Genomic DNA, 85,920 nt, shown 5'->3' with positions numbered 1-85,920 from the left:
GCTGGGGGGCGAAGCCGCCCCAACAAGGACGCCGCAGTTTTTCAGGAAGACCGAGGCGCCTGGATTTGGGGCGGCTTCGCCCCCCAGCGCGGGGCAAGCCCGCTCACTACAAAGGCGTCAGGCTGAGGTGATGTTGGCCCGCGCCGCGTGCAGTTTCTTGTAGCTGTCGATCAAGCGCAGATGCCGGTCCAAGCCTTCCAGCTTCATGCTGGTCGGCGTCAAGCCGTAGAACCGTAGCGTGCCGTTGACCGAGCCAATCACTGCGTCCATACGCTCATTACCGAACATCCGGCGGAAGTTGGCCTCGTAGTCCTCCAGTTCCAGATCTTCATCCAGATGCATCTCCAGCACCGCATTCACCCCCTGGTAAAACAGCCCGCGGTCGACAGTGTTGTCGTTGTACTGCAAGAACATCTCCACGCACTCTTTCGCCTCTTCATATTGCTGCAAGGCGAGATAAATCAGCAGCTTCAACTCCAGGATGGTCAGTTGCCCCCACGCGGTGTTGTCGTCGAACTCGATGCCGATCAAGGTGGTGATGTCGGTGTAGTCATCCAGTTCGCTTTCCACCAGGCGCTCGGCCAGGGCCTTCAGCTCGTCATCGCTGAGACGGTGCAGGTTGAGGATGTCCTCGCGGAAAAACAGCGCCTTGTTGGTGTTGTCCCAGATCAGGTCGTCCACCGGGTAGATTTCCGAGTAGTCCGGCACCAGGATGCGGCACGCGGTGGCACCGAGGTGTTCGTACACCGCCATATAGGACTCTTTGCCCATGCCTTCGAGAATCCCGAACAGGGTCGCGGCTTCCTGGGCGTTGGAGTCTTCGCCATGGCCCGAGAAATCCCACTCGACGAATTCATAATCCGACTGGGCACTGAAGAAGCGCCACGAAACCACGCCACTGGAATCGATGAAGTGTTCGACGAAGTTGTTCGGCTCGGTCACTGCGTGGCCTTCGAACGTTGGCTGCGGCAGGTCGTTCAAGCCCTCGAAGCTACGGCCCTGCAGCAGTTCGGTCAGGCTGCGTTCCAGCGCCACTTCCAGGCTGGGGTGCGCGCCGAACGAGGCGAATACGCCACCGGTGCGGGGGTTCATCAAGGTCACACACATCACTGGGAATTCACCGCCCAAGGACGCGTCCTTGACCAATACCGGGAAGCCTTGGGCTTCCAGGCCTTGAATACCCGCCAGAATGCTCGGGTATTTGGCCAGTACCTCGGCAGGCACGTCCGGCAACGCAAATTCGCCTTCAATGATTTCGCGCTTCACCGCCCGCTCGAAGATTTCCGACAGGCACTGAACCTGCGCTTCAGCCAAGGTGTTGCCCGCGCTCATGCCGTTGCTGAGGTAAAGGTTTTCGATCAAGTTGGACGGAAAGTACACCACTTCACCGTCGGACTGGCGTACGAAAGGCAGCGAAACAATGCCGCGTTCTTCATTCCCCGAGTTGGTGTCGAACAGATGCGAACCGCGCAGCTCGCCATCGCGGTTGTAGATCTTCAGGCAGTAGGCGTCGAGGATTTCCGGCGGCAGCTCATCCTTGGGGCCCGGCTGGAACCAGCGCTCATCCGGGTAATGCACGAATGACGCGTTGGCCAGTTCTTCACCCCAGAACTGATCGTTGTAGAAGAAGTTGCAGTTGAGCCGCTCGATGAACTCGCCCAACGCCGATGCCAAGGCGCCCTCTTTGGTCGCACCCTTGCCGTTGGTGAAGCACATCGGCGAATGCGCATCGCGGATATGCAACGACCACACGTTAGGCACGATATTGCGCCACGAAGCGATTTCAATCTTCATGCCCAGGCCGGCCAGAATGCCGGACATGTTGGCAATGGTCTGTTCCAGCGGCAGGTCCTTGCCCGCAATGTAGGTGCCGGTCGAGGAAGTGGAGCTGGGCATCAGCAACGCCTGGGCATCGGCATCGAGGTTGTCCACTTCTTCGATGACGAATTCAGGGCCGGCCTGTACGACTTTTTTCACGGTGCAACGGTCGATGGAACGCAGGATGCCCTGGCGGTCCTTGTCGGAAATATCCGCCGGCAACTCGACCTGGATCTTGAAGATCTGGTTGTAGCGGTTTTCCGGGTCGACAATATTGTTCTGCGACAGGCGAATATTCTCAGTCGGAATATTGCGCGTCTGGCAATAAAGCTTGACGAAGTACGCCGCGCACAACGCTGACGAAGCCAGGAAGTAATCGAATGGCCCCGGTGCCGAACCGTCGCCTTTGTAGCGGATCGGCTGATCGGCAATCACCGTGAAGTCATCGAACTTGGCTTCAAGCCGAAGGTTGTCGAGAAAGTTGACCTTAATTTCCATGCGGGCACACCAGAATAACGAGCTAAACAAAATGGCCGCTATTATGAGGATTTTCGCCGGGAAGTTTCAGGGTTTTGCCGATCAACTGCTGATCGGTGGGTCAAGCCGGTGGATGGACCCCACCACCGGGATGATCTTCGTGCCGTGCGGCTGGCGTTCAGCCAGCGCTTATTGTTAGCGCAGGCGGATCGACAGTTCGATGTCATCGGCAAAGGGCACGGACAGGTAACCGTTATCCGCCGAACGCACATGCGCCAGGTACTCCGGGCAATAGTCAGTGTTGTCGGCCACCACCAGGGCACCGGGCCGCAGGTGTTTTTCCACCAGGCCCAGCACATCGCCATACAACGACTTGGCGCCATCGAGCAGCAACAGGTCGACGGTTTCCGGCAGCCCCGTGGCCAGGGTAACCAGGGCATCGCCTTCACGGATTTCGATCAGGTCGCTCACCCCGCCTTCGATGAAATGCTCGCGTGCCAGGGCGATCTTCGAGGCTTCGAATTCGCTGCCGACCAGCACTCCGCCGCCGTTGTCGCGCAAGGCGGCAGCCAGGAACAGCGTGGACAGGCCGAACGAGGTGCCGAACTCGACGATGGCCCGTGCCCGGCTGCTGCGGGCGAGCATGTAAAGCAGGCTGCCGGTGTCGCGGGAGACCGGCAGCCACAGGTCCTTGAGCATTGTGTAGAGCGCCAGGTATTCGGTTTTACTGTGCATCAGGCGGTCGCGCTCTTCGCGGGGGACGCTGTCGATGATCGGGCTGGTGGCCGCACTGGCTTGGGTGTAGAGGCGTTCGATCAGCGGCGCCAATGGCGCGGTGGTCAGGGTCGTCATGGTTGCTTTCCGTCAGGTTGGGGCTAGGATGCGACTAATTCATCGCATTAAAAGTATGCGAGTGATTCATCGTCTTCGCTATTCGCATTGGCCCAGCAGCCGGAGCTCTCCATGACCACCCGCCAGACCCCGCGTATTTCCTCGCGCAAGCAACCGCAACAGGCCCGTTCCACCGAACTGGTGGCGGCTATCCTGCAGGCCGCTACTCAGGTTTTGGCCAAAGAAGGTGCCACCCGTTTCACCACCGCGCGGGTGGCGGAAAAGGCCGGTGTGAGTGTGGGCTCGGTGTATCAGTACTTTCCCAACAAGGCGTCGATTCTGTTTCGACTGCAAAGTGATGAGTGGCAACAGACCACGCAAATGCTGTGTGACATCCTCGACGCTGCCGACGAGCCACCGTTGACGCGTCTACGGACCCTGGTGCATGCCTTCATCCACTCCGAATGCGAGGAAGCGCAGATGCGTGGGGCTCTGCACGACGCAGCGCCACTGTATCGGGATGCGCCTGAAGCCGTGCAAGTGCGCGCGGCAGGTCGCCAGGCGTTCCAGCGTTTCATGCTGGAACTGCTGCCCGAGGTACGCGACGAATCCCGCGCCCTGGCGTGCGACCTGATCCTCACCACCCTCAGTTCGGTGGGCAAGGACTTTTCAGGCAGCCCGCGTACGCCGGCAGAGATTGCGGTTTACGCGGATGGCATGGCGGATATGTTTCACGCTTATGTGAATACGCTCAACCAAGGCTGATGCTCCACGACATCGCGCAGCGGCTGCCAGGCTCAAACCCGTGGGCATATTCATCCGCCAGGATTTGCGCCAGACGCGGGTCCGTTTCGGGTTTGAACCCCAGTCGGGTGTAGAACGGAGCGTTCCACGGCACGTGCTTGAACGTGGTCAGCGTCACCGCACGCAATGCATTTGATTGGGCGTAGTCCTTGGCGGTCTCCAGCAGCTTGCGCCCCCAGCCCTGGCCCTGGACGGCTTGCGCAACTGACATCTCATGGATATGTAAAACGCCATCCTGGGGTTCTGCGCTGAGGAAGCCTTGAAGCTGATCGTTGGCGTCGACCACCACCCAACAGGTCGATAAAGCGATCAGTTGCTGATGGCGCTCGACCGTCAGGGTGGCGCTGTCCGCCAACCCGCCCAACCCGTCGATCTCACGGAACACCTGGGCAGCAGACCGCTCAATGGCGGGTAACAAAGGCGCGTCCTCTCGATGCGCGAGGCGAATGTGGGCAGACATAGGATCTCAACTCGGGATGGCGATCGCAGTGTAAAGACAATGCCGGGGGCTTTCGAACAAATCCCTGTCTGGATTTGCGCAATCGCTGATATGTTTTGCTCCTCTCCTGCGAAGGGATGTGCCATGGAACCGTTAGCGACAAACGCGGCATTGGTGATCATCGACATGCAACAGGGCATGAATGACGCCAAGCTTGGGCGACGCAATAATCCGCACGCCGAATTGCACATACAGCACCTGCTCAGCGCGTGGCGGCAGTCCCGGCGCCCCGTCGTGCATGTCCGGCATATTTCCCGCACCCCTGGCTCGGTGTTCTGGCCCGGCCAGCCGGGCTGCGAATTCCAGGCCACGCTGGCGCCGCTCCAACATGAGCATGTCGTGGAAAAAAACGTACCCGATGCCTTCACTGCAACCGGCCTGGAGCGTTGGCTGCACATGCGCTCGATCCAGCAATTGGTGATCGCTGGCGTGATTACCAACAACTCTGTCGAATCCACCGCGCGATCCGGCGGTAACCTGGGCTTCGATGTCATCGTCGTCGAGGATGCTTGCTACACCTTTGATCAAACCGACTTGCGCGGCCACCTCTGGCCGGCCGAGGACGTGCATGCTCTGTCGCTGAGTAACCTGGCAATGGATTACGCCAGGATCGCCGAGACGACTCAGTTATTGGCTCGCTGCTGACAAGGTCGGTCGGAGTCGGACGCAAGTGCATCGGTGCATCGCTGCTTTGCACGGCGCTTATCGAGGCGATTTTTCAGAACAAAATTATTCCTTGTTGTACACAAAATACCGCTAAAGCTTTATCCACATCGAGCCGAAACAGACAGTGATATCAAATCGCCTACCCGCAGTTTCGGGAAGGGTGATTTGGCCGCCCTCCCCGCTGATGGTCGTCCCGATGAAAATAAAAAATAAGCTGGTGCTTGCTTTCGTATCCGTCGCTTTTATCCCGGTGAGCCTTGTTGCGGTGATCTCCGTGATGAATACGCGCACTCAGGCGGTCGAGCAGTTCATTGATGGCAGCACCCGTGAGATCCGCCAGATCGACGGCAACATTCGGCAGTTCTTCGATGGCACGGTGCAGAACGTCGATCAAATGGCCGCCGATCCTGTATACACTTCCGTGAACACGCTGAAAGACTACCAGTCCGCCAATGCGCCCAGCCAGCCGATGCCGGCGCAGGCCCAGCAGGTGATTGAGCAGTTTGCGCGTTTCGGTTCGACGCATCCGTCGGCGGCGATCCTGTCCATCGGCCTGGAAGACGGCACCTACGCCAAATGGCCGGATGACCCGCAACTGGCCAAATACGATCCGCGCGCTCGCCCCTGGTACAAGGCGGCGATGGCCAGCCCCGGCAAGACCGTGCGCACCCCGGCTTACTATTACGACAAAGATGACGTCGCCCTGGTGGGCACCGCACGGGCGTTGCTGGATAACACCGGCAAGCCCAAGGGGGTGTTCGTGGTCAGTGTGTCGCTGAAGAACCTCACCGAATTGCTCAAGAGCATCAAGCTGGGTGAAAGCGGCTATGTGATGCTGATCGAGGACGGCGTGGTGCTGGTCGACCCACGCAATGCGGCGCACAACTTCAAGCCGCTCAAGGACCTCGGCGCCCCTTATGCGCAGTTGGCCGATACGCCCCAGGGTTCCACCGAGGTGGTGATCGACGGCGTGCGTTACATGGCCAACGTCTGGACCTCCCCGGGCCTCGGCTGGCGTTATGTGGGGTTGATCGAATACAACGAAGTGATGGCAGCCGCCACGCGCATGACCTACCTGACCGCCGTGATCGTGGCGGTGCTGGTGCTGATCTTCGGGCTGATTGCCGCGGCGTTTTCCAAGGTGATCGTCAAGCCCATTGGCCAGGTCAGCACCGGCTTGCAGTCGATCGCCCAGGGCGAAGGTGACCTGCGCCATGAGTTGCTGGTGCAGGGCAAGGATGAAACCGCCGAGCTGGCCGGCTGGTTCAACAAGTTTCTCGCCGCGATCCGGCAGCTGATCCAGCATATCGGTGCGGCTTCGACCAACTTGCACGACGCGTCCAAGGTCAACAGCGAAGTGGCGCATAACATGAACGAAGCGGCCGGGCGCCAGCGTGAAGCCGTGGAGTTGGTGTCCACGGCGTTCAACGAAATGGTCGCCACCGCCAACGAAGTCGCACGCTCATGCAGTGGCGCGGCGGAATCCGCCGAGAACGGCCATCGCCGGGTGGCCGAAGGCAAGCAGCAGATCGAGGTGACCACCGATAACGTCAACCGCCTGGGTCGCCGCTTGACCGAGTCGTCCCAGGCGATGGTCGAACTCGAAGCCGGCAGCCGCAGCATCAACCAGATCCTCGGCACCATCCGCGCCATTGCCGAACAGACCAACCTGCTGGCCCTCAACGCCGCCATCGAAGCCGCCCGGGCCGGTGATCAAGGCCGGGGGTTTGCGGTGGTGGCGGATGAAGTACGCGCGCTGGCCAAGCGCACGTCCGACTCCACCGGCGAGATAGAAAGCCTGCTCGGCACCCTCGGCAGCAAGACCGAGGAAGTCACGCAGAAGATGAGCAGTTGCCTGGACCTGTCCCGGGCCAGTGTGTCGTCCATCGAGAGCGCGCGCGACAGCTTTGAAGGCATTCAGTTGTCGGTCAATGAGATCCGCGACCAGAACCTGCAGATTTCCGCCGCCGCCGAAGAGCAACACAGCGTGGCGGAGGAGATCAACCGGCATATCCAGCAGATCTATGACGAGGCACGTTTAGTCGAGACCCTGGCCCACTCGGCGCAGGATGATTCGGGGCGGTTGTCGAACCTGTCGGCGGAACTGAACGGGCTGGTCGGGCGCTTCAAGTCCTAGCGCGGGCACTGTGCCGTCATTCTTTCGATACGAAATACACTGAACTATCTGACAAACGCAGGGCTCCTTTCCTATGCGCTGCCCCGATTCCAGGGGCGTTGTATAACAAGGAGCCGCCATCCCATGACCACCCTACCCGCCTATCGCTACGCCCCCGGGCCGCTGCACACGACGCTGCTCGCCGGTACCGTGCCGTTGTTTCTGGGTGCCCTGCTCAGTGATATCGCCTACACCCAGACCTACCAGATTCAATGGGCCAACTTCGCCTCTTGGCTGATCGCCGGCGCGCTGGTGTTTTGTGGTCTTGCGCTGTTGTGCGCACTGATCAACCTGCTGCGTGCCGAACACAAAGCCGGGCAACCGACCGTCTACGTGCTATTGCTCGTGGCAACCTGGGTGCTGGGCCTGATCAACGCGTTCCAGCACGCCAAAGACGCCTACGCCGCCATGCCTGCCGGGCTGGTCCTGTCGGTGATCGTGACGCTGCTGACGCTGGCCGCCACCTGGACCGGCCTGCGCTCGGGAGGTGCCCAATGAAGACTGCCCACACCCTGACCCTGTTAAGCGCAGCACTGTTGCTCAGTGCTTGTGGCGGCGAAGCCGACAGACCGCAACCTCACGGCCCTGACCCCAAGCTGCCGGAGCAGCAAAGCAGCCTGTTGCCGAGCATGAAAATTGCCGAACCCACGCCCTGGGGTTCGCAAAAACCCAAAGTGCCCGAAGGCTACAGTGTCACCGCCATCGCCACCGGCCTGGCCATCCCGCGTCAAACCCTGGTCCTGCCCAACGGCGACATTCTGGTCGCCGAAGGCCGTGGTGGTAGCGCGGCCAAGCTCAAGCCCAAAGACGTGATTGCCAGTGTGATCAAGGCCCAGGGCAATACCCAGGTCAAAGGCGGCAACCGCCTGACCCTGTTGCGCGATACCGATGGTGACGGCACTTATGAGCTGAAAACCGTGTTTGCCGACAATCTCAACGCCCCCTATGGCCTGGCCTTCGCCGACGGCAAACTCTACGTGGCTAACCAGGACGCGCTGGTGCGCTTTGACTACACCGATGGCCAGACCAAAGCCAGCGCGCCACCCGTCAAAGTCACTGACCTGCCGGCGCAGATCAACCACCACTGGACCAAGTCCCTGGCCGTGAGCGCCGACGGGCGCCAGCTCTACGTGGGCATCGGCTCCAACAGCAACATTACCGAGCGTGGCATGGAAGTGGAGATCGACCGGGCGATGGTCTGGCAGATCGATGCCGCCACCGGCGCGCACAAACCCTATGCCACCGGCCTGCGCAACCCGACGGCGCTGAAGGTGCAGCCAGGCACCGGCCAACTGTGGACAGTGGTCAACGAGCGCGATGAACTCGGCCCCGACCTGGTGCCGGACTACCTGACTTCGGTGCGCGAGGGCGCCTTCTACGGGTGGCCCTACAGCTACTGGGGCCAGAACGTCGACAGCCGCGCACAGCCGCAGAACCCGGCGAAAGTGGCAGCGGCGATCAAACCCGATTACAGCCTGGGCTCCCACGTTGCGGCGTTGGGTGTGGATTTCTCCATCCCCGCAATGGGTGAGAAGTTCGCCGACGGCGTGTTCATCGGCGAACACGGCAGTTGGAACCGCGACAACCCGGTGGGCTACAAGGTGATCTTCGTGCCGTTCAGCAACGGCAAGCCAGCCGGCGAACCCGTTGACTTCGCCACCGGTTTTCGCGGCGACGACGGCAAGACCCGAGGGCGCCCGGTGGGCGTGACGGTGGACCCGAAAGGTGCGCTGATCATCGCCGATGACTTGGCCAACACCGTTTGGCGGGTGACGCGCAACCCGTAGGCAAAGGGTTTGACATGCTTGCCCGAGGCAACCATATTGTTGCCTCAGGCAACCATTTGAGCGCCATCATGTCCACCACCCTTTCCGAACGCGCCGGCATCATCCGTGGTTTCAATCGTTTCTATACGCACCAGATCGGTGTGCTGCAGGAACACCTGCTGCAAAGCGACTTCTCCCTGACCGAAATCCGTGTGATGTACGAGTTGTCGTCGCGTGGCGATCTGACCAGCGCCGACCTGTGCCAGATGCTGGGCCTGGATGCCGGATACCTGAGCCGGCTGATCAAAGGATTCGAGAAGAAGGGCCTGGTCGAGAAAGTGCGCTCGGTCACTGATGCGCGTGCGGTGCAACTGCATCTCAGCGACCTCGGCCGCTCCGTGCTCGCGCCCCTGGAACAGAAAACCCAGCTGGAAGTCATCGCCTTGCTGCAAGGCCTGCCCGAACTGCAACAACAGCAACTGACCGCAGCCATGCAGCGCATCCAGACGCTGCTGCAAGGTCGCGCACCCAGCTACCTGCTGCGCGACCCGCAACCCGGCGATATGGGCCTGGTGGTGCAACAGCAAGCGGCGTTGTATGCCCGCGAGTACCACTGGAACTGGGAATTCGAAGCCTTGGTGGCGGAAATTGTCGCCAAGTACCTGCGCGAATTTGACCCAAGCTGCGAGCGCTGCTGGATCGCGGAAAAGGATGGCGAGGTGGTGGGCTCGATATTCGTGATACGTCATGACGAGACCACGGCCAAACTGCGCATGCTCTACGTGGACGCCAGTGCGCGGGACATGGGCATCGGCCAGCGCCTGGTGGACGAATGCCTGCGCTTTGCCCGGCATGCCGGCTACCAACGCATGGTGCTCTGGACCATGAGTGCGCTGACCGACGCCTGCAGGCTCTACCAGAAAGCCGGTTTCGAGTTGATCGAAGAAGAACCCACCCAAAGCTTCGGCAAGCCCCTGGTCAGCCAGACCTGGGCGCGTGATCTGTAGATCGGGGCCTGTCACCCAAGCCCCGCACCGCTTATAGGTCGGTGATTTCCTTGTGGCGTGGCACCAGCGCTTTCATCACGCTCCACGCCACCAGGTACGCCAGCGCACAGATCGCAAACATGATCATGTAGCCGGTGTGAATATCATTGACGGACTTGTAGTAGTCGAACACCCAGCCGCCGATCTTGGTCATGACCACGCCGCCCAGACCGCCGGCCATGCCGCCGATCCCCACCACGGACGCCACGGTTTTCTGCGGGAACATGTCGGACACGGTGGTGAAGATATTGCACGACCACGCCTGATGCGCCGAGGCGCCGATACCGATCAGCAGCACCGGCACCCAGAAGCTCAGGTAACCCAAAGGCTGCGCGAGCAACACCACCAGCGGGAACAGTGCGATCACCAGCATGGCTTTCATCCGGCCGTCATAAGGTGCATCGCCCCGCGCCATGAAGTAGCTGGGGAACCAGCCGCCGCCGATACTGCCGACCATGGTCATGCTGTACAGCACCGCCAGCGGCATCACGATATCCGCGCCTTTCATGCCGTACTGCGCCGACAGGTAAGTCGGCAGCCAGAACAGAAAGAACCACCACACTCCGTCGGTCATGAACTTGCCAAAAGCGAATGCCCAGGTCTGGCGATAGGTCAGCAACTTGAACCAGGAGACTTTTTTCTGCGGCGCGCCGGCAGTTGCAGGGGTAAAGGGTTGTAGGGTCTGGTCACTGCGGATGTAGGCCAGTTCTTCGGCCGAAAGGCGCTTCTGCTCCTCCGGTTTCTGGTAAAGCACGCCCCACACAGCCACCCAAACAAACCCCAGCATGCCGATGACGATGAACGCCGCTTCCCACCCCCACAGCCCGGCAATCAACGGCACGCAGATCGGCGCCAGGATCGCCCCCACGTTGGCCCCCGAGTTGAAGATGCCGGTGGCCAGGGAGCGTTCTTTCTTCGGGAAGTACTCGGCGGTAGCCTTGATCGCGATGGGGAAGTTACCTGCTTCGCCAATGGCCAGGACGGCGCGGGACAGCATGAAGCCGGCAATCGACACCGGGATCACTGCAAGGCCAATGGCCCCGCTGAGCGCCGCAATCCCCTCGCCCATCGGCACCGCGAACGCATGCATGATTGCGCCGGTGGACCAGATGCCGATCGCCACGACATACGCCGCCTTGGTGCCGATCCTGTCGACAAACCGCCCGGCAAACAACATGGAAATCGCATAGACGAACTGGAACACCGCAGCAATGTTGGCGTAGTCGGTATTGCTCCAGCCAAATTGCGTCGACAGTTGTGGCGCCAGCAGGCTGAGCACCTGGCGGTCGAGGTAGTTGACGGTAGTCGCGAAGAACAGCATCGCGCAGATGGTCCAGCGATAGTTGCCTACCGCCTGGCCCACGCGCTGGGCGTTGAGGGGCTCGTTCAAGTTCATGGCATCACTTTTTATTGTTTTTAGTAAGACACACGTAACGTCATATGTCGTCGTACAACATATGACTTTTATATCGAGCAGCCCGAGCGCTGTCAATCTGAAAGATTCAGCTTTGTTGAGGCCCTCGCAGGGATAGGAAGAATCGGGCAGGCACAGTTGTAGGATGACGCTGCTGATTACTCCGCGAAGAGCACGCCTGGCCATCCCCACTGCAAAAAAAACCAATCAGTGGTGAATTATTTCGTATGCGCTTGTATCTGAACTGACAGAGCGGTGCCATCGCAACGATGGCACCTCCCCTGTTCAGATTTAGAGTGGCCCGCATGAAATTACGCAAGAAAAGCGTCAAACCCATCGGATTGAAAGACATCACCATCGTCGACGATACCAAGGTGCGCAAGGCAATCACCGCCGCGGCCCTGGGTAACGCCATGGAGTGGTTCGACTTCGGCGTCTACGGTTTCGTCGCCTATGTACTGGGCAAAGTGTTCTTCCCCGACGCCTCGCCCAGCGTACAAATGATCGCCGCACTGGCTACCTTCTCCGTCCCCTTCCTGATCCGTCCTCTGGGCGGCCTGTTCTTCGGCGCATTGGGCGACAAATACGGGCGGCAGAAAGTCCTCGCCGCCACCATCGTGATCATGTCCCTGAGTACCTTTGCCATCGGCTTGATCCCAGGTTACGCCTCCATTGGCATCTGGGCACCGATCCTGTTGCTGCTCTGCAAGATGGCCCAGGGGTTTTCGGTGGGCGGCGAATACACCGGCGCCTCGATCTTCGTCGCCGAATATGCCCCGGACCGCAAGCGCGGCTTCCTCGGCAGTTGGCTGGACTTCGGCTCCATCGCCGGCTTCGTGCTCGGCGCGGGCGTGGTGGTGTTGATTTCCAGCGTGCTGGGCGAGGAACAGTTCGAAGCCTGGGGCTGGCGCCTGCCGTTCTTCCTCGCCCTGCCCCTGGGCATCATCGGCCTGTACCTACGCCATGCGCTGGAAGAAACCCCGGCCTTCCAGCAGCACATGGACAAACTCGAGCAAGGTGATCGCCAGGGCCTGACCCACGGCCCCAAAGTGTCGTTCAAGGAGGTCGCCACCAAGCACTGGCGCAGCCTGCTGACCTGCATCGGTATCGTCGCGGCCACCAACGTGACCTACTACATGCTGCTCACCTACATGCCCAGCTACCTGTCGCACAACCTGCACTACAAAGAAAACAGCGGCGTGCTGATCATCATCGCGATCATGGTCGGCATGCTGTTCGTACAGCCATTCATTGGCTTTATCAGCGACAAGATTGGCCGCAAGCCTTTCATCATCGCCGGTAGCATCGGCCTGCTGTTGTTGGCTATTCCAGCGTTCATGCTGATCACCAGCGGCAAGATCGGCCTGATCTTCGGCGGCCTGCTGATCCTGGCCGTCGTGCTGAACTTCTACATCGGCGTGATGGCCTCGACCCTGCCGGCCATGTTCCCCACCCATATTCGCTACAGCGCGCTGGCGAGTGCCTTCAACGTCTCGGTACTGATCGCCGGTCTCACCCCTACCGCCACGGCCTGGCTGGTGGAAAGCACCGACGACCTGTACATGCCGGCCTACTACCTGATGGCGTTTGCCGTGATCGGCCTGATCACCGGCCTGACCATGAAGGAAACCGCCAACCGCCCCCTGCGCGGCGCCGCCCCGGCGGCCTCGGATATAGAAGAGGCCAAGGAGTTGCTGCAGGAGCACCACGACAGTATCGAACAGAAGATCGAAGCGATTGACGCCGAGATTGCCGAGCTGGAAGCCAAGCGCAAGAGCCTGGTCGAGCAGCACCCACGTATCAACTAAGCGGCTGGCGTGGCGGCGCCTGCCGCCACGCCATCGGAGTGTTCAACCATGATCCCCAGCGTCAACCCGACCCACTCGTTTCTCAGTCCGGAGGAGCGTGCCGCCATCGCGGAAATCGAGGCCACCACCAGCATCCTGCAATTGGTGACTCGCTTGACCAACATGCGCTTCGCCGGCATTGCCAAATTCACCGACGTGGAGTGGATAGTCTGCTCCGTGTACGACACCGCCAACATGGGCATCCATGTGGATGACGTGCTCGATCTGGAAACCACCCTGTGCAGTGAGTTCTGCATCAACCCCCACGCACTGTTCATCCCGCAAGTCAGCCAGGATGGCCGTTTTTCAACCCGCCCGGTGGTCAAGCAGTACGCCATTGAAAGCTACGCCGGCGCACCTATCTTCCTGCCGGACGGCCGCCTGTTCGGCGCGCTGTGCGCCCTGGATTCACGGGCGATGCTGTTTGACGACCCCAACCTTTCGGAAACCCTGAGCCTGTTTGCGCGGCTGATCGGCTGTATCTTCTTCGCTAACTTAACGGCGGCCGAACAGTAACAACACGCTTGCCTCGCAACACGGCCACATCGCGCTTGGGAGGCACGCCGAACAGCCGGCTGTACTCTCGACTGAATTGTGACGGGCTTTCATACCCCACTTTGAAGGCGGCGCTGGACACGTCCTGATGTTCGTTCAACATCAAGCGCCGCGCCTCGTTCAAACGCAGCCATTTTTGATACTGCAACGGGCTCATTGCGGTGAGTTGGCGAAAGTGATGATGAAAAGTGGCCGGGCTCATTTGCACGCGGGCGGCCAACTCATCCACCCGTAGCGGTTCGTCGTAATTAAGCTTCAGCCAGTCAATCGCCTTGGCGATCCGATAGCCCTGACCGTCCACCGCACAGATCTTGCGCAGGCGCCCGGCCTGATCACTCTTGAGCAGGCGGTAGTGGATTTCGCGCTGAATCAACGGGGCAAGCACCGGGATCGCCTCGGGCTCATCCAGCAGAGCCACCAGCCGCGCGAACGCCTGGAGCATGCCCTCGGTAACAGTACCGATACCCACGCCCTTCAGCGCTGCCCGTTCTCGGGTTGGCGGCAACTCACCCTGGGCGATCAGTTCAGCCAGGATCTGCAGGTCCAGCTTGAAGGTCAGGCCCAGGCAAGGTTGAGCCGGGCTGGCGGCCAGCACCTCGGAGTTGGCCGGAATGTCCAGCGAGGTCACCAGAAATCGCGAGGTGTCGTAGGCGTAACCCAGCCCGCCCACCCACAACTGCTTCGCACCTTGGGCGACCAACACAATGCTGGGCTCGACCATGCAGACCACCGGCGCCGCCGGCTGCTCCCGCCGATAAAAGCCCAGGCCCGGGATCGCCATGGGGCGGTCACCCGGCGTGCAAACCTGCGAACCGATGGCTTGGATCAAGCTATCCAGAGGCGTTGGGTTGTTCTTCATAAAAGGCTCTTTTCTCTCTTCATCGAACTTTACCCCGGACGCCCCATGAACGTCCCCAGCAAACGCCAAGACTCAGAGGATCAGGCAAGTAATCCAGTGAAACGCACTACAGAACCACAGGCCACATCAGGAAAATGCACGGACCAACCTTCTCACGGATCACGCCATGAAAAGCCTTTTGCTCGCCCTGAGCGTGCTGCTGACGTCTTTTTCTTCACTGGGAGCCGATATGATCAACGGTGCTGACAACTTCTACAAAAGCGACAAGGTGACCGTCGAAAAAGTCACCTTCAACAACCTATATGGCATGCCGGTCGTGGCTAATCTATTCGTGCCAAAAAACCTTGCGCCGGCCTCCAAGAACGCAGCCATCGTCGTCGGCCACCCCATGGGCGCCGTCAAAGAACAGAGCGCGAATCTCTACGCGACCAAAATGGCCGAACAAGGCTTCGTCACCCTGTCTCTGGACCTGTCGTTCTGGGGTGAAAGCGCAGGCTCGCCGCGTAACGCGGTGCTGCCTGACCTCTACATTGAAGACTTCAGCGCCGCGGTGGATTTCCTCGGCACACGCCCGCTGGTTGATCGCGAACGCATCGGTGTGATCGGCATCTGCGGCAGTGGCAGCTTCGCCATTGCCGCGGCGAAAATCGACCCACGCTTCAAGGCCATCGCCACCGTGAGCATGTACGACATGGGGGCGGCCAACCGCAACGGACTCAAACACGGCGTAACGCTGGAGCAACGTCGACAACTGCTGCGTCAGGCTGCCAACCAGCGCTACGTGGAATTTCAGGGTGGCGACAGCGTCTACACCGGCGGCACTCCGCACGCCCTCAGCGGCGATGCGGTAGGCGATGAGTTCTACGATTTCTACCGCACCCCGCGCGGCGAATTCACCCCGGCCGGCGCGTCGGCGCAAACCACCACGCAGCCGACACTGACCAGCAACGTGAAGTTCATGAACTTCTATCCGTTCAACGACATCGAGACGATCTCCCCACGCCCACTGTTATTGATCGCCGGCGCTGATGCCCACTCTCGCGAATTCAGCGAGGACGCCTATCAGCGTGCCGCCGAGCCCAAGGAATTGGTGATCATCCCGGGGGCCGGCCATGTGGATCTGTACGACCGAGTCAATCTGATCCCGTTCGTCAAGCTCACCGCCTTCTTCAAAGGCAACTTGAAGTGACCTCCCCTAACACTCATACACACGGTTGGGCTGCGGTGTTCGCGATGTCTCTGGCGGCGTTCGCGTTGGTCGCCTCTGAATTCATGCCCGTGAGCTTGCTGACGCCGTTGGCGGCCGACCTGCAGATCTCCGAGGGTCAGGCCGGCCAGGGCATTTCGGTATCCGGACTGTTCGCCTTGCTCACCAGTCTGGTCATTGCGGCTGTCGCGGCACGGGTTGATCGCAAACGCCTGTTGCTGGGGTTGACCTTACTGATGATCCTGTCGGGAACCGTGGTGGCACTGGCGCCGGACTATCGGGTGTTCATGCTCGGCCGCGTGCTGATCGGCGTGGCCATAGGCGGCTTCTGGTCACTGTCGGCCGCCACTGCCATGCGCCTGGTGCCATCGGCCCAGGTGCCGCGCGCCTTGGCTATCGTCAATGGCGGCAACGCATTGGCAACCGTCATTGCAGCACCGCTGGGTAGCTTTCTCGGCGGATTGATCGGATGGCGCGGCGCATTCTTTTGCGTCGTACCGGTCGCCATGTTGGCGGGCGTATGGCTGCTGGTGAGCCTGCCATCGATAAAGATGCAGACCGCACCCCATTCCGGCAACGTGCTGCGCTTACTCAGAAAGGCTTCGGTGGCTCTGGGCATGCTCGCAGTCAGTGTATTTTTCATGGGCCAGTTCATGCTGTTCACTTACCTGCGCCCGTTCCTGGAAAACGTGACTCAAGTGAGTGTGTCCACACTGTTATTGATGCTGCTGGTGCTCGGCCTCACCGGCCTTGTGGGGACGTTCCTGATAGAACGGTGCCTGAAAAACGCTCTTTACCCGGCGCTTATCGCCATCCCGCTGTTGATGGCCGTGATCGCCGTGGCGTTGTTGGTAATGGGCAGTTCGCCAGTCGCCACCACGGCATTGCTGGGTTTCTGGGGCCTGGTGGCCACTGCTGCGCCGGTGGGTTGGTGGACCTGGCTGTCGCGCGAGCTGCCCGATGACGCGGAGGCTGGCGGCGGCTTGATGGTCGCAATCATTCAATTGGCGATTACTGCCGGTGCCACGGTCGGCGGCCTGGCGTTCGATCACTGGGGCTATCAAGCGACCTTTGAGCTGAGCGCGGCGTCGTTGGGTATCGCCGCGCTGCTGGCTTGCCTGGCCGCACGGCGCGCCTCGTTGACAACCGTGGTCGGCCGCCCTAGCGGAAAAACTGACTCGGCGTCTTGCCGAACTGTTTCTTGAACATATTGGTAAAGGCGCTCGGGCTGTCGTAGCCCAGCTCGATCGCCACATCGATGATCTTCTCCCCCACCGCAATGCGCTCCAGCGCCAGCAGCAACCGCGCCTGCTGGCGCCACTGGCCGAACGTCAGGCCGGTTTCCTTGCGGAACAGGCGCTGGATGGTCTTCTGATCCAGGCCCAGTCGGTCGCTCCAGTCCGCCACCGTCGAGGCGTCACCGGCATCCTGTTGCAACGCCTGGCAGATATGGTTGATGCGTGAGTCGGCGGGCTGGGGCAACGACAGCGGCAACGCCGGCAGAATCGCCAGTTCGTCGAGGATCAGGTGCATGATCCGCGCATCGCGCGAGTCTTCGGCATAAGGCGGCTTCAAACTCACCGATGCCTTGATCAGTTCACTGAGCAGCGGTGAAATGCTCACCGCCTTGGTCTCGGTGGGCAAATTCGGGAAGGCATCCGGGCGCACGAACACGCTGCGCATTTTCAGCGTGCCCACGCAACGCAGCGAATGCACTTGCCCGCTGGGCATCCAGAAGCCGCGATTGGACGGCACCGTCCACTGGTTCTGCGCCGAGTGCACCACCATCACGCCTTCGATGGCGTAGAGTAGTTGGTGCTTTTCGTGGCTGTGATCCGGGATCACCCAGTTTTCAGGATAATCGGTGGCGGAACTGATCACCGCCCAGTCGCCTTCATCGATCTCCTGCAAAAATTCATCCAATGGCTTGATCATTTCGCCCTTTTTGCGATAGTTGCCTCCCGATTTTCGCGAGACAGGCATTTACGCCGAATCTAGCATGAACGCCGAAACAATTTGAAATGGGCAGCCAGCTCAAGTACTGGCAGCCCTGGAACGCTGCCTTGTATGGAATGCCTGCATGTCGACACTGACCGCGTCACCCGCCGCTGCAACCCCTGCGCCCCAGATAAGCCCTCTGGTCATGCGCGTCCTCGGTGCCTGCGCCCTGGCGCACCTGATCAATGACTTGATCCAGGCCGTGCTGCCCTCGATCTACCCGATGCTCAAAGCCAACTATGGGCTGAGCTTCACCCAGGTGGGCCTGATCACCCTGACCTTTCAACTGACCGCGTCCTTGCTGCAGCCCTGGATCGGTTACCACACCGACCGCCATCCCAAGCCTTGGCTGTTGCCGGCGGGCATGGTCTGCACCTTGATCGGCATTCTGATGCTGGCGTTCGTCGGTTCCTTCCCGGCGATCCTGCTGGCAGCGGGGTTGGTCGGCGTCGGCTCGTCGACCTTCCACCCGGAAACCTCGCGGGTGGCACGCCTGGCCTCGGGCGGCCGCTATGGCCTGGCGCAATCGACCTTCCAGGTCGGCGGCAACACCGGCAGCGCCTTCGGCCCGTTGCTCGCGGCGGCCATCATCATTCCCTACGGCCAGACGCACATCGCCTGGTTCGGCCTGTTCGCGGTCTTCGCGATCCTGGTGCTGTATGGCTTGAGCCGCTGGTACCGCAACCACCTCAACCTGTTCAAGCTCAAGCAAGGCACCCAGGCAACCCATGGTTTGTCCAAAGGCCGCGTGACCTTCGCCCTGGTGGTGCTGGCCCTGCTGGTGTTCTCCAAATACTGGTACATGACCAGCCTGACCAGCTACTTCACGTTCTACCTGATCGAAAAATTCCAGCTGTCGGTCGCCAGTTCTCAGATGTACCTGTTCCTGTTCCTCGGCGCCGTGGCCGTCGGCACCTTCGCGGGCGGCCCGATCGGCGACAAGATCGGGCGCAAGAAAGTCATCTGGTTCTCCATCCTCGGCGCGGCCCCTTTCACCCTGGCCCTGCCCTATGTCGACCTGTTCTGGACGGCGGTCTTGAGCGTGGTGATCGGGTTTATCATCGCCTCGGCCTTTTCGGCCATCGTGGTCTACGCCCAGGAACTGGTGCCGGGCAATGTGGGCATGATCGCCGGGATCTTCTTCGGCCTGATGTTCGGCTTCAGCGGCATCGGCGCGGCACTGCTCGGCTTGCTCGCCGACAGCCACGGCATCGAGTACGTCTACAAACTGTGCTCGTTCCTGCCGCTGGTGGGGATCCTGACGATATTGCTGCCATCGACCAAAGGCGCCTGACCCGCCGATCATCGGCTGGCCGTACGCCAGCACGATGAATGCTCTGAGAAACCTGCGTGTGCGCTTACAATCCTGGCTTTTAGCGCACACCCAGGCAGACCCGGCACCCAATGACGCTCGATCCCCCGACCATTCTGGCACTCACCGTTGCCCTGGCAGCCGCTGCCGCCCTGTACCTGGCCGTTGAATGGCGCAGCGTGCGCGAACCCTCGCTGCTGTTCTGGAGCGCCGGCTTCGCCATCATCAGCTTCGGCTCCATCCTCGCCCTGCTGCGCAGCAGCGGCTTCTGGATGATCGGCATCTGGTTCGCCAACGGTTTGCTGGTCAGCGCGCACTTTTTATTCCTGTTGGGCGTGGCACGCTTTACCCAGCGGCGACTGTCGGCGTTTTGGCTACTGATGCCGGCCATATGGTTCGGACTGCTGATGCTCCCGGCCGACCTGCTATGGTCCAAAATCATGCTGGCGGTGCAGTCATTGCTGGTGGCACTGCCCACCTTGTGCGCCAGTTTCCTGCTGCGGCCCCATGGCAAATCCCTCAGCATCGGCGCGGTGCAACTGCGTTACGTGCTGCTGATCCATGGCGCGTTCTATGTGGCCAAGGCCCTGTCTGTGCAGATCCCCGGCACCTTGATCGACCTGACGGCGTTCAAGGGCGAGATCATCCAGGTCTCCCTGGTCGAGGGCGCCATGGCGATCATGCTGATTGCATTGTCGATGACCGGTTCCGAACGCTACCGCCGCGAACAACAGATTGCCCACCTGGCCGCCCGCGACCCGTTGACCGCCCTCTACAACCGCCGCGCCCTCGACCTGCACGCGCCGCCCCTGCTCACCCAGGTTTCAGCGGCACAACCGGGCGCGCTGCTGCTGATCGACATCGATAACTTCAAACTGGTCAATGACCTCTACGGCCATACCGCCGGCGACCGCTTGCTGATCACCTTGAGCGAGATGATTCGCACCGTGGCCCCCGACGGCTCGCTGGCCGCCCGCCTGGGCGGCGATGAGTTCGTGATCCTGCTCAACGACACCTCGACCGAGCGGATCGTGGAACTGGGCAGCCGCCTGCGTGCCCAGTTCCACCAATTCGCCTCGCAGTCCTTCACCACGCCCGCGCCGATCACGTTGAGTATCGGCGCCAACCTGTTCGACCAACCGCCGCACAGCCTCGCGGTGTTGATTGAACTGGGTGACAGCGCACTCTATGAAACCAAGCGGGGTGGGCGCGACAGCATTCGCCTGGTGGACCGTACCGGCGCGTACGCTCATTCATCCCGGTAGGCGTTCACAACGATGTACAACAACGGCCCCACCGAGACGAACACCGCCGTCAGCAAAAAATACGGCAGCACGCCAATCACCGAGCGCCCCCGGGCCCGCGTATCCCGATACATCCACACACATGCCAGCGCCGCCATCAGGTACAGGTCGATCACGACCTGCGCCGTGTCCGGCCGCGTCATCAGTTCCCAGCCGAATGCCAGCAACGATTGCTCGGCGGTGAACATCACCGCCAGGCTGTACAGCGAAAACCCGAGCAGAGCGGCCAGGGCGATATAAGGTCTTCTGGACATGGACTCTTCCTTGCAGTGAACGAGGCCCACCCTAGTGATAAGGTGGCGGCCCTCGCAATGACCTCGGAGGTCATGACCACGCCATGGACATCACCGTCAGCGCCGGCGAACTGTTACGCCAACTGCGCCGCCACGCCCACCTGAGCCAACTGGACCTGGCCTTGATCACGGGCGTCTCGCAGCGTCACCTCAGTTGCATCGAAACCGGCCGCGCCAAGCCGAGCCCGGGCACCTTGCATAATCTGCTGACAGCGTTGGAAGCCCCGTTGGAGCTGTGCAACCGTGTATTCCTCGCCGCCGGTTATGCCCCCCGCTACGCCGCCACCTCGTTGGCATCGCCCGCCATGGCGGCGATTCGCGAGGCGGTCAGCCATGTGTTGCATGCCAACAACCCTGCACCAGCGATTCTGCTGGGCAGCCAGTGGGAAGTGTTGGCGGCGAACGCGAGTACCGGCGTGTTGTTTGAACTGGTGGGTATCCCGCCGGATGCGGCCGATGGCATCAACCTGCTCACCACGCTGCTGCAGACAGGTGGCCTGGGCGATCACCTGATCAACGCCGAAGAAATCCGCAGCCTGGCCTGGCAACGGGCAACCCGCGAAGCACTGGGTAATCCCGGATTGGCTACGTTATTGGCGGGTTTACCGACACCGGCCGGCACCGAACTGCCCGGGTCGATGCCGCCGTTGGTGCTGACGCGTATCCGTTCGAAGCGGGGCGAACTGAACTTCCTGTCGACCTTCACCACGTTTGGCATGCCCCAGGACATCACCCTGACTTCGCTGCGGATCGAACATCTGATTCCCGCTGACGCGGCTACATGGCAAGTAATGCGTGCCGCCTACGCGGATTATGCGGCGCTGGTTTTGTGAAATATCTGTCCGTAGACTGCCGCCATACCTCCCACCTGAAGGCGGCGAAAAAAACGTGATGCAAGTTACCGAAGTCTCCATTGCCCAATTGCGCGCGGCGCTTGAAACCGGCCAGACCACTGCCGTTGAACTGGTCAAGGCCTACCTGGCGCGGATCGATGCCTATGACGGCCCGCAGACGGCCACGGCCTTGAACGCCGTGGTCGTGCGCAACCCCCAGGCCCTTGAAGAAGCCAAGGCGTCCGATGCGCGTCGGGCCAAGGGCGAAACCTTGGGACCACTGGATGGCATCCCCTACACCGCCAAAGACAGCTACCTGGTCAAGGGCCTGACGGCCGCCTCGGGCAGCCCGGCCTTCGCCAAGCTGACGGCCTATCGCGACGCCTTCACCATCGAGCGCCTGCGGGCCGGTGGCGCCATCTGCCTGGGCAAGACCAACATGCCGCCGATGGCCAATGGCGGGATGCAACGCGGCGTATATGGCCGCGCAGAGAGCCCGTACAACGCCGACTACCTCACCGCGCCCTTCGCTTCCGGCTCCTCCAACGGCGCAGGCACCGCGACAGCCGCCAGCTTTGCCGCATTCGGCCTGGCCGAAGAAACCTGGTCGAGCGGGCGCGGTCCGGCGTCCAACAATGGCCTGTGTGCCTACACCCCGTCCCGTGGGGTGATTTCGGTGCGCGGCAACTGGCCGTTGACGCCGACCATGGACGTGGTGGTGCCGTATGCACGCACCATGGCCGACCTGCTGGAAGTGCTCGATGTGGTGGTTGCCGAAGACCCCGACACCCGTGGCGACCTGTGGCGCCTGCAACCCTGGGTACCGATCCCGAGCGTGGCCTCGGTGCGCCCGGTTTCCTACGCTGAACTGGCAGCGCCTCGTGAGTCGCTCGCAGGTAAACGCTTCGGCGTACCGCGCATGTACATCAACGCCGACCCCGAGGCCGGCACCAGCGAAAAACCCGGGATCGGCGGGCCGACCGGGCAGAAGATCAACACCCGTGCCAGCGTGATCGACCTGTGGCAGGCCGCCCGCCAGGCGCTGGAAGCCGCCGGCGCCGAGGTGATCGAGGTGGATTTCCCGCTGGTGTCCAACTGCGAAGGCGACCGCCCCGGCGCGCCGACCGTGTTTACCCGCGGCCTGGTGTCCAGGGAATTCCTGCACGACGAACTGTGGGAGCTGTCGGCCTGGGCCTTCGATGACTTCCTGCGTGCCAATGGCGACCCGACCCTCAATCGCCTGGCCGATGTCGACGGCCCGCAGATCTTCCCGCACGACCCGGGCACCCTGCCCAATCGTGAAGACGACCTGGCCGCCGGCATGGACGAGTACGTGCGCATGGCCAAACGTGGCATCACACCGTGGAATGAGATCAGCACCGTGCCCGACGGCCTGCGTGGCCTGGAGCAAACCCGGCGGATTGACCTGGAAGACTGGATGGACAACCTGGGGCTGGACGCCGTGCTGTTCCCGACCGTGGCCGACGTGGGCCCGGCAGATGCCGATGTGAACGAAACCAGTGCCGATATCGCCTGGAGCAACGGGGTTTGGGTCGCCAATGGCAACCTCGCCATTCGCCACCTGGGTGTGCCCACCGTCACCGTGCCGATGGGCGTGATGGCGGACATCGGCATGCCGGTGGGGCTGACCTTTGCCGGGCGTGCCTATGACGACTCGCAACTGCTGCGCTTTGCTTCGGCGTTTGAAGCCACCGGCAGCAAACGCGTGATTCCCCCGCGTACTCCACCCCTGGCGGCAGACTGATGTAGGAGCGAGCTTGCTCGCGAAAAACGTCAACGATAACGCGTTTCTCCTGAGTGAACGCGGTGCCTATGAGTTCTTCGCGAGCAAGCTCGCTCCTACAGCATCTGCATTTCAAACCAACGGCACGGCTATCAACAAAATGGCCGTGCCATGGGTCAGCGTGGCTGGCAACACGCCATAACGCATCCGCACCCAGGCGCAGGCCAGCCCTTCGATCAGGGTGAACAGCAACACCGTCGCACCCAGTTGGGTCACACTCAAGGCCAGGAACGTATGGCAGGCGGCAAAGGCCACGCCGCTGATCAAGGCGGCGCGCAACGGCGTGAGCTGCTGCTCCAGGTAACCCTGCAGGAACCCGCGAAACAACACCTCTTCCAGCGCGTTGGCGCCATAAGCCAATACCAGCATGCCCGGCAGCCACACCCAATAGCCATGGATCGCGGACGCGTCGATACCTTGATGAATCCGTAGCGGCACACCGATCAGGCAGCCCACCAGCAGCCCCACGGCCAGGCCAACAGCCGGATTGCCGATCGACCAGCGCACCAGCTGCCACAACTGCGGCGCGATCCGCGCCAGCAACAGGATCAGCAACGCCGATAAACCACCCAGCATGGCCAATACGAACGTATTGTGGGTGAAGGCGATCTGCGCCTCGCTGCCGAGCGACCACATGCCCAGCGGCGTCATCACGTCGCGCATCAATACGAACGCTGCCAGCAGGATCAGGATGCGCATTGCGGACAAGGTGCTGGGCGTCAGCGCAAACCACAGCCCGAACAGCAACAGACCCGGCGCCAAGTGGAGGCCGTAGTCAATCAATACTTCCACGCCTTGGGTAATCATCAACGCTTCAACCCCGAGCGATAGCGATCATGTCGATTTTGATCGACGCCGGCTTCGCAAACGGCCTCCCTGCACCGACGGAGGGTTGAACGGCCTGGTAGTTTGGGTTCGGTAGCATGGCTGGCTTCCTGGTGGATTTGATCAGTGTGGCGCTAGCATAGCCATGTGCCACAAAGGTAGGAAGTGGGGCAAATTCCAGGAAGAAACTGCGCAAGTGTTGAGACGTCATATGATGTCGCACGCTAACTAAAGCGTGACCTACACCAATATTTCAAAGGCATTCAAAAAATTCACTTTCCTTGCAGATTAAAAATACGGCATGGTTGTACGACGACTTAAATGTTCGTACCCCCTGACAACAATAAGGAAACACCCATGCCCAACATCAAAGTGCTGATCGGTTTTCTGTGCCTGTTTTCCGCTGCGGTCTCAGCCGCGCCCGCCCCCGCCGAAAAAGAGGTGGCGCAGGCCGTCGACCAACTGACCCAAGCCATGCTCCACCTGGACCTCAAGCAACTGCACGCGTTGACGTCCGACAAGCTCACCTACGGCCACTCCAGCGGCAAGGTCCAGAACAAGGCGCAATTCATCGCCGACCTGGAAAACCACACTAGCGCATTCAAGACCCTGGAGATGCAGAACCAGACCATCACGCTCGACGGCGACACCGCCTTGGTGCGCAACCACTTTCACGCCTTGGCGGTGAACAGCGGCGTCGAAGTGCCCACCGATATCGACAACTTCCAGGTCTGGCAGAAACAGCAAGGCAAGTGGCTGCTGATCGGGCGTCAAGCCTACAAGTACTGACTCACCATGCCACCACCTTGCGCACCTTGAGCAACGCCTCGCGCAACGCCGGTATTTCCACCGAGCCGAGTGCCAGACGCAACGCGTGGGGCACGTAGGCCGAGACCGCAAACGGCTCGGCGGTGGACACGGAAATCTGCTCGCGCTGCAAGGTCATGGCGATCTGGTCAGCGCGGGCATCCTCCCCCAGCGGCAACCATAGAAAGTACGACGAGGGGTGACTGATGTAGTCAACACCCGTCAGTACCTGCGCCGCCAAAGCCTGCCGCATCCGGGCATCCTGGCGTTTTTGCGCCTCCAGCCGCGCCACAGTGCCGTCTTCGATCCAGGCCACGGCAATCGCACTCATCACCCCCGGCACGTTCCAGGTGGTGGCCATGATCCTGCGCTCCAACCCTTTCACCCAGGCAAGCGGCGCAGCGATGAAACCGACGCGCAGTCCCGTGGCCACACTCTTGGAAAAGCCACCGACATACACCGTGCGCTCCGGCGCCAGGCTCGCCAGGGGCAGTGGCGCGTCGTCGGCGAGAAATGCGTAGGCCGCATCTTCGATAATCATCAGATTGTGCCGACGGGCAATCTCGACCAGTTGCTCGCGCTGCGCCAGGTTCAACACCCAGCCCAAAGGGTTGTGCAAGGTCGGAATGCTATACACGGCGCGCACTGGTCGCTGGCGACACAGGCGCTGCAGGAACTCAAGGTCCGGCCCCTCGGCACCGACCGGAATCGCGACGACCTCCAGGTGCAGGGTCTCGGCCAGCACCTTGAAGCCCGAATACGTGAGCGCATCCACGGCGATCACCTCCCCGGGCTTGAGCAATGCCATCAGGCTTACCGCCAAGCCGTGCTGGGCGCCGCTGACCACCAGCACCTGTTCAGCGTCCACCGCCAGCCCCCGACTCAACAAGTGTCGCGCCACCGCTGCGCGCTCGTGCAGGCGACCGGCGTGGGGCTGATAGCGCAACAGGGCTTCGAGGTCACCCGACAGGGCCAGTTGGCGCAACGCCGTGCGCAACAGGTCGGCCTGGCCAGGCAACGCGGGGTAGTTGAAGTTGAGGTCGAGCATGCCCGTAGCGACGATCATCTGGCCACTGCCCTGCCCCGGCGGCAACGCAATCTCCCTGACAAACGTGCCACGGCCGGTCTCACCGCTGACCAGGCCCATGGCCTCCAGCTCGGCATACACGCGACTGGCGGTGACCAGGGCCAGGCCATGCTCGGCGGCCAATTGCCGGTGAGTCGGCAACCGCGTGCCAGGCGGCATTTTCCCGCTGCGGATATCGGCGGCGAAGCGGTCGACCAGCGACTTGTAGCGGGCGCGCGGCATAGGCGGTGTATCCATGACAATTTTTTGATTGTCTCAATCTTCACTTCTAGGATGCCGGACACGCAACTTTTCTTTCTTCGGGCATCTTCCATGGAACGTACCTCGCGGTTCAGCACCCTCGATAGCAGCACCCAAGGTTGGATCAACGGCTTTATCGGCGTGGTGATTTTCAGCGGCTCATTGCCCGCCACACGCCTGGCCGTGATGGCGTTTGACCCGGTATTTCTGACCCTGATCCGCGCCACCCTCGCCGGCTTGCTCGGCCTGTTGCTACTGCGATTGTTCAAGGAGAAACGCCCCTCGCGCGGGCAATACATGCCCCTGGTGATCGTCGCCCTGGGCGTGGTCATCGGTTTCCCCCTGCTGACTGCCCTCGCGCTGCAATACGTGACGTCGGCGCATTCAATCGTGTTTATCGGCCTGCTGCCCCTGGCCACGGCGGTATTCGGCGTATTGCGTGGCGGTGAGCGGCCAAGGCCGGTGTTCTGGCTGTTTTCAATCCTGGGCAGCGCGCTGGTGATGGGCTATGCCTTCGCTCAAGGCTTGAGCGCCGCGCCTGCGGGCGATTTGCTGATGCTGCTGGCGGTACTGGTGTGCGGGCTGGGTTATGCCGAGGGCGCCCGGTTGTCGCGCAGCCTGGGCGGCTGGCAGGTGATCTGCTGGGCGCTGGTGGTGTCATTGCCGGTGGTGGCACCGTTGAGCGTGATCCTGGCGCCGCACAGTTTCAGCGGCATCCCGTTGCCCGCCTGGCTGAGCCTGGGCTACGTGTCGCTGTTCAGCATGTTGATCGGTTTTGTGTTCTGGTATCGCGGCCTGGCCCAGGGCGGTATCGCCGCCGTCGGCCAGTTGCAGTTGCTGCAACCGTTCTTCGGCCTGGCGCTGGCGGCGGGCCTGCTGCATGAACAGGTCAGCCTTGGCATGCTGCTGGTGACCCTGGCCGTGATCGGCTGCGTGGCCGGGGCCAAGCATTTCGCACGTTAACGTTGAGGGGCGACCATCTTGAATTTGATGTGGATGTCGTTGGACACCACGCTGTTGCCCGCCCACTCACCCTCGCCGATCCGATAGTCTGCGCGATTGAGCACGAACTCGCCGTCGAATACACCGATGCCGCCCTGCTCCTTGAGCAGCACATCGATCACCACCGGCTGCGTGATGCCTTTGATCGTCAGGTGGCCGCTGATCTTGTAGCGGTTCTCGCCCAAGGCGACGGCACCGCTGGATTCATACACGCCCACCGGGTAGGTCGCGGTGTCGAACCAGGCAGGTTGCTGCAGTTGGGTGTTGGCATCCGGGCTGCCGGCGTCGATGCTGGCCAGCTGGATCTTGAGCAATGCATGGGCAGCCTCGGGCCTCTGCGTGTCGAATGTCAGCGTCCCTTCGAAATCGCTGAAGGTGCCATACACCCGCTGCCCGAACTGCTGGAAGGTAAAGCTGATCTGGCTCGCCGTGCGGTTGACGTCCTTGTACTCCACGGCCTGGGCACTGGAGCAACCAATGAGGGCAAGCACCAGCAGCACAGCGGGGAAAGTTCGACGGTTCATGCAACGCTCCGCAAGAAGTAAGGACGCCTGGTTCCCATTCTGCCCGTGGGCTGTTAAACAGAGTAGTCGCCCAGAACAATAAGGATTTTGCATGCTGCCCCCTTCTCTGCAGGACATCACCGCGCCGCAAGGCATTTGCTACGGCTGCGGTGGCAGCAACCCGCATGGCTTGCACATCAAGAGCCGGTGGGATGCCGATGGCGTCCACCTGATCGCCGAACATCAACCCCAGCCCCAATACACCGGCTGGCCGGACCTGGTCTACGGCGGCCTGATCGCCATGTTGGTGGACTGCCATTCCAACTGGACCGCCATGGCCTACCACTACCGCGCCGAGCAGCGTGAACCCGGCACCTTGCCGCGCATCGACTGCGTGACCGGCAACCTCGGGATCAAATTCATCAAACCGACGCCCATGGGCGTGACACTGACCCTGCGTGCGCGGGTCGAGGGCGAGGTCGGGCGTAAAAGCCGCGTGGTCTGCGAGGTGTACGCCGGCGACGTCCTCACGGCCATCGGCGACTCGGTGTTCGTGCGCGTCGACACCGGGCAATTGGCCGCCGCCGCCCATGGCCGCGAAGGTTGATCCTGGTCTACAGTGAACGCCACCGCTCCCGAGGACTGCCCCGATGACGCGTCTCACCGCGAAAGACTTCGCCCCCGAACTGCTGGAACTCTACGACGGCTATGCCCACGGCAAGCTCAACCGTCGTGAGTTTCTCGACCGCGCCGCGCTGTTCACCTTCGGTGGCCTCACCGCCTCCGCGTTGCTGGCGGCCCTGAGCCCCGACTATGCCCTGGCCGAGCAAGTGAAATTCACCGACCCGGATATCGTCGCCGATTACATCACCTACCCTTCGCCCAAAGGCAACGGCACCGTGCGCGGTTACCTGGTGCGCCCGGCCAAAACCAGTGGCAAGGTGCCGGCCGTGGTGGTGGTGCATGAAAACCGTGGCCTCAACCCGTACATCGAAGACGTCGCCAGGCGCCTGGCCAAGGCCGGCTTTATCGCCCTGGCGCCGGATGGCCTGACATCAGTGGGCGGCTACCCGGGCAACGATGAAAAAGGCGTGGAGCTGCAGCAGAAAGTCGATCCCGAAAAGCTGATGAACGACTTCTTCGCCGCCATCGAGTGGTTGATGCACCACGACGCCAGCACCGGCAAAGTCGGGATAACCGGTTTCTGTTACGGCGGTGGCGTGACCAATGCAGCGGCGGTGGCCTATCCGGAGTTGGGTGCGGCGGTCTCGTTCTATGGGCGCCAACCGGAGGCCAAGGACGTGCCGCGCATCAAGGCGCCGGTCATGCTGCATTACGCCGAGCTGGATACGCGGATCAATGAGGGGTGGCCGGCGTATGAAAAGGCCTTGAAGGCGGCCGGGACGACCTATGAGGCGTACCTCTACAAAGGCGCCAACCATGGCTTCCATAATGACTCGACGCCACGTTACGACGAAGCGGCCGCGAACCTGGCGTGGGAACGCACCCTCGGCTGGTTCCGCAAGTATCTGGCCTGAATGTCATGAGTCCTGTGGGGCGGGCTTGTGTGGCGAGGGAGCTTGCTCCCGTTGACTGCGCAGCAGTCTCCCGCTTTATGGGGGCGCTTCGCCCCCCAGCGCAAGCAAGCTTGCTCGCCACACCTGACCCTGCGTCGCATTTGGATGTCGCCGCTGCCGTGGTCAGTGCTCCAGCGCATACCTGCGGCAATGGTTGAGATAGCCCTGCTCATGGCTGCCCACCAGTTGCACCACGCTGGTCCATAACCAGGAAGGCGCATCCAACTGCCTGGAACGGTTCTCCTGCAATACCGACATCCACGCCTTGCGTGTGTCGCGGTCCATTTGCCGGGCATGGGCGATCCCGACGACGCGGGCCAGATAACCGGCGGCGTGCATGGCATCGGTCTCGCTCAACTCGTCCAGTTCCAGCTTCATGTCCTGGGGCAGCAATTCGCGGATGAAGAACCCGTGATCCAGAAACCGCGTGGCAACCATGCGCTCACCCAAACTCGGTGACAGCTGACGGGCGCCTTCGACCACGCGGCGACCGTTGTCCCTGGGCATCTTCGCCCGCGGCGCACGGGGGGCGGCGGCGCCGACCGCTTCCTTGATATCGATCAGGCAGTATTCCTGCTCGTCCTTGTCGCCCACTCCCAACAACGCCGCATAACGCAGCAAGCCCAGGGAACTGCACCCCTTGACCCAATAGGCCGAATCCAGCAGCTCGACCTTGGCGTCTTTGGGGCGGCCTTTGAGTGACGTCACCAGTTGCTGGATCTCATCGGAAGCACAGACGCTTTGCAGGGCACTCTTTTCCGCACGCGACAGCGACCAGAAGTGCTTGCCCAACGGGATGCTCGGCCGTGCATTTTCGATACGTTCACGCGCCAGGTTCTTCCAGGTGCGCTCAACTGCGCTGCGCATGCCGGCCTTGACCTGGGACGGGCGCGGCGGCGCTTCGTCGGGTTTGTCCTTGAAGGCTTGTTCGTAGCCCACCATCATTTCTTCGAGCATGCGGGCGGTCGTCACGCCCGGCAGGTCGGAGCCGCGAGCGGCGGTCGCCAGGGACAGGGCCAGGCGCACCAGGTCGTGGGCCGGGTTACCGACCACGGTCTGGTCGAGGTCGCGAATATGCATGTCGATGCGCCCCTTGATATCCCCGGTCGGGCCCAGGTTGCCCGCGTGGCAATCGCCGCAGATCCAGATAGCCGGGCCATGAGGCAAGCGTCGACCGGGCTGGCTGTGCAGCCATTCATAAAACTGCACCGTACTGCCGCGCACGTAAGCGTGGGCGGAACGGGCCATCTTCAGGTTGCGCAATTGCGTGAGGTGGGGCATACGGTCGGAGGGGCGCGGACTTTTCATGAAGGCACTCGGTAGGGGCTACGGTAGAGGGTAGCCCGTGACGAATGTTTCATTTTGTTTCAAAGATAAAGCTATCAGCCCTGCCCAGCCGCCTCTTTCAGCCAGCCCTTGAATGCCAGCATGGCCGGGGTTTCGGCTCGCGATTGCAGGCGGGTCAGCCAATAGCTGCCGGTGGTGATGCCAATGTCGAACGGTTTGCGGATCACGTCGCTTTCCAGCTGCCGCGAAAACATCATCGCCGGGGCGAGTGCCACGCCAATGCCTTGCAGCGCCGCCTCCATCATGGCCAAGGATGAATCGAACATGATGCTGCGCGGCACCACGGTATCGGCGGGCAACCCGGCCGCCTGGAACCAGTGGGTCCACTCATCGGCCCGGTAAGAGCGCAGCAACGTGTGTTTCAACAGGTCTGCGGGCACCTGCAACTGCTCGGCGATGTGCGGCACACAGAGTACGTTCAGCGGTGCCGCCAGCAATTGGCAGGCGTCGGTGCCATGCCAGGCGCCTGCACCGAAACGGATGGCGTAGTCGAGACCTTCGGCGGCGACGTCGACGCGGTTGTTGTTAGTCGACAGGCGCAGGTCGATAAACGGGTAACGGCTTTGAAAATCCGGCAGACGCGGTAACAGCCACCCCACGGCAAAGGTACCGACGGCGCCCACGGTGAGCACCTCACGGTAATGCCCGCCTTCGAATTGGCCCAAGGTATGGGCGATGCGATCAAATGATTCGCGCAGCACCGGCAACAGGGTTTCACCCTCGCGGGTGAGCATCAGGCCCCGTGGCAGGCGCTTGAACAAGGTGACATTGAGTTGCGCTTCCAGGCTTTTCACTTGATGGCTGACTGCGGCCTGGGTCACGCACAGCTCGATAGCTGCACGGGTAAAGCTCAGGTGGCGGGCGGAAGCCTCGAATGCGCGCAGGGCATTCAGCGGTAGATGAGAGCGAAGCATGCCTTGACCTTAATTTTTCTAATGCCAGCTGCAAGATATCATCGTTTGCCGCAAAGCCGGAATCCACCTAGATTTGCCACGCCTGCGCAGGCCCCAATCGTCAGTACATCACCTACAGGGAAGCGAGTCACCATGAATGCCCCTCTACAAAAACTTCTGATTTGCGCTTTACTGCTCGGCTCCGGCAGCTGCATGGCGGCCACCGATATGCGCCAGGTCGTGGACAGCAGCGTTCAACCCCTGATGCAACAACAAGGCATTGCGGGCGTGTCGGTCGCGGTGGTCAACAAGGACCAGGTGCAATACTTTAACTACGGCATGGCGTCCAGGGAAAACCAGAAGCCCGTGACCGAAGACACCTTGTTTGAAGTCGGCTCGGTCAGTAAAACTTTCACCGCTACCCTGGGCGGGTATGCGCAGGCCACCGGCAAGCTCAAGCTGTCGGACAAGGCCAGTGAACACCTGAGCGCACTGGCCGGCAGTGCCTTCGACGGCATCAGCTTGCTGCAATTGGCAACCTACACCGCAGGCGGCCTGCCCCTGCAGTTTCCCGACGCCGCCGACAGCGCCGCGACCATGCTCAACTACTTCCAACACTGGAAACCCTCCTACGCCCCCGGCACCCAACGGCTCTATTCCAACCCGAGCATCGGCCTGTTCGGCTACCTTACGGCCCAAAGCCTGGGGCAACCCTTCAATGCCGCCATGGAGAAAACCCTGCTGCCCAAGCTGGGCTTGAAGAACACCTACGTCAGCGTCCCCGCTGCCCGAGCTGGCGACTACGCCCAAGGCTATGACAGCGCTCAGAAACCCGTACGCGTCGGCCCCGGCGCCCTGGATAGCGAAGCCTACGGCATCAAGACCAGCAGCCAGGACCTGGCCCGCTACGTGATCGCCAACCTGCACCCGCAGACCCTGGGCAAGCCATTGCAGCAGGCCATGGCCACCACCCAGACCGGTTATTACACGGTCAACGGCATGACCCAGGGCCTGGGTTGGGAGTCCTACCCCTACCCCATCACGCTGCAAGCGCTGATTGACGGCAACTCCACGCCGATGGCCATGGAGCCGCACAAGGTTCAATGGCTGAGTACACCGCGCGTGCAACCGGCCAACGTGCTGTTCAACAAGACCGGCTCTACCCGTGGTTTCGGCGCGTATGTGGCGTACGTACCGAGCAAGGACATCGGCGTGGTGATCCTGGCGAACAAGAACTACCCGAATGCCGAACGGGTCAAGGTGGCCCATGCGATCTTGAGTGCCATGGACCAATAGCGCCTGGGTGTGGGAGCGGCTTGCCCTCTCCCACACCGCTTGATCGCGCTACATGCCCAGCCAGTGCGGCAGTGCCAGGGAAATAAACGGCAAGTAGGTGACCATGATCAGGAACACCAACAGGATCATCAACCACGGCATCGCTGCACGAATGGTCTGCCCCAGCGTCAACCCGGTCACCGCCGAGGTCACGAACAGGTTCAGCCCCACCGGCGGATGCACCAGCCCGATTTCCATGTTGACCACCATCACGATCCCCAGGTGAATCGGGTCAATGCCCAGCTTCATCGCAATCGGGAAGAAGATCGGCGCCAGGATCAACACAATAGCCGACGGCTCCATGAAGCTGCCGGCCACCAGCAGCACAATGTTGACCATGATCAGGAAGCCAATCGGCGTCAGCCCTTCAGAGATCACCCAGGCGGTGATTTCCTGCGGGATCTGCTCGGTGGTCAGCACGTGGGCAAAGAGCATGGCGTTGGCGATGATAAACATCAGCATGATTGCCAGGCGCCCGGACTCCAGCAGCACCTTGGGGCAGTCGCGCAGCTTCATGTCCCTGTACACGAACAACGCCACGAACGCCGAATACACCGCCGCCACGGCCGCCGCTTCGGTCGGGGTGAACATGCCGCTGTAGATGCCGCCGAGGATGATCACCAGCAACAGCAAGCCCCAGAAGGCCCGACGCGCACAGGTCAGCCATTCACGCAAAGTCGCGCGCGGCTGCGCCGGCAGTTTCTTGATGCGCGCAACGATATAAATCGTGACCATCAGCATCAAGCCCAGCAACAACCCCGGCACCACCCCGGCCATGAACAGTTTGCCCACTGATGTTTCAGTGGCCGCCGAGTACACCACCATCACAATCGAAGGCGGAATCAGGATGCCCAGGGTGCCGGCGTTGCAAATGATCCCTGCGCCAAACTCCTTGGGGTACCCGGAGCGCACCATGCCGGCCACGGCAATCGAGCCCACCGCCGCCACCGTGGCCGGTGACGAGCCTGACAATGCCGCAAACAGCATGCACGCCAATACCGCCGCAATCGCCAGGCCGCCACGGATATGGCCGACACACGCGTTGGCGAAGTCGATCAGCCGTTGCGCCACGCCACCGGTGGTCATGAACGCACCGGACAGCAGGAAGAACGGAATCGCCAGGAAGGTGTAGGCGTCAGAGGTTTCAAACAGCTTGATTGCCAGCGAGCTCACCGAGTCCTGGCTGAACATCAGGATCGACACCGCACCGGACAGCCCCAGGGAAATCGCGATCGGCACGCCAAGGAACATGAACACGAACAACAGCAAAAACAGACAGAGCACGGCCATCAGTGACGCTCCTCATGGCTGCCGGCCAACTTGCTGGCCTCACCGGCCTCGTCGGCCAGCCCCAACCCGACCTGACGGTGGGTGAACAGGCGGTAGAAGATTTCCAGGTAGCGGATAAACACCAGCGCAAACCCGATGGGCACGATCACTACGATGTCACCGACATCGACGCCGTACTGGTCGAGGTCTTCGGCGCCGATATGGGCCGTCATCACCGCGCTGACCCATTTGTAGCTGGCGACCATGAACAACCCGGCGTAGGCCAGGCAGCACAGGCACGCCAACATGCCCAGCAGGCGTTGCACGCGGCGCCGGGTCAGCTTGACCAGAGCGTCCACACCCAAATGTCCGGCGGTCCGCACACCATAGGAAATGCCGAAGAAGATCAGCCAGCCGAACATGGCCTTGGTCAGTGCCACGCTCCAGGTCATGTCCTGGGCCCAGGTCATGGTGTGGTCACCCAGGGCATTGAAAAACGGGCTGCTTACAGCCCACTTGTCGGCCAGGGCGAAGAACAGCGTGTAGATGTTGTTGAGCATCACGTAAACGAATGTCACCAGGGTCATGGCGGCCAGCAGGAAGGCAATGAAGCCTTCCTCCAGGTGCTCCCAGACGCGCCTTAGCGTTTGCATGGCAAAACCTCGCGAGGCAGAGATAGGTAAGTGCAAGGCTCGGGGTGTTACTGGTTGGCGGCATCCGCCGCCTTGATCAGATCAGCCCCGATCTCCCCTTCGAACTTCTGCCATACCGGGCGCATGGCTTCGCGCCAGAGCGCACGTTGCTCGGGTGTCAGCTCGATGATTTCGCTGGTTTTGGCGTCGATGATTTTCTGCTTGGCCGACTGGTTCAGCGCTTCGGCCTGCTTGTTCACCTCGACGGTGACCTCGGCCATGATCTGCTCCAGGGTGCTGCGCACGTCTGGCGGCAGGCCATTCCAGAATTTGGCGTTGGTGATCACCATGTAGTCGATCAGGCCATGGTTGGACTCGGTGAAGTACTTCTGCACCTCGTTGACCTTCTGGCTTTCGTAGTTCGACCAGGTGTTCTCCGTGCCGTTGACCGTGCCGGTCTGCAGACCCTGGTAGACCTCGGCAAAGCTCATCTTGCGCGGGTTGGCGCGGATCGCCTTGAACTGTTCTTCCAGCACGCTGGAAGCCTGCACACGGAATTTCAGGCCACGGGCATCCTTGGGTTCATGCAGTGCCTTGTTGGCGGACAGTTGCTTGAGACCGTTGTGCCAATAGGCCAGGCCGAGAATGTTCTTGCCCTGCATCGAGGTCAGCAGCTCCTTGCCCTGGGCCGCCTGGAAACGGTCGACGGCCGCCAGGTCGTTGAACAGGAACGGCAAGTCGTAGATCTGCACCTGTTTGGTGTATTGCTCGAACTTGGCCAGCGAAGGTGCGAGCATCTGCACGTCGCCCAGCAACAGGGCTTCCATCTCCTTGCCATCACCGAACAACGACGAGTTGGGGTATACCTCGACCTTGACCTGCCCCGGCAGACGCTCTTCGGCGAGCTTCTTGAACAGCAGCGCGCCTTGACCTTTGGGGGTGTTCTCGGCGACCACGTGAGCGAACTTGATCACAATCGGGTCCGCCGCCTGGGCCAGGCCTGCGGCAAACAAGGTGGCGGCGCACAGCAGCGCCCGGGATAGCTTGAGCATGGAAAATCACCTTCTTATTGTTGTGTTGTGAGGCAAGGTGCCTGATGTAAAGCGTTTAGTGAATTTAGAATTCCAGATACCTGCGTTCTGCCAAACTGAACGCCAACCGCATAAACAATCGACACGCCTGTGGGAGGGGGCTTGCTCCCGATAGCGGCGTGTCAGTCAACACATCAGGTACTGATCCACTGTCATCGGGAGCAAGCCCCCTCCCACGTTCAATCCGGTTTTTGCAGTCAGGTCCGGGCTGCCAGCAATCGTTGGGCTCTGAGCAATACCGGCGCATCCACCATCTGCCCATCGATCTGATAGGCCCCTGCCCCATGGGCTCCGGCCTCCACGACGCGCCTGGCCCAGGCCAGGTCTTCGGCGCTGGGCGCCAGGGCGGCATGGATCACCGCGACCTGCTTGGGATGGATGCACAGCGCTCCGGCAAAGCCCATTTCATAGGCATGGCGGATCGAACGGTGCAGGCCCTCGGGATCGTCGATTGCCGGATGTACGCCATCCAGCGGCGCAACCAGGCCGGCGGCGCGGGAATGCACGATCAGCGACAGGCGTGCCTGGTCCAGCGCAAACCGTGCCGCCGCCGACTGGCTGCTCAGGTTCAAGTCCAGGGCCAGATCCAGGCCACCAAATGACAGACGCTCCACCTGTGGCGCATGGGCGATCTCAGCGATGGCCAGCAAGCCCCGTGCGCTTTCGATAATCGGCCAGATCACTTTACCGGCGGCGGCCACCACGGCCACCTGGGCGGCACTCTCCACCTTCGGCAACAGCACGCCGGCCACATTCGCATGGGCTTTGCAAAAGGCCACATCCGCAAAATGCTCGGCATGCTCAGGCGCATTGATGCGCACCCACACCCGGGCATCAGGCTGGGCGGTCAAAAACGCCGCGAGGTTATCCCGTGCCTGGCGCTTGAGCGGTTCTTCCACGGCATCTTCAAAATCCACGATCACCGCATCGGCCCCACTGGCCAGGGCTTTGGCGAAACGTTCCGGGCGGCTGCCGGGGACAAACAGGGCTGAACGAACTAAAGATTGGGACATCACTGACATTCCTTTTCAGATAACGCCACGCGTGCGCAGGCGGTCGATGGCATCAGCCGAGTAACCGATCTGATGGAGGATGGCCTGGCTGTGCTGCCCCAGCGCCGGCACCCCGTCCATACGTGGCGAAAACGCGGTATTGCGTGCCGGTGGCAACAACGCCGGCAACGGGCCAGCGGGGCTTGCGACTTCACGCCAGCGGTCCCGCGCCTTGAGTTGCGGGTGGTCCCACACGCCTTGCATATCGTTGACCCGGGCACTGGCGATCTGCGCGTGCTCCAGGCGTTGGATCACGGCTTCGGTATCCAACTGCGCGAAGCGGTCGACGATGATCGCGCGCAGCACCTCACGATTGGCCGAACGCTTGAAGTTCGCACTGAACCGCTCATCCGTCGCAAGCTCAGGGGTGAGCAGCACCTTGTCGCAGAACGCCGCCCATTCGCGTTCGTTCTGCAAACCGAGCATCACCGTGCCGCCGTCGCCGGTCGGGAACGGCCCATAGGGGTAGATCGTCGAGTGCGCCGCACCGGCACGCGGTGGTTGCGGGGCGCCATCGAAGGCGTAATACATCGGGTAGCCCATCCACTCCACCAGGCTTTCCAACATGCTCACGTCGATGCGACTGCCCTGCCCCGTCGTGCCACGCAACAACAGCGCCGAGAGGATGGCGCTGTAGGCGTACATGCCGGCGGAGATGTCGGCAATCGAACAACCGGCCTTGGCCATCTGCTCGTCACCCGGGCCACCGGTCACCGACAGAAAGCCGCCTTCGCTCTGGATCAGCAGGTCATAAGCCTTCTTCTTTTCGTAAGGCCCGCCTTCGCCATAACCGGAAATATCGCAGACGATCAGCCGCGGAAAACGCTCATGCAGCGCCTCGAACGACAAGCCCATGCGTGCCGCCGCGCCGGGTGCCAGGTTCTGCACCAGCACATCGGCATCGGCCAGCAAGGTTTCGAGGATAGATCCTGCCTCATCCTGCTTGAGGTCCAGGGTCAGGCTTTCCTTGGAGCGGTTGGTCCACACGAAGTGCGAGGCCAGGCCGCGCACCCGCTCGTCATAGCCACGGGCAAAGTCACCGGCGCCAGGGCGCTCGATCTTGATCACCCGAGCGCCCAGGTCGGCCAACTGACGGGTACAAAACGGGGCGGCAATCGCGTGTTCCAGGCTGACGACGGTGATGCCGTCCAGCGGTCGTTGATGAGTCATGGCAGTTCCTCAGAGCCAGTGGGCCATGGACGCTGCGCTGCGCAGGTTCCAGACTTTTTCGATCAGGGCATCGGCCTGTGCCGGTGTGCGTGCGCCGCTGAATTGACAGAGCCGGCGGAATTTGTCGGCCAGTTCGACGCGGCTCAAGGTGTTGCCCGGGTCGCCTTTGGGCTCGTCAATCGCGCCGTGCAGGGTGCGGCCATCGGTGGTGGTGACCGTAACGCGGCCCAGCCAGCGTTGCGGGTAGGCGTCGTCGACCTCGGGGTCGAGGGTCATGCTGACCTTGTCGCGCACGCTGGCCACCGCCGGATCGCTCAACGCCAGTTCGTGGAACTCGGTCAGCCCGGCCTTGCCATGCACCGCGATCAGGCCCAGTACCGTGCCCATGGAAAACTTGGCCTGATGCACGGTGGCAGGCACTTTTACGCGCCCCAGTACGTCAATTGCGCCTTGATGGACACGGGTTTGCACGTGGGCCATATCGGCGGCGCTCAAGCCCTCACGCTGCATCAGGTGCAACAGCGCGTCTGCGGCAGGATGGGTGTGACGGCACGACGCGTGGAACTTGAACGAGGTCTCCAGCAACGCCCAGCGGCTCCCGAGGCCGGCAGACAAGCGGCTCGGCTGCGCATCCTGGGACATGCCGGCCGCCAAGCCCTGATCGCCTTCCAGGATATTGCGCGCGCCGGTCAACCCATCCGCCGTCAGGTAAGCGGCGAGCAAACCATCGGCCGCGGCCTTGGCCGTATGCAGTTGCTTTGAGTCTGCGGCATCGCGCAGAAACTCCCACAAACCGGCGGCCTGGGTGCCGGCACTGCCAAGCAGGTTGACGAACTGCTCCTGGTTGAAACCCAGCAATTTGCCCACCGCCACCGCAGCGGCTAACGTGCCGACGGTGGCCGTGGTGTGGAAGATTCGGTAGTGGGAACGGCCCATGAATTCGCCGATGCGAATCCCGGCCTCGTAACCGGCGACCGACGCCAGCAGCAGCTCACGCCCGGATTTACCGAGGTCCTGCGCGGCGGCCAGGGCGGCCGGAAACACCACGGTGGCCGGATGCAGCACCGAGCTGTTGTGCAGGTCATCCTGCTCGACCAGGTGCGAGGCGGCGGCGTTGACCAGGGCGGCAAAGTACGCACTGCTGCTGCCACCATTGACGATCACCTGCGCCGGGCCGCTGCCGGGCCCCATCTTTTGTGCATAGCGTTCAAACAACGGGATCGGATGCATGCCCTGGCTGGCCAGGGCCGAGCCCAGCCAATCCAGATAAAGCTCTTCGGTGCGCGCCAGCAGCGTTTCCGGCAGCTGCTCGTAATCCAGCTGCGCAAGGAACCGACACAAGGCTAGGGTATGGCTCATGGTCAAAAGCCTCAGAAGCTGCGGGGCAGTTCGAGCAGATGCTCGGCCACGTAGGACAGGATCAGGTTGGTGGAGATCGGCGCCACCTGGTATAGGCGGGTCTCGCGGAATTTGCGCTCCACGTCGTATTCGCAGGCAAAACCAAAACCGCCGTGGGTTTGCAGGCACGCGTTGGCAGCTTCCCAGGACGCCTTGGCCGCCAGGTACTTGGCCATGTTCGCGCTGGCCCCGGCATTGGCGCCGCTGTCGTATTCCTCGCAGGCACGCCAGCGCATCAAGTCAGCGGCTTCGATTTCGATATGGGCTTCGGCAATCGGGAATTGCACGCCCTGGTTCTGCCCGATGGGTCGGCCAAATACCACGCGGTCGCGGGCATAGGCGCTGGCTTTTTCGATAAACCAGCGGCCGTCACCAATGCACTCGGCGGCAATCAGCGTGCGCTCGGCATTCAGGCCATCGAGAATGTATTTGAAACCCTTGCCCTCCTCGCCGATCAGGCTATCGAGCGGCAGCTCCAGATTGTCGAAGAACAGCTCATTGGTTTCGTGGTTGACCATATTGGCGATGGGCTGCACGGTCAGGCCATTGCCGATCGCTTCGCGCAGGTCCACCAGGAAGATCGACATGCCTTCGGATTTTTTCGTCACCTCGGCCAGTGGCGTGGTGCGCGCCAGCAGGATCATCAGGTCGGAATGCTGGATACGCGAGATCCACACCTTCTGGCCGTTGATCACGTACTTGTCGCCGCGTTTGATCGCGGTGGTCTTGATCTTGGTGGTGTCGGTGCCGGTACTGGGCTCGGTGACGCCCATGGACTGCAAGCGCAATTCGCCACTGGCGAGCTTGGGCAGGTAGAAACGCTTCTGCGCCTCGCTGCCGTGACGCAACAAGGTGAACATGTTGTACATCTGGCCGTGCACCGTGCCGGAATTGCCGCCGCAACGGTTCACTTCCTCCAGGATCACCGAGGCTTCGGCCAGGCCCAGGCCGGAGCCGCCGTACTCCTGCGGGATCATCGCCGACAACCAGCCGGCATCGGTCAGGGCCTTGACGAACGCCTCGGGAAAGCCTTTTTCTTCGTCGATCTTGCGCCAGTAAGCGGCATCGAATTCAGCGCACAACGCACGCACGCCGTCGCGGATAGCGTTGAGTTCTTCAAGGTCATTAGGGGTCATGTAACGGCTCTCCGCCTGTTGTTCTGGGGTTATTCGAAGTGCACTTGGGCTTGTTGCGCCAGGCCACCGGCGTTACCGGCCCACAGTTCGGCAACACCGTCCGAGGTGATACGACCGCCCACTTCAAACGGTTGCGGTGCAATCAACGGGCGCACGCCACGGTAGGCAAAACGGCGCAACCGGGCTTCAGGGTGGGCACGACAAAAGGCACGCAGGCTCAGGGTGGCGATCAATGGCCCATGCACCACCAACCCCGGATAACCCTCGGTGCCTGTGACATAGGGGTAGTCGTAGTGAATGCGGTGGCCGTTGAAGGTCACGGCGCTGTAGCGAAACAACAAAGTGGGGGTCGGCTCGACGGCTTCACGCCACTCGCTGAGGGGCAGTGCCTCACCGCCGCCCTGCTTGGGTGGCGTGGGTTCGCGGTAGACGATGTCCTGTTCTTCGCGGATCGCCAGGCGACCGTCCTGGGAATAGTCATGACGCACGGTGACAAACAGCAGCGAGCCGGTGCGGCCGGCCTTCTCTTCTACGGCAGTGATCGTGGACACGCGAGTGGCTGCCGCACCGGCCCGCAACGCCTGCACAAATTCAATGCGGCCACCGGCCCACATGCGATTGCGGTTATCCGCCGGCGGCAGGAACCCGCCACGGGCCGGGTGGCCATCAGTGCCCAGTGCCGCTTCCGGCAGTGGATCCTGAAAAAAGCACCACTGCCACAACGGCGCAATCGCTTCGCCATCGCTCGGCACCTCTTCACCGAACGTCGCGGCGATACGCTTGAGCAGGTTATGGCTCAGGAGGTCGTGCGTGGTTTCACTTCGGCCGATCCAATCAGTGGCGCTCATGGGGTCCAGGTCCTCGGGCAGTGGGTGTCTGCCCCGGATCATGCAAGCCCTCATCCGTTCTGAGAATTTGCATTTCAATAAACCAGCGTTCGGTTATGCTGAACGCCGCCATTCTGCTCCCGGAGTTTTGCATGCACTTCGACCTGGCCGACCTGCGCCTGTTTATCCATATCGCTGAATCCCCCAGCCTGACCCAGGGCGCCAAGCGTGCGTTCCTCTCGCCGGCCGCTGCCAGTGCGCGGATCAAGGCCCTGGAAAGCCAGCTCGACACGCGCCTGCTGTACCGCGACAGCCGTGGCGTGGAAATCACCCCGGCGGGCGCACGCCTGCTGCACCATGCGCGGCTGATCATGCGCCAGGTGGACTACCTGAAAAGCGAATTCACCCAATACGGCGCGGATTCGGCTGGGCATATCCGCATCTTCGCCAATACCACGGCGGTCACCGAGTTTCTGCCGGAGGTGCTGGCGGGGTTCCTGTCGCAGCGCCCCGGCGTCACGGTCGACCTGCAAGAGCGCCTGTCCCGGGATATCGTGCGCGGCGTGCTGGATGGCACCAGCGATATGGGCATCATTGCCGGCCCCGTGGAAGCGGCAGGCTTGCAGGTATTGCATTTCAGCACCGATGAACTGGTGTTGATGGTACCCGTCGATCACCCGTTAGCCGGTCAAGCGTCAGTGACGCTGGAACAGACCCTCGCCTATCAGCACATTGGCTTGCATGAGGGCAGCACGTTGCTGAGCTTTCTGCGCGAACACGTCGACCGACTCGGCAAACAGCTGTCGCTGCGCATTCAGGTCTCGAGCTTCGAGGCGATCTGCCGAATGGTCGAGGCCGGCGTGGGCATTGGCATCATCCCCGAATCCGCCGCCGTGCGGCACAGCCGCACCATGCAACTGGTGGCGGTCAAGCTCCAGGAGCCGTGGGCCATTCGCGAGCGCAGTATCCTGGTGCGGGAACTGGACGCCTTGCCAGGGACCATTCGCGCATTGATCGCTACCTTGATGCCGAAAACCGCCTAAGCTGAACAGTCACCTTGCCAAGGAGACTCCCATGCAGCTAGAAGGATCCTGCCATTGCGGCGCTGTCACCTTCAGTTTGAACAGCGCCCACCCTTACCCCTACCAGCGTTGCTATTGCTCGATCTGCCGCAAGACCCAGGGCGGCGGTGGCTACGCGATCAACCTCGGTGGCGACGCCAAGAGCCTCAAGGTACAGGGGCGCAAGCACATTTCGATCTACCACGCCAGGCTCAAACCAGAAGGTGCCAGCCGTGCTCACGCCAGCACCGCCGAGCGGCATTTCTGTTCGCAATGCGGCAGCGCCCTATGGCTGTTCAGCCCGGAATGGCCAGAGCTGATCCACCCGTTCGCGTCAGCCATCGACACACCACTGCCAGTGCCGCCGGAACATACGCACTTGATGCTGGGGTCCAAGGCACCGTGGGTGGAGGTAACGGTGCGCAAGGGGGATTTGCAGTTTGATGAGTATCCTGAGGAGTCGATTGCTCAGTGGCATGAGCGGTTGGGGTTGTAGTGGCTCGCCCAATCGTAGGCCACTTTAATGAGGCGGAAATAAGAGCCCTTCTTTCGTCCTAACCACATCGTCTGCAACATCTGTTATCACCTGGCTCGCGAGTGTTTTATCACCAAAAGAATTAGAGTTACATGTAAACGTATCTTCATACGTAAAAGCACTTCCTGCCATCCGCACGTTCAAAAAAGCTCGCGCACCAAGGGTTTCTTGCGGAACACCAAAAACATACAAATAACCACCATTCTCAAAACCAAAAAAAGTAATATATGTATTTAAGTCCAGCCACCTGTACAACTTCCTCCCCTGCCTGAATTTAACCTCCAACTCCGTCCCCAAAAGCTCACCAAATCGATAATAAACGTCAACCTTGTTGTTCCCGGAGCAAATCGACACAAGCTTTCCTTTTGTCGTTTCACATGATGCAATCTTCGTTTCAGCTAATGCACACAAGCTATTTTCCTCGCCATGAACCGGCGACGAACAATACAAAAGGCAAAGTAAAAATCCACTTACACCGCTTCTAGTATTCAATTGAGCACCCTTTCAGCCAGAATGTAAGCAGACTTTCTCTCCGTCAACCCCGTTGCCCCGCCATTTACAATGCGAGTGACATCATTCACATCGAGAACTCCACGCCCGTGGATCTCGGAGTAAGGAGCCTTGTAGAGCCAGAACCACACTGCGCTTCTGATTGAGTTTAACGTCGAATTAATAAGTTCCGGACACCGAACTGTATCAGGCGAATCACCAGACCAATATTTATTAAAATCACGCATATAACCCATATATTTTTCATAACCGGTGATTTGTATAAGCCCCCTTCCACGAAAATCATACCCATCACTTGGATGCCCTATCCTGTTCCCATTCAATCGTTGAAAGTGCTTGCGACCTATTTCTTTCTGATTCGCCCTGCGGACAATTCGCCCACTCGCGCCCTTCAAATGCCCATCCTGCTCTGCCTCCAAAGGATGCGCTCGATAATAGGCACTAAATGATTTAAGCACCGCCGGAGAATACTCCCAGCTTTCGGTAACCCCTTTCATGGACGCCCCCACCTCGCCCTTGATCTGGGCAAAAAAGTGCCGCTGTCTTAATCGGGTATCCAATTTAAATTCGGCTAATCGACCGTTTATTTCATTGAGTACCACCTCAATATCGGCATCGTCGGCCAAGGGAAATATTTGCTTTAGTTGTGCCGGAGTAATTGCCAATGGATTAGCCGCGCAAAACTGCCCCACCAACCCAACCGGATGAAAATGAAACACCGCCCCATTCGCGGGCAGGCCAAGCTTCGGCGCCACCTCTTCCCACCAACACAGCGCATTGATCCGTTGTTTCTCCGCCAACCAGTTCAAGTGCGGTGTTGCGCCACTGTGGCCTAGCAACTCGTCCAACCCATCCCACTTGTTCGGCTGGGACCATTCGCTTTCGGTATGAATGATCAACCGTGAAATCGACTGCGCGTGAGCCGGCCGGCGAATGGCTGCCTGCAGCTCGGCAGCGGTGACCCGTCCATCGCGATTGCGGTCGATGATGTCGTAGAGACGGCTTTTTATGCGGCTTCTGTTGCCCTCGTCCGCCACGCGAGCAAACCGTGCAAGTTGAGCCTCGCTGAACCGCCCCAGGTCACGCCACAGCGCGGCAAGCGTGCCAAGGGAAGAGTCGAGGCTGTAGACAATGGAGTAGCCCTCCCACGACCACGGACTGACCCAGGGGGTAATCCCCACCTCTTCGCAGACCCAGCCATCGAGCGGATGGTTGTCGGCATCCATGAGCAACCCATCCAGGCGATACCATGTGCACTTCCTACCCAGGGCGCTGCTGATTTTGCTCTCGGGCGGCAAGCTGTCGAGCAACACTTTGGGCAGTAGCAAGTCAGCACCACTGACCGCACCGGCAGTGCCGGGAACGGGGCATTGCGCAACGCCAAAGCCCTCTTGATGGGGGACGACGACAGTGCCTGCCACCAGCTTGAGCCAAGTCTGTTCGTCGGCAGGCAACTGTTGCGCCCAAGCCCGGCTGGCGTCGATAAAGCCTTCGACGTCATCACCACTGAACACTTCCAGATGCAGTTTGCTTTCCGGGCGCTTTGTATCCGCGCAGTGATACAGCCCGATGTGCCCGACCAGATCGGCGGCCTTGATTGCGACAGGCGCTTGCAGCACAACCGCGCCATCCGTTGCCTCTTCAGGCCAGAAGGCAGGTCGAACGTGCTTTGAGTCGTCGCGATAGAACATCCCCTCCTGCAGGTGCATATACAGGCTGTAGAAGGTCAGTCTGGGAGGCGTCTGTGAGTGGCCTGCGATGTTTGGCGGCGCAAGACGATGGCGCACCAGTACAAAGTTGCGCGAGAACGGTTTGGCCACGCACTGGTCGTCGTCCACGTAAGTAGTGCTGGGTGAATGCTCATCGATGCGGTAAGCCACAACCTCACCGGCTGCCAGACAGTAGACCGCCGACTGGTCCAGCAGGGCTGCGGTGCCGCTGTCAAAATGCACGCCGCCATGCCACAGGGCATTGCGTCCTATGGGGTAATAACCCGCGCCGGCATGGGCCAGTTGGGTCAACTGCGACAACGGGTGGCTTTGATCCTTGAACGGGTGGCTCCAGCGTGTAGCGTCCATGGCGGGTGTCGCTCCTGATTTCACAAGAGCGCTGAGATTAAAGTCTGAATATCCTCTGGAAATGCCGGAAAACTTCCCTTTTTCAGCAAGGGCCTTCCCTGATTCTGCCTTGAGATTTCCTGGCGCCTGATCTTTAACAGTCTTTGACAGTTTCTCGACAAAGCTGTCAAAGATTATCGGCCGCCACCGCCCTAGCATTTGAGCATCCAAACCACCATTCGGGTGTTCTTCATGTTTCGCACATTGCGCAGTATTCCTCTGCTGGGTTGCCTGCTGAGCAGTATCGGTTGCCATGGGCAACCCCCTGCTCCGCCGCCGATTCAAAAGGGTGATTACGGTGCAATCATCCGTTACCTGCAAACCCGAATTCCCCAGGACATGGCCCGAGATAACGTGGCGGGATTGTCGATTGCGTTGGTCAATGGCCAGGAATTGCTCTGGACCCGTGGCTTCGGCATGGCGGACAAGGCGCGCGGCGTACCGGTTACACGTAACACGGCGTTTCGCGCCGGGGGCATTTCCAAACTGCTGACCACCACGGCGGCGTTGCAATTGGTGGAGCAGCAGCGTCTGGCGCTGGATGCGCCGATCCAGCAAACCCTGCGCGAGTTTTACGTGCGTTCGCGTTTTCATGCCGACCAGACTGCGGCTGACCGCGATATCACCTTGCGTCGCTTGCTCAGCCACCAGTCCGGCCTGCCCAGCGAGCACCTGCGCGACCTGCGCAGTACCTATGCGATGGGCCAGATGCCCATGCGTGTGTCGGGTGTGTGGCTGAGCAGCCCGCCGGGCTCTCAGGTGGCCTATTCCAACCTCGGCTACGCCTTGGTCGGCGCGGCCATTGAGCGCAGCACCGGCAAAAGCTTCGAGGCTCAGCTACAAAGCAGCCTGCTCAAGCCGTTGGCGATGGACCAGTCCAGCTTCGTCGGTACCGGCGCACAGCTGGGTTATCGCGCCATGGGTTACGAAGACGGCCAGGCCAGCACCGATGCACAGGTGCGTGACCTCGCGGCCACCGGGCTGTGGGCCAGCCCGAAAGACCTCAGCCACTACGTGCAGATGCTGTTCGCCCAAGGCACCTATAAAGGCAGACAAGTGCTGAGTAACGCGTCCATCGAGGCGATGTTCACCCAGCAAAACACCGGCAACGCCCTGGACTTCGATTGCCAGATGGGCCTGGGCTGGTTTCTGGCGCCTTGTGGGGATGAGCCGGTCGGCCCCGGCATTCGGACCTATCAGCACAGCGGCGGTGGCGATGATTTTGCCGCCCAATTGAGCGTGCTGCCTGATCAGCAGTTGGCGGTGATCATCATGGCCAATGACAGCAATGCCGAGGACATGGTGGTGTCGCTGTCCACCGACGCGCTGCGCTTGATGCTCCAGGCACAAACCGGCACGCCAGTGTGCAGCGGCGACTGCCAGCCCCCCAGCCACGGGTTGAAGCTGCGCCAGGTGCCGGCGGCCGTGGACCGTAAACGCCTGGCCGGGTTTTATGCAACGGCCTGGGGCGTACTGCGCCTCAAGGACGATAAAAATCGGCTGTCCGGCGAACTGGCCGGTTTTGACTTTGAATTGGTGCGTGACGAGCACGGCTGGTTGCGCGCACAGAAAAAAGTCCTCGGGTTCTGGCTCAAGGATCTCGGCGAATTGGGCCGCGTGCAGCTGGATGTGGTGACCGTACAAGGCCGCCAGATGCTCACTGCCCGCAGCCATGGCCAACGCATCGCCATCGGTGAGCGCGTCGACCCGCCGCCGCTGCCCCTGGCCTGGGCCGACACCATCGGCACCTATCACGTGCTCAACACCCATGAGCCGAACGCGCCGCTGAGCGGCATCAGCGTACGCCTGGAAGAAGGTTTCCTGGTATTGCGCGGCCAACTGCATGGCGAGCCGCTGACCGACTACATCCTATTGCCCGTCGACAACGCCCACGCGGTACTGGCCGGTAATGGCTATGGCCTGGGCGACACCGTCAGCCGTCAGGTCAATGGCCTCAGCGCTTCGGGTTACTCCTTCAAACGCACCCAAGCACCACACAAACCTCTGAATCTCTAACCAAGGAAGAACGCCTCAATGCGCTCAAATCACCTTTGCCTGTCCCTCACCTCGGTATGCCTGTTCGCCGCCGCCGACAGCGCCATTGCCGAAGACTGGCAATACAGCCTCAAGCTCGGCGTCAGCAACGCGCCCCGCTACAGCGGGAGTGACGAACGCCGGACCGGGCCGGAACTGGGCGGCAAAATTGTCAGCCCCTGGGGGATTTTCCTCGACACCGGCAAGGGCCTGGGTTGGCGCTACGAAGGCGACGCGGCAAGCTTCAGCGCGTATGTCGGTGCCAGCGGTTCACGCAAGGACAAAAATGAAACCCTGCATGCCGGCTCCAAACGCCTCAAAGGCATGGGAGAGATCAAGTCACGCCCGCAACTGGGGGTGAGCGCCAGCTATAAACTCGGCGGCGTGATTGTCGGCGCGACGCTGGAACACGCCCTCAAGGAAAATGACCACAAGGATACCGGCAAGGCCTTCACCCACCTGGAGTTGAGCCTGGGCACCAACCTCTACAAAGGCCGCTTTGGTTCCGTCGACGCCACCCTGAGCAGCCACTTTGGTGACCGTGACTACCTGCAGACTTGGTACGGCGTGACCACGGGTCAGGCGGCGCAAAGCCGCTTCAAGGAATACAAGGCCGGAGCCGGCAACATCAGCAATGGCATGAACCTGGCGTGGAGCCTGCCGATCAGCGAAAACACCCGGTTCTCGACCTTGCTGGACGTGCAGTACCTGGCGGATGAGGCGGGCAAGAGCCCGATTGTGGAGCGACGGTTGCAGACATCGGTGATGGGGATGGTGGAATACACCTTCTGATCCGACCATACAATTAGAACGCAGGAGCGAGCTTGCTCGCTCCTACAAGAGACTGCTACTCGGCATACGCCCACGTCATCCGAAACAACGCCCCGCCCCACTCCGAGTCCAGCACTTCGACCTGGCCGCCATGCCATTGGCTGACCCGCTGCACCAACGCCAGGCCGAGGCCGAAGCCACCGGTGCGGCGGTCGCGGCTGGAGTCCAGGCGCATGAAGGGTTCGAAGATCTTCGCCCGGCCCTCCAGCGGTACGCCGGGCCCGTCATCGCTGACCCGTACTTCGTAACCCGTGCCGAACTTGACCAGCGACACCTCCACGCGGCGCTCGGCATAACGGATGGCGTTGCGCAGCAGGTTGATCACCGCCCGCGCCATGAAGCGCGGTTCGATCTGGATAACGTCGACTTCACAGGTACGCAACGACAGCTGCACACCGGCCGCTTCCGCTTCGAGGGCCACGCTGCCGATGACACTGTCGAGCCAGCTATGGGCCTCGATGCTTTCCCGGGTGACCTGCGTAGCGCCACGCTCCAGGCTGGCGTAGGTGAGCAATTCGGAGACCATCTCCTCCAACTCGCCCAGGTCGGCGTACATGTCATTGATCAACTCACGGCTCTGGCGCGGGTCGGCCTTTTGCTTGAGTTGATCGAGCTCGAACGATAAGCGCGCAATCGGCGTACGCAATTCGTGGGACACGGCGTTGGTCAGTTCGCGCTGGTTGGCGATCAGGCTTTCGATACGCTCGGCCATCTGGTTGAAGTGCCCGGCCAGTTCGCGCACGGTGGAACGGCGCGGCAGCAGGATGCGCGAGCCAAGCTCGTTATCGCCAAAACGTTGCGCAGCCAAGCGGATATGCTCCAGGTCACGCCAGTGCGGGCGTACCCAGAAATACAGCACCACGGCCAGGCACAGGCCGAGAAAACCGTAGGCCCACAGGTACAGCCACTTGGGTTCTTCCGGCAACTTGATTTCCAACAGCTGCGGGCCACCGTCGATGCTGGAGATGAACTCCATGAAGTCGCCGCGAACCACCAGCTGGCCGGCGCGCAGCAGATTTTTTTCGCGCTCGTTCAACGCCAGTGTGTCGCTCTGGACCAGCTTGAGCCGCAACCCGTAATGCGGTTGCAACTCGGCCAGCCGAGCTTCGCGCGCCGGCCCTTGCAGCGTGCGCAGTTGCTCCACCAAGGCATAAGCCGGGCCGCGCAACGCTTCGCGGTTGTAGACTTCGTTGGTTTCAGGCGTCAACTCATCGAAGGTGTAGTTGACCAGCCAGATCGCCCCCGCCAGACCCAGCGCCAGGATCACATACAGGCGCAGAAACAGCCGCAGCATCTAAACCTCCCACGCGAAAGGATTGAACAGGTAGCCTTTGCCCCAGATGGTCTTGATGCACACCGGTTCACGGGGGTTATCGTTGAGTTTGCTGCGTAATTTACTGATGTAGACGTCGACGCTGCGGTTGAGGCCGTCGAAGGCAATACCGCGCATGCGGTTGAGGATGTCATCGCGCGAGAGGATCTTTCCCGAATTGCTGGCCAGCAACCACAGCAATTCGAACTCCATGGTCGTCAGGTCGATGGTTTCCCCTCCCAGGCTGACCACCCGGCAACTACGGTCAATCGACAGGTGGCCGAATTCGAGGGAGCCGCGAACGGTGGGCTCGGGCACTTGTCGGCGTTGCAGGGCACGCAGGCGTGCGAGCAAAACCGGCGGCTTGATCGGCTTGATCACATAGTCATCAGCGCCGGACTCCAGGCCCAGGATGTGGTCCAGGTCATCTTCCTTGGCGGTGAGGATCACGATCGGCGTGTCAGACACGTTACGAATCTCACGACACACATGCAGGCCGCTCTGGCCCGGCAGCATCAGGTCGAGCACGACGATCTTCGGCTTGAAGTCCAGGAACGCCGCCAGGGCTTTATCGCCCCGGTGCACCACCCGCACCTCGAAACCGTGCTGCGCCAGAAAATGCGCAATCAGCCCCGCCAGTTTTTCATCGTCCTCAACGAGCAGAACTTTGCCCAGCCCCAGGTTTTCCATAAATTCTCAGTGTACAAACGCCGATTGAAGTGCAGCCATTATAGGTGGCAAGCTGTTCGACTGAAGCATCTGGCCATGACGCCCCAACGAAGCTTCATGCTTTTAAGAGTTTTTAACAAATAGCCTGCAATCTTTAACGCCATCCACAGGGAGTTGTATGCGCAAGGATTACCTGGCGTTCTTCGTTTCGCTGTTCCTGTCGCGGCTGGCAGACCAGATTCTATTGTTCATCGTGCCCCTGATCGTATTTCAGACCACCCAGAGCGTGGCCTGGGCGGGCTTTGCATTTTTTGTCGAGTCATTGCCGCGTTACCTGGCCTTCCCGGTGTGCGGTGCCCTGTGCGACAAGTTCCCTGCCGTGCGCATCCTGCATATCAGCCAGGTCTACCGGGCGCTGGCCTGTGCCGTCACGGTAGGACTGTACGCGTTATTCGACGGTATCTACTGGATCGTGCTGCTGTCGGCGTTGTGCGGGGTATTGACCACCCAAGGCATCATGGCGCGGGAAGTGCTGATGCCGCATATTTTCAAACACTACACCTACGCCAAGACCCTCTCCTACTCACAGATCGCCGACCAGAGCGGCCTGGTGCTGGGCCCGTTGGCGGCCGCGCTGCTCCTGGAAATCTGGGCCTGGCATTGGGTGGTGCTGGGGGTTGCCGGGTTGTTCTGGCTGGCGGACCTGGCCATGCGGATCTGGCGGCGCACCAGCGCGGTAGACCTGCAAACCTTCGAGCAACATCCGGATATCTGGCTGCAACCGTTGCGCATCGCGTTCGGGCATATCCGCAACCGGGCGGAATTAAGGCGGATCATTACCCTGGCGGTAGGCGTGAACCTGATCATCGGCGTGACGCTCGCCACCTCGGCGGCGCTGGTCACCGGCCAGTTCGCCGCCGGCAAGGATGCGTATGCGTTGCTGCAAGCATTGGGAGCGTTGGTGACGATCGGCATTCTGTTTTACCTGGCGCGGGCCGACCTGCCGTTGAGGGTACTGGGCGGTCTGTCGTATTCGATGATCGGCATCGGGGCGCTGATCATGGCCGTCAGCCCAAGCGTATGGCTGTACGCCGTGGGCTTTCTGCTGGTCACCGGTTTCGACAAGATGTTCAACGTCTACCTGCGCAGCACCCGTCAGCGGGTCATTCCGGTCCAGGATTTCGGCAAGACAGTCGGCGTGATCACACTGCTCAACAATCTGGCGCAACCCTTGGCGGGCCTGGCGATAGCGCTGCTGGCCGCGCCCTGGGGCACGCAAACGGTGATCCTGCTGTTGGCGGGCGCCGCCGCGCTGATCGGCACGGCGGTCGCTTCAGGCTGGCACGCCACTGTGAAAGCGGAACTCGACGTCGGGTGACTCGATCAGTTCCTGCTCGGCCGCCCTCACCCGTTCGATCACCTGGGCGATATCCTTGGCGTCGCCATACTGGTACGCCAGCTTCAAGTAACCTTGAAAGTGCCGAGCTTCGCTTTTCAGCAAGCCGAAGTAGAACTTGCCGAGTTCTTCGTCCAAATGCGGCACCAGTGCTTCGAAACGCTCGCAACTGCGCGCTTCGATAAAGGCGCCGACCACCAGGGTGTCCACCAGTTTGACCGGCTCGTGGCTGCGCACCACTTTACGCAACGCCGAGGCATAACGGCCGGCGTGCAGTTGGCGCAGTTCGACCTTGCGCTTTTTCATCAGGCGCATGACTTGTTCGTGATGCACCAGCTCTTCGCGGGCCAGGCGCGACATCATATTGATCAAGTCCACATGGCCGTGGTATTTGGCGATCAGGCTCAAGGCGGTACTGGCGGCTTTGAACTCGCAGTTCTTGTGGTCGATCAGCAGGGTTTCCTGATCGGCCAATGCAGCCTGGACCCAGGCGTCGGGGGTGCGGCAGCCGAGGAATTCGTGGATTTCGGGCAGGTTCATCGGGCTCACGGGCAAAAGGATCACAAAAGGCCGCCGATTATACCGACCACGCCGCAGACCACCAGTCACGGGCCTTGATGTGCATCAACATGCCGCCTGACGGGCAGCAACTATAGTGGTTACATGCCCCCTCTTACTGGAGATCCCGATTATGCAAGCCATCCGCAGCATTTTGGTGGTCATAGAACCCGAACATTCGGAAAGCCTGGCCCTCAAGCGCGCCAAGCTGATCGCCGGGGTCACCGGCGCGCACCTGCACTTACTGGTGTGCGACAAGAAGCACGAGCACTCGGCGCTGCTGAGCCTGCTCAAATCCGGTTTGCAGGAAGACGGCTACAGCGTGACCACCGAACAGGCGTGGAATGACAGCCTGCATGAAACCATCATCGACGTGCAGCAGGCCGAAGGCTGCGGCCTGGTGATCAAGCAACATTTCCCCGACAGCCCGCTGAAAAAGGCCTTGCTCACCCCGGCCGACTGGAAGCTGCTGCGTTATTGCCCGACGCCGGTGCTGCTGGTCAAGACCGCAGGCCCTTGGGCCGGGCGGGTGATTCTGGCCGCCATCGACGTGGGCAACAACGACGCTGAGCACCGCGCCCTGCACAATACGATCATCGACCACGGCTTTGATATCGCCAGCCTGGCCAAGGCGCAGTTGCATGTGATCAGCGCCCATCCGTCGCCGATGTTGTCGGCGGCGGACCCGACATTTCAGCTCAAGGAAACCATCGAGGCGCGTTATCGCGAACAATGCAAGGCGTTTCAGGCCGAGTTCGATGTGGACGATGCCCACCTGCATATCGAAGAAGGGCCGGCGGATGTGCTGATCCCCTTCGAGGCGCATAAGTTGCAAGCGGCGGTGACGATCATCGGCACCGTGGCGCGCACCGGGATTTCCGGAGCGCTGATCGGCAACACGGCGGAAGTGATACTCGACGCCGTGGAAAGCGATGTGCTGGTGCTCAAGCCCGGCACCCTGATGGATCAGTTGGAAGAACTGGCCAACAAAGCCTGACCTGCTCCCCCAGTCAATCAAGTGCAATTGTGGGAGGGGGCTTGCTCCCGATAGCGGTGGTTCAGTTACCTATGAGCTGACTGACCCGGCGCCATCGGGAGCAAGCCCCCTCTCACAGATGTAGTGACTCATCCCTCAGGAAATCCGGGGCGATGTAGCGCTGGTAGTGGGCTTCGGACAGGATGAAAAACTCACGATCAATGGCATCGCGCAGCTGCGGCAACGTCCAATCGCGGAATTCCGGCAGCAGCACCATGCCGTAAGCCTCCAGGTTGGAAATCACCCGCGCACCCCGGGCAATCAACTGGTAGGCCCAGCAATACTCGGACTGGTGCGGCACGAAGCGAATCTTGCGCCGCTCCAGTTGGCTGCGCAGCGTCTTGGGGTCGAACACTTCCAGCTTGCCGGCCATGACCTGCACCAACAACTGCTCCAGCCGCAGCCAGACCGCACGTTTTGCCTCTTCGTCATAGCCATTCCACTGCACCACTTCATGGTGGAAGCGCTTGCAGCCACGGCACACGAGATCGCCGTAAACCGTGGAGCACAGGCCGACGCACGGGGTCTTGATGGTTGAATTGGACATGGGCAACGGCACCCGGCTCAGCGGAACAATGGGCCATGTTAGCCCTTTGTCTAAGGTTGATCACCCTGCAAACTTGGTCAGGCAACTTACCTTTAGATTTTTTTTGCCGTAGAATCATCCGGCCTTGTAAGGCGCCAATAATATCCGCTGGAAGCTGTTTTCAAAGCGTCACGAGCACAGTCGTTCCTTCAGAACGGTGTTGGCGCGTGTTATGACCCGGTAGGTCAAAGCCCGCGCCAACCCTCATCAGCTCCGTTCTGCAGGCGTAAAACTTTGAAAGCAGCTTCTGTGAGGAATGCCGGCAGCGCTGGCTTTGCGGCCCAAAAAGCCCCTGAGCGCATGCGTGCCGTTCATTTCTGGATGAGCGTCCCGTGGGACCACTGATGAGGGTAATAACTGTGCTTGAAGCCTACCGCAAACATATCGAAGAGCGCGCAGCACTGGGTATCGTTCCCCAGCCGCTTAACGCCGAACAAACCGCAGGCCTGGTCGAGCTGCTGAAAAATCCTCCGGCTGGCGAAGAAGAATTCCTCGTTGACCTGATCACCAACCGCATTCCACCAGGCGTTGACGAAGCTGCCTACGTCAAGGCCGGTTTCCTGTCTGCCCTGGCCAAGGGCGAAGCCACTTCCCCCCTGATCAGCAAGCAACGCGCCGTTGAACTGCTGGGCACCATGCAAGGCGGCTACAACATCGTGACCCTGGTCGAACTGCTGGACGATGCCACCCTGGCACCTGTCGCGGCCGACCAACTCAAGCACACCCTGCTGATGTTCGATGCGTTCCACGACGTGTCCGAAAAAGCCAAGAACGGCAACGTGCATGCCAAGGCCGTGATCCAGTCCTGGGCCGACGGCGAATGGTTCAAGAACCGTCCGACCCTGGCCGACAAGATCAGCCTGCGCGTGTTCAAGGTCACCGGCGAAACCAACACCGACGACCTGTCCCCTGCCCCGGATGCCTGGTCCCGCCCTGATATCCCGCTGCACGCCCTGGCCATGCTGAAAATGGCCCGCGAAGGCATCGTACCGGACGAGCAAGGCAAGACCGGCCCGATGAAGCAGATCGAAGAAATGCGCGGCCAAGGCTTCCCGATCGCCTACGTGGGCGACGTGGTCGGCACCGGTTCGTCGCGTAAATCGGCAACCAACTCCGTACTGTGGTTCTTCGGCGACGACGTGCCTTACGTACCGAACAAGCGTGCCGGCGGCTTCTGCTTCGGCAGCAAGATCGCCCCGATCTTCTACAACACCATGGAAGATGCTGGCGCATTGCCGATCGAGTTCGACGTGTCCAACCTGAACATGGGCGACGTGATCGACCTGTACCCGCATGCCGGCAAAGTCTGCAAGCACGGTACCGACGAAGTCCTGGCCACCTTCGAAATGAAGACCCCGGTGCTGCTGGACGAAGTCCGCGCCGGCGGCCGTATCCCGCTGATCATCGGTCGTGGCCTCACTGAAAAGGCCCGCGCTGAACTGGGCCTCGGCCCTACCGACCTGTTCAAGCTGCCTGAAGCCCCTGTCGATACCGGCAAAGGCTACACCCTGGCACAGAAGATGGTCGGCAAGGCTTGCGGCCTGCCGGAAGGCAAAGGCGTTCGTCCAGGCACCTATTGCGAGCCGAAGATGACCACCGTGGGTTCCCAGGACACCACCGGTCCAATGACCCGTGACGAACTCAAAGACCTGGCGTGCCTGGGCTTCTCGACCGATCTGGTAATGCAGTCCTTCTGCCACACCGCGGCCTATCCAAAGCCGATCGACGTGACCACCCACCACACCCTGCCTGACTTCATCATGACCCGTGGCGGCGTATCGCTGCGCCCTGGCGACGGCATCATCCACAGCTGGCTGAACCGCATGCTGCTGCCGGATACCGTCGGTACCGGTGGTGACTCCCACACCCGCTTCCCGATGGGCATCTCGTTCCCGGCCGGTTCCGGCCTGGTGGCGTTCGCCGCCGCCACCGGCGTCATGCCGCTGGACATGCCGGAATCGATCCTGGTGCGCTTCAAAGGCAAAATGAAACCTGGCATCACCCTGCGTGATCTGGTTCATGCCATTCCTTACTACGCCATCCAGTCCGGCCTGCTGACCGTCGAGAAGAAAGGCAAGAAGAACGCCTTCTCCGGCCGCATCCTGGAGATCGAAGGCCTGAACGACCTGACGCTGGAACAGGCTTTCGAACTGTCCGACGCCTCGGCCGAACGTTCGGCTGCCGGTTGCACCATCAAGCTGTCGAAAGAGTCCATCACCGAGTACCTGAACTCCAACATCACCCTGCTGCGTTGGATGATCGGCGAAGGCTACGGCGATGCACGCACCCTGGAACGTCGCGCCCAAGCGATGGAAGCCTGGGTCGCCAACCCTGAACTGATGGAAGCCGATGCCGACGCGGAATACGCCGAAGTCATCGAGATCGACCTGAACGACATCAACGAGCCTATCCTCTGTGCACCGAACGACCCGGACGATGCCCGTCTGCTGTCGAGCGTTGCCGGCGAGAAGATCGACGAAGTGTTCATCGGTTCGTGCATGACCAACATCGGTCACTTCCGCGCTGCCGGTAAGCTGCTGGAACAGGTCAAGGGTCAGCTGCCAACCCGTCTGTGGCTGTCGCCGCCGACCAAGATGGACGCTCACCAACTGACCGAAGAAGGCTACTACGGCATCTACGGCAAGGCTGGCGCACGCATGGAAATGCCAGGCTGCTCGCTGTGCATGGGTAACCAGGCACGCGTAGAGCCGAACTCGACCGTGGTGTCGACCTCGACCCGTAACTTCCCGAACCGTCTGGGTGACGGCGCGAACGTCTACCTGGCTTCGGCTGAGCTGGCGGCCGTGGCTTCCACCCTGGGTCGCCTGCCGACCGTCGAAGAGTACATGGGTTACGCAGCGAAACTGGACACCATGGCCAGTGACGTCTATCGCTACCTGAACTTCGACCAGATCGCCGAGTTCCGCAAGATCGCAGCAAGCGCCAACATTCCGGTAGTTCAAGCTTAACGGTATGTTGATGTAAAGGACGCCGCGCATCGCAAGATACGCGGCGTTTTTTTATGCCCGGAATACAAAAATGTGGGGGCTTTCCCTAATACCCCAGTTAAGACTTAACGCTATCACTGTGGGAGGCGTTACTCATCTCAAGCGCCAATTGCACCGCGCCATCGACACTCAAGCCACTGAGCCGCACCTGCGGTGCCAACGCTTCAGGCAACCCCTGCAAGACCTCGCGGGCATCGTGTCGCACACGAGCCAGCACCAGGCGCTTGCCCAGCGCGTGGACCTGGGCAAAAAATGCCGCCAGCGCTTCGATGCTGGTGCCGTCAAGGTCCGGTGATTCCTCCAGGCTCAACACCATCGCCTCGACCGGCGACTGCCGCATCAGGCGCAAGGCCGCGCCAAGGATGCGCTCGGCATTCGCAAAAAACAGGGCTTCGCTGGGCCGTACGATCAGTACCCCCGGTACAGCCGAAGCATCGGCATGGTGCTGACGGTCGACAAAGTCATGGCTGTCACCCAGGCGCCCCAGTACCTGGATATCGGCTGACGACATCTGACGCAGCATCAGCATCACACTGATTGCGACCGCGAGCAGCAAACCATCCAGCACCCCCAATACCAGCACCGCCGCCACCGCACAGATCACCAGCAAGCGATCGCGCCGCCAGAGGAAATAACGCCCCAGCGGCTGCAAACTCAAGCCGCGCCCCAGCGCATAGATAACGACGGCCGCCAGCACCGGCTCCGGCGTGAGCGCGACATAGGGCAGCACCGTCAGCACAATCAGCAAGGTCACCAGCGCCGCGACGATCCCCGCCAAGCGTGAATAAGCGCCAGCCGCCTCATTGGCCGACGTCGCGGAGTACCCGGCACCGGCCGGCATGCCGTGGAACAGCCCTGAAACCAGGTTGGCCGCACCCAGCGCGAGCAGGTCGCGGTTGGACGACACACGGTCGCCATGCTTGAGCGCGAACGAACTGATAGAGCCGTAGGACTCGGCGTACAGGATCATCACCAGCGCAAACGCCAACTCGCCCAGGCGCAGCCAATCGGCAAACGGCAGCACTGGCAAATGCCCCAGCTCCAGGCGCAGGTCGATCATGCCGATCAGCGCCACGCCATGAGCCTGCAGGTCCAGATACTGCCCGGCAGCGATGCCCAGCACCACAACCACCAGCCCACCAGGCACGCGCGGCAAGCGCGCGCACAGCCACAGCACCAGCAACGCCAGAGCCGCCACCAGGGCCGCAGGCCAGTTCCAGCGCGGCAGTTGCTCCAGCAACTGCGGTAGAAAACGGATCAGGTTGTTATCGGTCAGGTGCACGCCCACCACACTGGCCAATTGCTTGAGGATGATGGTCAGCGCCAGGCCGAAAGCAAAGCCACGCAACACCGGCTTGGCGATGAACGAGGTGACGCCGCCGAGCTTGAACAGGCCGGCCAACAGGAAAAACACCCCAGTGAGCAATACCAATCCGAAGGCCAGGGACAGCCTCAGGGCCGGGTCATCACCGGCCAGGCTGGCCGTTGCCGCCGCCAACACGGCCGCTGATGACGAGGTGGCCGAGACAATCGCAAAACGGCTGGTGCCGAACAGGCCGTAGCACACCAGCCCGGCAAACAAGGCAATCACCCCGGCCTGAGGCGGCAGTGCGGCAATGCTGGAATAGGCCACGGCCTCCGGCAGGAGCAAACCGGCAATGGATAATCCGGCCAGCAGGTCTTGGATACGGTTTGAGGGTACGGCGGCAGGTACATCGGTTTCAGTCTTCAATCGGCCCAACCCATCCTGGCAAAAAGCGTGCGTAAGCTTAGCCCTCATTGCCGGGCCGTGGTTGAGCCGCGTCAGCTTTTGTACCGGCAAAAAAAAGCCGATTCGCGGTGTGCGCGAATCGGCTGTGTGCCTAACGCCCTGAGGTCAGGACAGCAGCGAGTAGATCAACGCCGTGATTGCCACCAGGCCCACGGCCGTGACGAACACGTTGGATGCCTGCCCGCGGTACTTGGCCATGGCCGGCACCTTGCGAATCGCGTACATCGGCATCAGGAACAGGATCGATGCGATCACCGGGCCGCCCAGGGTTTCGATCATGCCAAGGATGCTTGGGTTAAGCGTGGCAACGAGCCAGCACACGATCAGCATAAACGCGGCGGTCAGGCGGTCCAGTGACTTGGCGGCCGGACGGCGACCGGTCTTGAGCACCAGGCCCTTGAGACCTTCGCTGGCCCCGATGTAGTGGCCAAGGAACGACTTGGCAATCGCCACAAATGCAATCAGCGGCGCGGCGAAAGCGATAGTCGGGTTATCGAAGTGGTTGGCCAGGTACGACAGGATCGACAAGTTCTGGGCTTTCGCTTCCGCCAGTTGCGCCGGCGACAAGGTCAACACACAACTGAACACGAAGAACAGCACCATCGCCACCATCAACAGGTGCGCGCGGGACAGGATCTGTGAACTGCGCTCATCAGCGTGGGCGCCGTACTGGCGTTTCTGATCAACGGCGAACGCCGAGATGATCGGCGAATGGTTGAACGAGAACACCATCACCGGAATCGCCAGCCACAGCGTGTTAAGCAGCGCCGAGGGTGCCGGCACTTCGTTGGCGGTGCTCAGGATGCCGCCGGTCCAGTGCGGCACCAGGTACACCGCCAGGAACAGCAAGGCCACGATGAACGGGTACACCATCAGGCTCATGGCCTTGACGATCACTTGTTCACCGCAGCGCACTACCGCCAGCAGGCCGAGGATCAGCACGAACGCCAGGACCGCACGAGGCGGCGGCAGGATGTGCAATTGGTGCTCCATGAAGCTGCTGACCGTGTTGGTCAGCGCCACGCTGTAGATCAGCAGGATCGGGAAGATCGCGAAGAAGTACAACAGGGTGATCAATGCGCCGGCCTTGAGGCCGAAATGCTCTTCGACGACATCGGTAATGTCGGAACCGTCGCGGCCGGACAAGACGAAACGGGTCAGGCCACGGTGGGCAAAGAATGTCATCGGGAATGCCAGTACCGCGAGGATCACCAGCGGCCAGAAGCCCCCCAGACCCGCGTTGATCGGCAAGAACAAAGTACCGGCGCCAATGGCGGTGCCGAACAGGCCGAGCATCCAGGTCGTGTCCTGGCGGCTCCAGCTTGTGAGGGTTGCAGGTGTCGTTGCATAACGTTCGTCGACGCTATTGGCCTGATCATTCATCCGGTCGGATCTCCGCATTCACACGGCCGGGACGAGTCAGAAATACCTGACAGGCAGCGCCCCAGCCATAACAAGCGCGCGATTCTCCGGGATTCTTTCGAATAAGCAAAGACTTAGCTGAGGAACGGTGTTGCGGTGCAGATGCGCAAGGTCGGCCATAAGCCGCGGTATCAGCGGGCCGCAGCACAATACAGGGCAACCGGAAGGGCTTTCAGTCGTGTCCATTGACAGCCCGCCGCCCTTCCCCGCATCATCAAACCATGAACCCAATCCCGTTGCGCCTCACCCGTACCACCACCACGACCGCTCATGGCGGGTCGTGCGGTTGCCGTGGGTGCGTGAACTAGAGACACCCCCAAACAACCCAAGGCCCCGCCAGCAATGGACGGGGCCTTTTTATTGCCTCGCCCTCTGGCCACTGCAAGGAGCAAGACCATGGCTAACGCCCTGTTGATCATCGATATGCAAACCGGTTTATACGATGGGCCGGAAAAACCCTTCGAGCGCGAACGCGTTCTGGGCACCATCAACCAGCTGATTCAGCGCGCTCGCAAAGCCCAGGCACCGATATTCGTGGCCCGCCACACCGGCCCCGAGGGTTCACCGATCGCAGCCGGCAGCGCGCTCTGGCAGCTCTGGCCGGGCCTGGACGTCGACCCGGCCCGCGACCATCTGTTCGATAAAACCCGCCCCAGTTGCTTTCTCGGCACCCGCCTGGCGCAGCAACTGGCAGCGGCGCAGGTCAATGAATTGGTGATCGTGGGCATGAAGACCCAGTTCTGTATCGACACCACCTGTCGAGTGGCAGCCGAGCTGGGTTTCTCGGTGGTGTTGCCGGAGGATGGCCATACGTGCATGGACACCCCGGCGCTGAAGGCCGAGGCGATCATTGAGCATCACAATGCGACGTTGGCGGGCGCGTTTGTGAAGCGAGTCAAATCGCTGGATGTGGTTTTTTAGCCGCCCCATGCGGGATTTTCTGATCGGACAAATTGTTCCGCCCTACAAATCCCGCATACTGCCCCTATCAAACCCTTCAGGAAGAGCCTTGCGATGTCCACCACTGTTCTGGTCCTGGTTGAAACCATCAACGACTACCTGTCCATCATCGAGGACAGCGAGTTCCATGTAATCCTGGCTCCGACGCCCGCCGAACGCGCCCAGGCGATCAAGACCCACGGCGGGCAGATCAAGGCTGTGCTGACCCGTGGGCCACTGGGGCTGTACGCCGAGGAAATCGCTGCGTTGCCGCTGCTGGAGATCATCTGCGTGATCGGTGCCGGCTACGAGCATGTGGACCTGCAGGCGGCGAGCAATCGCGGGATCGTGGTGACCAATGGCGCCGGGGTGAATGCGCCGTCGGTGGCCGACCACGCCATGGCGTTGCTGCTGTCGCTGGTGCGCGGTATTCCCCAGACCGATGCGGCGGTACGGCGCAGTGAATGGCCGAAGGTCATGCGCCCTTCCCTGGGCGGTAAACAATTGGGCATTCTCGGGCTCGGTGCAGTCGGCATGGAGATCGCCAAGCGCGCTTCACTCGGTTTCGGCATGGAGGTCAGTTATCACAACCGCCAGCCCCGTGATGATGTGGACTACACCTACTGCGCAACGGCGATAGAACTGGCGCGCACCTCAGACTTCCTGATCCTGGCCACGCCGGGCGGCGCGGGCACCCGCCATCTGATCGATCGCCATGCGCTCGACGCCCTGGGGCCGAACGGCTATCTGGTGAACATCGGACGTGGCAGCGTGGTGGTCACCGCTGACCTGGTCGCCGCCCTTGAGCAACGGCGTATCGGCGGCGCGGCGCTGGATGTATTCGATGATGAGCCCAAAGTGCCAGACGCCCTCAAGCGCCTGAGTAATACCGTGCTCACCTCGCATGTGGCCGGCCTGTCGCCGGAAGCCGCCCATGACACGGTGCAACGCGTGGCCGACAACCTGGTGGAATATTTCGCCGGCCGTCCGGTGCTGACCCCGGTCCCCCTCCCGCCACGCAACTAGTAGCGATTAGCCAGCTACGTCGTAAAACCTGTCTACACTGCATGCGGGGATGCTCAGGACGCCGGTGCAGGACCGGCGAAGGAACGCACAATGGTTGGCCATGGACCCGGCCCGGCCCGTCAACGCGGTGCCATTGGTTTGATCGGCGCATTGACGCTTGGGATCGCGCTGTTGTTTCTGCTATTGGTGGTCGACAGTGGCCGCCTGTACCTGGAAAAACGCAAGCTGCAACGCGTCGTCGACACTGCGGCGCTGGAAGCCGTCAGCCGCGGCGGCAAATGCACGGCGCCGAATGACAATGCCGCGCAATTCGCGACCCAAAGCGCCCTGCGCAATGACTTCCCGGTCGATGCAAACCGTACGTTGAGCACCGCCTGCGGCGCCCTGGCCACCGGCGCGGACTTTATGCGCACCTTCAGCGCCGACCCGAGCAAAACCGATGCGATCCAGGTGATCGCCACCCACCGCGTTGCCACCAGCATCGCCCATGCCCTGCACACACTGTTTTCGGCACAGCCCATCAGCCTGACCACGCTGCTGAGCGCCACCGCCGTGGCCGCCGCCCCCGCACCACCGGTGGCCACACTCACCGTGCGCAGCACCTTGCTGACGATAGACAGCACTCAGTCCGCCGCCCTCAATGGCCTGATCGGCGGCCTGCTGGGCGGCAAGCTGCAGCTCGACGCGGTGGGTTGGAATGGCTTGATCAACACCGATATCAGCCTGCTCAGCTACCTGGATGCCCTGGCCATCCGCCTGAATGTCAGCGCCGGCAACTACGACCAACTGCTCCAGACCGACGCCACCGTTGGCCAGTTGATCCAGGCCGCCATCGACGTGCTCAAGCTGGGCGGCGACGCGGTCCAAGTGGTGATCAACAACCTGGAAACCATCAAGCTGATCGCACCCGGCACGCAGATCCTGCACCTGGGTGACCTGGTCAAGATCCAGAACGGCACCGATAAAAGCGCACTGAATGTCGACTTGCAACTGTTCAACCTGATCCAGGGCTTTGTGCAACTGTCGAACAAGGCCAGCGCGGTGGCGGTCGAGCTGCCGGTCGATGTGCTGGGCTTGTTGAATGTCACGGTCAAGACCCGGGTCATCGAGCCTGCCCAGATCTCCGCTATCGGTAACCCGCAGTTGATCGACACCCAGCCGATTGCGGTGCGCACGGCGCAAGTCAGGACCTGGATTTCCCTTAAACTGCCGGTGATCGACGGGCTCACCAAGGTGATCGGCCTGGTCACCGACCTGGTGGGTTTGCTGCTGGGCAGCTCATTGGATGTGGTGCCTGGCACGCAAATCGATATCGCCCTGGAGGCCGCCAGCGGCAGCAGCTACGTGACCGGCTATGGTTGCAACGGGCCCGCCGACAAATCCCTCTCGGTGTCAGGCACCACCTCAGCCGTCAGGCTGATGGTGGGCCAGGTCGACCCGAAGAACCTGTTCTCATCCACCGCCCCGCTGAAAGTCGACGACTTCCCGCTCCTCGACCTTGGCGTCAAGACCTGCAGCAAAGGCGTGTGCGACCCACGACAACCCTACGCAGTCGGCGGCCTGAGCCTGCGCGTCGACAGCAGCGTGGCCAAGACCACCCGCGCCCATGTCTATGTGTCGCCACCGGAGGTCAAGCAACCGCCGAGCTATTTCAGTTTCAGCGCCAATAACGTGGTCGGCAGCTTGAGCGACACCCTCAACGGTATCCGGCTGACCAGCCATACACCGACACTCACCGGGCTTCTCGGTTTGGTGGTGGGCCTGGTGGTCGACGTGCTGACCGGCGTGCTGAACCTGCTCAGCGGGGTCATCTCCGGCCTGCTCAGCCCTTTGCTCGACCCGCTGGTCAATAACCTGCTCGCCGGCCTGGGCGTGGACCTGGCAAAAGTCGAAATCGGTGCCAACCTGTCCTGTACTCCCGGCGGCCGTGCCGTGCTGGTGATTTGAGCACATCAGGCCCGCTGATCATCCTCCAACACGCTAACCTATTAAGCCGCCCCGACCTTGTCGCTGAGCGGCGGCGCGCATTAGATTAGCCAATAGTCCACGGCCTTTAAAATAAGCAGAAGGGATAAGCATGGCGCTTAACGACCAATCGACTCAGATCCGCCCAGGCGAAGAACTGGATGCCAGCCTGATCGATCCTTACCTCAAGGCCCACATTCCGGGGCTGAGCGGCACAGTCAAGATCAGCCAATTCCCCGGCGGTGCGTCCAACCTGACTTACCTGCTGGAATACCCGGGCCAGGAGTTCGTACTGCGCCGCCCGCCATTTGGCCACAAGGCCAAGTCCGCCCACGACATGGGCCGCGAATACCGCATTCTCAATCAGCTCAGGGATGGGTTCCCGTACTGCCCGAAAGCCTACGTGCATTGCACGGATGAATCGGTGATCGGCGCCGAGTTCTACGTCATGGAACGGGTCAACGGCATCATCCTGCGCTCTGACCTGCCGGCCGAACTGGAGCTGGACGCGACCAGAACCGAAGCCCTGTGCAAAAGCTTCATCGATAAATTCGTCGAACTGCACCAAGTGGATTACACCGCCTGCGGCCTGGCCGACCTGGGTAAACCCGAAGGCTATGTCGCACGGCAGATTCGTGGCTGGAGCGAGCGTTACGAAAAGGCCTTGACCCCGGACGCGCCCAGTTGGGAGAAAGTGCGTCTGTGGCTCAACGACAAGATGCCGGCCGACCATCCGACGTCCAGCATCGTGCACAACGACTACCGTTTCGACAACGTGATCCTCGACCCGCACAACCCGATGCAGATCATCGGCGTACTGGACTGGGAGTTGACCACCCTCGGCGACCCCTTGATGGACTTGGGCAACACCCTCGCCTACTGGATCGAAGCCGCCGACCCCGCACCCGTGCAACTGATGCGCCGCCAGCCGAGCAACGCCCCCGGCATGCTCACCCGCCGTCAGTTTGTCGATTACTACGCCGAACGTTCCGGCCTGCAGATCGACAACTTCGACTTCTACTACACCTATGGCCTGTTCCGCCTGGCCGGGATCGTGCAGCAGATCTACTACCGTTTCTTCCATGGCCAGACCCAGGACAAACGCTTTGCGCAGTTCATCCAGATGAACAAGCTGCTCGAGCAGATGAGCCTGAATGTCATCGCCAAATCTGCACTCTGATTACCAGAACAAGGAAACCTCATGTCCAAGACCAACCTGTTCGACCTCGACGGCAAGATCGCCTTTGTTTCCGGTGCCAGCCGCGGTATCGGTGAGGCCATCGCCAAGCTGCTGGCCCAGCAAGGCGCCCACGTGATCGTGTCCAGCCGCAAGCTGGAGGGCTGCCAGCACGTGGCCGACGCGATCATCGCCGACGGCGGCAAAGCCACCGCGATTGCCTGCCATATTGGTGAAATGGAGCAGATCACCCAAGTGTTCGCCGGCATCCGGGAACAGTTCGGGCGCCTGGACATCCTGGTCAATAACGCGGCGACCAACCCGCAATTCTGCAATGTGCTGGACACCGACCTCGGCGCGTTCCAGAAGACCGTCGACGTGAACATTCGCGGCTATTTCTTCATGTCGGTGGAGGCCGGTAAATTGATGCGCGAGAACGGCGGCGGCAGCATCATCAACGTGGCCTCGATCAACGGCATTTCCCCAGGCGTGTTCCAGGGCATCTACTCGGTGACCAAGGCGGCCGTGATCAACATGACCAAGGTGTTCGCCAAGGAATGTGCGGCGTTCGGCATTCGTTGCAACGCGCTGCTGCCGGGCCTGACCGATACCAAATTCGCCTCGGCGCTGGTGAAGAACGATTCGATCCTGAAAATGGCCCTGGCGCAGATCCCGCTCAAGCGTGTCGCCGACCCGAGCGAGATGGCCGGTGCGGTATTGTTCCTGGCCAGTGATGCGTCGAGCTACACCACCGGTGTATCGCTGAATGTGGACGGCGGCTTCCTGTCCTGAACCCAACTGTAGTGAGCGGGCTCGTCCCGCGCTGGGGGGCGAAGCCGCCCCAACATGGACGCCGCGGTGTTTCAGGACAACCGAGGTGCCTGGGTTTAGGGCGGCTGCGCCCCCCAGCGCGGGGCAAGCCCGCTCACTACAAGTATCAGGGGGGATTTGCGGGTAACCTTGGCGCAGACCGATCTGTCCCAGGATGAAACATGGAATTGCACCTCGTCATCAATGGCCGCAAGGACCTGGCCGCCCAGCTTTACCAGCAGTTGCGCGAAGCCATCGCCGCCGGGCGGCTTTCGGCCGGCGCGCAACTGCCTCCCAGCCGCCTGCTCGCCGAGCAGCTAGGCATATCACGCAAGACCGTCTCCGACACCTACGCCACGCTGACGTATGAAGGGTTGCTGGTCGGCAAGATCGGCCGGGGCACCTTCGTCAACGCCTGGGCGCCGCCGCCCGAGCGCCTGCAAACCGCCGCCGACCTGGCCTGTGTCGCCAACCTGGAAAAATGGGCCGCGTTGCCCTCGCCCATGCACCACCCCACACCTGAGAAAACCCTGCGTTATGAATTCCTCGGCGGGGCCACCACGCGCAATCAATTTCCCCAGGATGAATGGCGACGTTGTACCCAGGATGCATTACGTCGTGTCGCACTCAACAGCGGTTTTTACAGCCAACCGGAAGGTCTGCCGGCATTGCGCGAGGCTATCGCCGGGCATATCGCCTTTTCTCGCGGGGTGAAATGCCACGCCAATGACATTGTGGTCACCAACGGCGCGCAACAAGCGCTGGACCTGATCGCCCGCGTGGTGGTGGAACCCGGCACTCTCGTCGCCATGGAAGACCCCGGCTACAGCCCCGCCCGCCAGCTGTTCACGGCCATGGGCGCGCGCATTGCCGACGTGCCGGTGGATGCCCAGGGTATCCAGGTCGACCAGATCCCCGACGACACGCGACTAATCTATGTGACCCCGTCCCACCAGTTCCCCCTGGGCATGCCCATGAGCCTGGCGCGCCGCGAAGCCTTGCTGGCCCGCGCACTTGCGTTGGGCGCGATCATCATCGAAGACGACTACGACAGTGATTTCCGCTACGAAGGTCGCCCCGCCAACTCCCTGCAAAGCATGGACAACCGAGGCTTGGTGGCCTACGTCGGGACCTTCTCCAAATCCCTGCTGCCGCAGCTGCGCCTGGGCTATGCCGTACTGCCGCCAGCCATTCATGGCGCAGTGCTCAAGGCCAAGCAATTGACCGATCAGCACAGCTCCACGTTGCCGCAATGGGCATTGGCCAAGTTCATCAGCGAAGGCTGTTTGCTCAAGCATATTCGCCGCTGCCACTCGGTCTACGCCGGGCGCCGCGAGCGCATCCTGCAGCGCCTGGCCGGGGACCTGTCGCCGTGGTTCGAAGCGGTGCCCAGTGTGATCGGGTTTCATATGGCGGCGTTGTGCAAGGCGCCGCTGGATATCGCGAAGCTGATTCGGTTGGCACGGGAGGCGGACGTCGGCCTGTACCCGCTGGATGTGTTCTTTCATAGCGCGCCGGTGCGCCAGGGCCTGACGCTCGGGTTCGGCGCGATCGAACTGCTGGACATCGACCCGGCGCTGGACCGGGTGCGCGATATCCTGCGCCAGATGGGCTAGAGCGCCGACGCGGTGAAGCCTCGCAGGCGCAAATCAGCGCCTCACGGGCGCTTGAAGTGCCGGCGCAGCTCTTCAATGCGCGGCCGGCAAGCACAGCCCTCCAGGTGATCATTGACCATGCCCATGGCCTGCATCAACGCGTACATCGTGGTCGGGCCAACGTAGGTCCAGCCGCGCTTCTTCAGGGCCTTCGACAACCGCACCGACGCCGCAGACGTCGGGTTGCCCGTCCAGTAAGCCAGGTCCACCTGCGCCGGACGCTCGTCATCCGAGGGTTCAAACGCCCACAACCAGCGCGCCAGCGAGCCGGTTTCATCCACCAGCTCACACGCCCGGCGCGCATTGTTGAGCGTGGACACGATCTTCGCCCGGTTACGCACGATGCCCGGATCTTTCATCAAGCGCTCTATATCGGCCTCGCCGTATTGCGCCACACGCCGAAAATCAAACCCCTCGAATGCCGCCCGGAACTGCTCGCGCTTACGCAAGATGGTGATCCACGCCATGCCCGCCTGAAAACCTTCCAGGCAAATTTTCTCGTACAGCTGAATATCATCCGCCACCGGCACGCCCCACTCGTGGTCGTGATAATGCGGATATTCCGGCGCCGAGGTGCGCCAAGTGCAGTAGGTCAGCCCTGTTGTATCCGTGGTCAGCCCTGGCTTGTCCATGCGTTACCTCTCAATCAAGGCGCGGATAATAAGCGAAAAAAATTCCGACCCGCCAACCGCTCAAGCCTGAGTCTCACCGACCAACTGGTCAGACCGGGACCGGTCAAGCCCTGAATTTTTACTTGTGATTTCAAAAAAACCCGGCGTAGACTGGCCCGGCACTGGACTTACCGGTAATACCACAACAATTAAGCCCTGGAATCACCAGGGCACCGAATAGAGATCCCTCCCATGCTCAGATGGTGCTCGCGTTCGATTTTCCTGCAAGTCGTGATTGGCCTGATGCTCGGCATAATCTGCGGCCTGGCCCTTCCCGAATTCTCCTCGCAACTCAAACCCCTGGGTGACGGCTTTATCAAGCTGATCAAGATGCTGATCGGCCTGATCGTGTTCTGCGTGGTGGTCAGCGGTATTTCCGGTGCCGGCGACTTGAAGAAAGTCGGGCGAATCGGCCTCAAGTCGGTGATCTACTTTGAAGTACTCACCACCGTGGCCCTGGTGATCGGCTTGATCATGGCCTTCAGTACCGGCATCGGCACCGGTGCCAATATCCATCTGGAGCAGCTCTCCTCCGCCGGTTTGAATGAACTGGCCGACAAAGGCCAACACATCCGTGGCACCAGCCAGTTCCTGATGGACCTGATCCCCAACTCGGTGATCGGCGCCTTCGCCGACAACAATGTGCTGCAAGTGCTGCTGTTCTCGGTGCTCTTCGGTAGCGCACTGAACCTGGTGGGTGAAGCGGCGTCAGGCATTTCGCGCCTGATCAACGAACTGAGCCACATCATCTTCCGCATCATGGGCATGATCGTGCGGCTGGCGCCGATTGGCGTGTTTGGCGCGATCGCTTTTACCACCAGTACCTATGGCCTGGATTCGCTGCAGCACCTGGGCAGCCTGGTGGGTTTGTTCTACCTGACTTGCTTTGCCTTTGTCGCGCTGATCCTGGGCCTGGTGATGCGTCTGTCCGGCCTGCGCATGCTGCCGCTGCTCAAGTACCTGCGTGAAGAACTGCTGATCGTGATGGGCACCGCCTCCTCCGATGCGGTGCTGCCACAGATCATGCGCAAACTCGAACACCTGGGGATTGGCAGCTCCACCGTGGGCCTGGTGATTCCGACCGGGTATTCGTTCAACCTCGATGGTTTCTCGATCTACCTGACCCTGGCCATTGTGTTCATCGCCAATGCCACCGGCACGCCCCTGTCGATGACCGACTTGCTGACCATCCTGCTGGTGTCATTGATCACCTCCAAGGGCGCGCACGGCATTCCCGGGTCGGCGCTGGTGATTCTGGCGGCGACACTCACCGCCATCCCGGCCATTCCCGTGGTCGGCCTGGTGCTGGTACTGGCGGTGGACTGGTTTATGGGCATCGGCCGCGCGCTGACCAACCTGATCGGCAACTGCGTGGCGACCGTGGCCATCGCCCGATGGGAAAAAGATATCGATATCCAGCGCGCCAACAAAGTGCTCGACGGCCAGCAGGGTTATACCTTCCAGGCCAAGAAACCGGTGCTGCCGACACACCAGGAGTTCTGATCCATTTTCATGGCAGACATCGATCAACTGTGGGAGGGAGCAAGCCCCCTCCCAGACTTTGACAACCGTGTTTGCAACATCAAGGAGACGCAGACGTGATCAGCACCTCAACCGTCGTCAATTCAGTGGTAGAAAAACTGCGCGCCGCGCTCAAGCGGGGCCAGTGGCGCCAGGGTGAAATGCTGCCCGGCCAACGCGAGCTGGCCGAACAGATGGGCATCAGCCGCCCCAGCCTGCGCGAAGCGGTGATTGTGCTGGAAACCCTCGGCCTGGTGCGTTCCATGCCCGGCAAGGGCGTGGTGGTGCTCGAAACCAGCGTGAACGAGCCCCAAGCCAGTGACACCGTGGCCGATGCCAGCCTCGAAGACATCCTGCAACTGCGCTACACCCTCGAACCGTTCATTGTCGGCCTGGTGGCGCAGTCCATCAGCAGCAAGGAAATCGGCCAATTGCGCCTGACCCTGATGGATATGCGCGAAGCCCTCGACGCCGGTGACGCCGAAGCCGGGATGAACGCCTACCTCAACTTCCACGAAGAGCTCTTCGCCCTGACCTCCAACCCGATCTTCCAGAACGTGGTGCAACAGACCAGCAACGCCCTCAAGCAGAGCGCCCAGGTACTGCGCAACTCCCCCGAACATCTGGCCGAACGCCTGCAGGAAAATGAAGCCGTGGTGCGCGCCATCCGCAACAAGAACAGCGCCCTGGCCAGCGCCGAGATGCGCCGGCACATCCTTCAGGAAGGTCTGCGCATGGGCATACGCTTGAATATCCCGGACGACCATCTGGGCAGCTGATTATTGGAGACAGGCCATGACCGCCCGCGCGCTACAACGTAATTCAGTCATCACCGCCCTGCCTGCCATGCGCCTGGTCGCGGGTAAAAAACCCTCGGTGGACGATATCTACCCACGGCTGTTCGACGCGATTCTGGAACAACGCATTGCGCCGGCCAGCCGTTTTACCGAAGAGGGCCTGGGCGAAATCTTCGGTGTGAGTCGCAGTGTGATTCGCCGGGTCTTGGCGAAACTGTCCCATCAACAGGTGATCATCCTGCGCCCCAACCAGCGCGCCCAGGTGGCGGCGCCGGATGCCCGACAAACCCGACAGATCCTCGAAGCGCGGCGGCTGACAGAGATCATGGTAGTGCAACTGGCCTGCGCCGCAGCTACCCCAACCCAGGTACGCCAGTTACGCGAGCTGATTGCCCGGGAACGCGACTGTATCGAACGTGACCAACGCGCACCGGCCATTCGATTGTCGGGGGAATTTCACCTGCAGTTGGCGGCGATCGCCGGTAACGCGCCGTTGGCGCAGTTCCTCAACAGCCTGGTACCGCTGACATCGTTGATCATTGCGCAATACGAAACCCAAGCCTGTACCTACTGCACCTGGCAGGAACACTTGGCGATGACAGACGCGATTGAACAGGGCGATGCAGACCACGCTGTGAACCTGATGACCCAGCACCTGAACCATCTGGCCCATCGTCTGACTCGCCGAGCGCAGCCATAGCTATGTAACGCTTGCGGCCCAGACAACTTTCTTAACCTGTGTTTTCACTCATCAAGTGCACAAGCACAGGTAACCCTCATGTACGTAGACTCTCAAACACTGCCTGCGCTGTTCACACTGCTCACCCAGTTGAACGCGCAGAAAAGCCTGTTGGGCGAAACCCTCCAGGCATCACTCGACCAGCTCAATGGCATCGCGGGCAGGATCGGGTTTGAACTGTTTTCCCTGGAAAGCTACGCCCAGGCCGAGCTATGCCTGAACATCACCGCTGCGCGAGGTCATGCCGAGGCGCAGTACGCCATGTCCCTGTGTGTCAGCCGGCGCGACGGTGACTTGCGCATAGCCTCTGAAGAAGCGCGCCAATGGCTCAAGCTGGCAGCCGCCCAGAACCATATCCCTGCCCTGATGCGACTCGGTGATGCCGATTCCCTTGCAAAGGCACGCGAACAACTGACGCCCAACGCCGTTGCGGGCGATACCCAAGCCATGCGCCTTCTGTTCTTGCTCGACAAAGATGTGAGCTGGTTGGACAAGGCCGTCGCCGGAGGTGATCACACCGCACAATTTCAACTCGCCCAGGCCTATCGCGACACGCCGCAACTGATCCCCAACGTAGTGGAACGCCGAGCACTGGTTGAAGAGCTGCTGCAAAAAGCGGCGGACGGCGGCGACCTGCAAGCCTTGGCTGATCGAGTATTTTCCAGCAAGTCCAGCGCCAGCGTGCTGGAAAAGCAACAACGGTTGATACAACTTGCAGGGACGGGGCAATTGGACGCGCTGCTGGAATACGGCTATGCACTGGCGGGCATGCCGCGTAATGGCAAAGGCAAACTCAACTTTGCGCAAAGGCACCCCTCGGCGCCGCGCACCTATGGGCTTGCAAGGGATTTTGCCAAGGCCTATGCCGTACTGGGGCTGGTACTGCCGAAACTGCCGGACTACCCGGCGGCTGAGATACTCAAGCAAGACATGAATGCTATCTGGCATCAAATGACCCTGGAACAGTACTCAACCTGCGAGACCCTTCGCCTGGATCTGCAGGCGCGCATTCCCAGGGTATTCAAACTCATGGCCCCCATCATCATTGTCGGCAGGCCATCGTATTGATCGCCGAGAACCCCGGCCTTTGAAGATCGCATAAAAAAATCCCCGCATGTTTCCATGCGGGGATTCTTGGTTACAGCCATGGATCAACGGTTTAAATCACCGGCTGACCACTCATCGCCAGGTCCAGCAGTTCACGGTTGGCCACTGCATACATGGCGTAGTCCGTGCCGACCGCAGAGCGGATTTCCAGCATCATCGCGACCCAACGATCAGCCATGTCCTTGTGCTGCTCAAGCCACAGGGCCACGCGGGCTTCCATGTCTTGTGGCGCATCGGCCATTTGCAGGACGGAGATGGTGATCGCCCGTTGCTGCCAGTCCACATCATCGCGGAAGGCTTCACGGGCCTGGGCCTGCCAGTTGTTGGCCACCGGCAGATCGCTGATCTGCTGCAGATACCACGGCAAATCCAGGGCGCTGCCGACGGCGAAGTAGGCCTTGGCCACTTCGGCGGCGTCATGCCCGGTGACGTCGGCCGCTTCGATGATCGGCAGCAAGGTGTACAGGTGCGTGGTACCGGCCACCATGCGCGCCAACAACTCCGGCACGCCGGCGTTGGTGTAGGCCTGGTAACGGGTCTGCCAGCCTTCGCGGGTCGGGCCTTCCAGCAGCTCGTCAAGCTTGAGACCCAGCGCGGCCAGGTGCGGACCGAAGTGTGCGGTATCACGACCCGCGTCCTGCTCGTTGCGACGGCTGCGCAGGAACCAGCGCGTGGCGCGACGGCCCAGGCGCATCAGTTCATCCATCAGCTCCAATTGCACATCAGCCGAAACCTGATAGTCCAGGGCCTCGATCTGACGGAACCAGTGCGGGAGGTGGAAGATGTCACGCACGATCACATAAGCACCGGCGACGTTCGCCGGGCTCATGCCGGTGGACTCCTTGAGCCGCTGAACGAAGGTGATCCCCATGTGGTTGACCAGGTCGTTGGCGATCTGGGTGCTGACGATCTCACGCTTCAAGCGGTGGCGACGCATGGCCTCGGAGAACTTGGCCACCAGGCTTGGCGGAAACGCGGTTTCCATGTCACGGGTCAGGTAGTCGTCATCCGGCACCAGGGACTTGAGCAGCGCTTCCTTGAGGTCGATCTTGCTGTACGAGATCAGCACAGACAGTTCCGGACGGGTCAGGCCCTTGCCATTCGAAGCACGCTCGGTGAGCTGCTCCTCAGTCGGCAGGTACTCGATGGCGCGGTCCAGCTTGCCACGGCCTTCCAGGTCGCTCATCAGGCGCTTGTATTCGGCGGCACGCTCGTAGGCACGGCGTGCAGCCAGGGACAGGGCCTGGGTCTGCTTGTAGTTGTTGCCCAACACCAGGCCGCCGACTTCGTCGGTCATGCTCGCCAGCAACTGGTTGCGCTGCTTGTCGGTCATGTCACCGGCCTGCACCACTTCGTTGAGCAGGATCTTGATGTTCACTTCGTGGTCGGAGCAATCCACGCCACCGGCGTTGTCGATGAAGTCGGTGTTGGAACCGCCGCCATTGAGGCCGAATTCCACACGCCCCAGCTGGGTCATGCCGAGGTTACCGCCCTCGCCCACCACCTTGCAGCGCAGCTCGTTACCGTTCACACGCAACGCGTCGTTGGCCTTGTCGCCGACATCCGCATGGCTTTCGCTGCTGGCCTTGACGTAGGTACCGATACCGCCGTTCCACAACAGGTCCACCGGTGCCTTGAGCAAAGCGTTCAGCAGTTCGGTCGGGGTCAGCTTGTCGGCCTTGATGTCGAAGCGTTCTTTCATCTGTGGCGAGATGGCAATGCTCTTCGCGCTACGCGAGAAGATACCGCCGCCTTCGGACATGATGCTGGTGTCGTAGTCAGTCCAGGCCGAACGCGGCAGGTCGAACATGCGCTGGCGCTCGGCAAAGCTGGTCGCCGGGTTCGGGTTCGGATCGATGAAGATGTGCAGGTGGTTGAAGGCCGCGACCAGTTGCAGCTTGTCGGACATCAACAAGCCGTTACCGAACACGTCACCGGCCATGTCACCCACGCCGACGACCGTGATGCTGTCTTCCTGGACATTGATGCCACGCTCGCGGAAGTGGCGCTGTACGCCGACCCACGCGCCCTTGGCGGTGATGCCCATTTTCTTGTGGTCGTAACCGGCCGAACCGCCGGAGGCGAACGCGTCGCCCAACCAGAAGCCGTAGTCGATGGCGATGCCGTTGGCGATGTCGGAGAAGGTCGCAGTGCCCTTGTCCGCCGCCACGACCAGGTACGGGTCATCGTCGTCATGACGCACGACGTTGGCCGGCGGCACCAGGGCGCCGTCCTTCAGGTTGTCGGTGATGTCCAGCAAACCGGAAATGAAGATGCGGTAGCAAGCGATGCCCTCGGCCGCGATCTCGTCACGGGTGCCGCCCAACGGCAGGCGACGCGGCAGGAAGCCGCCCTTGGCGCCCACCGGCACGATCACCGAGTTCTTCACTTGCTGGGCCTTTACCAGGCCGAGCACTTCGGTACGGTAGTCTTCTTCGCGGTCCGACCAGCGCAGGCCACCCCGCGCAACATTACCGAAGCGCAGGTGCACGCCTTCGACACGCGGCGAGTAGACGAAGATTTCAAACTTCGGCACCGGCTTGGGCAGCTCGGGAATGGCACGCGGGTCGAACTTGAAGCTGAAGTACGACTTGTTCTGGCCGTTGGCGTCGGTCTGGTAGAAGTTGGTGCGCAGGGTCGCCTTGATCAGGTCCAGGTAGCGACGCAGGATGCGGTCTTCGTTGAGCACCTGAACGTCGTCCAGGGCGCTGAGGATCGCTTGCTCCAGGCGTTGCTGCTTGTCTTCCAGGTCGTCGGCGGTGAGCTTGCGCGCCAGGTAGAAGCGCGTCTTGAACAACCGGGTCAACTCGCGGGCGATGTCGGTGTGGTTGTTCAGGGTGCTGGCGATGTAACCCAGGTCAAAGCCCAGGCGGATCTGCTTGAGGTAACGCGCGTAGGCACGCAGCAACGCCACGTCGCGCCATGGCAGGCCGGCGGTCAGCACCAGGCGGTTGAACGCATCGTTTTCGGCGTCGCCATGCACGATGTGCACGAACGCATCCTGCAGGGTGTCGTTGAGCTGCTGGATATCCAGGTTCACACCTTCGGCGGCGATGAACGCGAAGTCATGGATCCAGAACTCACGGCCATTGGCGTGACGCAGACGGTACGGGAATTCACCCAGCACGCGCAGGCCGAGGTTTTCCAGGATCGGCAGCACGTCCGACAGCGCCAGCGGGGTATCGGCATGGTAGAGCTTGCAGTGCAGCTCGCGCTGGCCGGAGACCTGGCCCAGCGGCTGGTAGAAGCTCATCACCAGCGGGTTGGCTTCGGTCAGGCTGAGCAGGTGCTGCATGTCGACCACGGCCGAATGCGCGGCAAAACGCTCGCGGTAGCCGGCCGGGAAGCCTTTCGGGAAGTCAGCCAGCACGTTGGTGCCGTGGGCTTCGCCGAAGCTCTCGACGACCAGGCTTGCGTAGTCGTCCTGCCAGCTGCGGCAGGCTTGCACCACTTCTTTTTCCAGCTGGACCGGATCGATGTCCAGGCGGTTCTTCGGGTCGACCCGCAGAATCAATTGCACGCGAGCCAGCACGGATTCGGAGAAGAACGTCCAGAACTCGCAGTCCGACGCTTTCAGGCGATCCATCAGCACTTGCTGGATCTTCTGGCGCACTTCGGTGGAGTAGATATCACGCGGCACATAGGCCAGGCAGTAGCAGAAACGACCGTACGGGTCTTTGCGCAGGAACACGCGGATCTTGTTGCGTTCCTGGATCTGCACGATGGACATCACGGTGCTGAACAGCTCGTCGACCGGGGTCTGGAACAGGTCATCTCGAGGCAGTACTTCGACGACCTGAGCCAGCTCCTTGCCCAAGTGCGCCTTGGCCTGGAAGCCCGAACGACGTTCGATTTCCGCGACCTTGCGGCGGATATAAGGGATCACGCGCACGCTTTCACCATACACCGAAGAGGTGTACAGGCCCATGAAGCGGTGTTCCTTGATGACGTTACCGTTCGCGTCGATCTCGCGGATCGACACGTAGTCCGGGTAGGCCGGGCGGTGCACACGGCTTGGGTGCGCGGCCTTGGCGAACGACAGCACGGTCGGTTCACGCAGGTAGGCCACCGCGTAGTCTTCGATGCGCAGGTCTTCGGCGGTCAGGCCGGCACGCAGCAGCTTGGTCAGGCCGAGGAAGGAATTGGCGTCATATTCGATATGACCGCCGTCCTTGTCGTCACGTACCACGAATTCTTCATAGCCCAGGAAGGTGAAGTGGTTACCCACCAGCCACTCCAGGAAGTTCTTGATCTCGGCCTTCTCTTCGCCGTCGATGGCGAACTGGCTGGCATCGATACCGGCCAGCAGGTCCTGGACCTTGGCTTTCATCGGCTCGAAATCGGCCACGGCCACGCGCACTTCGCCCAGCACCTGCTCCAGCTCTTTGCCCAGCACGTTCAGTTCGGCGGCATTGGCGCAGCGATCGATTTCCAGGTACATCAGCGATTCTTGCAGGACGCCTTCGCCCTGGGTGCCCTTGGGCAGGATTTCCAGCAACTCGCCCTTGCCGCCACGGCGCACGCTGAGCACGGTGGTTTGCAGGGTGTGGATGCTGTAGCCGCGGCGGTTCAGCTCGGTACGCACCGAGTCCACCAGGAACGGCAGGTCATGGTGCAGCACTTCGACCGCGGTGTGGGTCGACTGCCAGCCATGACGCTCGTAATCGGGGTTATAGACCCGCACTTGCGGTTGGGCGTGGTCAAAGCGCTCAAGCAGGCGCCAGGCAGACAGGGTGCAACCGGCCAGGTCGGAAAGGCGACGTTGGGTCAGTTCGTCCAGGGAAATGATGCCGAAGAATTGTTCAGCGAACAGCGCCACTTGTGGCAGTGCCTGTTCACTGATGTGCTGCGCCAGTGCCGCTTGCAGTTGGTGCTGGAAGTCGGCCTTGCTGGCTGCGGTGAAGAACGCCATCTGTGGTACTCCGCTTGGGCTTGTTATTGATGGAAGCGTCGCGTGTTATCCCCTTTCGGGGAGACCGTCGACTCTGTTCGCTGGTATTCATATAAGCACCATAAACGAATCAGGGTGACAGGTGGGTGAAGCTGGACAAGACAATCAGGTCACATACAACTTCCATAAGATGCGCACTTTGCCGGGTGACGGTACGACGGGCAGGTCAGGCGCCTGGCTCATGCACATCCGTTGCGCAGCTTAACGAGTGTAGGAAGACCGCTGCTTGCGGCGCTGCGACATATTCGGTCATCGGTAAGCAGGCGCGCGGTTGCGACTTGGGCAACCCGTAGATTCCGGTAGAAAAATCGGTTGTTTTCGAGACAAAAAGTGCCGGAAGTGACTGATTTTACCCATCAGGTCATGCCGCCCACGACATAGCATGCAGCACAAAATTCGCGGCAATGGCACAATCGCCCGCATTGCGCCCTACCCCAGACAGGATTCCCCATGCTGCAACTGAACACCGACGCCTTGATGGCCACCCCGTGCGACGAAGAAGAAGACAACATGGCGATGCTCTGCTGCCACGGCAAGAACGGCGAGATGTTCATGCTCACGCGCTACCCGGACGAGGACGAAGTTGAGCTGACCTGGGATTACGAACCGTCGACCTTGGATGGCGTAAAGGTCACCCTGGGCGCCACGACCTTGCTGGTTGAGCTGGCCGCAGGTGATGCCGATGCCTTGGGCGGCAAGGACCAACTGGAGATTACCCATGCCACTGCAGCGGCGGATATGGCCGAAGTCGAGGAAACCCTGCAAAACATCCTGAAGGGTACCGGCACCTTCACTCGGATTTAAGAACACCCAATATCGAAAGTGGGAGGGGGCTTGCTCCCGATGGACTGCGTAGCAGGCCCATTTTTGAGGCCGCTGCGCGGCCTATCGGGAGCAAGCCCCCTCCCACATTGACGGCGTCCTGACACAATAATCCTACAAGTTTTGCCAAAAATACCGGTTATGCCGTTAGTCGCCGCCCCCCTCGATGCATTAAAGTAAGCGCCCCAGGCCCGGTGTTTTTGTTCGACGCCCGGGCTCATCTCTCCAGGAACCGTCATCGATGGAACATCGTGAAGCGCTGCTTGCGCTGCGAACCTTTCTTTCTACGCAGATTCTCGGCCAGGAAAAACTCATTGATCGCTTGTTGATCGCCCTGCTCGCCGACGGCCACATGCTGGTCGAAGGCGCGCCGGGCCTGGCCAAGACCAAAGCGATCAAAGAGCTGGCCGAAGGCATCGAAGCGCAGTTCCATCGTATTCAGTTCACGCCCGACCTGTTGCCCGCCGACATCACCGGCACCGAGATCTATCGCCCGGAAACCGGCAGCTTCGTGTTCCAGCAAGGCCCGATCTTCCATAACCTGGTGCTGGCGGACGAAATCAACCGCGCCCCGGCCAAGGTGCAATCAGCCTTGCTGGAGGCCATGGCCGAGCGTCAGGTCAGCGTGGGCCGTAGCACTTACGACCTGTCACCGCTGTTCCTGGTGATGGCGACGCAAAACCCTATCGAGCAGGAAGGCACCTATCCGCTGCCCGAGGCCCAGCTCGACCGCTTCCTGATGCACGTCAAGATCGGCTTCCCGGACGCCACCGTGGAACGCCGCATCCTGCAACAGGCCCGTGGCGAGGCGCTCAACGGCGAAACCAAGCCTGAACGCCGGGTCAGCCAGCAAGCGATCTTCGCGGCGCGCAAAGAGATCCTCGGCCTGTACATGGCTGACGCGGTTGAGGAATACCTGGTGCAGTTGGTAATGGCCACGCGCACACCGGCCAAGTTCGACCCGGAAATGGCCGAGTGGATCGCCTACGGCGCCAGCCCCAGGGGCTCCATCGCGCTCGACCGCTGCGCCCGCGCCCACGCCTGGCTGGCCGGTCGCGACTTCGTGAGCCCGGAAGATATCCAGGCGGTGCTGTTCGACGTGCTGCGCCATCGCATCATTCTGTCGTTCGAGGCCGAAGCGGCCGGCGTTGACCAGGACCGTGTGGTGCAGCGCATTCTCGACGTCGTTGCCGTCGCTTGAACCCCATGAACGCAGGCGATGGCATCCGCGTCACTCTCAGCGAATTGATCGAGATGCGTCATCGCGTGCGGGAAGTGCAGTTGTTTTCCACCCCAAGCCAGCGCAGCCCGTTGATCGGCCTGCACCACTCCAAGCTGCGTGGGCGTGGCGTCGATTTCGACCAGGTGCGCGTGTACCAGGCCGGGGACGATGTGCGCACCATCGACTGGCGCGTGACGGCACGCACCCAGGAGCCGCACACCAAACTCTTCCATGAAGAACGCGAACGGCCGATCTTCATCATGGTGGAACAGAGCTGCCGGCTGTTTTTCGGCTCGGGGCAGATGTTCAAGTCGGTGCTGGCGGCGCAGGCGGCCAGCCTGATCGGCTGGGCCGCGCTGGGGCACAACGACCGCGTGGGCGGGTTGGTATTCGGCGACAGCGAGCACTACGAAATCAAACCGCGACGCAGCAAACAAAGCCTGCTGCAACTGCTCAATCGGCTGGTGCGGGTCAACCAGAGCCTGAATACCGAACGCCATCCGGAAGCCGACGCCCTCGGCATGGCGCTGCGCCGTGGCCGCGAAGTGCTGCGCCCCGGCAGCCTGGTGATCGTGGTCTGTGATGAGCGCGCGCTCACCGAAGGCGCCGAACAGCAGTTGAGCCTGCTGTCACGCCATTGCGACCTGCTGCTGCTGCCGATCTCCGACCCGCTGGACCATGCCCTGCCGGCCGCCGGGCTGCTGCGTTTCGCCGAGCGCGGCGCACAGCTGGAACTGGACACGCTGAACTTCGACCTGCGCCAAGCCTACAAGGCCCAGGCCGAAGCCCGCATTGCCCGCTGGGAACTGCTCGCGCAAAAGCTGCGAGTGTTATTGATGCCCTTGAGCACCCAGAGCGAAATGGTCGAGCAACTGCGCGAATACCTCAACCCGCAACGACCGGTTAAAAAGCAATGAGCAGCCTTGACCAACTGCAACCGCTGATTGCACCTCCCGCCATCGGTTTCTGGCCGCCTGCACCGGGTTGGTGGCTGTTGCTGCTGCTGATTCCACTGCTCGGTTGGGGCTTGTGGTGGCTGCGCCGCTTCCTGCCCAAAAAGCGCCCCGTGGCCCGTGCCGAACAGCCCCTGGACCCGCTGCGCATCGCCGCCCTCGCCGAGCTGGCCCTGATGCCCAAACCCTACGACGGCGCCCCGGCCGGGGCCTGGCTGCAGCAGCTCAACGGCCTGCTCAAACGCCTGTGCCGCAACGACTACCCCTACAGCCAGAGCCACACGCTCAACGGACGCAAGTGGCTGGCCTTTCTCGACAACCGCTGCCCCGCTGCGGGCCTGACCCGCTGGATGGTGTTGGTGGAAGGCGCCTACAAGCCCGAGTGCAAACTCGACGATAAAGCCATCGCGGGCCTGACCCAAGCCGTCGACACCTGGATCCGCAAACATGTTTGAGTTCGCCTGGCCGTGGATCTTTGCCCTGTTGCCATTGCCCTGGTTGATGCGCTTTATCCTGCCCGTGGCCGACAGCGGCGAGCCCGCCTTGAAGGTCAGCTATCTGGCCGACCTCGAAGGCCTGGCGCGCCGTCGCGCCCGCGTCAACCTGCCGGGCTGGCGCCAGCAAGCGCCGTTCGTGGTGTTATGGCTATTGCTGTTGACCGCAGCTGCACGCCCGCAATGGCTGGGTGAACCGCTACCGATTGCCGCCAGTGGCCGCGACCTGCTGGTGGCGGTGGACGTTTCCGGTTCCATGGATTTCCCCGATATGCACTGGCAGGACGACGACGTCAGCCGCCTGAGCCTGGTGCAACACCTGCTCGGGGATTTCCTCGAAAGCCGCGAAGGCGATCGCGTGGGCCTGATCCTCTTCGGCAGCCAGGCTTACCTGCAAGCACCGCTGACCTTCGACCGGCACACCGTGCGCACCTGGCTGGATGAAGCCCGCATCGGCATCGCCGGCAAGAACACCGCCATCGGTGATGCCATCGGCCTGGCCCTCAAACGCCTGCGCCAGCGCCCGGCGCAGAGTCGCGTACTGATCCTGGTCACCGACGGCGCCAACAACGCCGGGCAGATCGACCCGCTGACCGCCGCACGCCTGGCGGCCGAAGAAGGCGTGAAAATCTACCCGATCGGCATCGGCGCCGACCCCGAACAGACCGGTTCCCTGGGGATCCTCGGCGTCAACCCGAGCCTGGACCTGGATGAACCCGCCTTGAAGGCCATTGCCGCCGCCACCGGGGGACGCTACTTCCGCGCCCGCGACGGCGACGAGCTGCAAAAGATCAAGGAAACCCTCGACCAGCTCGAGCCCGTGGCGCAACAACCCACCCAGGCCCGCCCGGCCCAGGCGCTGTACAGCGCGCCATTGGCCCTGGCATTGATCCTGAGCATGTTGCTGGTGATCCAGGAGCGCTGGCCCGACAACGCCTTGCAACGCGCCTTCAATAAACTCTCGAGCAAAGGCCTGTTCCTGCAACAGCACCCTGAGTGGCGCCAACGCCTTAAACGCCTGCGTTTGCGGAGGCGTCGATGATCGACCTGTGGCCGCATTGGTTCCGCCCCTGGTGGCTGTTGCTGCTGCCGCTGCTCGGCTGGTTGCTGTGGCAGCTGTGGCACCGGCAAAAGCGTGCCGGGCGCTGGCAGGTGATCCTGCCGCCGGCCTTTCATGCGGTATTGCTCAGTGGCGGCAGCGGGCGCGAGAGCAAATCGCCGTGGGTGGTGCTGGGCATTGCCTGGCTGCTGGCGGTATTGGCGTTGCTCGGCCCAAGCTGGCAAAGAGTCGAGCAGTCCAGCCAGAAACCCGCCGACCCGCTGGTGGTGCTGTTGGAACTGACCCCGGAAATGCTCGCCACCGACAGCCCGCCCACCCGCCTGGAGCAGGCGCGCCGCAAGCTCTATGACTTGCTGCAGGCACGGGGCAATGCGCCAACCGCTATCGTGGTGTATGCCGGCAGCGCCCACACCCTGGTGCCGCTGTCGGATGACCTGGGCACCAGCCGCAACCTGTTGGAAGCCTTGCGCCCCTCGATCATGCCCGAGCCCGGCCATCGCGCCGATCTGGCGGTGGACAAGGCGCTGGCCCTGCTCAAGCAAGGCGGCCTCGGCCAGGGGCGACTGTTGCTGGTGGGCTCGTCGCTGTCGAAACAGGAGCGCCAGGGCATCCGCCTGCTGCTGCAAGGGGCGCAGGCCCCGGCGTTGTCGATCCTCGGTATCGGTAGCCGCGAAGGCACCCCGGTCACCCAGGAGAGTGGCGAGTTCCTCAAGGATGATCAGGGCGCGATCCTGGTACCACGCCTCGACAGCCCGACCCTCAAGGCCTTCGCCAGCGAAATGGGTGGCCGCTACCGCGCCGCACGTCTGGATGATAAAGACCTGCGCCAACTCGGCCTGCTCGACGGCCCGCAGGCCCTGCGCAACGACGGCCAACTGCTGCACCTCGACACCTGGGCCGACCAGGGCTACTGGCTGCTCCTGCCGTTGTTGCTGCTGGCCGCTTGCGCCGGGCGTCGGGGCTGGCTGTTCTGCTTACCCCTGCTGTGGCTGGGCGCGCCGCAACCGAGCTATGCCTTTGAATTCCAGGACCTGTGGCTGCGTCCCGACCAGCAGGGGCAATACCTGCTCAAGCACAAACGCCCGGCCGAAGCCGCCGAGCACTTTGAAGACCCGCAATGGCAAGGCGTGGCGCTTTACGAGGCCGGCAACTATGCCGAAGCGATCAAACGTTTTGCCGAGGGCAATGGCGCCTATTCCCACTACAATCGCGGTAATGCCCTGGCCAGGTCCGGCGCCCTGGAGGCTGCGGTCGACGCCTACGAACAAGCCCTTGAAGCGCAGCCCGACCTGCAACCGGCGTTGAAAAACAAGGCCCTGGTGGAGAGCCTGATCCAGGAACAGGCCCAGCCCGAACCGGCGCAGCCTGTCAAAAACGAGGATGACGAAACCACCCAACCCGGCCAAACTGCGCAACCGGGCGCCAGCGGGCAAAGCTCTACCGGTGGCGAGCAGTCCACCCAGGGCCAGGGTGAAGCCGGCAATACCGACAGCCAGGCAAACGCCTCGCCAAAGGCCGGCGGCAATGAGGTCCCGGGCAGCGAGCTGGGCGATGAGCAAACCACTACGCCACCCTTGCGCCCCACCGATGCCAGCCTTGACGGCGAACATCGCCAGGCCCTGGAGCAATGGCTGCGGGAGATCCCGGACAACCCCGGTGAACTGCTGCGCCGCAAATTCTGGTACGAACAGCAACAACATCAGGACAAGACTCGATGAGCCGCCGCACCACCCTTCTGCTCCTGCTCGCGTTATCGACAGGCCACGCCCAGGCGGCGAACCTGGTCGCCAGCGTCGATCGCAGCCGCGTCAACTCCGGTGAAACGGTGGAACTGACGGTGGAGTCCAGCGACGTCACCCAATTCGGCAAACCCGACCTGTCCCCCCTCGATGCACAGTTCGAAGTCAGCGGCACGCGCCAGATCAACCAGCTCACCACCCTGGGCGGCGACAACCACGCCACCACGCGCTGGATCATCACCCTGCTGCCCAGGGAAAACGGCACCGTAGTGATTCCACCGCTGCAAGTGGGCGACCTCAAGACCCAGCCGATCAGCCTGCAGGTGGTGGAAACCGCCAGCCAGAACACCAGCGCCGAACTGGCGCCGGTGTTCATCGAGGCCAGCCTCGACCAGAACAGCGTGTACGTGCAGGCCCAGGCATTGTTGACGGTGCGCGTTTACCATTCGGTTTCACTATATGACGACAGCAGCCTGACGCCGTTGCAGATCCCCGATGCGCGGATCGAGCAATTGGGCGAATCGCGTACCTACGAAAAGGTCATCAACAGCATCCGCCATGGGGTGATCGAAACCCGTTACGCGATCTATCCGCAGCACAGCGGCGCCCTGCTGATTCCGGCGCAGACCTTCAGCGCCACGCTGGTCGAACCGCGCCCGCCCCAGGAAAACACGCTGCAAGGCACCAAGCCGGGCAAGCTGATCCACGTCAGCTCGGCCGAACTGCCGCTGACCGTCAAGCCCAAGCCGGCGCTGTACCCGGCGGATGCGCCGTGGATACCCGCACGCAATCTGACTCTGAGCGAAGCCTGGAACCCCGAGCCCGACCACCTGCAAGTCGGCGACTCCCTGACCCGCAGCCTCACGGTCAAGGCCGAAGGTCTTTCCAGCGCGCAACTGCCGGCCCTGCCGAGTACCGACATCGGTGGCCTGCGGCGCTACCCGGATCAACCGGTACTCGGCAACCAGAGCAGCGACCGCGGCCTGATCGGCAGTCGCGAAGACCGCGAAGCGCTGGTGCCGACCCGCGCCGGAGCCCTGGAGCTGCCGGCAGTGGAAGTGGTGTGGTGGAACACCCACGAAGACCACCTCGAACGCACCAGCCTGCCGCCCCGCACCCTGCAAGTGGCGACCAACCCCAGCCTGGTGGTGGACACACCCGCCACGCCGACCGTGATCACCGCACCGGACGATGACCGCCTGTGGCTGTGGCAACTCAGCACACTGCTGCTCGCCTGCACCACCCTGCTCGGCTTCGGCCTGTGGTGGCGCGCGCGCCGGCAACCCGCCGTACAACGCACCGCGCAGACCGGCCCGAGCCCACGCACCCTGCTCGACGACCTCAAGCGCGCCACCCAGGCCAACGACCCACAAGCCACACGCCAGGCCCTGGATGCCTGGGCGCGGCAACAGCCGGAAACCCTGGCAGACATGGCGGCGCGGTTCGTGCCGCTGTCCGACGCCCTGGATGGCCTCAATGGCGCGTTGTACAGCGAGAGCGGCCAGTACTGGCTGGGCGAAGACCTGTGGCGCGCTGTAAAAGCCATCCCCATGACCGAACGCACCCAAACCCCGACCACCGACACCACCAGCTTGCCGCCGCTGTACCCCAAATAGCGGTGGGGGGGCTTGCTCAAATGCCAGTCAGTTAAGCGATAGAGCAGGCAGCGGGTAACCTGTGGCGAGGGAGCTTGCTCCCGTTGGACTGCGTAGCAGGCCCAGTCTTT

73 protein-coding genes and 1 pseudogene are annotated in these 85,920 nt (G+C 61.5%); 44 read left to right on the top strand and 30 right to left on the bottom strand.

Going from position 1 to position 85,920, the window contains the following annotated elements; translation table 11 throughout:
* Positions 1-117 precede the first annotated feature (117 nt).
* Both ACQRBV_RS20565 and ACQRBV_RS20560 read right to left on the bottom strand, forming a co-directional pair.
* On the bottom strand, positions 118-2,316 hold the full coding sequence (locus tag ACQRBV_RS20565) for an OsmC domain/YcaO domain-containing protein (RefSeq protein WP_411984230.1): 2,199 nt from the start codon (positions 2,314-2,316) through the stop codon (positions 118-120).
* A 174-nt stretch (positions 2,317-2,490) separates the two neighbouring features.
* Positions 2,491-3,147 carry an O-methyltransferase gene (locus tag ACQRBV_RS20560; RefSeq protein ID WP_411984231.1) on the bottom strand — a complete coding sequence of 219 codons (657 nt, stop codon included), beginning with the start codon at positions 3,145-3,147 and terminating at the stop codon, positions 2,491-2,493.
* Between the two features lie 111 nt (positions 3,148-3,258).
* On the opposite strand from ACQRBV_RS20560, the gene ACQRBV_RS20555 reads away from it, so the two are divergent.
* Positions 3,259-3,891 (top strand): TetR family transcriptional regulator, encoded by a 633-nt coding sequence (locus ACQRBV_RS20555; protein WP_060752688.1) that lies wholly within the window; start codon positions 3,259-3,261, stop codon positions 3,889-3,891.
* Here the strand turns inward: ACQRBV_RS20555 and ACQRBV_RS20550 are convergent.
* Positions 3,878-4,390 carry a GNAT family N-acetyltransferase gene (locus tag ACQRBV_RS20550; protein ID WP_411984232.1) on the bottom strand — a complete coding sequence of 171 codons (513 nt, stop codon included), beginning with the start codon at positions 4,388-4,390 and terminating at the stop codon, positions 3,878-3,880. The genes ACQRBV_RS20555 and ACQRBV_RS20550 overlap by 14 nt on opposite strands.
* Positions 4,391-4,513: 123 nt before the next feature.
* Here ACQRBV_RS20550 and ACQRBV_RS20545 point away from each other — a divergent pair, with 123 nt between their 5' ends.
* The 6 genes and pseudogenes from ACQRBV_RS20545 to ACQRBV_RS20520 all read left to right on the top strand — a co-directional run bounded on the left by ACQRBV_RS20545 (position 4,514) and on the right by ACQRBV_RS20520 (position 10,044).
* Positions 4,514-5,074 (top strand): cysteine hydrolase family protein, encoded by a 561-nt coding sequence (locus tag ACQRBV_RS20545; protein ID WP_104993930.1) that lies wholly within the window; start codon positions 4,514-4,516, stop codon positions 5,072-5,074.
* A 205-nt stretch (positions 5,075-5,279) separates the two neighbouring features.
* Positions 5,280-6,329, top strand: a pseudogene (locus ACQRBV_RS20540) (cache domain-containing protein); the annotation flags it as partial.
* Positions 6,330-6,464: 135 nt separating this feature from the next.
* Entirely contained in the window at positions 6,465-7,232 is a 768-nt protein-coding gene (locus ACQRBV_RS20535) for a methyl-accepting chemotaxis protein (RefSeq protein ID WP_372241657.1), read from the top strand.
* A 123-nt stretch (positions 7,233-7,355) separates the two neighbouring features.
* Positions 7,356-7,769: a DUF2231 domain-containing protein gene (locus tag ACQRBV_RS20530; RefSeq protein WP_060752684.1), complete on the top strand. Its 414-nt coding sequence runs from the start codon at positions 7,356-7,358 to the stop codon at positions 7,767-7,769.
* Entirely contained in the window at positions 7,766-9,058 is a 1,293-nt protein-coding gene (locus ACQRBV_RS20525; RefSeq protein ID WP_411984233.1) for a PQQ-dependent sugar dehydrogenase, read from the top strand. The genes ACQRBV_RS20530 and ACQRBV_RS20525 overlap by 4 nt, the downstream gene beginning before the upstream one ends.
* A gap of 68 nt (positions 9,059-9,126) precedes the next feature.
* A complete protein-coding gene (locus tag ACQRBV_RS20520) occupies positions 9,127-10,044 on the top strand; it encodes a bifunctional helix-turn-helix transcriptional regulator/GNAT family N-acetyltransferase (RefSeq protein WP_411984234.1) in 918 nt (305 codons plus the stop codon).
* A 31-nt stretch (positions 10,045-10,075) separates the two neighbouring features.
* On the opposite strand, the gene ACQRBV_RS20515 is transcribed toward ACQRBV_RS20520, so the two are convergent.
* Positions 10,076-11,479: an MFS transporter gene (locus ACQRBV_RS20515; RefSeq protein WP_411984235.1), complete on the bottom strand. Its 1,404-nt coding sequence runs from the start codon at positions 11,477-11,479 to the stop codon at positions 10,076-10,078.
* Positions 11,480-11,802: 323 nt separating this feature from the next.
* Between ACQRBV_RS20515 and proP the strand changes: the two genes are divergently transcribed.
* Together proP and ACQRBV_RS20505 are read left to right on the top strand one after the other, a co-directional pair.
* Positions 11,803-13,305: a glycine betaine/L-proline transporter ProP gene (gene proP, locus ACQRBV_RS20510; RefSeq protein ID WP_060752680.1), complete on the top strand. Its 1,503-nt coding sequence runs from the start codon at positions 11,803-11,805 to the stop codon at positions 13,303-13,305.
* A 48-nt stretch (positions 13,306-13,353) separates the two neighbouring features.
* Complete coding sequence (locus tag ACQRBV_RS20505; RefSeq protein ID WP_060752679.1) at positions 13,354-13,860, top strand: GAF domain-containing protein; 507 nt, start codon at positions 13,354-13,356, stop codon at positions 13,858-13,860.
* Here ACQRBV_RS20505 and ACQRBV_RS20500 read toward each other — a convergent pair.
* Complete coding sequence (locus ACQRBV_RS20500) at positions 13,835-14,758, bottom strand: AraC family transcriptional regulator (RefSeq protein ID WP_090370756.1); 924 nt, start codon at positions 14,756-14,758, stop codon at positions 13,835-13,837. The genes ACQRBV_RS20505 and ACQRBV_RS20500 overlap by 26 nt on opposite strands.
* 166 nt (positions 14,759-14,924) lie before the next feature.
* Here ACQRBV_RS20500 and ACQRBV_RS20495 point away from each other — a divergent pair, with 166 nt between their 5' ends.
* Positions 14,925-15,947 carry an alpha/beta hydrolase gene (locus ACQRBV_RS20495; protein ID WP_060752677.1) on the top strand — a complete coding sequence of 341 codons (1,023 nt, stop codon included), beginning with the start codon at positions 14,925-14,927 and terminating at the stop codon, positions 15,945-15,947.
* Positions 15,948-15,991: 44 nt separating this feature from the next.
* Positions 15,992-17,170 carry an MFS transporter gene (locus tag ACQRBV_RS20490; protein WP_411984413.1) on the top strand — a complete coding sequence of 393 codons (1,179 nt, stop codon included), beginning with the start codon at positions 15,992-15,994 and terminating at the stop codon, positions 17,168-17,170.
* On the opposite strand, the gene ACQRBV_RS20485 is transcribed toward ACQRBV_RS20490, so the two are convergent.
* Positions 17,127-17,948, bottom strand: a complete 822-nt coding sequence (locus ACQRBV_RS20485) for an AraC family transcriptional regulator (RefSeq protein WP_090370750.1) — start codon at positions 17,946-17,948, stop codon at positions 17,127-17,129. The genes ACQRBV_RS20490 and ACQRBV_RS20485 overlap by 44 nt on opposite strands.
* Before the next feature lie 97 nt (positions 17,949-18,045).
* Between ACQRBV_RS20485 and ACQRBV_RS20480 the strand changes: the two genes are divergently transcribed.
* Entirely contained in the window at positions 18,046-19,257 is a 1,212-nt protein-coding gene (locus ACQRBV_RS20480; RefSeq protein WP_060752674.1) for an MFS transporter, read from the top strand.
* A gap of 110 nt (positions 19,258-19,367) precedes the next feature.
* The gene (locus ACQRBV_RS20475) at positions 19,368-20,540 is read left to right on the top strand and encodes a GGDEF domain-containing protein (RefSeq protein WP_411984236.1); all 1,173 of its coding nucleotides are present in this window, start codon (positions 19,368-19,370) and stop codon (positions 20,538-20,540) included.
* Here the strand turns inward: ACQRBV_RS20475 and ACQRBV_RS20470 are convergent.
* On the bottom strand, positions 20,525-20,833 hold the full coding sequence (locus ACQRBV_RS20470) for a DUF2834 domain-containing protein (RefSeq protein ID WP_090370743.1): 309 nt from the start codon (positions 20,831-20,833) through the stop codon (positions 20,525-20,527). The two genes, ACQRBV_RS20475 and ACQRBV_RS20470, sit on opposite strands and share 16 nt — an antisense overlap.
* Positions 20,834-20,916: 83 nt before the next feature.
* On the opposite strand from ACQRBV_RS20470, the gene ACQRBV_RS20465 reads away from it, so the two are divergent.
* A complete protein-coding gene (locus ACQRBV_RS20465) occupies positions 20,917-21,705 on the top strand; it encodes a helix-turn-helix domain-containing protein (protein ID WP_411984237.1) in 789 nt (262 codons plus the stop codon).
* A 55-nt stretch (positions 21,706-21,760) separates the two neighbouring features.
* Positions 21,761-23,470 (top strand): amidase, encoded by a 1,710-nt coding sequence (locus ACQRBV_RS20460; protein ID WP_411984238.1) that lies wholly within the window; start codon positions 21,761-21,763, stop codon positions 23,468-23,470.
* A gap of 111 nt (positions 23,471-23,581) precedes the next feature.
* Here ACQRBV_RS20460 and ACQRBV_RS20455 read toward each other — a convergent pair whose 3' ends face one another.
* Positions 23,582-24,316 (bottom strand): CPBP family glutamic-type intramembrane protease, encoded by a 735-nt coding sequence (locus tag ACQRBV_RS20455; RefSeq protein WP_411984239.1) that lies wholly within the window; start codon positions 24,314-24,316, stop codon positions 23,582-23,584.
* Between the two features lie 375 nt (positions 24,317-24,691).
* On the opposite strand from ACQRBV_RS20455, the gene ACQRBV_RS20450 reads away from it, so the two are divergent.
* Positions 24,692-25,123 (top strand): nuclear transport factor 2 family protein, encoded by a 432-nt coding sequence (locus ACQRBV_RS20450; protein WP_060752668.1) that lies wholly within the window; start codon positions 24,692-24,694, stop codon positions 25,121-25,123.
* Between the two features lies 1 nt (position 25,124).
* Here ACQRBV_RS20450 and ACQRBV_RS20445 read toward each other — a convergent pair whose 3' ends face one another.
* A complete protein-coding gene (locus ACQRBV_RS20445) occupies positions 25,125-26,450 on the bottom strand; it encodes a PLP-dependent aminotransferase family protein (protein ID WP_060752667.1) in 1,326 nt (441 codons plus the stop codon).
* Positions 26,451-26,540: 90 nt separating this feature from the next.
* Here ACQRBV_RS20445 and ACQRBV_RS20440 point away from each other — a divergent pair, with 90 nt between their 5' ends.
* Positions 26,541-27,431: a DMT family transporter gene (locus ACQRBV_RS20440; RefSeq protein ID WP_104993941.1), complete on the top strand. Its 891-nt coding sequence runs from the start codon at positions 26,541-26,543 to the stop codon at positions 27,429-27,431.
* On the opposite strand, the gene ACQRBV_RS20435 is transcribed toward ACQRBV_RS20440, so the two are convergent.
* The gene (locus ACQRBV_RS20435) at positions 27,428-27,994 is read right to left on the bottom strand and encodes a YceI family protein (protein ID WP_060752665.1); all 567 of its coding nucleotides are present in this window, start codon (positions 27,992-27,994) and stop codon (positions 27,428-27,430) included. The two genes, ACQRBV_RS20440 and ACQRBV_RS20435, sit on opposite strands and share 4 nt — an antisense overlap.
* A gap of 91 nt (positions 27,995-28,085) precedes the next feature.
* Here ACQRBV_RS20435 and ACQRBV_RS20430 point away from each other — a divergent pair, with 91 nt between their 5' ends.
* Positions 28,086-28,580 carry a PaaI family thioesterase gene (locus ACQRBV_RS20430; protein WP_090370729.1) on the top strand — a complete coding sequence of 165 codons (495 nt, stop codon included), beginning with the start codon at positions 28,086-28,088 and terminating at the stop codon, positions 28,578-28,580.
* Positions 28,581-28,623: 43 nt separating this feature from the next.
* Positions 28,624-29,511: a YghX family hydrolase gene (gene yghX / locus ACQRBV_RS20425; protein WP_411984240.1), complete on the top strand. Its 888-nt coding sequence runs from the start codon at positions 28,624-28,626 to the stop codon at positions 29,509-29,511.
* Between the two features lie 162 nt (positions 29,512-29,673).
* On the opposite strand, the gene ACQRBV_RS20420 is transcribed toward yghX, so the two are convergent.
* Complete coding sequence (locus ACQRBV_RS20420; RefSeq protein WP_411984241.1) at positions 29,674-30,858, bottom strand: DUF2252 family protein; 1,185 nt, start codon at positions 30,856-30,858, stop codon at positions 29,674-29,676.
* Positions 30,859-30,932: 74 nt separating this feature from the next.
* The gene (locus ACQRBV_RS20415; protein ID WP_060752661.1) at positions 30,933-31,811 is read right to left on the bottom strand and encodes a LysR family transcriptional regulator; all 879 of its coding nucleotides are present in this window, start codon (positions 31,809-31,811) and stop codon (positions 30,933-30,935) included.
* A 132-nt stretch (positions 31,812-31,943) separates the two neighbouring features.
* On the opposite strand from ACQRBV_RS20415, the gene ampC reads away from it, so the two are divergent.
* Entirely contained in the window at positions 31,944-33,086 is a 1,143-nt protein-coding gene (ampC, locus tag ACQRBV_RS20410; RefSeq protein ID WP_411984242.1) for a class C beta-lactamase, read from the top strand.
* Between the two features lie 48 nt (positions 33,087-33,134).
* Here ampC and dctM read toward each other — a convergent pair whose 3' ends face one another.
* The 8 genes from dctM to ACQRBV_RS20370 form a co-directional block, all read right to left on the bottom strand.
* Positions 33,135-34,415 (bottom strand): C4-dicarboxylate TRAP transporter large permease protein DctM, encoded by a 1,281-nt coding sequence (gene dctM / locus ACQRBV_RS20405; RefSeq protein ID WP_060752659.1) that lies wholly within the window; start codon positions 34,413-34,415, stop codon positions 33,135-33,137.
* Entirely contained in the window at positions 34,415-35,047 is a 633-nt protein-coding gene (locus ACQRBV_RS20400; protein WP_060752658.1) for a TRAP transporter small permease, read from the bottom strand. The genes dctM and ACQRBV_RS20400 overlap by 1 nt, the downstream gene beginning before the upstream one ends.
* A 47-nt stretch (positions 35,048-35,094) precedes the next feature.
* Complete coding sequence (gene dctP / locus ACQRBV_RS20395; RefSeq protein WP_060752657.1) at positions 35,095-36,078, bottom strand: C4-dicarboxylate TRAP substrate-binding protein DctP; 984 nt, start codon at positions 36,076-36,078, stop codon at positions 35,095-35,097.
* Between the two features lie 236 nt (positions 36,079-36,314).
* Entirely contained in the window at positions 36,315-37,130 is an 816-nt protein-coding gene (locus tag ACQRBV_RS20390) for an HpcH/HpaI aldolase/citrate lyase family protein (protein WP_060752656.1), read from the bottom strand.
* Between the two features lie 15 nt (positions 37,131-37,145).
* Positions 37,146-38,339 (bottom strand): CaiB/BaiF CoA transferase family protein, encoded by a 1,194-nt coding sequence (locus tag ACQRBV_RS20385; protein ID WP_060752655.1) that lies wholly within the window; start codon positions 38,337-38,339, stop codon positions 37,146-37,148.
* A gap of 9 nt (positions 38,340-38,348) precedes the next feature.
* Complete coding sequence (locus ACQRBV_RS20380) at positions 38,349-39,698, bottom strand: MmgE/PrpD family protein (RefSeq protein ID WP_060752654.1); 1,350 nt, start codon at positions 39,696-39,698, stop codon at positions 38,349-38,351.
* Between the two features lie 11 nt (positions 39,699-39,709).
* The gene (locus tag ACQRBV_RS20375) at positions 39,710-40,873 is read right to left on the bottom strand and encodes an acyl-CoA dehydrogenase family protein (RefSeq protein ID WP_090370713.1); all 1,164 of its coding nucleotides are present in this window, start codon (positions 40,871-40,873) and stop codon (positions 39,710-39,712) included.
* A gap of 29 nt (positions 40,874-40,902) precedes the next feature.
* The gene (locus ACQRBV_RS20370) at positions 40,903-41,721 is read right to left on the bottom strand and encodes an FAS1-like dehydratase domain-containing protein (RefSeq protein WP_161547850.1); all 819 of its coding nucleotides are present in this window, start codon (positions 41,719-41,721) and stop codon (positions 40,903-40,905) included.
* A 131-nt stretch (positions 41,722-41,852) separates the two neighbouring features.
* Here ACQRBV_RS20370 and ACQRBV_RS20365 point away from each other — a divergent pair, with 131 nt between their 5' ends.
* Positions 41,853-42,743, top strand: a complete 891-nt coding sequence (locus ACQRBV_RS20365) for a LysR family transcriptional regulator (RefSeq protein WP_060752651.1) — start codon at positions 41,853-41,855, stop codon at positions 42,741-42,743.
* A gap of 31 nt (positions 42,744-42,774) precedes the next feature.
* Complete coding sequence (locus ACQRBV_RS20360; protein WP_411984243.1) at positions 42,775-43,257, top strand: GFA family protein; 483 nt, start codon at positions 42,775-42,777, stop codon at positions 43,255-43,257.
* 24 nt (positions 43,258-43,281) lie between these two features.
* Here the strand turns inward: ACQRBV_RS20360 and ACQRBV_RS20355 are convergent, their stop codons facing one another.
* Positions 43,282-43,707 carry a hypothetical protein gene (locus tag ACQRBV_RS20355; RefSeq protein ID WP_411984244.1) on the bottom strand — a complete coding sequence of 142 codons (426 nt, stop codon included), beginning with the start codon at positions 43,705-43,707 and terminating at the stop codon, positions 43,282-43,284.
* A gap of 77 nt (positions 43,708-43,784) precedes the next feature.
* Positions 43,785-46,178 (bottom strand): hypothetical protein, encoded by a 2,394-nt coding sequence (locus ACQRBV_RS20350; RefSeq protein WP_411984245.1) that lies wholly within the window; start codon positions 46,176-46,178, stop codon positions 43,785-43,787.
* Here ACQRBV_RS20350 and ACQRBV_RS20345 point away from each other — a divergent pair.
* Entirely contained in the window at positions 46,116-47,939 is a 1,824-nt protein-coding gene (locus ACQRBV_RS20345; protein ID WP_090372397.1) for a serine hydrolase domain-containing protein, read from the top strand. The two genes, ACQRBV_RS20350 and ACQRBV_RS20345, sit on opposite strands and share 63 nt — an antisense overlap.
* Before the next feature lie 18 nt (positions 47,940-47,957).
* On the top strand, positions 47,958-48,749 hold the full coding sequence (locus ACQRBV_RS20340) for a MipA/OmpV family protein (protein WP_126870615.1): 792 nt from the start codon (positions 47,958-47,960) through the stop codon (positions 48,747-48,749).
* 55 nt (positions 48,750-48,804) lie between these two features.
* Here the strand turns inward: ACQRBV_RS20340 and ACQRBV_RS20335 are convergent, their stop codons facing one another.
* Positions 48,805-50,082: an ATP-binding protein gene (locus tag ACQRBV_RS20335; protein ID WP_411984246.1), complete on the bottom strand. Its 1,278-nt coding sequence runs from the start codon at positions 50,080-50,082 to the stop codon at positions 48,805-48,807.
* Positions 50,083-50,790, bottom strand: coding sequence for a winged helix-turn-helix domain-containing protein (locus ACQRBV_RS20330; protein ID WP_060752645.1), 708 nt, complete (start codon positions 50,788-50,790; stop codon positions 50,083-50,085). It abuts the gene before it with no gap.
* Positions 50,791-50,947: 157 nt separating this feature from the next.
* Between ACQRBV_RS20330 and ACQRBV_RS20325 the strand changes: the two genes are divergently transcribed.
* A complete protein-coding gene (locus ACQRBV_RS20325; protein ID WP_411984247.1) occupies positions 50,948-52,147 on the top strand; it encodes an MFS transporter in 1,200 nt (399 codons plus the stop codon).
* Here ACQRBV_RS20325 and ACQRBV_RS20320 read toward each other — a convergent pair.
* Positions 52,103-52,705 (bottom strand): tRNA-(ms[2]io[6]A)-hydroxylase, encoded by a 603-nt coding sequence (locus ACQRBV_RS20320; RefSeq protein WP_060752643.1) that lies wholly within the window; start codon positions 52,703-52,705, stop codon positions 52,103-52,105. The two genes, ACQRBV_RS20325 and ACQRBV_RS20320, sit on opposite strands and share 45 nt — an antisense overlap.
* 151 nt (positions 52,706-52,856) lie before the next feature.
* Between ACQRBV_RS20320 and ACQRBV_RS20315 the strand changes: the two genes are divergently transcribed.
* A complete protein-coding gene (locus ACQRBV_RS20315; RefSeq protein ID WP_411984248.1) occupies positions 52,857-53,720 on the top strand; it encodes a universal stress protein in 864 nt (287 codons plus the stop codon).
* 112 nt (positions 53,721-53,832) lie between these two features.
* Here ACQRBV_RS20315 and ACQRBV_RS20310 read toward each other — a convergent pair whose 3' ends face one another.
* Complete coding sequence (locus ACQRBV_RS20310; RefSeq protein WP_104993960.1) at positions 53,833-54,306, bottom strand: DUF1289 domain-containing protein; 474 nt, start codon at positions 54,304-54,306, stop codon at positions 53,833-53,835.
* A 398-nt stretch (positions 54,307-54,704) separates the two neighbouring features.
* On the opposite strand from ACQRBV_RS20310, the gene acnB reads away from it, so the two are divergent.
* Positions 54,705-57,314, top strand: a complete 2,610-nt coding sequence (gene acnB, locus ACQRBV_RS20305) for a bifunctional aconitate hydratase 2/2-methylisocitrate dehydratase (RefSeq protein ID WP_060752641.1) — start codon at positions 54,705-54,707, stop codon at positions 57,312-57,314.
* A 97-nt stretch (positions 57,315-57,411) separates the two neighbouring features.
* Here the strand turns inward: acnB and ACQRBV_RS20300 are convergent, their stop codons facing one another.
* Together ACQRBV_RS20300 and ACQRBV_RS20295 are read right to left on the bottom strand one after the other, a co-directional pair.
* Positions 57,412-59,085 carry a SulP family inorganic anion transporter gene (locus ACQRBV_RS20300; protein ID WP_411984249.1) on the bottom strand — a complete coding sequence of 558 codons (1,674 nt, stop codon included), beginning with the start codon at positions 59,083-59,085 and terminating at the stop codon, positions 57,412-57,414.
* 144 nt (positions 59,086-59,229) lie between these two features.
* Positions 59,230-60,507, bottom strand: coding sequence for a serine/threonine transporter (locus ACQRBV_RS20295; protein ID WP_090370692.1), 1,278 nt, complete (start codon positions 60,505-60,507; stop codon positions 59,230-59,232).
* A 435-nt stretch (positions 60,508-60,942) separates the two neighbouring features.
* Here ACQRBV_RS20295 and ACQRBV_RS20290 point away from each other — a divergent pair, with 435 nt between their 5' ends.
* The 6 genes from ACQRBV_RS20290 (at position 60,943) to ACQRBV_RS20265 (ending at position 68,079) form a co-directional block, all read left to right on the top strand.
* Complete coding sequence (locus ACQRBV_RS20290) at positions 60,943-61,467, top strand: cysteine hydrolase family protein (RefSeq protein ID WP_411984250.1); 525 nt, start codon at positions 60,943-60,945, stop codon at positions 61,465-61,467.
* A 93-nt stretch (positions 61,468-61,560) separates the two neighbouring features.
* Positions 61,561-62,511 carry a 2-hydroxyacid dehydrogenase gene (locus ACQRBV_RS20285; protein WP_244383357.1) on the top strand — a complete coding sequence of 317 codons (951 nt, stop codon included), beginning with the start codon at positions 61,561-61,563 and terminating at the stop codon, positions 62,509-62,511.
* A 90-nt stretch (positions 62,512-62,601) separates the two neighbouring features.
* Positions 62,602-64,458 (top strand): pilus assembly protein TadG-related protein, encoded by a 1,857-nt coding sequence (locus tag ACQRBV_RS20280; RefSeq protein ID WP_411984251.1) that lies wholly within the window; start codon positions 62,602-62,604, stop codon positions 64,456-64,458.
* A 130-nt stretch (positions 64,459-64,588) separates the two neighbouring features.
* Positions 64,589-65,656: a phosphotransferase family protein gene (locus ACQRBV_RS20275; RefSeq protein WP_411984252.1), complete on the top strand. Its 1,068-nt coding sequence runs from the start codon at positions 64,589-64,591 to the stop codon at positions 65,654-65,656.
* Between the two features lie 21 nt (positions 65,657-65,677).
* Positions 65,678-66,445, top strand: a complete 768-nt coding sequence (locus tag ACQRBV_RS20270) for an SDR family oxidoreductase (protein ID WP_060752634.1) — start codon at positions 65,678-65,680, stop codon at positions 66,443-66,445.
* A 200-nt stretch (positions 66,446-66,645) separates the two neighbouring features.
* Positions 66,646-68,079, top strand: coding sequence for a PLP-dependent aminotransferase family protein (locus tag ACQRBV_RS20265; protein WP_411984253.1), 1,434 nt, complete (start codon positions 66,646-66,648; stop codon positions 68,077-68,079).
* A gap of 41 nt (positions 68,080-68,120) precedes the next feature.
* Here the strand turns inward: ACQRBV_RS20265 and ACQRBV_RS20260 are convergent, their stop codons facing one another.
* Positions 68,121-68,750 carry a DNA-3-methyladenine glycosylase I gene (locus ACQRBV_RS20260; protein WP_411984254.1) on the bottom strand — a complete coding sequence of 210 codons (630 nt, stop codon included), beginning with the start codon at positions 68,748-68,750 and terminating at the stop codon, positions 68,121-68,123.
* A gap of 216 nt (positions 68,751-68,966) precedes the next feature.
* On the opposite strand from ACQRBV_RS20260, the gene ACQRBV_RS20255 reads away from it, so the two are divergent.
* The 4 genes from ACQRBV_RS20255 to ACQRBV_RS20240 all read left to right on the top strand — a co-directional run bounded on the left by ACQRBV_RS20255 (position 68,967) and on the right by ACQRBV_RS20240 (position 72,914).
* Positions 68,967-70,292, top strand: a complete 1,326-nt coding sequence (locus ACQRBV_RS20255; RefSeq protein ID WP_174554059.1) for a C4-dicarboxylate transporter DctA — start codon at positions 68,967-68,969, stop codon at positions 70,290-70,292.
* A gap of 95 nt (positions 70,293-70,387) precedes the next feature.
* A complete protein-coding gene (locus tag ACQRBV_RS20250; protein WP_411984255.1) occupies positions 70,388-71,089 on the top strand; it encodes a FadR/GntR family transcriptional regulator in 702 nt (233 codons plus the stop codon).
* Between the two features lie 16 nt (positions 71,090-71,105).
* A complete protein-coding gene (locus ACQRBV_RS20245; RefSeq protein ID WP_411984256.1) occupies positions 71,106-71,807 on the top strand; it encodes a GntR family transcriptional regulator in 702 nt (233 codons plus the stop codon).
* A 78-nt stretch (positions 71,808-71,885) separates the two neighbouring features.
* Complete coding sequence (locus tag ACQRBV_RS20240) at positions 71,886-72,914, top strand: hypothetical protein (protein WP_411984257.1); 1,029 nt, start codon at positions 71,886-71,888, stop codon at positions 72,912-72,914.
* 91 nt (positions 72,915-73,005) lie between these two features.
* On the opposite strand, the gene ACQRBV_RS20235 is transcribed toward ACQRBV_RS20240, so the two are convergent.
* Complete coding sequence (locus tag ACQRBV_RS20235; RefSeq protein WP_411984258.1) at positions 73,006-77,865, bottom strand: NAD-glutamate dehydrogenase; 4,860 nt, start codon at positions 77,863-77,865, stop codon at positions 73,006-73,008.
* A 489-nt stretch (positions 77,866-78,354) separates the two neighbouring features.
* Here ACQRBV_RS20235 and ACQRBV_RS20230 point away from each other — a divergent pair, with 489 nt between their 5' ends.
* From ACQRBV_RS20230 to ACQRBV_RS20200, 7 genes are all read left to right on the top strand, one after another.
* Positions 78,355-78,708: a hypothetical protein gene (locus ACQRBV_RS20230; protein WP_060752626.1), complete on the top strand. Its 354-nt coding sequence runs from the start codon at positions 78,355-78,357 to the stop codon at positions 78,706-78,708.
* Positions 78,709-78,967: 259 nt separating this feature from the next.
* A complete protein-coding gene (locus tag ACQRBV_RS20225; protein ID WP_060752625.1) occupies positions 78,968-79,927 on the top strand; it encodes an AAA family ATPase in 960 nt (319 codons plus the stop codon).
* A 5-nt stretch (positions 79,928-79,932) separates the two neighbouring features.
* Positions 79,933-80,865 (top strand): DUF58 domain-containing protein, encoded by a 933-nt coding sequence (locus ACQRBV_RS20220; protein WP_060752624.1) that lies wholly within the window; start codon positions 79,933-79,935, stop codon positions 80,863-80,865.
* On the top strand, positions 80,862-81,356 hold the full coding sequence (locus ACQRBV_RS20215) for a DUF4381 domain-containing protein (protein WP_060752623.1): 495 nt from the start codon (positions 80,862-80,864) through the stop codon (positions 81,354-81,356). Before ACQRBV_RS20220 ends, ACQRBV_RS20215 begins: the two co-directional genes overlap by 4 nt.
* Positions 81,349-82,437, top strand: a complete 1,089-nt coding sequence (locus tag ACQRBV_RS20210; RefSeq protein WP_060752622.1) for a vWA domain-containing protein — start codon at positions 81,349-81,351, stop codon at positions 82,435-82,437. The genes ACQRBV_RS20215 and ACQRBV_RS20210 overlap by 8 nt, the downstream gene beginning before the upstream one ends.
* Complete coding sequence (locus tag ACQRBV_RS20205) at positions 82,434-84,173, top strand: tetratricopeptide repeat protein (protein ID WP_244699345.1); 1,740 nt, start codon at positions 82,434-82,436, stop codon at positions 84,171-84,173. Before ACQRBV_RS20210 ends, ACQRBV_RS20205 begins: the two co-directional genes overlap by 4 nt.
* Positions 84,170-85,810, top strand: a complete 1,641-nt coding sequence (locus tag ACQRBV_RS20200; protein ID WP_411984259.1) for a BatD family protein — start codon at positions 84,170-84,172, stop codon at positions 85,808-85,810. The genes ACQRBV_RS20205 and ACQRBV_RS20200 overlap by 4 nt, the downstream gene beginning before the upstream one ends.
* Positions 85,811-85,920: the final 110 nt, after the last annotated feature.

The organism is Pseudomonas sp. R11F (assembly GCF_050312575.1).
Lineage (GTDB): Bacteria > Pseudomonadota > Gammaproteobacteria > Pseudomonadales > Pseudomonadaceae > Aquipseudomonas > Aquipseudomonas palleroniana.
The sequence above is the reverse complement of the archived record's forward strand: the minus strand, read 5'-3'. Positions and strand labels throughout refer to the sequence as shown.

Coding starts and splice junctions, on each gene's coding strand:
- ACQRBV_RS20565 (WP_411984230.1), bottom strand. CDS start 2,316: ATGGAAATTAAGGTCAACTTTCTCGACAACCTTCGGCTTGAAGCCAAG.
- ACQRBV_RS20560 (WP_411984231.1), bottom strand. CDS start 3,147: ATGACGACCCTGACCACCGCGCCATTGGCGCCGCTGATCGAACGCCTC.
- ACQRBV_RS20555 (WP_060752688.1), top strand. CDS start 3,259: ATGACCACCCGCCAGACCCCGCGTATTTCCTCGCGCAAGCAACCGCAA.
- ACQRBV_RS20550 (WP_411984232.1), bottom strand. CDS start 4,390: ATGTCTGCCCACATTCGCCTCGCGCATCGAGAGGACGCGCCTTTGTTA.
- ACQRBV_RS20545 (WP_104993930.1), top strand. CDS start 4,514: ATGGAACCGTTAGCGACAAACGCGGCATTGGTGATCATCGACATGCAA.
- ACQRBV_RS20535 (WP_372241657.1), top strand. CDS start 6,465: ATGAACGAAGCGGCCGGGCGCCAGCGTGAAGCCGTGGAGTTGGTGTCC.
- ACQRBV_RS20530 (WP_060752684.1), top strand. CDS start 7,356: ATGACCACCCTACCCGCCTATCGCTACGCCCCCGGGCCGCTGCACACG.
- ACQRBV_RS20525 (WP_411984233.1), top strand. CDS start 7,766: ATGAAGACTGCCCACACCCTGACCCTGTTAAGCGCAGCACTGTTGCTC.
- ACQRBV_RS20520 (WP_411984234.1), top strand. CDS start 9,127: ATGTCCACCACCCTTTCCGAACGCGCCGGCATCATCCGTGGTTTCAAT.
- ACQRBV_RS20515 (WP_411984235.1), bottom strand. CDS start 11,479: ATGAACTTGAACGAGCCCCTCAACGCCCAGCGCGTGGGCCAGGCGGTA.
- proP (WP_060752680.1), top strand. CDS start 11,803: ATGAAATTACGCAAGAAAAGCGTCAAACCCATCGGATTGAAAGACATC.
- ACQRBV_RS20505 (WP_060752679.1), top strand. CDS start 13,354: ATGATCCCCAGCGTCAACCCGACCCACTCGTTTCTCAGTCCGGAGGAG.
- ACQRBV_RS20500 (WP_090370756.1), bottom strand. CDS start 14,758: ATGAAGAACAACCCAACGCCTCTGGATAGCTTGATCCAAGCCATCGGT.
- ACQRBV_RS20495 (WP_060752677.1), top strand. CDS start 14,925: ATGAAAAGCCTTTTGCTCGCCCTGAGCGTGCTGCTGACGTCTTTTTCT.
- ACQRBV_RS20490 (WP_411984413.1), top strand. CDS start 15,992: ATGTCTCTGGCGGCGTTCGCGTTGGTCGCCTCTGAATTCATGCCCGTG.
- ACQRBV_RS20485 (WP_090370750.1), bottom strand. CDS start 17,948: ATGCCTGTCTCGCGAAAATCGGGAGGCAACTATCGCAAAAAGGGCGAA.
- ACQRBV_RS20480 (WP_060752674.1), top strand. CDS start 18,046: ATGTCGACACTGACCGCGTCACCCGCCGCTGCAACCCCTGCGCCCCAG.
- ACQRBV_RS20475 (WP_411984236.1), top strand. CDS start 19,368: ATGACGCTCGATCCCCCGACCATTCTGGCACTCACCGTTGCCCTGGCA.
- ACQRBV_RS20470 (WP_090370743.1), bottom strand. CDS start 20,833: ATGTCCAGAAGACCTTATATCGCCCTGGCCGCTCTGCTCGGGTTTTCG.
- ACQRBV_RS20465 (WP_411984237.1), top strand. CDS start 20,917: ATGGACATCACCGTCAGCGCCGGCGAACTGTTACGCCAACTGCGCCGC.
- ACQRBV_RS20455 (WP_411984239.1), bottom strand. CDS start 24,316: ATGATTACCCAAGGCGTGGAAGTATTGATTGACTACGGCCTCCACTTG.
- ACQRBV_RS20450 (WP_060752668.1), top strand. CDS start 24,692: ATGCCCAACATCAAAGTGCTGATCGGTTTTCTGTGCCTGTTTTCCGCT.
- ACQRBV_RS20445 (WP_060752667.1), bottom strand. CDS start 26,450: ATGCCGCGCGCCCGCTACAAGTCGCTGGTCGACCGCTTCGCCGCCGAT.
- ACQRBV_RS20440 (WP_104993941.1), top strand. CDS start 26,541: ATGGAACGTACCTCGCGGTTCAGCACCCTCGATAGCAGCACCCAAGGT.
- ACQRBV_RS20435 (WP_060752665.1), bottom strand. CDS start 27,994: ATGAACCGTCGAACTTTCCCCGCTGTGCTGCTGGTGCTTGCCCTCATT.
- ACQRBV_RS20430 (WP_090370729.1), top strand. CDS start 28,086: ATGCTGCCCCCTTCTCTGCAGGACATCACCGCGCCGCAAGGCATTTGC.
- yghX (WP_411984240.1), top strand. CDS start 28,624: ATGACGCGTCTCACCGCGAAAGACTTCGCCCCCGAACTGCTGGAACTC.
- ACQRBV_RS20420 (WP_411984241.1), bottom strand. CDS start 30,858: ATGAAAAGTCCGCGCCCCTCCGACCGTATGCCCCACCTCACGCAATTG.
- ACQRBV_RS20415 (WP_060752661.1), bottom strand. CDS start 31,811: ATGCTTCGCTCTCATCTACCGCTGAATGCCCTGCGCGCATTCGAGGCT.
- ampC (WP_411984242.1), top strand. CDS start 31,944: ATGAATGCCCCTCTACAAAAACTTCTGATTTGCGCTTTACTGCTCGGC.
- dctM (WP_060752659.1), bottom strand. CDS start 34,415: ATGGCCGTGCTCTGTCTGTTTTTGCTGTTGTTCGTGTTCATGTTCCTT.
- ACQRBV_RS20400 (WP_060752658.1), bottom strand. CDS start 35,047: ATGCAAACGCTAAGGCGCGTCTGGGAGCACCTGGAGGAAGGCTTCATT.
- dctP (WP_060752657.1), bottom strand. CDS start 36,078: ATGCTCAAGCTATCCCGGGCGCTGCTGTGCGCCGCCACCTTGTTTGCC.
- ACQRBV_RS20390 (WP_060752656.1), bottom strand. CDS start 37,130: ATGTCCCAATCTTTAGTTCGTTCAGCCCTGTTTGTCCCCGGCAGCCGC.
- ACQRBV_RS20385 (WP_060752655.1), bottom strand. CDS start 38,339: ATGACTCATCAACGACCGCTGGACGGCATCACCGTCGTCAGCCTGGAA.
- ACQRBV_RS20380 (WP_060752654.1), bottom strand. CDS start 39,698: ATGAGCCATACCCTAGCCTTGTGTCGGTTCCTTGCGCAGCTGGATTAC.
- ACQRBV_RS20375 (WP_090370713.1), bottom strand. CDS start 40,873: ATGACCCCTAATGACCTTGAAGAACTCAACGCTATCCGCGACGGCGTG.
- ACQRBV_RS20370 (WP_161547850.1), bottom strand. CDS start 41,721: ATGAGCGCCACTGATTGGATCGGCCGAAGTGAAACCACGCACGACCTC.
- ACQRBV_RS20365 (WP_060752651.1), top strand. CDS start 41,853: ATGCACTTCGACCTGGCCGACCTGCGCCTGTTTATCCATATCGCTGAA.
- ACQRBV_RS20360 (WP_411984243.1), top strand. CDS start 42,775: ATGCAGCTAGAAGGATCCTGCCATTGCGGCGCTGTCACCTTCAGTTTG.
- ACQRBV_RS20345 (WP_090372397.1), top strand. CDS start 46,116: ATGTTTCGCACATTGCGCAGTATTCCTCTGCTGGGTTGCCTGCTGAGC.
- ACQRBV_RS20350 (WP_411984245.1), bottom strand. CDS start 46,178: ATGGCAACCGATACTGCTCAGCAGGCAACCCAGCAGAGGAATACTGCG.
- ACQRBV_RS20340 (WP_126870615.1), top strand. CDS start 47,958: ATGCGCTCAAATCACCTTTGCCTGTCCCTCACCTCGGTATGCCTGTTC.
- ACQRBV_RS20335 (WP_411984246.1), bottom strand. CDS start 50,082: ATGCTGCGGCTGTTTCTGCGCCTGTATGTGATCCTGGCGCTGGGTCTG.
- ACQRBV_RS20330 (WP_060752645.1), bottom strand. CDS start 50,790: ATGGAAAACCTGGGGCTGGGCAAAGTTCTGCTCGTTGAGGACGATGAA.
- ACQRBV_RS20325 (WP_411984247.1), top strand. CDS start 50,948: ATGCGCAAGGATTACCTGGCGTTCTTCGTTTCGCTGTTCCTGTCGCGG.
- ACQRBV_RS20320 (WP_060752643.1), bottom strand. CDS start 52,705: ATGAACCTGCCCGAAATCCACGAATTCCTCGGCTGCCGCACCCCCGAC.
- ACQRBV_RS20315 (WP_411984248.1), top strand. CDS start 52,857: ATGCAAGCCATCCGCAGCATTTTGGTGGTCATAGAACCCGAACATTCG.
- ACQRBV_RS20310 (WP_104993960.1), bottom strand. CDS start 54,306: ATGTCCAATTCAACCATCAAGACCCCGTGCGTCGGCCTGTGCTCCACG.
- ACQRBV_RS20295 (WP_090370692.1), bottom strand. CDS start 60,507: ATGAATGATCAGGCCAATAGCGTCGACGAACGTTATGCAACGACACCT.
- ACQRBV_RS20290 (WP_411984250.1), top strand. CDS start 60,943: ATGGCTAACGCCCTGTTGATCATCGATATGCAAACCGGTTTATACGAT.
- ACQRBV_RS20285 (WP_244383357.1), top strand. CDS start 61,561: ATGTCCACCACTGTTCTGGTCCTGGTTGAAACCATCAACGACTACCTG.
- ACQRBV_RS20280 (WP_411984251.1), top strand. CDS start 62,602: ATGGTTGGCCATGGACCCGGCCCGGCCCGTCAACGCGGTGCCATTGGT.
- ACQRBV_RS20275 (WP_411984252.1), top strand. CDS start 64,589: ATGGCGCTTAACGACCAATCGACTCAGATCCGCCCAGGCGAAGAACTG.
- ACQRBV_RS20270 (WP_060752634.1), top strand. CDS start 65,678: ATGTCCAAGACCAACCTGTTCGACCTCGACGGCAAGATCGCCTTTGTT.
- ACQRBV_RS20265 (WP_411984253.1), top strand. CDS start 66,646: ATGGAATTGCACCTCGTCATCAATGGCCGCAAGGACCTGGCCGCCCAG.
- ACQRBV_RS20260 (WP_411984254.1), bottom strand. CDS start 68,750: ATGGACAAGCCAGGGCTGACCACGGATACAACAGGGCTGACCTACTGC.
- ACQRBV_RS20245 (WP_411984256.1), top strand. CDS start 71,106: ATGACCGCCCGCGCGCTACAACGTAATTCAGTCATCACCGCCCTGCCT.
- ACQRBV_RS20240 (WP_411984257.1), top strand. CDS start 71,886: ATGTACGTAGACTCTCAAACACTGCCTGCGCTGTTCACACTGCTCACC.
- ACQRBV_RS20235 (WP_411984258.1), bottom strand. CDS start 77,865: ATGGCGTTCTTCACCGCAGCCAGCAAGGCCGACTTCCAGCACCAACTG.
- ACQRBV_RS20230 (WP_060752626.1), top strand. CDS start 78,355: ATGCTGCAACTGAACACCGACGCCTTGATGGCCACCCCGTGCGACGAA.
- ACQRBV_RS20225 (WP_060752625.1), top strand. CDS start 78,968: ATGGAACATCGTGAAGCGCTGCTTGCGCTGCGAACCTTTCTTTCTACG.
- ACQRBV_RS20220 (WP_060752624.1), top strand. CDS start 79,933: ATGAACGCAGGCGATGGCATCCGCGTCACTCTCAGCGAATTGATCGAG.
- ACQRBV_RS20215 (WP_060752623.1), top strand. CDS start 80,862: ATGAGCAGCCTTGACCAACTGCAACCGCTGATTGCACCTCCCGCCATC.
- ACQRBV_RS20210 (WP_060752622.1), top strand. CDS start 81,349: ATGTTTGAGTTCGCCTGGCCGTGGATCTTTGCCCTGTTGCCATTGCCC.
- ACQRBV_RS20205 (WP_244699345.1), top strand. CDS start 82,434: ATGATCGACCTGTGGCCGCATTGGTTCCGCCCCTGGTGGCTGTTGCTG.
- ACQRBV_RS20200 (WP_411984259.1), top strand. CDS start 84,170: ATGAGCCGCCGCACCACCCTTCTGCTCCTGCTCGCGTTATCGACAGGC.